We start from the raw sequence: 115,343 nt of genomic DNA on the forward strand, positions 1-115,343 counted from the left end.
TCATACTACTAAATTAAGAAGTGTCAATATTAAAATTTATTTACTGATATCCTCTAAACTCCACCTAGCTTTTGGACAGAAGTTCAAAGGAGTAAATAGCTTATTATTGTAACGCTCAAGTCCTGCATATGCAATCATTGCAGCATTATCGGTACATAAACGGATAGGTGGATAAATAAGCTGATAACCATATGTTTTAGCACAATTACTTAATATTTCTTGTAAATATTTATTAGCAGCAACACCGCCGGCAATAACTATATTCTTCTTATCAAAATTATTTGTTATTTGTTCATATGCTCTAATAGCATCCTGTACCTTACTACTTAGAATTTCCCCTATAGTGAATTGAAAACTTGCTGCTATATCATTAATTACGTCATCATTTAGAAAGCTTGATTCAAGCGAATTTTGCGGCTTTCGCCTGTGCTCACGTACTTTTGTACGCTGCACAGGCTCTTCCTTAAATTCATCTTGTCTAAAACTTTCTAAATGATGACGGTCTTTATAATTAATTTCTTGTAAACTCATTATAAAAGTACGCACGGCAGTTTTAAGTCCTGAAAAGGACATATTGCAATTACCGCTGTTAATTATAGGTTTTGGAAATTTATATTTATGAGGATTGCCAAGTTTTGCTCTTTTCTCAATTTCAGGTCCTCCAGGAAAGGCTAAGTTTAGCATTTTTGCTACTTTGTCAAAGGCTTCGCCTACGGCATCATCTATAGTAGATCCTAGAATTTTATATTTTCCGAGTCCTAAAACTGCTACAAATTGGCAATGTCCACCCGAAGCTAACAAGAGTAAATAAGGATAAGGGATATTATCGGTTAGCCTTGCGGTTAAGGCATGACCTTCTAAATGATTAATTGCAATAAATGGTTTTTTTAAAGCACTGCTTAGCGACCTTGCAAACATTGAGCCGACTATAACACCGCCGATTAAACCTGGACCGGAAGTTGCGGCAATTGCATTAATTTCCGTTAATTTAGTGTTGCTCTCTTTTAAAACATTTTTTAATGCTTTATCTAGATTCGATAAGTGAGAACGTGCAGCAATTTCAGGTACTACCCCTCTAAAAACTGCATGTTCTGTATTTTGTGAAATGATTATATTAGATAAGATTTCTCGATTTTCGGTGATTATAGAAACAGCTGTATCGTCACAGCTTGATTCTATACCTAAAATTTTTATCATTTAATATTGAAACCGGTATTGGCTAAAAAAGTGGTGTTGTTGCATGAATACCAAATCATCATTGTTGCGTAGACCGTTTCCGTCATTGCGAGGAAAAACTGCAAGTTTTAACGAAGCAATCTCAGGATATTTAACGAGATTGCCACGCAGTCTGCTCGCAATGACAACTCGTATCCACATAACAATGCCTCCTTGCAATGACGAGACAACTGGTCCACGCAGGCAATGTCAAGCGAGAATGAAATCAAAATAAACTATACCTTTAAAGTATTTAATTGATTATACAGCTTATAAATAGATTGTTCGGCATCAATAATTTTTTTATTAACTATTTTTAGTAATTTTTCCGAAGGTTTTTCTGTTATTTGCGTTGCAGAACTTACTTGCTCTGCTAAATTTTTAAGTGATTCTTGTATTTCTACAAAAGATTTTTTAAATTGTTCTTTAATAGTAATAGATGATTCTTCAAGCTCTTTAATTTTTAAGCATAGATTTTCTAATAAATGATCTATTTTAGTTTGCATTAAAGTCAATTTTTGCTTTTGTTTTTCACTAAGATAGCTTAAAGTTTCTTGCATTTTTGCCTGTATACGTACTTTTGTAGTACGTTCAAGTTCTGAAGCTAAACCTATTTTGCTCATTAAAAATATTATCCATTTGTGAACGTCAAAATGATACCATTTTGCACCGTTACGATAATCTGAAGGGAAAGCATGATGGTAATTGTGCCAATTTTCACCGAGTAAGAATAATGCCATCCACCAAATATCTCCGGCCGTGCCTTTGTAATATTGCTTACTACCGGCAAAGTGGCATAAAGAATTAACACAGAAAGTTGCTTGCTGCTGTAGGAATCTACCAAGTCCCATAAATAAAAATCCTGCATATGCCGATTGTATAGTACCGCCTACTAAGTAACCGATAAATAAAGGCACGACAATATTCATAAAAGCTGCTATTTGCCAATAATATTTTAGCTGCCATTTTAATAAATTGTTTTTCCCGTGCTTAGCCCAAGTAATGCGATCAATAGACTTATAGCTACCGCTTCCGACTAGCATCCATCCTATATGAGACCACATAAAGCCTAAAAATTTATTGTCAAATTTTAAAGAAGTATGCGGATCTTGGTCTTGATCCGTATATCTATGATGTTTATAATGATTCGATGCCCAAGATAAAGCCGGTCCTTGTAATGTTCCTGCAGACAGCATAATTAAGACAAACTCGGCATATTTATTTATTTTATAGGCATTATGAGACCACAATCTATGCAAACCAATCCCAACGGTAATATTATTAATATAATAACTAGCAATTATAAAAATAACTTCAGTTAGTCCTATCCCATAATCAAACGAATATTTAACTACAAGAGATATAATAAAAATAGGATAAAATATTAAAGCAAATAAAGCAGGCTTATTTAGTTTACTTAACATAAAATTTACAGTTTTTAGTTATAAAATATATAAATTGGCAACGAATAAATAGTATACATAAATATAATTAATAGATATTAACATACTTAATGCATAAATACAAAGAAAATTTTGACAACAAAATTCTAGATTCTGTGAAAGAGAATTAAATTATTTATATTTTTAGGTATTTTTTAGCAAAAATTAATAAGATTTTTGCAGTAATTAGGTGTTCCTATCTCAAAAAAATCTTATGATTTACAGTAAAAAATAGATTAATTCTCTTTCCCAGAGCCTAATCATTCTCCTTATTTAAACAATAACCGATAAAACGAACGGTTTTAATAATTAAATTGTCTTTCCCTAAGGCGTCTCTAATTCTATTTATATGAACATCTATAAGGCGTTCATTAAAGGTCTCTTCACTTTCCCATAAATATTTTATTATTTCTTGACGCGAAAACACTTCATTTGGAAACTGAAAAAAAAGTCGCAAAATTTTAAACTCAGTAGGACCTAGACGAATATTCAGTCCATCTTTGTATACTTTTTCAGTATTTAAATCAATATTTATATTCTTAAATTTAATAATATTATCTTGTAAAACTGACTTAGAACGTCTCAATAAGCTCTTTAAAGTACCTACTATTTGTTCAGATAAGAAAGGTTTATAAAAAAATAGTACGTTATCGTCTATTTCTGTTAAATTTGATTGTTTGTTTGGTAATAAAAATATTATGGGTGTTTTAGAAAATTTATTAATTTTTCTAACATTATTTATTGTTATTAAAATATTTTCTTGTAATTCTGCACTAATAATCATGATAGCAAGCGGCTGACTAAAAAAATAAGTTAATGCTTTTTCTAGAGTTGAAGCCCTAATTATATTAAACCCTGCTCTCTCTATATCATTACTTAAAGAAATATTAACACTTTTTTTATTTTTTTCTTCTATAATTAAAACTTCAGGTAATAGCTTATCAAACACTGAATTAATCTCCATTAATATTTAGTAAATAATTAAAAACTTTTGTAATAATTTTCTGATTTATTAGGGTTTATAGCAAACTTTTTATAAAAAGAAACAAAGAAATAATAATTTTTTTAAAGATAATACTTGAATTTAATAGTTTTAGTTGCTATAAATAGCTTTATTTTAAAGTTTGTTTGTTGGAGATTCTTATATATCATGAGCTTTTATGAATCAGTTTTTATTATACGCCAAGACGTATCATTAAACGATATAGATAAAATCGTTGATGATTTTGCTAAAATTATTAAAGATAATAATGGCACTATCATAAAAAAAGAATATTGGGGGTTAAGAACTTTAGCTTACAAAATCGGTAATAACAAAAAAGGACATTATTATTTTTTAGGTCTAGATATTACTGGTAATGTAAAAGAAGAGCTAGAAAGAAAAATGAAGCTTAACGAAAATATCATTAGATTTCTTACAATTAAAGCAGATTCAATTAGTAGTGAACCTTCACCGATATTAAAAAATCAGAGTACAGAGAATACTCCGGTAATTGATGTAACGATTAATAATTAAATTTGTAAGAATTAAGGTTAAAGAATGTTAAAAAGTAATAATGCTAGTGAAACAGCTACTCGCAAGGTAGGAGATAAAACTGCTAAAAAAGTGTTTTTTAGAAGACGTAAAGGATGCCCTCTTTCTGTGCCTAACGCACCTGTTATTGATTATAAAAATCCTGAGCTTTTAATAAAATTTGTCTCTGAAGGCGGTAGAATGCTACCAAGCAGGATCACAAATGTTTGTGCAAAGAAACAAAGAAAGCTAAATAATGCTATTAAAATTGCAAGAATTTTAGCGTTATTACCTTTTGTATTTCAAGCTAAATAAAGGCATAATACATGGAAATTATATTAATAAAACCCGTAAGAAAATTAGGTAAAATTGGCGACATGCTCAAAGTAGCAGACGGATTTGGTCGTAATTATCTTTTACCGCAAAAATTAGCTATTAGAGCTACTGAGCCTAATAAAGAGCTAATAGTTAAACAAAAACACGAATTTGAAGCAAAAGATAAGCAAATAAGAGAAGAAGTAGAAAAAATTAATGCTCTTATTAAAGATCAAAAATTAGTTTTTATCCGTCAAACATCAGATGAAGGTAAACTTTTCGGTTCGGTTACTAACAAAGAAATAGCCGATAAATTATCTGAAAATGTATCTTATAATATCTCTCATTCAAATATTATTCTTGATAAACAAATTAAATCTACCGGAATTTATACAGTTGAAATAAGACTCCATGCGGAGCTTAATGCTATAGTTACGGTTATTGTTGCAAGATCAGAATCAGAAGCACAAGATTATTTACGCGAACAAAAGACTGAAACTTCAGAAGATTTAGCTGAGTCAGCATAAATTTTTTCTATCGTCATTGCAAACGAACGAAGTGAGTGCGGCAATCTAGTTAAAAATTCTGATTTACAGAATTTTTTTAATTATTTTTCTGGATTGCAACAATGCTTCGCTCCTCACAATGACGGTTCGGTGTCCATACAACAACGTCCCACCTATGCGGGAATAACATAATTCGTATACTACCGAATTAACTACAATATCCTTAAAAATAACTTTCAACAATACTAATATTTTTCAACCATGCTATATGAAAAATTTGAGTATAATATCAATAATCTAATAGATAATTTTGGCTTATCTAAAATAGCGATTGCAGTCTCCGGTGGGAGTGATTCGGTAGCACTTCTTTATCTTGCTAATATTTGGGCAGAAAAAAATAATATAGAATTATCTGTTATATCGGTTGATCATAACTTACGGGAACAGTCGAAGCAAGAGACCCATTATATCCAAAATATCAGTAATAGTCTAAATCGCAAGCATTATAGTTTATCTTTTGATCATCAAAATAATTTTTCCAATTTACAAGAAAGAGCAAGAGAAGGACGCTATGATTTGATGACAAATCTATGTCTAGAACTCGATATATTAGTACTTTTAACTGCTCACCATGAAGATGATTACGTAGAAAATTTTTGTTTAAGATTAGAACGTAATAGCGGTATATTTGGACTTAGTAGCAGTAATATTAATTGGTATAACAATATACAAATAATTAGACCGCTATATAATATTCCAAAAAGTGAATTAGTAGAGTATTTAGTCAGTCATAATATAAAATGGTTTGAAGATGAGTCAAATTCATCTGATAAATATAGACGAAATGTTATTAGGCAAAAATTAGCTAAAGTCGAAGATTATATTAGACATATTTCCAAACCGGCTTATAGAGAGGAATTTAAAGAAGACACGGAAGTGCTTGCCACCGCAGCGTACACGCAAGTAACGGAGGATGCGAGTCTAGGCTTGACGTCTAAATTACCTCTAGAAACGAAGTTTGGGAAGATGTCTAAAGCCGAGATAATCTTACAACAACTCAAAACCAACAAACTTATAGAAAACGAGTTTAAGCCTGAATTAATATCGGCGATAGCTGAAGCAGTCAAAATTTTTGAATATGGCTTTGCTTTTCTTGATTTAGTTAAATTTGATAAGTTTTCAAATGAGGTAAAAGTACAGCTAATTAATTTTTTACTGATAATGATTAGTGGACAATCTAGAACAGCCCGTTTTTATTCGGTAGAACCTATTCTGAAATTAATTACTCAAGACGTAAACTTTAAAAATACCCTTCATGGCTGTATAATTAAGCGTATACAAAACGAGTTACTTATATACAGGGAATTCGGTAAAAAATTGCCTGAAAGTAAAATATTACTAGATAAATCCGTTATTTGGGATAATAGATTTTGCATCACAAGAAATCAAGAAACTCCAAATTGTATTGTAACTAATCTATCGTTAGAAGATTATAAAATGATAAAGAAACAATTAGATCTAGAACCTTTGAAAAATCTATCCTGCAAAAACCACAATGCAATTTTATTTACCTTACCTATCATTAAAATACTTGAAAAAGTTATAGCAATACCACATATATCATATTATGATAACGACATGTGGAACTTTGAAGTATCTTTTGCTCCAAATTTTGTATCTCGTTTCACCCATTTTTGCTAACACCGGTATTTAGCTTTGTTGCATGGATACCAAATCGTCATTGCGAGCAGCTGTAGGCTGTGCGGCAATCCATAAAAAATTAAAAAAATGCTATAAATTAGTGTTTTTTACTGGATTGCTTCGTCAAAACTTGCAGTTTTTCCTCGTAATGATGAAAAAAACGATCCATGCAACAACGCCTCTAATACCGATAAAAATTTTTATTAGGTTTTATATCGATGAATAATCAAGGTAGAAGTATTTTAGCTTGGGCAGCACTTTTTGTTTTTGTAATATTACTTTTTAATGTTTTCCAATCTGATGGTTTACTGGGCGGAAGAAATAATATAACTTTCTCGGATTTTTTAACACGAGTTGATGAAAAGACCGTTAATTCGGTAAAAATTCAAGGTAGAGTAATTGAAGGCACTTCAAATGACGGCTCTACTTTTAACACTTATGCTCCTGATTATCCTGATTTAGTAAATCGTCTTACTAGTAATGACGTTAATATTGAAGTGATGCCTCTTGAAACAAGAATGAATACCTTTTTAGGCTTTTTAATTTCTTGGTTTCCTATGCTTTTATTGATAGGTGTTTGGGTTTTTTTCATGCGTCAAATGCATGGAGGCGGGAAAGCCATGGGGTTTGGAAAATCTAAAGCTAGGTTGCTATCAGATAAAGGACCAAAAATTACCTTTAAAGATGTAGCAGGTATCGATGAAGCAAAAGAAGAATTAACTGAAATAGTAGATTTTTTAAGAGATCCAAGTAAATTCCAAAAGCTTGGCGGTAAAATACCGAAAGGCTGCTTACTTATTGGTCCTCCTGGAACAGGTAAAACGCTTCTTGCTAAAGCAATCGCAGGTGAGGCTAATGTTCCGTTTTTTAGCATATCCGGCTCTGATTTTGTTGAAATGTTTGTAGGTGTTGGTGCAAGCCGTGTGCGTGATATGTTTGAACAAGGTAAACGTAATGCTCCTTGTATTATCTTTATCGATGAAATTGATGCGGTAGGTCGTCATAGAGGTATCGGTATGGGCGGTGGCAATGATGAACGTGAGCAAACATTAAACCAAATGTTAGTCGAAATGGACGGGTTTGAAGCAAATGAGGGAGTTGTGATTATTGCAGCTACAAACCGTCCTGATGTTCTTGATCGTGCATTGCTACGTCCCGGTAGATTTGATCGTCAAATTGCCGTTGCAAACCCTGATATAAATGGCCGTGAGCAAATTCTAAAAGTACATTTAAAGAAAATTAAATATAATAGTACGGTACTAGCACGAATTATTGCTCGTGGTACCCCGGGCTTTTCCGGTGCTGAACTTGCTAACTTAGTTAATGAAGCTGCTCTTATTGCTGCAAGGCTTGGTAAGAAAGAAGTTGATATGCACGATATGGAAGAGGCAAAAGATAAAGTGCTGATGGGAGTTGCACGTCGCTCTATTGCAATGTCGGAGAAAGAAAAAAGGTTAACTGCATATCATGAAGGAGGCCATGCCTTAGTTGGGCTTTATTGCCCTGCAGCATCGCCTATTCATAAAGCTACGATTATACCGCGCGGTAATGCTCTTGGGATGGTGCAAAGACTTCCTGAAACTGATGAATATTCTCAGAATCGTGAACAGATGGAATCATCTATAGCAGTTTATATGGCGGGAAGAGTAGCAGAGGAAATTATTTTCGGTAGAAATAAAGTTACCTCAGGAGCTTCATCGGATATAAAAGGTGCAACTAATATTGCAAGGGCGATGGTTACAAAAGCCGGTTTAAGCGATTTAATAGGACCGATATTTCACGGTTCAAGCGGCGATGATATGTATGGTAGACAACCGAGTAATGAAACCTCGGAAGCTACTGCCGAGTTAATTGATGCCGAAGTTAAAAAAATTATTACGCAAGGATATGAATTTGCAAAAGATATTTTAACAAAACATATAGATCAACTTCATACTTTAGCTAATGCTTTAATTGAATATGAGACATTGTCCGGTCAGCAAATTAAAAATTTACTTAGCGGTAGAGCTTTAGATTCAGAAGAGGAGAATAAGTTTCCTTTTAATGATTCATCTACTATAAAAATAGATAAAGAAAAATCACCTGAGAAAACAAAAACAGCTAAAGCTAAAAAAGACAATTCTAGTGTATAGTTTAATTTGTTAAATAACTTGCTTTATGTATAAGTTTATAGATTTATTTTGCGGCATCGGTGGTTTTAGAAAAGCTCTTGAGGAGAAAGGTCTAGAATGCGTGTTTTCTTCCGATATAGACAAAGATGTACAAGAAGCATACAAAAGAAATTTCGGTGATAAGCCATACGGTGATATCACTGAAATATCTGAAAATAAAATTCCTAAGCATGATATTTTATGTGCCGGTTTTCCTTGTCAGTCTTTTAGTATTTCAGGTAAAAGACTTGGTATAGATGATAATAACGGTAGGCTCTTTTATGAAATAATCAGAATAGCACAATACCACAAACCATACATATTATTACTTGAGAATGTTAAAAATATTTTAAATATTAATAATGGCAGTGTAATTGAAACTATAGATCAAAAATTAGATGAGATTGGCTATAAAGTATATAGAAATATATTGAATGCTTCATTATTTGGAGTACCGCAAGCAAGAGAAAGAGTTTATTTTGTTTGCTTACGAAAAGATTTTAGCAGCGAATATACACTTAACTACGTAAAACCAAAAGAATCTTATGAAAGGATTTTTCTTGATGATATTTTAGAAAAGGATGTTGATAAAAGCTTATATATTAATAGAGATGATATTGTTTTAGATAAAACACCGGTTGAAAAGCAATTAAAACCAATTAGAATTGGTCAAGTTAATAAAGGGGGGCAAGGTGAAAGGATTTACAGCCCTTATGGTCATTCAATAACTTTATCGGCTTTTGGTGGCGGTATCGGTGCTAGAACCGGTCTTTATTACATAAATGATAAAATTAGAAGATTATCAATTAATGAATGTAAGCATTTAATGGGGTTTCCTCAAGGTCATTATGTTGCAGATGGGTTAAAAGGTTATAGGCAATTAGGCAATTCAGTAATTCCACAAATAATAGCAAATATATATGACTCAATAAGAGCAGTTTAATGGATAATGGAAACGCATATATAGGTAAAAATGTAGAAATCCTTTTTAAAAATAGTATAAGTGAACGTATTGATATAATAGATAAAATTAAAGATATTTTTAAAATAGAAGGCGATTTTTTACACGCTATTAATACAGGAATATACGCAGAAAAAGCTGACGTCAAAATGAGCTTTAGCTGTAGCTATAATTTAGATGTTAGTATAAAAGCATATAAGCAAGCAATAGCATATAATCAGCTTACAAGAGCATCTATAAGTAATTTTTGTAAAACATTTAACTTAAATTGTTTAGATTATTTACAAAACTTGATAATTAGTAAATCAAGAAATGTTAAATCAAATTTAATTCCACTTGAAGAGCAAGAAAAAGTATTATCAATTTTTCAGCCTATTGCAGAAAAAATGGTAAAATGGTCATTCTCAAATGAAACTGCAAGAGAGTTATTAGTTTTATATCAAAGAGAAGAAAAACTAATGCGTATATATGTAATGAAAGATGTTCTAAAAGCTCTAAATTATGATATTATTTTTACAAATAAGGGTAATATTATAATAGGTAATTATATTGTAATTCAACGAAAAGGTGGCAATGGCTCTTTAAGTAAAACAATCCCTAAAGATTCAATTAGACATCCCGGTAATAACATTCAACTAAAATTAAAAATCAAAGATTTTGTTAATGGTATGAAAGATTGTGAATTAGCTAATTATTTTGTATAGTCCTAAAAACAAATTTTAAGAGAGTACTTAAATGGCAGAGTTAAGATTACCGCCAAATTCAGTAGTAAAAAAAGGAAAAGAGCATAAAGAGCACGAGGAAATGCTTAAACCTAGAAAGGTAAAAATTTATAGGTATGACCCTGACCTTGATGAGAATCCTACTATTGACAGTTTTGAGATAGATTTAAGTAAAACCGGACCAATGGTTTTAGATGCTTTAATTAAAATCAAAAATGAAATCGATTCGACTCTAACATTTAGACGTTCTTGTCGAGAAGGAATTTGTGGTAGTTGTTCCATGAATATTGACGGCACAAATACTTTAGCTTGCATAAAACCTATAGAAGATATATCGGGCGATATCAAAATCTATCCGCTTCCTCATATGAAAGTAGTGAAAGACTTAGTACCGGATATGTCGCATTTTTATGCACAATACGAATCTATAGAACCTTGGCTCAAAACCGATAGCCCTACCCCTTCAAACTCTGAAAGGTTACAGTCGATTAAAGACCGAGAAAAGCTTGACGGTTTATATGAGTGTATATTATGTGCTTGCTGTTCTACTTCCTGTCCTAGCTATTGGTGGAACGGTGATAAATATTTGGGTCCTGCGATTTTATTGCAGGCTTATCGATGGATTGCCGATTCAAGGGATGATCATACCGGCGAACGTCTTGAAGCTTTAGAAGATCCGTTCAAGCTTTATCGTTGTCATACGATTATGAACTGTACTAAGACCTGCCCGAAAGGCTTAAATCCTGCTAAAGCTATCGGTAAAATAAAAAGTTTAATTGCAGAACGTCATGGCGTATGATTCTTAATTAATTATTTTCTGTTGGCTATTTCTTAGTTCGATATCTTGTGCTTTTGCTGTTGATTGTAATAATGCCATGACACAAGGTGATATGAATTATTGTGCTGGCGAAGAATATAAGAAAGTTGATAAGAAACTAAATCAAATATATAAAGAAATATTAAAGCATATTTCAGACGAGCAAGAAAAAGTTAATTTACTTAAAAAATCCCAAAATTTATGGATTAAGTACCGAGATGCTGATTGTGAATTTCGGAGTTCTGGGGTTTATGGCGGTTCCGTATATCCAATGATACTGCTTATGTGTCTTACAGAAAAAACCGAAGAGCGTATAAAAGAATTTGAAGCCATGCTGAAATGTGAAGAAGGCGACTTAAGTTGTCCTTTTATAATCAAAACTCAAAACCTAAATTAATTCATTATTTGTAGCACTTTAAATAATGTTCCCATTTGTTTTGGGGATATTAGCCTCTCTACTTGTTTTTCTATTATCCCTGCTTGCTCCTTGCTAAGCTTATCTTGCAATGTTTGTTTGCGTAATAAGATTCCGTTTTCTATTAAAAAATCTCGTTGCGATATTGTATCTATTACATTTATTTTACTATTTTTAGCTACTGTTTTTAATGTATAAAAATCCACATGTGCCGATAAATCAGCTTCTCCAAGATTTTCAAGGATGGGGCAATATTTATGGTTTTTAACCGCTTGTAATGTTGGATTATACTGATATCTAGTTCTGTTACCCGGAGCTAGATCATAGCCGTAATCTATTATTAAGCAGCTGCCGCTTAGTTTTTTTAGATGCTGTGCTATAAATTTTATAATTTCTATTGAGTTATAAGATTCTTCAAGTACTGCTCCGTCTTTTGCTTCAATATGAGTACGCAGCAAATATTCTTGTAATTGCTTATTAACGCTTATTTTATCGTATTTAATTCTGCCGTCTACCGGTTGCACTACAAATATTCTTTCATACCATAATTCCTTGACTTTAATATATTGCTTTATCGGCATAGCATCAAAGAATTCATTAGCTATTATTATAGTAGGTTTTTTGGGTATATCTTCTACAAATGATCGATGGCTAATCGGTAAATTAATATCTTGTAAATTAGCCTTTTGATAAGCAATAAAATTTTGATTAATTTCTATTAGTTCAATTGATAAAGCTTTGTAAAATTCCGGTACTAATTTTGCAGTGCGTAGTAAATCACGCATTAATAGACCTCGACCGGGACCAAGCTCAACCAAACTAAGACTTTTTGGGCAACCGATTCTTTGCCACTCCTTGATACACCATAAGCCGATAATTTCACCGAATAGCTGCGAAATTTCAGGAGCTGTAACAAAGTCACCTTCGCTAGCCAACGATTTTACTTGCTGATAATAGGAAGTAGGATTTGATTGTAATACTTCCTGCATGAGAACATCGCAAGTAATATAGCCGTTTTGTTCAATTGATTGTCTTATTTTGGATTCGATTGACATATTAAATAACTTCCTAAAAGTAACATAGGTACAGATAAGATTTGTCCCATAGTTAAGCTATCTAAAATAAACCCGATTTGTATGTCTGGTTCTCTAAATATTTCAATAGCGATTCGGAAAAGAGCGTAAAATATTAAAAATATTCCTGAGTTTAAACCGCACTTTTTAAGAGTTTTGTGCTTAAATGTTGCATACGCTAAGATACAAAATAATACTAAACCTTCAAAAAAAGCTTCATATAATTGACTAGGATGTCTTGGCATCAAATCACTATTTGGAAAAATTATACCGAATGAAGAGTCTGTAATACGTCCGTATAATTCGCCGTTAATAAAATTAGCAATTCTGCCTAAAAACAATCCGATAGGTACTACGGGGGCTATTATATCTGTGAGACTTAAAAAATTAACTTTATATTTTCGACAAAATAAATAAGCAGCAATAATCACCCCTAAAGCTCCGCCATGGAAAGACATACCGCCTTCATAAGTTTTTAAGATATCTATTGGATTTGAAAAATATCTAGAAGGGTTATATAATAAAACAAATCCTAGCCTGCCTCCGACTATTATGCCTATAACGGCATAAGTAATGAAATCTTCTAGATTTTTTTTAGTAATTTGAGGCTTAAATTTTTCTATAATTTTGTTTGCATAGAACCAACCTAGCAAAATTCCTACTACATATGAAAGAGAATACCAAGAGACAGCAAGGGGACCTATAGAGAAAATAATTGGATTGATATTAGGAAATGTCATAATAAGTTATTTAATTCATTTAACGTCTGAGTTACGGAAAATTACGTAAGTAATTGTACGTACGCAATCCGGTTTTTTATTATTTTTATGGATTGCCACAGCCACTTCGTGGCTTCGCAATGACAGTATCTATATTTGGTTAGCAATACCAAGTTCTTTTGAGTTAAAATTATTGATAAAAATAAAATTCTTAGTAATAATAAAAAAGATTTATATTTTATAATAATAATGATAGGTAAAATATGCAATATTTAATGGATTTATATCATACCTCAAGTACTGAGTTAGTATTATTGTTTGTTATGTTAGTATCTCTTATACCGGTGATATTTCTAATTAAAAGATTAATTTTTATTCCTGTAAAAAATTATTTAACTAGACATCATTATGATGATTATGAAAGGATACTAAAAAAATCTCCTATATTTCGTTATTTATTACACACTTTATTAGCACTTTACTTTATAGGTTGGGGAAATGTTTTTCATCCTACTTCTTTTAAAGCACATGTATTACTGGGAATCAAAGATACTATAGTAATCTTATATACTAGTATATCCGTGACGATGTTATTATTAACGCTTATAGATGCTTTTGCAGATTTGTATAACAATAGGATCAAGGCCGTTACAAAAAATGCACCGCTTAGCTTATATTTTCAAATATTAAAAATTATTGTCATAGTTATTGCAGCAATGGTAACTATTTCATATATATTAAATATTTCGCTTAGTACATTCTTAACAAGTTTAGGTGCAGCCGCAGCTCTTTTAACATTTGTTTTCAAAGATACCGTTTTAGGATTACTTGCAAGCTTGCAACTAACTACTCAAGAAATTATTAATATTGGAGACTGGGTACGTATAGGCGAAATTGAAGGAACAGTTGAAAAAATTACTATTTCCGTAGTAACAATTAGGAATTTTGACCAATCTATTTCTACAGTTCCTACTTACAGTATTTTAAATTCTAATGTAACTAATTATAGAGGAATTAGTGAATCAGGAGCAAGAAGGGTAAAGAGAGTATTTAATATTAATATGGCAACTATTAACTTCTGTGATGCTACTATTTTAAAAGAACTAAAAAAATCTCCTTATATATCAAAGGATGTAATAGATAAAATAACTCTTGATAAAGAAGAGAAAGATTTAACCAACATTAAACTATTCAAATTGTATATTCAGGAATATCTAAAAAATAATCCAGCAGTTTATACCGAAGGGTTTACTTTTCTAGTAAGACAGCTTGAACCTACGATTAATGGGCTGCCTATAGAAATATATATCTTTGTTAAAGAAGTGAATTTAGTAGGTTATGAAAATATACAGGATAATATTTCTGAACATTTAATTTCTATACTTCCTGAATTTAAATTAAAAATATTTCAGAATGTAGGAGTGGTATAATATATCTGAAGTTAAATTTGCATCCAAGATGGAAGCTGCCTTTCATCTTGGATATTCACTACTTTTGAAAGAAAAGAAGTATATATACTACTTGATTATTTTCTCTAAATGCTTTAAAACTTAAAGCTTTAAAAATATGAAAATTTAAGACCTAGGAATGAATAATAATATAATTAATCTAATAGCCGCTATTATACTGTCTTTAAGTATAATTTTCGGTTGGCAATATTTTGTTGTAAAACCTGAACAAAAAAAACAGCAACAGCAAATAGCAGTGCAGAAAGCAGAAAATTTAAAGAAACAACAGTTAAAAGCTTTAGTAGAACCTGCAACTGATATTGTTGTTCAAGAAGAAAGCGGGGTACAGCGTATTAAAATAGAATCTGAATCACTCACCGGTTCTATTTCATTAAAAGGACTTAGATTTGACGATTTAATATTAAAGAAATATAAGCAAGATTTATCTAACAATAGTCCTGAAGTGAGATTATTTTCACCGGCTAATACAGAAAATGCCTATTTTGCTGAAATTGGTTTAGTTAGTAATTTATCTAGTGTAAAACTCCCTAACAACGATACTATATGGAATAGTGATAGTGAAATATTAAGCCCTGAAAAACCCGTTAATTTATTTTGGGTTAATGAAGACGGAGTTAAATTTTTAGTTACTATTACTGTCGATGAAAACTATTTATTTACTATAGAGCAAACCATCGTTAATAATAGTGATAAAGAACTTCCTGTGCAATCTTATGGTTTAATAAACCGTAAATATATTGCCGTAGAGAAAGCAGTGAATATATTACATCAAGGACCTATCGGGTGTATAGACGAGAATCTTAAAGAATATTCGTATGATGATATTAAAGATAAGAAAAGTGAAAAATTTGCAGCAAGTAAGGTTGACTGGATAGGAATTACCGATAAATATTGGTTATCTTCCTTGATTCCGGATAAATCAAGTAATTACAGCTCGAATTTTAATTATGCTCTTAAGCAAGGGACTGAAAGATATCAGGTAGATTTTATTTCACCGGTACAAATAATAAAGCCCGGCGAAAATTTTTCCATTAAAAGCAGAATTTTTGCAGGAGCAAAAAAAGTAGATTTGCTTGATAAATATGAAAAGCAATATGATATTAAATTATTTGATAGAGCTATTGATTTCGGCTGGTTTTATATAATTACCAAACCGGTTTTCTACGCCATGAATTTTTTCTATGGCTATGTCGGTAATTTCGGTGTTAGTATATTAATTGTTACGGTTATAATTAAGCTATTAATGTTTACTTTAGCCAATAAGTCTTATCGTTCGATGAAAAAAATGAAAAATTTACAGCCGGAAATCGATAGGATAAAAAATTTATACAGTGATGATAAGGCACGTTTAAATCAAGAAATAATGGCTTTATATAAAAAAGAAAAAGTAAATCCGGTAGCTGGTTGTTTACCTATACTTGTTCAAATTCCGGTATTTTTCTCTATCTATAAAGTATTGTATGTAACTATTGAAATGCGGCAAGCACCGTTTTACGGCTGGATTAAAGACTTATCTGCCCCTGATCCTACTACTATTTTTAATTTATTCGGCTTATTACCGTTCTCGCCTCCATCATTTTTAATGATTGGAGCATGGCCTATTTTAATGGCTATTACTATGTTCTTACAGCAAAAAATGAGTCCTGAACCTGCAGATCCGATGCAAGCTCAAGTAATGAAATTTATGCCGCTAATTTTTTTATTTATGTTTAGTAGTTTTCCTGTGGGACTTTTAATATATTGGTCTTGGAATAATATTCTATCCATAATTCAACAATATTATATTAATAAATTTAATTAATTAATGAGAATAGATAAAAATTTACCTAATTATCTAACTATTGCTCGAATAATGGTAATTCCGGTTATTATACTGGCATTTTATATAAATAATTCACTTGCACGTAAACTTGGAGCATTATTATTTGTTTTAGCTAGTATTACGGATTTTTTTGACGGTTATATTGCAAGAAAATATAATTTAGTTACGAGCTTTGGCAAGATGTTTGACCCTATAGCAGATAAGCTACTAGTAGGTTGCGTTATTATAATGCTACTAAAAAAAGATAACGTAGATGAGATACCTTGTCTATTAATTTTAGCACGAGAATTTTTAGTTAGCGGTCTTCGGGAGTTTTTAGCTCTAGTAAAGGTTAGTGTGCCTGTATCGAGACTCGCCAAGGTAAAAACGTTCTTACAAATGTTTGCCCTATCTATATTAATACTAGGCTCAAAAGGTTCAGGAATTATTTATTTAGATATAGTAGGGGAAATAATTTTATGGATTGCCGCTTTTTTAACAATCATTACAGGTTATTCTTATTTTAAAGCATGTAAGAAATATTTTTAAATAGGAGAATTTTATGATATATGTAAAATATATAATTTTAGGGTTTATTATGGTGTCTAGTTTAAGTCTTTAATATTTTTAAATAGGAGAATTTTATGATATATGTAAAATATATAATTTTAGGGTTTATTATGGTGTCTAGTTTAAGTCTTTACGCTGCTAACAATGATATAATTGCCGATAAGGAAATTATAAAAATAGAAGTAAGTAAAGAGCATTTAAAAACATTAAACGAAGCTTCAACGCTTTTAATTAGTTGTGTAGATTTCAGGCTAATAGATGAAACTGATAAATTAATGAAACAGTTAGGATTAGAAGATAATTTTGATAAAGTATCACTGCCTGGTGCATCACTAGCCCTTGTTAATGAAAGATATACTTATTGGGGGAAGACAATAGAAGATACGATAGGAATTTTACAACAGTTACATAATATTAAGCAAATTGTGTTCCTTGACCATAGAGATTGTGGAGCTTATAAGATGCTTATAGGTCAGGAACAGCTAAACACCAAGGAAAAAGAAACGGCAGAACATACAATAATCTTAAATAAAGCACGTAGCCTAATCAAAGAAAAATTCCCACAGTTAAAAGTTTATACTTTCTTAATGGGTGTTGACGGTGTAGTAGAGCAGATTTATGAAAAAACCATTCCTAACTAAAAGCAGTTTTATGGCATGGGTACCTAATCGTCATGAGCTACGCGACCGTAGGGAGTGCGGCAATCTCATGAAATAATCCCAAATTCCTGAGATTGCTTCGTCAATTACTTCGTAATTTTCCTCGCAATGACATTGAAAATGATCCATGCGGACAACCCCAAGAAAATAATTTATTTTGTATCTGTATCCTTATTATCTTTAGAATTAGCGGTATTATTTGGAGAGTCGTCTTTTGTAGGTAGTTTAGAGATGGATAGTTTTTGTTTATATTTTTGCTGCTCTGCTAAGAAATTTTGAGCCTCTTTGGAAAGGCTGTTATATAGTTCGCGTTTCTTCTTATTAATATCGACTATTTTTACTCTATATTCTTGTATTTCCTTGCGTACTTCCGGTTTGATAGTACCGGCGTAAGCAGAAAAATCATCTATAATTTTTTGTGTTGTAACATCATTAGCTTTTGCACCGTCTTTTTTAGAGTCGTCAGAAGTTATACTATCTGCAAAGCAGCTTGTACTAAGTAAAATAGCTATTCCAAATATTATTTTTTTTATCATATAAACCTTAAGCCTTATTCTTAATAAGTAGACCATTTTTAAGTCTAATAGTCAATGTAAAATATCCCTATTTTCTACTTGTGTTTTATTACCTAGTTAGTATAACTATACTAACGGTTGGACACAATAAAGTATGATAACAAAAAATATACAATATTACGATAATAATGCACAATTATTTTATGATAGAACGATTAATGCGGATTTATCCGATAATTATAAAAAATTCATAAGCTATTTACCTAAAAATGCTCACATTTTAGATGCAGGTTGCGGAGTCGGGCGTGATACAAAATATTTTTTAAGCCAAAGATATCAAGTTACTGCTTTTGACGGTTCAACCGAAATGGTCAGATTAGCATCAAAAGAAACCGGAATAAATGTACTGCACTCAACTTTTCAAGATATGAATTTTAAGGAGTTATTTGATGGTGTTTGGGCTCAAGCAACTCTCCTTCATGTACCTTATGATGAAACAAAAGATGTTTATAAAAAAATTCACGCTGCATTAAAGCCGGAAGGAATTTTTTATGCTTCTTACGGATATGGTTCAGATATTATACAAAATGATGATCGCGATTTTTACAATATGAATGAGGATACAATAAAACTTTATTTTAATGGGCTTTTTGAGGTAGTTAAAATATGGACGGAAAAGAGTAAGAGATTCTCTCCAAGTAAGGAAGCATTATGGTTAAATTTCATTGTCAAAAAAAGTAAAAACTATGATTAGATTAGTTTACTTATTTCTTGCTTTAATACTCAGTTTTAAAATATATGCAATAGAACATAAGGGTTTAACTTATAATCGTTATGAAAAAGATAAGCATGTGATTCATGTATTAACTATTGATCCTAAGAATTTTGGGCTAAAACTAGTTAAAGCTCATAATCAGGTTATAGGCAGAGAAACAGTAGATGCTATAGCACGCCGCACTAATGCAGTTGCTGCTATTAATGCCGGATTCTTTGAGATTGCTGGTAGCGATGACGGTAGACCAAGCCTTACTTTAATGATTGACGGTAAACTATTTGGGCTTAGAAATAAGATGCAGAGCTTATTAATTATAGATCAAAATAATATTCAAATTACCAAAGCTAACGCAAAAATTTTAGTAGAAATAGGGGATAAGTCGATTATTCCAAATCAAGTTAATTATTTTTCAAATCCAAAGGATGTTACTTTCTATAATGATGTTTGGGCGTCTACTACATTAACGCCGTATACTAATAAAGAAATCTTGATTGACCAGAACTTTGTTGTTACTGAAATAAGTAAGCATGGGGATAATCAAATTCCGCAAAAAGGTTTTGTATTATCTTTTCCACAAGAATCAAGCTTGCCGGCAGTAAATACAAATGATTCTGTAAAACTGAATTTAGAATTTATCGATAAAGACGGTAAATCTATGAATTTAAGTAAAAATGCTTCAGTAGTAACTGGTATTCCCTTGTTGGTTCAAAACGGTAAAAATGTTATAGATAATCCAAAGCAAAATGATCCGGCTCATGCTCGTACCGCTCTAGGAGTGCGTAATGACGGTACTATAGTGATAGTTGTAGTAGAACAGATATATAAACAGCATATAAAAGACATTAAGCTTGAACAAGTTAGATCAATTCTACAAAAAGAAAAAGGTGTAGTTTTTGAGAAATTAACGCTACCTGAAGCTTTAAAAATTCTAGAAAAACATCTCGTTAATGATACAGTGATAGGGCTAACTAAGCTCGAGCTTGCAGAATATATGTTAAGCCTTGGATGTGAATCGGCAATCAATTTAGACGGCGGCGGTTCTTCTACGTTATTTATGGACGGAAAAATTATAAATAATGTTACAGGCGACGAAGATGAAGCTTTAGGAGAACATACAATACGCCCCGTATCCGATGCCATAGTCATTATACCAAATTAATATAGATTGAATTTATGTTACGTTTTCTGATTGTAGTTATAAGCTTACTTTTATCACAGACAGTGTTAGCAAGAGAATGCTCTATGCCAAAGGAGTGGCAAAAACTTTGCCCTATTTTAGAATCACGAGTAGAGCAAACTATTAAGAAAATGAAATTACAAGAATCGAATGCAGAAATTTTAGAGCAATTTTTAAATTCTACCGATTATAATTTTGTATATTTACCTATTTTACAAAATGACTTGCCAAAAACTACCTTGGAGTTATTAATAGCTATCAATGAAAGGGGTTTAGATATAAAAAAAGCTGATTTAATGGCAAAATATCTACAGGAGTTAGTAGGGTTTTATAATTTTCAAAATGTTACAGCGTTTGACAATAATACTTCTCACATTATAGGAAGACAGTGGCATGAGATTGATTATTCCGGTGAAAATATGACATGGCAAAATCAAAAAACAAAATATGCTCGTTACGATATAACAGATTTCAAATCTGTAGATTGCCTGAAAAAGTTTTTTAAAGTGGAATCAAAACTGCCATATTTTACCAAAATATATAAGCCTAGATATTAAAGAAACAGGCGTTGTTGCATGAATCGGTAAAACCTACTCGATGTCGTTCTCGCCTACGTAGGAAGGTATTGTCAGCGTGGATTGGTTTTCCGTCATTGCGAGAAGAATTACGTAGTAATTCGACGAAGCAATCCAGTTAAAAATTCTGTAAATCAGAATTTTTTTATTATTTTTTCTGGATTGCCACGTCGCTTCGCTCCTCGCAAGGCATTGTTGCGTGGACCGGTAAAACCCACTGTGTCACCCCGTGGCTTGACCACGGGGTCCAGAAAAACAATAAAAAATACTAATAATATTAGTATTTTTAACTGGATTCCGTGAATAAATCACGGAATGACAGCGGTGGAATTGATCCACGCAACAATGCCTCCTCGCAATGACGGAAAAGCGGGTCAACGTAACAATGCTACTTGGGAATGACATTGCAACCTTAAACTTAAGAATAACAAGTTTACTGAATATCATAAAAAGCTATTATTTCTCCGTCTTTGCTTCCTAATGTATTAACTCGGTCGTCTAAATCACGGGGTAAATCTATTGTGATAGATGTATTTGATAAATTTTCATATATTAATCTAGCATCTACTATTACTACCTTACTATCAGGTTCTAACAGTAATTTTTTATTGATTTTGGTGTTAATATGATCAATTTTAATACTTGTGCCTTCTGAAACTTTAATTGTTTCATTCTCTTGAAGCTCTTCTTCCAAGGTAGCAGAATTATTTATTATATCATTTCCTTCACTAATTGGTTTTGTAAACCCTAGCATATGCGTCATGCCTGGTTCACTATGTTTGGTAAAACTAGTAACTCTAAAATCAAAATAGTCAGAAATAGGACCTCCAACTATTGCTGCACCACCAACAAGTGAAAACGAACCATCATTATTTCCAGTTCCATCATTATCTATAGTTCTCATATCTTTTTATTTCCCTGTATTAATTGTTAAAATTATTCAAATATTTTTACTATTTAAATATTATTATACTACATCTATAACATCGTCAATAATTTTCATTATTTGTTATACCACTCTTTTTGATTAAGTTATGCAAAAGCCAATTTGGTAAGCTTAGAAACCTAGAAAATTCTAAGATTTTATATTTGTAGCCTGCTGTTGCATAGTTTTTTTACGCATGTCTAGATATTCTTCCTTGCTCATTCTTTTTTCGGGAGCGACATAATCTAAAAATACTTTTCCATTTAGATGATCGATTTCATGCTGTATAACTCTTGCTAAAAATCCTTCTGCGATACCTTGAATTTGATTTCCGTTTATATCATATGCCTGATAATGAATCTTTTTGAATCTTGCTACCGGTCCTGTAGCATTTTCAACAGAAAAGCATCCTTCGTAATCTTCGTGTTTTTCAGCTCCTATCGCTTTGTATGAGGGGTTAATCCATATAGTTTTAGGCATAGTATCCGTAAGGTCAGGACGCCATTTCTTTAGCTCTTCATTTTCATGTACTGCAAATATTATGATACATTTTGATATGCCTATTTGCGGTGCAGCAAGCCCTGCACAATTTTCTTCTTGATCATATTTCTTCTCTAATATAGATACATCACGTAAGTCTTCTGCAGATAAAGGGAAGTTTAACGTTTTTGCCTTGATTCTAATAGTTTTAGCCTCAGAATTATTTAGAGTCTCTAAGTTTAAGGTTATATATTCCGGTAGTGAAATATTGTTTTCATTTTTCATATTACTTTTACAACCTGTTATAAAAATTATACTAAATAATAGAAAAGTTATTTTTAATTTTTGCATACTATTACTTAATCTTCCTTAATGCCATGCTGAAATATACACCATCGCCAAGGTTAACGCTACGGAAATCAAAGGATTCAAAATCTATGCTAGGTAAAGGATTTGAGTGAGAGCTTTTCAGATCTAATAAATTATTCTTTCCAGCATATTCTTTGAAAGTCATATTTTTCGGTAGTTTTTTACTAGTATCCTCAAAGCTGAAATATCTAATCTCATAATTAATACCGTTAATAGTAACTTTTTGACCGCAAATTTGTGGATTAACGAAAGATGATGAGGTGCTACTCGCTATTTGTGGTGCTACTTCTAGCAACTCTTTTAGTGTTACATTTCCTTCACTGCTATACATAGTAGCAGAGAGAACTATAACAAGGAAAAAATTTGTGATATATTTTTTAAGCATTTTCTTCTCCTATTAAATTAGTTGTATCCTTATTTTGTTCGTTTACAGTAATATTTGTAAGCTCATCAGAGTTATTTGAAATATATATAATATTTTCTTTTTGTCTTTCTTGAATTTGAACTAGAATATCTTGATATTTTATGTTATCAGACTCCTGATTAAGCTTAGTTTGAAAATATTCTCCTAACTTTTGTAAAAAATTGTTAGTTCTAGCTCCTACCGCACTGCATGCAGTTAAAGGTATTTCTTCGCCTAATTCTAAGTAATATTTAGTCGTTTCAAAATTTAAATTCCTGACACAAAAATATAGCGATGATTCCTTATTGTTAGTAGTAATTCTAAAATCAGCTCCTTTCTGGTCAATTAAAAACTTTATCATTTCAATTGAACCTAAGCGAGATGCTATATGCAAGGCTGTCCAACCATTTTGTCTTGTTCATTTATATCTATGCCATTTTCGATATCTAATATTTTCTTAAGAAGTTCTAGATTACAGCTTTTTGCAGCTATGTGAAGAATATTACTATTAAAACTTGTTGGTCCTGTATCATCAACAATTATGGAGCTATATGCCTTAAAAATTTGCCATGTTTCTCGCCAACTATATTGTGACCAAGAAATGTTCCATAGTGATTTCATATATTGTCCTCTCCTATTAAATTCATAATATTTGTATATTCAACGATAATTTCTTCGTCATTACTATATGTCTCTATAATAGCACCTTTTAGATCATTAGTATTTGAAGTATATACAAGATATTTCTTCTGCTCCTTGGATAGCTTAGCAGAGAGATTTTGATATGTTATATTGTCGGGATGTTGTGCAACCGTACCTCTTAACTCCCTACATAATAGTTTAAAAAAAATTGCTATGTCAGTATTATCACGTAATTTCGGTAGAATTTTGGGCATTTCTTCGCCTAACTCTAAATAATATTGAGTCATACATACATCCCGATTATTAGCAGATAGATATATCGGTGACTCTCCGTTATTAGTGGTAATTTTATAATCGGCTCCTTGATCCTCTATTAAAAACCGAACCATATTTAATAGAAAAAAATATGAAGCTAAATGTAAAACCGTCCAACCGTTAGCATCTTGTTCGTTTATATCGATATCTTTTTCTGTCTCTAATATTTTTCTTAAAAGATATATATCATGACTTTCAACTGCTATATACAGAATGTTATTATTAAAAGGCTTTGGTATTATATAGTCATAAGTTGTTCGTTTATAAGCTCTTATAATTTGCCGTATTTCTTCCCAGCTATATTTTGACCAAGAAATATCCCATAGTGATTTCATAATTTATTATTATAATTATAAATAGAAAACTATAGATAAAAATTAAAATCAAGTGAATAAATTATCATATTTTTAATATCAGGTATTTTCACTTCGTTTACTTATCTCGTAGTCAATAATTTATTTGATTTCCTTTGAGTAAAAATCAATAGATTTGACTTTTCTAACATATTTTAGTATAATATCTATCTTCAAAATAAATAGAAAAATTTAATTTATGAGTACTCCCAAAAGTGATAATTATCTCTCAGAACTAAGAAAAGTAATTTGGCCCATAGAAAAATACGAAAATAAGAAGTTTTTGCCTATGGCATTTATGATGTTCTGTATTTTATTAAACTACTCAACACTTCGTTCAATTAAAGACGGATTTGTAGTAACGGATATAGGAGCAGAAGCAATAAGTTTCTTAAAAACATATATAGTACTACCTTCTGCCGTAATCGCTATGGTAATTTACGTTAAACTTTGCGATATTTTAAAGCAAGAAAACGTATTTTATGTTATTACTTCATTTTTCTTAGGGTATTTTGCATTATTTGCATTTGTTCTTTACCCCTACCCTGATTTAGTTCATCCTGATCCTGAAACCATAGAATCTTTAAGTTTAGCTTACCCTAATTTTAAATGGTTTATAAGAATAGTTGGGAAATGGAGCTTTGCATCTTTTTATACTATGGCAGAGCTTTGGGGAACAATGATGCTTAGTTTATTATTTTGGCAATTTGCTAACCAAATTACTAAAACCGATGAAGCTAAACGTTTTTACTCAATGTTTGGTTTACTTGCTAATTTAGCATTGCCTGTAACATCCGTGATTATTGGATATTTCTTGCATGAAAAAACTCAAATAGTTGCAGAACATCTAAAATTTGTGCCTTTATTTGTTATAATGATAACAAGTAGCTTTTTGGTAATATTAACATATAGATGGATGAATAGAAACGTTCTAACCGATCCTAGACTTTATGACCCGGCATTAGTAAAAGAAAAGAAAGCTAAAGCTAAAATGTCATTAATAGACAGTTTTAAAATGATCTTTACCTCTAAGTATGTAGGTTATATTGCATTGTTACTTATTGCTTATGGTATTTCAGTAAACTTAGTTGAAGGCGTTTGGAAATCCAAAGTAAAAGAATTGTATCCGACGAAAGAGGCTTATACTATATATATGGGTAAGTTCCAATTTTATCAGGGTTGGGTTGCAATTGCTTTCATGCTTATAGGTAGTAATATTTTAAGAAAAGTATCATGGTTAGCTGCAGCTATGATAACTCCATTAATGATGTTAATTACCGGTGCAGCGTTTTTTGCATTTATCTTTTTTGATAGTGTTATTGCTATGCATTTAACAGGTATTCTTGCTTCAGGTCCTTTAGCACTTGCTGTTATGATCGGTATGATTCAAAATGTTTTAAGTAAAGGTGTAAAATATTCTTTATTTGATGCCACTAAAAACATGGCATATATTCCGCTTGATAAGGATTTACGAGTAAAAGGACAGGCTGCTGTTGAAGTTATCGGAGGAAGATTCGGTAAATCGGGTGGTGCTATTATTCAATCCACATTCTTTATTTTATTTCCTGCATTCGGTTTTGTTGAGGCAACACCATATTTTGCTTCTATATTCTTTGTAATAGTAATATTATGGATATATGCCGTTAAAGGTTTAAATAAAGAGTATCAAGTTTTGGTAAATAAAACTGAAAAATAGAGTTTGTTAAAATAAAAAAGCAAGTTTCTTAGAAACTTGCTTTTTTTATAGTCGGAGAGTTTATAATATGACAGATACAAAACCCAAAATTAAAACTCCAAGATCGCCATATGTAAAAAAATATAACAGTTGGCGAATAAGGATTTTGTATTCTATTATTATAGGTTATGCGACTTTTTATTTTTGTCGTCAGAATTTTAATATAGCAACGCCTGCTATAAGAGAATATTTTGGGGTTACTAAAACACAAATTGGTTGGATATTAACTGCTTCATCTATTATGTATGGAGTTAGTAAAGCGTGTAACGGGTTTATTAGCGATAAAGTTAACGCTCGGATATTTATGGTTTTGGGTCTTTTATTTGTCGGGGTCATTACTATTCTAATAGGTTTTGCAGATTCTTTATGGCTTATAGGAATTTTATGGATAGCTAGTAACTGGTTTCAATCTATGGGTTGGCCTCCTGCAACAAAAATGCTTACTCACTGGTTCGCTTCAAAAGAACTTGGAACTAAATGGGCTATGGGTGCAACTTCTAATCAAATAGGCGGTGCCCTTGCTATGATAAGCTGCGGTTATTTAATCGATAAATTTGATTGGAGAGCTGCTTTTTTCGTTCCCGGTGTAGTTGCTTGTGTAGTATCGCTTTTTTTATATAATAGGCTTCGTAATTCTCCAAAAGAAGTAGGTTTATCTACCGTAGAGGAATATAAAGAATATCCGCCTGAAGCTATAGGGGATTATGAGAAGCTATTAACTCCCCAATTACTTAAAATGGTCTTTTGTAATAAGCTAATATGGTATGTTTGTTTAGCAAACATGTTTGTTTATATAATACGTTCCGGAGTAATTTATTGGGCTCCAACATTTTTAAAAGATTTACGTAATATAAGCCTTGCAAATGCAGGCTTACAAATCGGTTTATATGAAATGATAGGTATCCCAGGGGCATTAATAGCAGGTGTTTTATCTGATAAACTATTTCAAGGTCGTCGAGGTCCCGTTGCATCCATATGTATGGTATTGCTTAGCTTATTGTTAGTCTTGTTTTGGAAAATTCCTATTCAAAGTGAATTATTAAGTATAGTAATTCTTTCTTTAATAGGCTTTTTTGTTTCAGGACCTCAGCTCCTTGTAGGTATAGCAGCTGCTGATTTCAGTACTCGTCAAGCTGTCGGTACGGCTAATGGATTATCAGGGTTATTTGGTTATTTAGGAGCGGCTATTGCGGGAGTCGGCGTAGGATGGATTAGCGATAATTACGGTTGGAATGGGGTATTTATATTTTTCAGTATTTCTGCTCTTTTAGGAGGAGGATTATTTGCTTTGACATGGAATCGTTCAGCTAAAAAATAAATTTAACAATTATATAAATAGGTTACAAAATGACAATACAATATACTTTTTCAATGATTAAGCCTGATGCTATCAAGAGGAATAAAATAGGACAAGTTAATACTTATTTAGAAAATGCAGGCTTAAAGATAGTAGCTCAGAAAATGAAATTTTTAACTAAATATGAAGCTGAATGTTTCTATGACGAACATAGAGCAAGACCGTTTTTTAATAGCTTAGTTGAATATATTACTTCAGGAGCGGTAGTACTTCAAGTTCTTAAGGGGGAAGATGCTATAATTTTAAACCGTACCATTATGGGGGCAACTAATCCTGATGAAGCTGAAGCGGGAACCATTAGAAAGGATTTAGGAGAATCAATTGAGGCTAATAGTATTCATGGTTCAGATAGTGAAAACAGTGCAAAAAGAGAAATCGAATTTTTCTTTAACAAATCTGAAATTATAGAATAATTAATGCTAAAATATGACGTAATAGTTATAGGCGGTGGACATGCAGGCGTAGAAGCAGCCGCCGCTTCTGCACGTCTTGGAGCTTCTACTCTCCTAATTACGTTAAAACCGGAAAATTTAGGCGAAATGTCTTGCAATCCAGCAATCGGTGGAATTGCAAAAGGCACATTAGTTAAAGAAATCGATGCACTTGATGGGTTAATGGGTTATGTTATAGACCAAGCCGGTATACATTATAAAATGCTGAATGAGACTAGAGGACCGGCAGTTTGGGGCCCTAGAGCTCAAGCTGATCGAAAGCTTTATAAAAAAGCGATGTATCAAATATTAACAAATTACCCTAATCTAGATATATTATATGGAAAAGTGGAAGATATAGAAATTAAATCTTCTAAAGTTGAAGCGGTTATTTTAAATAACAATAGCAAAATTCCTTGTCAAAAAATTATATTAACTACGGGTACTTTTCTATCAGGTCTTATTCATATAGGCTCGACAAAAATTCCTGCCGGTAGAGTAGATGAAGAGCCTTCGTATGGATTATCAAATACATTAAAAAGAGTAGGATTTAAGATTGCCCGTTTAAAAACAGGTACACCACCAAGAATTGACGGGCGTACTATTGATTATAGTAAAACAATTTTACAACCCGGCGATAAAACTCCTCGTCCTTTTTCTGAATTAACAAATGTTGTCAATGTTCCTCAGATAAATTGTTTTATTACAAAAACAACCTCAGAAACTCATGATATTATACGTGAGAACCTTAATAAATCTGCAATGTATTCAGGGCAAATAGAAGGAATAGGACCGCGATATTGTCCTTCTATTGAAGATAAAATAGTCAGATTTAGTACAAAATCAGAACATCGTATATTTTTAGAACCTGAAGGGTTAGATAATTATACGATTTATCCAAACGGTATTTCTACTTCTTTGCCTGAAGATGTACAACATAAATTAATCAAAACAATACCAGGATTAGAAAATGTAAAGGTTTTACGTCCAGGTTATGCTATAGAATATGATTATGTTGATCCACGTGAAATAAGTGTTACGCTAGAGACAAAAAAAATAGCTGGATTGTATTTTGCTGGGCAAATTAACGGTACTACAGGATATGAGGAAGCCGCAGGGCAAGGTATAATAGCTGGTATAAATGCTGCTTTAGCAGTAAAAGATCAAGCACCGTTTATGTTAACAAGAGCAAACAGTTATATTGGAGTAATGATTGACGATTTAACAACATTTGGTACTATAGAACCTTATCGTATGTTTACTTCTCGCTCAGAATATAGATTATCTTTAAGAGCAGATAACGCTGATTTACGTTTAACGGAATTAGGGATAAACATTGGTGTTGTATCAGAAAAACGTAAAAAAATATTTACAAAAAAATGTGAAGATATAGAAAAAACAAAATCATTATTAAATACTTTGTCTTTAACTACTAGTAAACTTGCTAAAATGGGTATACAGGTTGCACAGGATGGTACATATAAAACAGTATTAGACTTATTTAAAATACCTAGTTTTAATGTTGAACAAGCTATCAAAATTTTTCCTATGCTTGAAGAAACACAAAATAATAATATTTTGCAATTACTATATATTGAAGCAAAATATTCTTCATATTTAACTAGACAACACGCAGATATTAATTTATTTCAAAGTGAAGAGGTACAGTTAATACCTAAAAATATTGACTATTTTAAAATATCAAGTATATCATTAGAGATACAGGAAAAACTTTCTTCCCATAAACCTACTACTATTGGTGTAGCACGTCGAATCCCAGGGATTACACCTGCAGCAATTACGGCTATTATAATTTATTTAAAAACTAAATATAGTGATGGAAGTTCCACGTGAAATAATTGAAAAGTTAGAAATTTTTCAAAAGTTAGTTAAAAAATGGAATAAATCAATCAATCTTGTATCGGATAATACTATACCTAATTTTTGGCAGCGTCATATATTAGACTCATTACAATTAATGCGATATATTGATAATAAAGAAATACACTTGGTTGATATAGGAAGTGGAGCTGGTTTTCCCGGTATAGTATTATCTATAGCAGGGGTAGCGAAAGTAAGTTTAATAGAAGCTGATTTACGTAAATGTATATTTTTAGAAAAAGCATCAAAGATATCAAATAATAACATACAAATAATCAATCAAAGAATAGAAAAAGTAGAAATAGATTGTAGTATATTGACTTGTAGAGCTTTCTCTAAATTAAATACAATATTTAATTGTATAAAAAATATTTCGGTACAAGAAAAATTTTTATTATTAAAAGGAAAAAATTATTTAACTGAAATAGTAGAAGCTAAAGAGATGTGGTTATTTGATTATTTAATACATCAAAGTATTACTTGTGAAGAAGGGAAAATTCTAGAAGTTAGTAATTTAACAAAAATTATATGAAAGTAATTGCTATTGTTAATCAAAAAGGAGGGGTGGCTAAAACTACAACTACTGTAAATTTAGCTACAGCTTTTGCTGCTGTAAATAAAAAAATTTTAGTTATAGATCTTGATCCTCAAGGGAATAGTAGTACTGGTTTTGGAATTAACCAGCAACAACGCAAAAATACTATATATCAAGTATTAACAAATTTAATAAAATTGAAAGATGCAATAATTTCTACAGACATACCAAATTTAGAAATAATTACTTCAAACACTAATCTATCTGCTGCTGAATTAGATTTAACAAAATTAAAGGACCGAGAATATATTTTAATGAAGCTATTGGAAGAAATAAAGATATTATATGATTATATAATTATTGATTGCCCTCCTTCATTAAATTTATTAACAGTAAACGCTTTAGTTGCAAGCGATGAAGTGTTGATTCCAATGCAATGTGATTTTTATTCATTAGAAGGATTAAGTCACTTGCTAAAAACAATTGAAATTGTAGAGAAAAAATTAAATCCTAAGATAAAGATTGCAGGTATATTATTTACAATGTATGATAAGCGTAATCGTTTAACTGAGCAAGTAGAAGAGGATGTTAGAAAATGCTTAGGGGAATTAGTATTTAAAACCGTTATCCCAAGAAATATTAAATTATCTGAAGCCCCTTCATACGGAAAACCGGCTATTATATATGATTATAAATGTTCGGGAGCAGTTGCATATATAGAACTTACAAAAGAAATCTTAGAAAGATATGGCGAAAAATAAAGGACTAGGAAGAGGGTTATCTTCATTACTTGGGGAAGAAGTTATTTCTATAGAATCAGAAATAATACAAATAATAAATATTGATAAAATAAGGCCGAATGAGAATCAGCCTAGAAAAAACTTTGAATATGATAAAATAAAAGAATTAGCAGATTCTATATTGAATAATGGTTTATTGCAGCCTATTATCGTCGATAATAATTTCCAAATTATAGCAGGAGAGCGACGCTGGCGTGCATGTAAATTAGCAAAAGTTTTAGAGATACCAGTAATTATAAAAAATTTAGATGCTAGAGAGAGTATGGAAATAGCATTAATTGAGAACATACAAAGAACTGATTTAACAGTTATGGAAGAAGCTCGTGGCTTTAAATATTTGGTAGAAAATTTTAATTATACGACAGAAAAATTAGCTGAAAGGCTTGGCAAAAGTCGTAGTCATATAGCTAATTTGTTGAGGCTTAATAATTTGCCACAATCTATTCAAGATAAAGTAAATGAGAATATATTAAGCATGGGACAAGCTCGATGTTTAATAAATCATGAACATGCAGAAGTAATGGCCGAACATATTATAAGTAATGATTTAAATGTACGTCAAACAGAAGAGCTAGTAAGACAATGGTATAAAAATGAATATACGAAATCTCCTAACAATAGTGGCAAAGTAGGAAAGCGTTTTTTAAAGGACAATGCTACTGATAATGATTTTGAATCATTAGTAAAAGTTTTATCAGAAAAATTTGGTATAAAAATAACAATAGAAAATTATCCTTTAGGAGGAAAATTAATATTTCATTATAAAAATTTAGAAGAATTAGACTTGATATTATTAAAATTAAGTTAAAAAACCTGTTAAAATTAAAATATATATAGAAAAATAATGATAGAAATTACAATGTCTAATTTTGAATTATATGATCATAGAGCAATAAATTCATACAATGCAGTAGTAAATATATTTATCGGTGGAAAATAATAATATAAGGAAATAAGTAATTTATGTCATATCAATATGTTTATGAAATGGTTGGTTTAAGCAAAATTATAAATGGTAAACGAATTTTAAAAGAAACAAATTTATCATTTTTACCAAAAGCTAAAATCGGTATAATAGGTCCAAATGGAGCAGGCAAATCGACTTTATTAAAAATAATGGCAGGTATCGATAAAGAGTTTGAAGGTAAAGCAACAGCTAAAATCGGTATAAAAATAGGATATTTACCTCAAGAACCGTATCTTGATGCTAGTAAAAATGTTTTTGATAATATCATGGAAGGTCTTCATGAAAAGAAAAAACTTATTGATGAATTTAATTATATAAGTAACAAATTTGCTGCTGAAATCACTGATGAAGAAATGCAAAAGCTTTTTGATAAACAAGCAGAATTGCAAGAAAAAATAGACAATTGTGATGGATGGAATCTAGAACGTGAAATAGAGATCGCAATGCTTGCTTTACGTTGCCCACCAAAAGAAGCAGATATTACAAAAATTTCCGGTGGAGAAAAAAGAAGAGTGGCTTTATGTAAATTGCTTTTAGAGAAGCCTGATATGTTGTTACTTGATGAACCTACAAATCATTTGGATGCAGAATCAGTTTCTTGGCTTGAAGGTTATTTAAAGCATTATGAAGGTACCGTAATAGTAATTACCCATGATCGTTATTTTTTAGATAATGTTACAGAATGGATATTAGAAATAGATCGTGGAAATTGTATACCGTGGGAATCAAATTATAGTTCTTGGCTTGAACAGAAGCAAAAAAAATTAGCTTTAGAAAGTAAAGAAGACGATGATAGAAAAAAACAATTGAATCGTGAACTTGAATGGATTCGTCAAACACCAAAAGCTAGACAATCAAAAAATAAAGCACGTATTACAGCATATCAAGAATTATTAAATAAACAACAAGAACAAAAAACTGATCCTACTCAAATAATTATACCTAATGGACCTCGTTTAGGAGATCTTGTCATTGAAGCAGAACATATAGCTAAAGAATTTAATAATAAAATATTATTATCAGATTTTAGTTTTAAAGTTCCACGTGGAGCTATTGTAGGAATTATTGGACCGAATGGAGCAGGTAAATCTACTTTATTTAATATTATTACAGGTAAAATAACACCGGATAGTGGTTCTATTAAAATTGGTCAAACGGTAAAATTAGGTTACGTTGATCAATCACGGGATCATTTAGATGATAATAAGACTATATGGGAAGAAATTTCAGAAGGTCTAGATGAATTACAACTTGGTAATAGAATAATTAAAAGTAGAGCTTATTGTGCAGCTTTTAATTTTAGAGGCGGTGATCAACAAAAAAAAGTTGGACAACTTTCAGGTGGAGAACGTAACAGAGTACATTTGGCAAAATTACTAAAAGAAGGAGCAAATGTTATATTATTAGATGAGCCGTCTAATGATTTAGATATTGATACGTTAAGAGCACTTGAAGATGCTATTTTAGATTTTGCAGGTTGTGTATTAGTGATTAGTCATGATAGGTGGTTTTTAGATAGAATAGCCACTCATATTATATCATATGATAAAGAAAATAATGCTACATGGTTTGAAGGAAATTATCAAGATTACCATGAATATATGCTAAGTACTAATGGGGAAAGTGTTTTAAATCCAAAATATAAACATAAGAAATTAATATAAATATGTCTTTAACACAAATATTATTAATTTTGTTTGTAGGAATATTGGTAACAAAACCGCATGATATTTTTATAATTATTAAAGAATTTAAAAAAATAAAAGCGTATTTAATTAATATTAAGTCGTCTATTATAAAAAATATAGATGAGTCGTTAGAAACAGAGCAGATAAATTTTTATTTAAAAAAAATTATTAACCTAGAAGGTTATTATCATGGTAATTATGATTTAACGACAATAAAAGAAAAATATTATACGCTAATAATTAATAATGACTTAATAGAAAATGAATCAGTACATGATATAACAGAGAAACACTAATCCGTGCCTCACTTAATTAATTAAATCTAAGAATTATGCAAAAAGTAGTAAAACTTAACAATATCAAAATAGGAAATGATTTACCGTTTGTTCTAATTGCAGGACCTTGTCAGATTGAAGGAAAAGATCATGCCTTATTTATGGCAGAAAAACTTGTTAAATTAACTAGCAAGCTTGAGATTCCATTTATTTATAAATCTTCTTTTGATAAAGCTAATAGAACTTCCGTAAATGGGATTAGAGGACTTGGTATTGAGAAAGGTTTAGAAATTTTATCAAAAGTAAAATCTGAATTCGATTGTTCTATTGTTACTGATGTCCATTCAGAGAGTCAATGTACTGAAACAGCTGAAGTAGCAGATATTTTACAAATTCCGGCGTTTCTATGTAGACAAACTGACTTGCTTCAAGCTGCCGCAAAAACAGGTAAAATAGTAAAAGTAAAAAAAGGACAGTTTCTAGCTCCGTGGGATATGAAAAATGTACAAACAAAACTAGAAGCTTTTGGAGTAAAGGATATATTATTTACAGAGCGTGGTGCATGTTTTGGTTATAATAATTTGGTATCTGATATGCGTAGTCTTGCAATAATGGCGGAGTTAAATGTACCTGTAGTTTTTGATGCGACGCATTCCGTTCAGCAGCCTGGAGGGCTAGGAGGTAGTACTGGAGGGGAAAGAAAATATGTAGAGCTACTTGCAAAAGCAGCAACTTCTGTAGGTATCGCCGGTATGTATATGGAAGTACATCAAGATCCTGATAACGCTCCAAGTGATGGTCCATGTATGATTAAGTTGGATAATCTAGAATCCATTCTTATCAAACTAAAAAAATATGATAAAATTACAAAAGAAAAATAATCTTAGAGGTTATCTGTAAATAAATGTTAATTAGTAATTAAAGAGTTTTTTTAGCGAAAGTTAATAAGATTTTTACAGAAATAGCAGGTTCCTATTTCAAAAAAATCTTATAATTTGCAGCAAAAAAGAATTAAATTTTTGGTTAACATTTATTTATAGGCAGCCTCTTAAACTTTACCTTTCAAAATATATATTAAATATCCCCTTACTAATTCAATTTTAAAATAGAAGTGATAATTTTTTATAATATAAAAAATAGAACTTTCTTATCCTCAGAATTGCACCAATTCATATTTAAATCCTTGTTGTAAATTTACTTATTCAAAAAAATTTTTTAAGTAGTGTTAATAATTATTAATTCAACTTATGGAGCAAAAATGTTTTCATTTGTATAAATGCAAATAATTTAATAGGTATAATAATTATTATTATGTGGAATCAAATAAAAGCAGTTGGTAGTACATTGCTTGGTAGTCCCAAACAGGAACGAGGTTTAAAAAATATAAATGATTTTTTGACAGAGTATTTTAATAATATTTTGGAACAAAAAAACACTCCAAACTTAACTGCTCTTGAAGAAGCTAATATATTAATGAAGTTAAGTAATATTAATATTAAAGATATATTAACTCCAAACGCAAGCTTTATATCTGAGTATAAACCTAAAGATATTATAGCTTGGTTCTCTAATAATACTCGTTCTATATTTAATGAAACATTAGTAAAACCAAATAGCGGACTTGCCGAGTTTATCCATATAACCGCTTTGAATTTTAGTAACTACCCCTTTATAAAAGAAGATATACAATGTATAGCAGATTATTTAAGGAATAATAAGACTATCGAGCGAGTATTTTTGGATAATTGCGGTATAAATGATAAGCAAGTAAAAATTTTAGCCGAAATATTTAGACTTAACAAGACAATAACTAAACTTTCTTTAGTAAGTAATAAAGCAATAACTAATATCGGAATAAAAACTTTATTAAAGATAAAACATAATAATCAATATAAGCTAGCAGAATTAGAAATCTCTCCTAATTTTAATGATAATTCAGAATTTCAGCTCATTTCCGAAATAGATATTTTAAATAAAAATTCTGTAAATACATATTTAAAGAAAACAACAGCTCAAAACATTGATAGTAAAATTGAAAATAAAAATTTACAACCTCTTGAAAAGTACCATAAGTTAGAAAGACCGTTCATAAAGAACGGTAATAAGCTTTTAAAATTAATAGCAGAAAGTCATAATGAAATTACCAAAACAGGAGATAGTATAAATAAACTAATTGCGATGATAGGGATGAACGGAGTAGGAACCACTACTCTTGGCTGTTTTTTAAGCGGACAAAAATTAGAAGAAGATGAAGACCGCTCTTTATATGCAAAAGAACCGGAATATAATGAAAAAATACATCATGAAGTAGACAATGGATATAAGCTTGTTAATAATTTCTTTATACCTGATGATGAAGGTGGAATTAATATTATAGAATGTCCAGGGATTCATAATCAACCTATAAACTCTATTCAAACAATTCTTAATTTATATATTTTGTGGCAAATATTAGAATTAGCCGAAAAAGTTAAATTTTCAGTCGTAATTAGAGATAATAGTGTAAAGGAGGTCTTTGATTCTACATATAAACAATTTGCTAATATTTTTAGAGATAGTAATGGTCAGTTAACTCCGGAAATTAAAGAACAATTAAAAGATGCTGTATCTTATATAATTTCTGTTGCTGATTATAAAAATGAAGAAGAGAAAAATACTAAGATTAAGGAAGAAAAGAGTAAACTCGGTAAGCTTTTGAAGAATAAAAGCTTAGATGAAGGACAAAAATTTATAATTACAGAGCTAGGAAAATCTATAAATTTATTTAGAAAACCTAACGGGGATACTAAATCTTTTCTAGAAACACTTGATACTAAATCTTTTTTTATTGTTATAGATGCTATTTCGTTATTAATTAGAACAATCAAAAATAATGAAATACAAGAAGAGAGGAAAAAAATCTTTTCTTATATTGGGGCGATTTTTCAAAGTGAAACTGTAGAAGAAAAAAATGCTAATATTGCTCTAATAGATGAACAGCAACGTAATATTTTGAATATATTTGCCTCTTCCAAAGATAAAGAAGCTGCTCTACCTAATTCTGTTTCCGATTCAAATCTTTCTACAACTATAGAGGTTATTTCTCAGAGTAAGAATGAAGCAGAAAAAAATACTAACATTACTGTAATAGATGGGCATAAACATCCTGATTTGGATATACTTTCTTCTTCCAAAGATATAGGAGACATTCTATCTAATTCTGCTTCCGATACAAATTCTACTATAACTGCTGAGGAACAGAAAAATATCAAGACTATCGAATTGAAATTTGAGCTACAAGATATTTTGAGTAAAAAAAACTTATATGAGCCGCTTATTATTGAACAAGTAAGAAAATTGATGCCCCTATGTGTAAAACCTTTTTCGGATACGCTTAATATTAAGGACTTAAATCAAGCCAAGGACTCAAACCAAAGTAAATGGGCTACAATAAAAGAAATATATATAAAACCGCAAAAATCAGAAACACAGAAGCCAATTTTATCACAAGTTTTATCTAATCAAGTCAAGGAAAATATTTTAACGTTAGGTAAAATTATTATAAATTTCTTTCAAGTCAATAAACATAATATAATAAGCCCATTTATTTCTTCTGATAATCTTAATTTACATCAAGAATTAGATTCAGACACGTTCTTAAACAATTACTCGTTAATTCAACCTTATTTGCCAAAAAAAATATTAAATAAATCATCGGTACAAAAACTGGAAAAAACTTTTTTCCCTGCTTTAAAAGAAATAGAAGAGCTTAATGAAATATATATTAAATATTCTGATGATCATCTAAATATGATTGCTTCATTTTTAGAAATTATAAGAAAGTTTTATGAGTCGAAAGATATAAGTGCTACAACTCATTTTCAAGAAATATTAGGTAATTATGTATATTTCTTAAATAAGCAATCGAAATTTGTATCTTTTTGTAAAAAACTTTATCCGCAATCGCAAAAATGGCAGCCACTGACAGAGGTAGTTGACGAAGCAAAAAAAATCTTAATTGAAGAGAATTTATTAGATCAAGCTATATTAGATATAAGATTAAAAAATAACGGGACAACAGAGTATTATATCGAAGCTTTAGAATGGCTTGATAAACTTACAGGACCGCAAGTTGAAGTTGTTGTTATAGCTGTGAATGAAATAAAGGCCAATGCTCATTATTATTTAGGAATGATTTATGAAAATAGCGAATCACAATTAGATTGGTTTGTAGCAATAAGAGAATATATTAAAGCCCTAGAAGTTGATAAAGATTTTAACTTTCTCTATGGTCATGATACGATTCCGTACATTTCTAGCAATATTTGTAAAAAAATAGGTGACTTATTTTTAGCACTCGGGAAATGGTATAAAAGTAAGAATGAAAATGTAAGTGCTATCAAGTTAATTCATGAAGCAATGAAATATTTTAAAGTAAGTTTAAGTATAGCCGATATTGAGGAGAGTAGTAATATTCTGCATGAAATTTTTAGTATTTTAAAAAATAAAAGAGAAACAAAAGTACTTTGTATATCTTTAGAAAAAGATCTTCATATATCTGTAGCAGAATTTTTATTTCAATTAAATTTAATACAAAAAGCAGGGCTTGAATATTTGAGAGCTGCAAGTAGAGTCGACAAAAATGATAAAGAAAAACAAGGGTTAGTATCAAAGGCGTTAAAAGCTTTTGATACGGATATAGCAAAAAATACTGCTTTTATACGTGCAATGCTTGAAAAAGGCAAAATAGAAGATCTTAGTATGTTTACCAAGGAGGCTTATAGAACAAAATTTTTCAGCGATACACAGACCCTAGTAAATGATTTTATACCACTGCCGGAGCAGCAAGCCAATGAGTGGCCAAAAGTACAACAAAATCAAGATGAGCAATTGATTAATGGTCAAAAAGAATTAACCAAACAGAATGAGGATGCACAGCCTCAAAAACAAGAGAAAGCTTTAGTGCAGCCGCAGCAAACACAACAGCATCAACCACCGCCGCAGCCACAGGAAAACAGCCCTCTTCATACTATAGAAAATATACAAAAACCGGATTACTGGTATACTGAAGATGATATAAAAAATATATTAGAAGCAAATATAGACAAAAATAAATTCTCTATAGTTATCCATGTTGATTTAGCACACCCTGAACAAGTAAGAGATGCACTTAGAGAAAGAGTGCATGAGGATTTAATTAAAAATAATAAAATTGTACTTATGGCTATTAATACAGGGCATGGGCATTGGGTAAGTATGGCGATTAGTAAAGATACTAATACAAATAAGGTAATATTTAAGTATAATGATCCTCTAGGTAGGGAGTTAAATGATCGTCCTGACTTAGTGACCCTTATTACTGAGATTTGTCCTAATGCAGAAATAAGAGATTTAGGAATTCCACAACAAGAAAATACTTCAGACTACGGAGTTTTTATATGCGATAATTTAACAAGACAATCTGAAGGTCTTGAAATTCTCACTACGGAGCAATGTAAAGGACAAGGAATAAATTTAAGAAAATCTCAAGCTGAAACATTAAAACAAAGTTTAATAGTTCAACAAGATCAAGAACGACATGTTTATATTAACCTAGATAGTAACATTTCAGATGACGAAGATAATAACGGTAATAGTAATGAAGTAGCCCGCCCTCCTTACGGTGATAATGGTGAAGTTGATGGGCTTGGGGATGGTCTTCAAATTAATGATCAACATTAAAAGTTTGATATTGCAATGTCATTCCCGCGAAAGCAGGAATCTATTTTGTCATCCCGTGGCTTGACTGGCGTTGTTGCATGGATCGATTTTTCAGTTGTCATACCGCGACTTGATCGGCGTTGTTGCATGGCTCGGTAACCCCCACTATGTCACCCCGTGGCTTGACCACGGGGTCCATAAAAACAATAAAAAATATTAATAATTTAGTATTTTAAGCTGGATACCGCGATCAAGTCGCGGGATGACAAGAGTGAAGTTGAGCCATACAACAACGCTGACTTGACCACGGGATGACATGTTACACCGAAAAAGAATTACCGCAGCCGCATTTTGCTTTAGCTTGTGGATTACTAACGTTGAAATATGAACTGCCGAGTTCCTCTATAAAATCTAAAGTACATTCCAGCATAAATTTTTGAGAGATAGGGTCAACAATAATTGTAGCATTATGTTTAGTGATGACATAATCATCTTGTTCTATAGTATCTTTTGAGACTAGTTCATAATTATACATAAGTCCTGAGCAACCGCCGCTATCAACCGAAACTCGCAGTACTAAATTCTTATCTTTTTCTAGCTCTATTAACTCGCAAACCCGTTCAAAAGCTCTATCCGTAATTATTATCGTCACCAAAATTACCTTGTAAAAGTCTTGTAAATTATATAGTATAATGAATATTTTTTCAAGCTGGCGTTGCTTGTGTGACTACTAAGCCGTCATTGCGAGGAAATTGCATAGCAATTGACGAAGCAATCTCAGGAGTTTGTTATTATTTCATGAGATTGCCACGCAGCCTATGGCTGCTCGCAATGACGGCTTAGTAGTCACACAAGCAACGCCTTTCAAAATAAAGGATAACGATGCTTGCTTCATACGCTTCCGATCCTCTTAAAAGTAGAGGAAGATTATATAAAGAAATTCCGACCTCTTATAGAAACGAGTTTGAACGTGATCGTGATCGCATTATTCATACCAATGCATTTAGGCGTTTGCAATATAAAACTCAGGTTTTTATTAATCATGAGGGAGACCATTACAGAAATAGGCTAACTCATTCCCTAGAGGTTTCGACTGTTGCACGTTCGGTTGCTAATACTTTAAATTTATCAAGTGATTTAGCCGAAACAATAGCACTTGCACATGATCTTGGTCATACACCTTTCGGTCATGCAGGAGAGCGGGCTTTAAATGAATGTATGAAAGAATATAACGGCTTTTCCCATAATGCTCAATCTTTGAAAATATTAACACTACTTGAGAAGAGATATGCCGCTTATAACGGAGTAAATTTAACATGGGAAGTTTTAGAAGGAATCGTAAAACATAATGGTCCTATAACCGGTGAAATAAATGAATATATAGCGGAGTATAATAAACAAAATGATTTAGAGCTTAGTACTTATGCGTCGGCGGAGGCACAAATAGCAGCACTTGCCGATGATATTAGCTATATTTCGCATGATTTGGAAGATAGTATCGGTGCTAAAATTATCGATTTTAATAGTCTTGCTGAGCTTAAATATATTGACAACTACGTTTTTGCACTCAAGTCAAAATTTAAAAATATTAGCTCCTCCTGTCTGATTTATGAGGTAGTACGTAAGCTAATACATGAATTGATTACCGATTTATTACAGCAAACAAAAGAAAATTTAAATAAAGAAAAAATTACTAATATAAACGAGATACGTAACTTAAATTATCAGATAGTGGATTTTACCGAAAAAACTAATGAACGTATTATGGAAACTAAAAAGTTTCTGCATGAGAGAGTTTATAAAAGTAATAAAATTACGGCCATCAGCCTTAAATGTACTAAAATTGTTCAAGGTCTGTTTAAGGTTTATATGGATGATATTAATTTATTACCGGTTAATTGGAAAATGCTAATAGACTCTAATGAAACATATAGTAAAGCTAGAGTTATTGCCGATTATATAGCAGGCATGACCGACCGTTTTGCCATTCAGGAATATAATCAGCTTTGCTCTCTGAATTTTAATAACATTTAATAATTATGAATATATTTAATCAATTGAAACAAGATATAATTGCGGCAAGTAAGCAATTATATAATAATCAAGAAATAGTAAATAATGCTACTATTGAAACTCCGAAAGATAGTTTTAACGGGGATTTATCAAGTAATATTGCAATGATTATTGCTGCTAAAGAAAATATTGCTCCTAGGGAAGTGGCTTTAAAGTTTAAAGAAATCCTTATAACATTACCTTATATTGCAAGTATAGAAATAGCAGGACCGGGCTTTATTAACTTTACTATAAAAGCTGATACTTGGCAGATAGCAATTAAAGATATTCTACAGCACGAAGAAAAATTTTTTGAAATTGATATAGATAAAAGCAGAAATATTAACATCGAGTATGTTTCGGCAAATCCGACGGGTCCAATGCATATAGGGCATGCTAGGGGTGCGGTATATGGTGATGTGCTAGCTAGAATTTTGCAAAAGGTAGGTTACTCCGTTACAAAAGAATATTATGTTAATGATGCAGGCTCACAAATAAATGATTTAGTTAGTACGGTATTATTACGTTATAGAGAAGCTTTAGGCGAGAAAATTACTATTCCTGCCGGTTTATATCCAGGAGAGTATTTAATTCCGCTTGGGCAAATTTTAGCGAAAGAATACGGTAATAAATTATTAACGATGAACGAGAATGAAAGGTTCAAAATAATCAAAAATTTTGCCGTAGAAAAAATGCTTGATTTAAATAGAAAAGATTTAGCGGATCTTGGTATTAAACATGATATATTTTTCTCTGAGCAGTCATTGCATGATAAAGGCGAAATAGAGGAAACGGTGAAATTACTTACCGGTATGGGGTTAATTTATGAAGGAACACTTCCTGCTCCTAAAGGTAAAGTTCATGAGGAATGGGATAACAGAGTTCAAAAATTGTTTAAATCTACCGACTATGGTGATAGTCAAGATCGTCCTATAGAAAAAGCTGATGGAAGTTGGTCTTATTTTGCTTCCGATCTTGCATATGCTAAGGATAAAATAGATAGAGGAGCGAGTCACTTAATTTATGTACTTGGTGCGGATCATAGCGGATATGTTAAAAGAATTGAGGCAATAGTTAAGGCTTTAGGCAAAGAGCAGGTTAAAGTAGACGTTAAAATCTGTCAATTGGTCAATTTTGTTGAAAATGGTGTGCCGGTTAAAATGTCAAAACGTCTTGGGAACTTTGCTAGTGTACAAGATGTAAATCATGAGGTAGGGAAAGATATCATAAGGTTTATGATGTTAACAAGGCAAAATGATAAGCCGCTAGATTTTGATTTAGTAAAAGTAAAAGAACAATCAAGAGAAAACCCCATCTTCTACGTACAATATGCACATGTAAGAACAATATCGATTTTATCGAAAGCTATGGAACTAATGCCTGAATCTTATAATGACTTTGAAGAAGGCAAGTATGATTTATCTTTACTATCGTCAGAAGAAGAAATTGAAATCATAAAACTTTTAGCCGCCTGGACAAGAACATTAGAAGCATCTGCAAAATATTTTGAACCGCACCGCATCGCATTTTATTTAATAAACTTAGCTTCAAAATTTCATTCTATGTGGAATTTCGGTAAAGAAAATAGCGATTATAGATTCGTAATTGAGAGCAATAAAGAATTAACTCTAGCACGTCTTGCTCTTGCAAGTGCCATACAGAAAGTTATAGCTAGCGGCCTTGAAGTGATAGGTGTAAAACCGATGAACAAGATGTAATTGTATACTCGATGAATTTCAAAAATTGGCTACGTCGTTCTACAAGAGCTGCGGTTCTCACGTATTAAGTATACGCTGCGGTCCTCGCCTTGTGAACTCCTTGCTCTTTTTGAAATTGATCTTCGTCTACTAATTTTTCGTTTACTAGATATGATCAATAATATTTTTGTTAAAATAGTTCTAGGATGCTTAATATGTATATCCGCTATTTATTTTGGTTATCAATATTATCAGAATAGTAAGCCGGTAATTATTATTTATCCTGATGAGCTGCCTACAAAAATAAAACCGTCTATAATAGAAAATAGCCAAATAGCAGAGGTACATAGTACGATATATGAAAATCTTATTGCTAAAGATACAAATATTAAAACCGTAAAATTGCTTCCTGACCCTGAGAAGCCTATGGATATAGATTCTCGCAATCAAAGTCAAAGCGATGAATCTTCTGACGAAATATCTAACCTTATTGCATTAATAGAGCCAAGTAATAATTCCAGAAATGAAACGGATTTAAATATAATAAAGCTTGAAAAAGGAAGTAAAGCTAATAATATTAAGAGCTGTAATAATTATAAGAGTTATAAAATACAGCTTGGTTCGGTAAAATCTGAAGCAGAAGCGATAAAAGAAGGGGAAAGAATAAAAAAGAAATTCCCAAAAATTCTTAAAAATGTTGTTATCACAACCAAAAAGGTTAAATATGACGACGGCAAATTTTTCTATTTAATCTTAGTTGGTGATTATGGTAGCCTTAGTCAAGCTAAAGCGGTTTGTAAGAAACTGGCTTATAACAAGCAGAGTTGTGTGTTGAAGTGATATTTATATGCTCTATGTCATTCCCGCGAAAGCGGGAATCCAGCATAAAGCGAGGTAAATCGAGTTTTTAATTTCAAGCATTCGCTGTGTTTATACTTTTTTGGATTCCTGCTTTCGCAGGAATGACATAAAGAACCATGCAACAACAACTGCTTGTAATGACGATAAATAAAAATTAAATAATTTATGAAAGAAGCTAAAATAGAAAATATTGATTTTGGGAATGCGTTATCGGAGCGTTATCTTGCTTATGCGTTATCAACGATTATGTCACGTTCGCTTCCTGACGTACGTGACGGACTTAAGCCTGTACATCGTAGGTTATTATACGCAATGCTACAGCTAAGGCTTGAGCCGAATTCCGGTTATAAGAAATGTGCAAGAGTAGTTGGTGACGTAATCGGTAAATATCATCCGCACGGTGATGTGGCAGTGTATGATACTTTGGTACGCCTTGCTCAACATTTTTCATTACGGTATCCTTTAATTGACGGGCAGGGTAATTTCGGCTCTATCGACGGCGATAATGCAGCGGCTATGCGTTATACCGAATCACGTATGACGGAAATATGTACTTTATTAATGGTGGATATTGATAAAGATACGGTAGATTTTCGCCCTACATATGACGATTCAGATTTAGAACCGATAATAATGCCGGCAAGTTTTCCAAACTTACTAGCTAACGGTTCGGAAGGTATAGCAGTCGGTATGGCAACCAATATACCGCCGCATAATTTACATGAGTTATGTGATGCTCTAATATATTTAATCGACCATCCGAAAGCTGAAATTAATGATGTAATGAATTTTATCAAAGGTCCTGATTTCCCAACCGGCGGCATAATTATTGATAAAGCTGAAGTTATTAATGCTGCATATACTACCGGACGTGGTAGTTTTAGAGTAAGAAGCAGATGGGAAAAAGAGGAGCTAAGTTACGGTACATATCAGATAGTTGTAACCGAGATACCTTACCAAGTTCAGAAATCAAAACTTATAGAACAAATAGCAATATTACTAAAGGATAAAAAAATCCCGCTTGTTAGCAATATTAGAGATGAATCAACAGACATTATTAGGTTGATTATAGAACCAAGAGATCGTAGTTGTGATCCGCAGATAGTTATGGAATCTCTATTCAAGCTAACAAATTTAGAAAGCCGCATTCAGCTAAATATGAATGTGATCGGCAGTAATAACGTGCCAAGAGTAATGAATATTTTAGAGGTTCTACAAGAGTTTTTAGCTCATAGACAAAATATTGTTACTCGTAGGTCAACTTATCTTTTAAACAAAATCAAGCATCGTTTAGAAATTTTAGAAGGGCTTAGAATAGCTTACTTAAATCTTGATGAGATAATTAAAATTATACGTGAAGAAGATGAGCCGAAAGCTATAATGATGGAGCGGTTCAAACTAACTGAAATACAGGTAGAAGCGATATTAAATACCCGTCTTCGCTCGCTACGCAAGCTTGAAGAGCAAGAAATTATTAATGAGCATAGTAATTTGCAGAAGCAGCAAGCTATATTAGAAGAGATTTTAAATAATCCTAAAGAACTGTGGAAAATAGTTAAAAAAGAAATAAAAGCAGTACAAACGAAATTTGGGTTAAATACAGTAATAGGGGCTAGACGTACAAGCTTTGAAGAAGTAACGCTTACAAATCAGGTAGTTGATATAACAGCGTTTATTACTAAAGAGCCTATTACTATTATCTGCTCAAAAATGGGGTGGGTGCGTTCTTTAAAAGGTCATAGCACCGATTTATCAACTATTAAATATAAAGAAGGTGATGCAGAGAAGTTTATTATAGAGGCTTACACGACCGATAAGATACTAATAGTAAGTTCGGAGGGTAGGTTTTTTACTTTGCTTGCCGATAATATTTCTAAAGGTAAAGGAACCGGCGAATCTATAAAGCTACTTGTGGATATAGGCAATAACGATATTACTAATATTTTAGTCCATAAACCTGATCAGCTTTTATTACTTGCAAGTAGTGTAGGTAAGGGGTTTTTAGTTAATTCAAACGAAGTAATGGCTCAAACAAAAACAGGAAAGCAAATTATGAACGTGCCTGATGGTCACACATGTATAGCGTGTTTACCTGTAGCGGGTGACGTTGTTGCTTGTATTGGCGAGAGTCGTAAATTATTGGTATTTAACATAGACGAGATACCGGAAATGAAAAAAGGACAAGGCGTAACTCTGCAAAAATTTAAGAATGCTAGGCTTCTAGATATTAAAATATTCAATAAAGAAGACGGCTTAGGCTGGAATAACAATGGAAAAGTAAAACTTGAGAAAAACATTATTGCATTTTTAGGAAAAAGAGGTAGCACTGGTAAGTTACCTCCTATGGGCTTCCCAAAAAATAATAGATTTTCATCATAATTATAATAAAGATTGAGTGTATACAAAAAAACAGCATATTGTACAAGCGAATTATTTACAAATTCGCTTGTACCGTTCTGTTGTTAAAAGTTTTTATAGGTTTTTAAATTAATAGATGTTACTATCTCCTACTCCTATAATATCAACCTGATTATCCTGATGACCTTCCTCTAACTGATAATATGTAAAACCTTCATTATTATTACTGAAAAGATTATAAACCCCGGTTAAGAGTTTATTACTATCTTTAAAAAATTGAATTATAGTAGAACAATCCTCTCTAATTGTATCTATTAAAGGTTTTCCGATAGCGGTAGCAGCCGCCATAAGTGCTGGTACCTTTATTGCATCAAATTTGCTTATAACATGGTTGGGGCTTGAAATTTTTTTTAAGGTAAAACCTATACTTATTAAATGAGGGATTGCAGTAATATATTTATCTATAATATTACTTGTTTCCATCACGTTTTTAAATACATTTAATATAGGAGAGAAAAAATTTTCACTGTCTTCTGACGTTGGTTTTTCTATGTTCTGAGTTACATCTATCTTTATCTTGATAGAATTATCCTGTTTCATATTAAAAAACTTCAATGCTGCCTCAAAATCCCCGTCTTTTGTATAGACTTTCTGAATATTTAAAGCATGTAATATTGTAGATATTTTTTTTTAAGTTGGAACTAGAAACAAAGTTATACGCATCTTTAAATAATAATTTAGAAGCGGTTGCATATCTTGTAACTGCTTTTAATCCATTTACAAAGGAATATCCTGAGTTTGTAAATTGAGCATGATTCATAGTGTTACTCCTGTTTTAAAATAATAAAAATCATATATCACATGATTACCATATATTATGGTTGCATCACAATATATGGTAATTAAAGAAAGTCAATATCTAAAAATAAAAAAGTAAAATATATAATTTTATTTAATCAAAAGGCAGTATAGTACGAATTTTTCAGGATTCGCAGATACTTATGTAATTTATGCTGTGCAGACCAACTTTAAATTCATCTTGGCTGCTAGCTTTTGTAAGTAAATGAAGCACAAAGAATTAGAGAGCTGTAAGCTAATAGAATGGTTTAAAGATTAGCAGAAGAGAAGACAAGATTATTACAACAATGGAACTATAAAATTTATTGATAATTCAATTAAGAAAATGAAATAATCAAGGCATAAGATTGCTCTAAGCCTTGATTATAATAGTGATGGAACTTGTAAATAATTAAAACTTAAGTTTTGTACCTATAAGACCAACAGTACCTCGTGTTGTTTTACTAGGTGCTTCAGGGTAATATACAGGTTTGCCTTTAGCTTGGAAATGAGAAATTTCAGCATATGGTAATAAACCAGGCATGATCTTATATTCAGTAGCGAGGCTTACAGTATCGACAGTGTTTTTATATCTTGAAGTTTTAAGATATTCAAGACTTGTCTTTATAGGTCCTTGTCCATAAGCAACTGCTCCATTGTAATAATAGGTATCACGACCGACTTTATAGTATTCCTTAGCAGTTAAGCTTTTACCTAAATTACCGTAAGAAGCCCCACAAGAGAAATTACCATAAGTAAATACGGCTCCAAGATTATATGCTTTTAAATTAGAAAGCTTATAGGTGTTCAACACTTCTATTACCTTAGTTCCGTCCATTTTAGCATGAACAAGACGACGAGCAGGCTTACCATACTCTCCGGTAGCGGATAATTTTAAGTCTGCATCTTCGCTAATTTCATGTTCATAAGTTAAGCCGGCAGAAAAAGCATCTCTAATATTCTGATTTATAGTCATAGTTTCGCCGTTTCCTAAGGAAATCGTCTTTATTCCGGTTCTAGAAACACTAACTCCGTTTCTTCCTGAGCTTTCAAGCGTTAAATTATTTATATCTTTGTTACCGCCCGTATTAGCAGTATCGGGAGTATAAGAGATACCTGCCTGGAAGCCTTTCATTTTAGGTGTGAAAAAGTTGAGTCTTCTAGCTTTTTCAGTTTTTTCATTGATTTGATCAAAAGAGTTTGAGTATGATTCAAGATAAAAGCTAGCACTAGTATCGAAATCCGGCTTTAAACCGTTATACCTCATATATTGACCATCAAGTAGAGCATATCTATACCATCCTCCGGTACCTGCGGTTACTTGAGAGCCGGTAACACGCAATTTAGCACTTGCATCGACAGGAGAGCCTAATTCTACTTTACCATAACTAGTTTCAATAAAGATATGTGATCCATTATAACTTGCGGAGGTTTTTGCTCTTGTAGTAGGCTGAAGCACTATTTTAGCACCTGCTATTACATCATTGATAGTTTTAGAAATAGTTGCCGCAAACGCTGCTTCCGTGTAAAACCCTAGCTTTTTCCTGTTATCAGTTACATTTTTATCAAATAAAATTAAATGATCCTGTTTAATATAACCGCTTTCAAATAAATAGAATCCTTCTAATTTTATTTCAGTATCAGAATTAGAAATAACAGGTGTTGGATTTTCTTCGGCAAAACCAGCCGATGCAAGGCAAATAATACTTGCAGCTAATAATAATTTTTTCACTTTAATAAAGTCCCTATAAACTTAAATAATAAAATTTTTAGTATTAATAAATATAAATCAACTACGCTAGAATATAATAATACTTTTCAGAATTGACAATAAAAAACGATTTTAATTTGTAATAATTTAATTTAAAGTATATAATGTTGTATTATTATCACTATCATTATTCAAGTAGTCTCAGACTTATAGTTTTAAAGAAAAATTTTGTATTGTAAATAATTATGAGTTATAATCATTAGTTTATTAATTAAATTAAGTTTTGATTATGGCTATAATGTCAGATAAGTGGATAAAGGAAGCTGTTATAAATCAAAGTATGATAAGGCCCTTTGCGGAAAAGCAGGTAAGAATTCATAATAAAGAAAAGATTATTTCTTACGGCTTATCTTCTTACGGCTATGATGCTAGAGTATCTAATGAATTTAAAATATTCACCAATATAAATTCTACTACGGTTGATCCAAAAAATTTCAGTGAATATAATTTAGTTGATAGAGAAGTAGATGTGTGTATTATTCCACCTAATAGTTTTGCTCTTGGCAGAACTATAGAATATTTTAAAATACCGCGTGATGTATTAGTTATTTGTGTCGGCAAGTCCACTTATGCAAGATGCGGTATAATAGTAAATGTGACTCCGTTAGAACCGGAGTGGGAAGGACATGTAACTTTAGAGTTTTCTAATACTACTCCATTACCTGCTAAAATATATGCAAATGAAGGAGCTTGTCAGTTTTTATTTTTAAAAGGTGATCAAATTTGTGATACTTCATATGCCGATCGCCAAGGAAAATATATGAAACAGTTAGGGGTAACTTTACCGTTAACATAACTTTTTTATGTCAGAACCTGCTCACGATCTTAATTTTAAAGCTAATTAAAATCTTTTTAGCCGCAAATTATAAGATTTTTTTGAAATAAGAATACTATTCCTACAAAAACCTTATTAATTTTCGCTTAAAAACCTCTTTAATTATCAATCAAAATAAAATCGTGAATAGGCGCTAAAAAATTATATTAAATTTTTAATAAGGATTTTTATGAGTACAATAAACACCGATACTAATGAGGCAATGCCGCATATTTCCGTTAATGCACAATATATAAAAGATTTATCTCTTGAGAACCCTTCTGCCCCCTCTTCTCTTGCGGCTTTAGATCAACGTCCTCAAATTGATTTATCTCTAGATATAAATATTACTAATTTATCGGAAGAAAATTTCTATGAAGTAGAGTTAAATATCGAAGCAATTGCAAGAAATGAAAAATATAAATTATTTCAGATAGAATTAAAATATGCCGGAGTATTTAATTTAATTAATATTGATTCTGAACAACATCCGATTTTATTATCTGTTCATTGTCCGGCAATGATATTTCCATTTGCTAGAAAAATTATAGCTAGCTGTACTCAAGATGCAGGATTCCAGCCTTTAATGATTGATCCTATAGATTTTGGTGCCTTATATCATAAGAAAATGTCAGAGCATCAAAACTAAGAAAATCATTTAATTATTTAATAAATTTCGTTTTAAACACCATGGTTTTTAAATCACAGATAGAGCTTAATAGTAAAAATTTTATCAATTTGATTAAATATTCTTTACTTATGTAATTAATGAATGTATAAAGCACTAGATAAAAAATTATAATTTAGTTAACAATAATTAACTGTAATTAAATTATAGCACAATATAAAAATTGAATTTTATGGAGAAAAATAATGAGAGTTTTGTTAATTGAAGACGAGCCAGAAATGGCTAACTTAATTGAGCTAACTTTAGCTTCAGAAGGGATAGTTTGCGATAAAGCTTCAGTTGGTGTGGAAGGTTTAAGACTTGGCAAAGTCGGTGGTTATGATCTGGTGATTTTAGACCTTATGTTACCGGATATTAATGGTTTTGAGATATTATTAAGATTGCGTGCTGCAAAAATAAAAACCCCAATCTTAATTTTATCTAGCTTAACGGATACGGATCAAAAGATTACCGGTTTCTCTTCCGGAGCCGATGATTATTTAACCAAGCCGTTTGTAAGAGAGGAATTAATTGCTAGAATTAAAGCTATAGTTAGACGTTCTAAAGGTCATGCAGCATCAGTATTTAGGTTTGATAAGGTTAGCGTAAACCTAGACACTAGAACTGTAGAAGTTGACGGCAAAAAAGTACATTTGACGAACAAAGAATATGCTATTTTAGAGCTATTAATACTTCGAAGAGGAACTATTTTAACTAAAGAAATGTTCTTAAATCACTTATATAGTAGTGTTGACGAGCCGGAAATGAAAATTATTGACGTATTTATTTGTAAACTTCGTAAAAAGTTAAGTGATGCTGCTGGCGGTAGAGATTATATCGACACTGTATGGGGACGTGGTTATATGCTAAAAGAATATGATGAATTACAACAAAAAGAAATTTTAGCACAAGGAGCATAATTAATGCCTTTATCTACTTCTTTACTTGGTAAAAAAAGTACTTATAAAGATAGTTATGATGCGACTTTATTATTTAAAATTCCACGTATAAATAATCGAAATGAACTTAGAATAAATAGTAATAATCTTCCGTTTTACGGTGTAGATATTTGGAATACATATGAGCTATCTTGTCTTAATAAGAACGGTAAGCCATGGGTTGGAGTAGGCACTTTTTATATACCGACGGATTCTGAAAATATAGTAGAATCAAAATCATTTAAATTATATCTAAATTCTTTTAATAACTTTGTTGTTGAATCAATAGAGGAACTAGAAAGAATCATCTTGCAGGATCTAAGTAATGTTACACACGCTAAAATAACAGGACGTATATTTCCTATAAATACAAAAATAGAATTTGGTATTCCAAGCGGTAAAAATATCGATGATTTAGATATAGTATGCAATAATTACGGTCCGCCCGATAATAGCTTAATTGAGTATGAAGATGTTTTAGTAGAAGAAGAGATTAATTCTAATTTACTAAAATCAAATTGCTTAGTAACCGGTCAACCGGATTGGGGTACAATCGTTATAAAATATAAAGGAAAAAAGTTAAAACATGATTCTTTCCTGAAATATCTAATATCTTTTAGAAATTGTAATGAGTTTGCAGAACAGTGTGCTGAGCGTATTTTTACAGACATTAAAAACGCTATAAATCCTGATTTTCTTTCTATTTATATAGTATATACTAGGCGTGGAGGAATTGATATTTGTCCCTATCGTTCTACCGACAAAAGTTATACTTTACCTAGCGATAAACGATTTATTAGGCAATAATCACTTTTCTAATCCATAGAAAAATCCATTCGATGTCATACCGTGGCTTGACCACGGTATCCAGTTAAAATTATTAGTATTTTTTATTGTTTTTATGGACCTAGTTAGCAAACCACGGGGTGACACAGTGGATTTTACCGGTCTACGCAACAATGCCTCCGCACAATGACGATTTGCTATCCACGCAATAGGCGGGATCAAAATCAAAGAATAATTCACGTAAGCAAGCTTTTCGCAGGATAGAAGTTAGTATAATTTTATGATTCTTTTGTAGGATTTTGTGTAGGCTTTAGGCTTTCTACTATTTTATTCAGGTCTATTTGACTACAGATCCCCAGTAATACGGGATCACGAGGACGAATAGAATTCATATTCCAATGGCTACGAGTTCTAATAGCATCTATAGTAGTTTTAGTAGTTCCTATTAATTTAATTATTTGATGGTCTTGGATATTCGAATAATTAGACAATAACCAATATATAGCATCAGGTTTATCTTGACGTCTTGCTATAGGAGTGTATTTAGCACGCTGTTTTTTCTGATTTTTCATCAATTCATCAGCAGGGCTATATGAAATTTGTAAATTAGCATTAGGATCTTTACTGCAACGCTCAATTTCCTCTAAAGTTAACTGACCGTTTGCAATTGGATTTAAACCTTTTATAGATTGTGCTACTTCACCGTCAGCCATACCTTTTATTTCAAATTCATGAATACCACAAAAATCGGCAATTTGTTTAAAAGTTAAAGAAGTATTTTCAATTAACCACATAGCCGTGGCTTTTGGCAGAAGCGGTAATGTTTTTTGCGAATTCATGATAATTGTTTTTTGGCTTAATTTAAGAAGTTATAACAAATAGAGTTATTTAAGTCAATAGACCTCTTGCATAGCGAAGCTAATAAAGAGGAATTTGAAAGAGACACGGAAATGCTTGCCACCGCAGCGTACATGCAAGTAACGTGAGGATGCGGGTACCGGATTGACGTATAAATTACCTTTAGAAGCAAGTTATGCAAGAGGTCTAATCTTCATTTAAAAACTTAACTATTTCCTCAACTACTTTCTTAGCATCACCGAATAACATAAAAGTATTATCGTGATAAAATAGCTCATTTTCTATACCTGCATATCCTGATGCCATAGAGCGTTTAATAAACAAAATCGTACGTGCTTTTTCGACATCGAGTACCGGCATACCGTAAATTGGACTGTTCGGATCATTTTTGGCAGCAGGGTTAGTTACGTCATTTGCCCCAATCACAAGCACTACGTCAGTGGTAGCGAAATCTCTATTAATTTCTTCAAGCTCAAGTACTTTCTCATAATCTATATTAGCTTCTGCAAGTAAAACATTCATATGCCCCGGCATTCTACCTGCTACCGGATGTACAGCAAAACGTACATTAATATCTGAACGTTCTAATATATCAACCATCTCTTTTATGATATGCTGAGACTGGGCTACTGCCATACCGTAACCGGGAACAATTATCACCGATGATGCATTAAGTAGTAAATGTGCCGCATCTTCAGGGCAGCTTGTTTTTGCTACTTTATCGTCATCTATATCCTTATTAATTCCGGTAGGGGTAGGTAAAAATGCTCCAAAAATAACCTTGATTAATGAACGATTCATCGCTTTGCACATTATATAGCTAAGTATAGCTCCGCTACTACCAACTAATGCTCCGGTAATAATGAGTAGACTATTGCTAAGCGTAAAGCCTATACCTGCTGCTGCAAAACCTGAATAAGAATTTAGCATTGATACTATAACAGGCATATCTGCACCACCCACCGGTATTATTAGTAATACTCCAATGAACAGCGATAAAAAGACTATTAGATTAAATAAAAATATATTTTCTGAACGAATAAAAGATATTACTAGAATAACCAATATTATTGCCGTTAATAAGCATATATATTGCTGACCGTAGAATTTTAGCGGGCTACTTTTCATTAAGCCTTGTAGTTTTAGAAAAGCTATAACCGAACCGCTAAAAGTTAAAGCACCGATAGAGACGCCTACTGATATTTCTATTAATGAATTAATCGGTAAACTTCCTGCTATTCCTATAGAAAAATTTTCAGGAGCAAGTATCGTAGCGTAAGCTACAAATACCGCAGCAAGACCAACAAAAGAGTGAAATCCAGCAACTAATTGAGGCATTGCCGTCATGGAGATTTTAAGTGCAATAATCCCTCCGATTATACCGCCTAATAATATGGTTGCTATAATGGGTAATTTATGAGTAAAATCCGGGAGGAAAAAAGTAACGCCGACTGCTATCGCCATTCCCAAGATACCTATGGTACTACCTAAACGTGCTTGTTTCTGTGAGGATAAAAACTTTAGCGACAGAATAAAACAAACAGCCGCAACTAAGTATAATAACTGGATAATTTGTAGGGACATAGGGGAATTACTTTTTTAATGTCATTTCCGTGAGGTATTATTACATTAATAGGTTTTTTTCATTGTCACCCCGTGGCTTGACCACGGAGTCCAGAAAAAAATAAAAAAAGACTGGATACCGTGGTCAAGCCACGGTATGACACCAATACTAAAAAGTAAATCCTATACCTACAGAAACTATTAAAGGATTAAGTTTAACTTTAGAGGTCACGGTTTTATTACCTACTAAATTCGGTTTATACTCAAGTTTAGGATTTAAGAAAAATTGCCTTACGTCAATATTGATTAAAGTATCATCTTTAGCATAAAAATCTACACCTATTTGTCCTACGGCACCGTGTCCATTTCTAATTTTAAGACCGGTAGCTTGCGTAAGCATATAAGAACCGTGATAACCTATGCCTATATACGGTCTTATCCCACCGTAAGGAGCTATATGAAATTGTCCGGTAACCGTTGCAGGAATCATATAAATAGGTTTGTTTTTTCCTAGTTTGACATTATCAACGCCATAATTATGAGCAACGGCTGCAAGGGATGTATATTTAGTGCGTAAAACATTAAAGCCAAGCGATAATTCAGTAGCTAAATAATTGTTAAAGAATATAGTAGTGGATGCATCACCCCCATAACCGTTTTTTGCAACTTCTCCTACTGGAACAGGTTGAGGAGAGGTAGGAGTAGGTAATCCTTTTTGCTTAGCACTTGAAAAAACACCTCCTAGACGCATCTTGAAAACTAAACTTCCTTCGTTTTCGTAATATGGTGTACTATCATAGTCAGGAGCAGAATCTATATCATCATACATGCTTTTAGCAAAACTATTAATACTTATGCTGGATACAAACAAAATTATCCCTAATTTTTTCACTATTCTTAACATATAATTATAACCTTTACTTGCTTAAAATTGATTACCGTATTATTATATAAAATTTTTGTTTATATATAACTCAATGAACTTCAAAAATTGGCTACGTCGTCTTATAAGATCTGCGGTGTTCACGTATTATTAACTGCTGCCGCTCCTCACCTTATAGACTCCTTGCTCTTTTTGAAGTTGATCTTCGTATACTAATACTATTGTCATAAAAGATAGAATTCTTTTATACTAAAAGTCAAGACATTTAAGTAAAATTATAGAAATTATTGGAGCATATTAATGAATGATGCATTAAAAACATATTTAACCGGTATAGGTTGGTTTTTACTTAGTTTAGTAAGTAGTAGTGCCAATGATGTAATGTCTAAATATCTTGGGACTCGTTTACATAGCTTTGAAGTAGCTTTTTTCCGCTTCTTTTTCAGTAGCATAGTTTTACTACCTTTTGTTTTTTATTATGGTAAAAATACCTTAAAAACAAGTCGTCCTTTTGTACATATATTAAGAGGATTATTATTGTTTTTCGGTATGACTTCCTGGACTTACGGTCTTACCATAGCTCCCGTTACTACCGCAACCGTTGTAAGTTTTTCTATCCCTTTGTTTACTTTAATACTTGCCGTATTTTTTCTTAACGAAAATATTATTTGGCAAAGATGGGTAGTTACCGTAGTAGGATTTATAGGGCTTGTTGTTACGCTTAAACCGCATGCCGAGGATTTTAACCCCGAAATTTTGTATTTTGTATTAGCGGCTATTTCATTTGCTATGCTTGATATTATTAATAAAAAATTCGTAATAAAAGAATCGATGATTAGCATGCTATTTTATTCGGCAATAGTAACTGCTATAGTGTCGCTACCTGTAGCCTCGCAATATTGGCTAACTCCTAGTAGTTTTGAATTAGCTTTATTATTTGTACTCGGTAGTAGCGGAAGCTTAATATTATTCTTCCTGCTTAAAGCTTTTTCCATGGTAGATGCAACCGCTACCGCTCCTTATAGATATTTAGAGCTGGTGATTTCGGCAATAGCGGCATATTTCATATTTAATGAGTTTCCCGATAAAAGCACACTTCATGGAGCAATAATAATAATTCCTGCTACCTTATTTATAATATACTCCGAAAAAAAAGCTATGAGTAGAAAACATGAATCGCAGTAAGCTAGTATTTTCAAGCGGTATCGCTAACACTTTTGAATGGTATGATTATGTATTATTCGGTTATTTTGCACCCATAATAGGAGCAAAATTTTTTCCGAATGATGATGCTAATACTTCTTTACTGCAAGCTTTTTTAGTATTTGCTATAGGTTATTTGGCAAGACCACTCGGCGGCATATTTTTTGGTGTTATTGGTGATAGATTTGGACGCAAAGTAGCCTTAACTAGTGCGTTATTTTGCATGTCTGCCCCAACCGTATTAATAGGGATATTACCAACTTACCATACTATAGGTATAACTGCGACTATATTAATGATTTGTGTACGAATTCTACAAGGATTATCAATGGGAGGAGCTTTGACCGGTTCTATTTCTTTTGTTATTGAACATACTAGCCATAAACACCGAGGCTTTACCGGTAGTATTTCAATGTCTAGTATATGCTCAGGTTTATTGCTTGGTTCTTTTGTTTCTTATATCGTTAAGAATATCCTAACAGCTTCACAATTTGATAGTTTTGGCTGGAGAATACCTTTTTTACTTGGTTTTTTTATTCTTTTTGCAGCATTTTATATTAAAAAAAATACACACGAAACACCGAATTTTAAAAATTTAAGAGAGCAGAAAAAGATTTTACAATCACCGTTAAAAAAAGTTATTACCAATCATTGGTTTGATATATTAATCTCGATTTTTATCAATGCTCCCGGTTCGATAATATTCTATTTAACTACAATTTACTTGGTATCGTTTTTAAAAATCAGCCGTAACTTTACTGAAAATGAAGTAAATAGCCTCGCTAGCGTATGTTACGTGATTATGATAGCCATAACTTTATTAAGCGGTTATTTATCCGATATTATAGGTCGTAGAAAAATTTTTGTAATTAACCTGATAATAATTATTATAACAACGCCGTTTTTACTTAATAATTTTGAGAACGGCGACTTCACAAGTGTCATTATTTCACAATTCATACTCGCTATACTTGCAGCTAGCTATATCGGTCCTGAACCGGCATTACAAGCAGAGTTTTATCCTACAAATATACGTAACACCGCACTATCTATTTCGTATAACACTGCTACAAGTATTTTCGGAGGTACTACGCCTCTTGTCTTTGAATATTTAGTACAGAAAACAGGGCATGTAACCTCGGCAGTTTATTATGTCATATTAAGCTGTCTCCTCGCATTAATAGCCCTATCTTTTTACAAAAATAGAAGTTTAGATAAAATATGAAAAAAATTACAAAACCTGCAAACCTAGTTGAATTTAATGATAAAATTGTAGTCTTGACACCTAAGAGTTCTTACTATGGCAATGCTTACGAACACAAAATAACTAAAAAAGGATTAGTTTTTGCTAGTATCTCACAGGATAGCATAAATCACTCCAAAACTGTTGAAAAAATAACTAGTAACGAGGCAATTTCAAGGATAGATATAGACTTATTCGGTGCGTGCCATAGAGTTACTACGACTGTAACGACTGACCGACTAAGACAAGAAGAAAGCGGCTCTTTAGAAATGAGACCTGCTTCTGCAAAAGAGATAGCCCAATTACAAAAATTAGTACAAGATAATAAAATGATATTAGCATGCCAAACCAAAGAAAAAACACTAAAGATTTTAAGTGATTATTTACATAAAGAATTTGGGATGCATGCTAATGAAGCTACAGTAGCATCTTCTGATGAGGTACATATAAGTGGAGAGAATGAAAAGCTAGAATAAGAGCTTTTTAGTAATATAGTAAACGAATTTCTAAAATTCTTCTTGATTTAATAGCAAATATGTGGCAAAAAGAGTTTGAAATAATCTTGCTACTATAGCTTAGGGGTAGAGCACTTCATTGGTAATGAAGAGGTCGGGGGTTCAATTCCCCCTAGTAGCACCACTATACATCCTAAGTTTTGTGAATTTTTAACCTTTCTTGAAAAATTCATACGCTGATTTTAGTCTAGTTTCTGTCAGATACTATTATAGTATTACGTTTATTTTATAAAGCTAAGTTGCAAATAATATAAAACTAATGTATGATTTACATTTAAAATACGGTAATGATTATTTTATTATATGATAGATATCCTTCTTTTTGTACATATTACTATTGCAATATTGCTAATTATAGTTATTCTGATGCAGCGTAGCGGCTCGGATGGAATTAGTAGTATAAGCGGCGGTAATAATATGGGAGTAGTCAGTGCTAAAACAGTCGGTAATTTTCTTACTAAAAGTACTATAATACTTACAACATTATTTTTAATAAACGCAATAGTACTTGCTAACCTTTCCTCAAAAAAGAAATCAGATTTAGTTTCTAAAATTAATGAAATTGAAGAAAATCAAGCAGAAAATAGTTTACCTATAGCTAAATAGTTACAGCTTTATCTAGTAATATCTCTCATACTTGTCATTGTCTACCTTTGTTGGCATTGTTATATGGATACCCGGACAGTCATTGCTAGGAGCAAAGCGATGTGGCAATCCAAAAAAATAATTAAAAAAATTCTGATTTACAGAATTTTTTTTCTTCCTTGCTTCGTTGAAACTTACAATTTCTTCTCGCAATGACGAAAAAATCGGACCATGCAACAAAGCCGTGTGACAATAATTCACAAAATAATTTTAGAAATGTCTATAGAATTTAATATAAAAGAAAAAATTTATATCATTTTATGTACGTTTTTTACAGTCCTTATTATAGTAGGAAACTTAATATATCAAAAATTTGTTTACCTTAATATTTTTAATTTTTATATTCTTGAATTATCCATAGGAGCAATTTTTTACCCGTTAACTTTTTTATTAACGGATTTAATAGCTGAGTTTTACGGTAAAGAAAGAGCCAATTTTTGTGTAAAACTTGCTATTATTTTTAATATAATAGTAGTTTTAATAATAAGTCTCATGGATAAATTGGAAGCTACTAATTGGTCTAATGTTGACAACATAACTTTTCATAAAGTCTTTGGTTCATACCATATATCTTTTTAGCATCAACTTGTTGATATTAATATCTATTTATGGATACGTAAAATTACTAAAGGTAAATATTTATGGATAAGAAATAATTTTAGTACGGCAATTTCTTTATTTATTGATACTTTTATTGTAATTGGGATTATGAGCTTATTTAATATTTTTCCTTTTGACCAATTAGGTCAGCTTGTACTTAATAGCTATTCATTTAAACTATTTTTTACCGTATTTAGTACGCCGATATTCTATTTGGCAGTTTGGTTAATTAGAGGCATTGCTAACCAAAGATAGATTAGTTAATAAATCAACGTCATTGCTAGGAAAAACTGTAAGTTTTAACGAAGCAATCCAGTATAAAAATTCTGATTTACAGAATTTTTATAATTATTTTTACTGGATTGCCACGTCGCTTCGCTCCTCGCAATGACGATATCCGCTTTTAGTTAGCAATGCCTAATTAAGAAAAGCTTATCCGTTCTATTTTATAAATTGACTTTTAGTTTAATAAGTCCTTGATGGCTTTGATATTTTCTATGAGTATAATAATTATACTCAAGCAGAACATTTATATTTTTTCTGCTCATAAGTATATTACTACCGATATTATATCCAAGCTTAGGTTGTTTTGGTATAATAATTGTTTCTTGTAATGTTTGCCCTTTAAAAGTCACTTTTGCATTAACTTTTGTATTTTTATTATTGAAATGACGCTCAATATTACCGTACAAGCTTGGTGTTAATACTATATTATTTACGGTCGCTATAGGCTTAAACACTATTTTACCGCCAATACTACTTTCAAATGCTTGATTTGATTTCTTTTGAATCATTAAGTTTTCTATATCTACATTATATTCTTTATAGTTGCCAGCTCTTGAATAATCATATTTAAAACCGATATTAGGAATAAAATGTAAATCGTATTTTGTATGATATTTATAATTTAATAAGGTTTGAAAACTTAAATTATTGTTTTGATATTTTCCAATTATATTATTAATACTTTTAGATTTGTTCTTAATATAATTATAACCGTAAGATGTTATAGCTTGTAACGAGAAGCCTTTAATTAGTTCTTTTAGACCGTAAATGCTTAAAAGATGACCGTTAACAGCTGTTTTTCCTAGTTTTTTATTATATTTAATTTGGGATTCTAAACGGCTATAAGCTATTCCTATAACATCATGACTATTGATGAATTCAGCATCAGCCCCGATAGTTACACCGGTTGTGCGACCTTGATATTTTGGAATATTCTTCCAAGTTCCTTGTTTGTTGATGCCGTATAAGCCGCTAATCCATACCCCTCTGTTTATACTAGCTTCTTCATCACCTGCACCTATTGCAGCAACCTTTAATCTATCACTTAAAATATTATAGTGAACAGGTTTGTGAAGAGTTGAAGTAGCCTTAACTAATATTGCTACTTTCCTACTGGTGTCATCAGATACCTGTTGTCTCTGTGTCGCTTCATCTTGCTCTGCGATTGCTTCAGTTTTGAATGACATATCGATAGCTTCGTCTTCGCTTTCTAAAACTATATCTTTTTTTGATTCTTTTTCCTCTGTTTCTTCTTGTGTATGTGTGGTCTTTTCTTTTTGTTCAGCTTCTTCGTCTGCTAGACGTTTACGTTCTTGCTCTTGACGGTTCTGCTCTTCTTGACCCTGACGTTTTGCTTCTTCTTTTTGTTCAGCCTCATCTTCTGCATTTTTAAACATTAAAGCCATATCTTCTAGACATTCGGTTTCTGCCTTTTCTGCTTTACGTTTTGCCTCATCTTCTGCTGCTTTGCGGTTTGCTTCGTCCTGTTGACGCTTCAGTTCTTCTTGACGCTGACGCTCTGCTTCGTCTTGCTTACGCTTCAGTTCTTCTTGACGTTGACGCTCTGCTTCGTCCTGTTTACGCTTCAGTTCTTCTTGACGCTGACGCTCTGCTTCGTCCTGTTTACGCTTCAGTTCTTCTTGACGCTGACGCTCTGCTTCGTCCTGTTTACGCTTCAGTTCTTCTTGACGTTGACGCTCTGCTTCGTCCTGTTTACGCTTCAGTTCTTCTTGACGCTGACGCTCTGCTTCGTCCTGTTTACGCTTCAGTTCTTCTTGACGCTGACGCTCTGCTTCGTCCTGTTTACGCTTCAGTTCTTCTTGACGTTGACGCTCTGCTTCGTCCTGTTTACGCTTCAGTTCTTCTTGACGCTGACGCTCTGCTTCGTCCTGTTTACGCTTCAGTTCTTCTTGACGTTGACGCTCTGCTTCGTCCTGCTTACGCTTCAGTTCTTCTTGACGCTGATGCTCTGCTTCGTCCTGTTTACGCTTCAGTTCTTCTTGACGTTGACGCTCTGCTTCGTCCTGTTTACGCTTCAGTTCTTCTTGACGCTGACGCTCTGCTTCGTCCTGTTTACGCTTCAGTTCTTCTTGACGTTGACGCTCTGCTTCGTCCTGCTTACGCTTCAGTTCTTCTTGACGCTGATGCTCTGCTTCGTCCTGTTTACGCTTCAGTTCTTCTTGACGCTGACGCTCTGCTTCGTCTTGCTTACGCTTCAGTTCTTCTTGACGCTGACGCTCTGCTTCGTCTTGCTTACGCTTCAGTTCTTCTTGACGTTGACGCTCTGCTTCGTCCTGTTTACGCTTCAGTTCTTCTTGACGCTGACGCTCTGCTTCGTCCTGTTTACGCTTCAGTTCTTCTTGACGCTGACGCTCTGCTTCGTCCTGTTTACGCTTCAGTTCTTCTTGACGTTGACGCTCTGCTTCTTCTTTTTGTTCAGCTTCATCTTCTGCATTTTTAAACATTGAAACCATATCTTCTAAACATTCTGTTTCTGCCTGTTCTGCTTTACGCTTTGCGTCATCTTCTGCAGCTTTACGGTTTGCTTCGTCCTGCTTACGCTTCAGTTCTTCTTGATGCTTTGCTTCTGCTTCTTGTTGTTTACGCTCTGCATCTCTCGCTGTAGCATTTTCTAAGTCTTTTTGAGCTTGTTCTACTGCTTTTTTAGCATTTTCTAGCTCTTGTTTTCGTTTATTTTCTAGCTCTTCTTTTCGTGTTGTTGCCTTTTTATCCGTATCATTGTCCCAATCATCATCATCAGAATCTTCGTCAGAACTATCCGCATGCCTCTGTTGAGCAATTTTATGCTTGAATTGAATATGTTCTAATGTTTTTTCAGCTTCTTTTAGGAGTTCTTGAGCCTCTAGTATTTCCTTAGAAATTAGTGGACTAGATTCTGCATTATTGTGTTTATTTTCTTTCTTCTTGTTTAAGTCCTCTAAAGTTGTTTCTATTTTTTCTACTGCCTTTTTAGCATTTGTAACCATTTCATCTACGTAGTTTTGAACAAGTTGTTTTTTTTGTTTTGTAACTACGCCTTCTCTTAATCTTTCAGATAATATTTGAAGTTCTTCTTGTTTTGTTCTAAATTCTGATAAGTCTGTCTTTGATGTAAATTTCCCGAATTTATTTTGTTTGCTCTTTAATGTCTTAAGCTCCGCCTCTAGTGTAGTTAGTTCTGTTATTTCTTCTGGTAATAAATAATTCTGCCAATTCTCATCCATATCATCTTGATATTTTTTAGGTATTATTGCGAATGCTTGGGCTGCATTATCTATTAGCTCTTTTCCTTTTTCTTCTGCTAAGGTTAGTTGATCTTCAGCTCCTTTTAAATATCCTTGGCATGCTGTTGCATTTTTTATTGTATTGTCTTTTAGAAGACTGCTCATTTCACTAAATTTTCTTGTTGCAGCGTTAACTGCTTGCTCTAATTCCTGCTTTGCTTTTGTTATTCTGTCAACATCGTTATTATTCTCATCCTGTGCATTTTGATTATCCTCTTTCCATCCTTTATTATTCTCATCCTGTGTGTTTTGATTATCATTTTGGTTATCTGGATTATTCATATTTTTTAATCTATCCCACACATTCTCACTTCCTGTTGTTGATGCTGTTTCTTTTTCTCGCTTACTCTCTTCTATCTGTTTATCTATTGTTTCTTGGGTTGTAGATTTCCTTTGTGCAAGTGCTTTCTTTAGTCCCTCTAATAAAGGATCACCTTCTGTGTTTTCTTTTAATTTTTTATTCTCTTCTTGTTTTCGCTCTCTGTCTATTTTTGTTATAAGAGCTTTTCGTATCCTTGTGTTATTAGTCAATACATCTACGATCAATCTTCGTTGTTCTGGAGTAGTGTTTTCTAAACCTTTTTCTAAAGTTTTATTTACAGTTTCATTACTTTCATTACCATCAATATATACTATAGCTTTAGTTAAATTCTTTATTAAATCTGTTTCTTTATATTTTTGTAATATTCTAGTTAAATCTTGTTCAGTTATCGTACCATCATCTTGGAGAAAAATTTTCTCTAAAATTTCATTATTTAAGCTATCTATTAGCTCTCTTACTTCTTTTTTTGAAAAGGGAACGTTTTTTAAGTTCGTGTTGATCTTATTTTCATCAAGTATAAAACCTACTAATTGATTGCTTGAAATTTTATCTAACTGCTTAGATAATTCTTTTAGTTTATCTTTTAATGTTGCCTTACTGTGTTCACCTAGAATTTCAGAATTTTTATTTATAAATTTTAATTGTCCTAATATATCGCCCTGTTGACTTAAAATTTTAGGTAGTTCTTTAGGTAATTTTTTTGATATGTCTGTTGATGCAGTCTTACTGTACGCACCTAAAATTTCAGAATTTTCCTTTATAAATCTTAATTGTCCTAATATATCGCCCTGTTGACTTAAAATTTTAGGTAGTTCTTTAGGTAATTTTTTTGATATGTCTGTTGATGCAGTCTTACTGTACGCACCTAAAATTTCAGAATTTTCCTTTATAAATCTTAATTGTCCTAATATATCGCCCTGTTGACTTAAAATTTTAGGTAGTTCTTTAGGTAATTTTTTTGATATATCTGTTGATGCTGTCTTACCGTATGCACCTAGAATTTCAGAATTTTCCTTTATAAATTTTAATTGTTCTAATATATCCCCTTGTTTACTTAAAATTTCTTGTTTCCTTTGTGCATCTAGTTGCTCTAATGATAAAAGACGCAATGTTGCTTCTTCTTGACTTTCATCGAAGAGCTTGCTATCTAAAAAATCTCCTGTTTGTTGGTTTGCGTTTTTTGTATTTACAAACTGAGCTATATAAGGATCTTTTATAAGCTCTTTATACTTTTCTTTTGCCTTACCTAAAATTTCATCATTTTTTTTACTAAAAAGAGTAAGAATTTTGTCTGCATCAGCGGCAAAATCTTTAAGTGTTAATTCGTCGCGTATAAGAGATATTATTTTCGTTGGAAATGATGACATTAAAATTACTTGAGCAGCATCCGGATTAATTAATTTAGCGTATTTTTTACCAAATTCTCCAGTAGGGGTAGGTACTTCTAGCGATTGAGGAGGTGGTGTTTTTATTGATGAGGAAGGTTTTTTACTGCTACTAGTGCTTTTTGATGCCCCTGGTTGAGTAGTTTGACCTCCACTAGCAGTATTGTTTGATGACGCTGCTTGAGATGCCCATCCCGGTGGAGGCGGCGGTGGTGGTGGTGGTGGACCGCCGGCTGCTTCTGAACCGGTGGTAAATAAATTTATTGATATACTAATAACGAAAGAGTATGTTAACAATACTGATTTTAATTTGCCTGTTATACTCATTACTTAACCTCAATGATTATTTTTTAATGTATAAACGAGGCGAATTATATAATATTTATTAATATTTATCAAGAAAAAACATTATTTTTTATTAACTTATTGGTTAAATTAAAAATAATTGTTGCATCAATTAGCAGATATGTTAGGAAGATTGAGAAAAATATACTAAGATAGAATTTGGAAAATTGGCTACAATGTTTTTGTAAGTCCTAAGATGCTGAATGTTTAATAACTGCTGCCGTTCCTTGGCTTATAGACTCCTTGCTCTTTTTCAACTTATGTCAAAGTATACTATTCTTCATTTGCTTGGAGTATACTCAACCACTAATAAGCTAAAATCTTATAGTGGTTGAGTAATAGCTTTACAAATTGATTTTTAGTTTTACAAGTCCTTGATGGCTTTGATATTTTCTATGAGTATAATAATTATACTCAAGCAGAACATTTATATTTTTTCTGCTCATAAGTATATTACTACCGATATTATATCCAAGCTTAGGTTGTTTTGGTATAATAATTGTTTCTTGTAATGTTTGCCCTTTAAAAGTCACTTTTGCATTAACTTTTGTATTTTTATTATTGAAATGACGCTCAATATTACCGTACAAGCTTGGTGTTAATACTATATTATTTACGGTCGCTATAGGCTTAAACACTATTTTACCGCCAATACTACTTTCAAATGCTTGATTTGATTTCTTTTGAATCATTAAGTTTTCTATATCTACATTATATTCTTTATAGTTGCCAGCTCTTGAATAATCATATTTAAAACCGATATTAGGAATAAAATGTAAATCGTATTTTGTATGATATTTATAATTTAATAAGGTTTGAAAACTTAAATTATTGTTTTGATATTTTCCAATTATATTATTAATACTTTTAGATTTGTTCTTAATATAATTATGACCGTAAGATGTTATAGCTTGTAACGAGAAGCCTTTAATTAGTTCTTTTAGACCGTAAATGCTTAAAAGATGACCGTTAACAGCTGTTTTTCCTAGTTTTTTATTATATTTAATTTGGGATTCTAAACGGCTATAAGCTATTCCTATAACATCATGACTATTGATGAATTCAGCATCAGCCCCGATAGTTACACCGGTTGTGCGACCTTGATATTTTGGAATATTCTTCCAAGTTCCTTGTTTGTTGATGCCGTATAAGCCGCTAATCCATACCCCTCTGTTTATACTAGCTTCTTCATCACCTGCACCTATTGCAGCAACCTTTAATCTATCACTTAAAATATTATAGTGAACAGGTTTGTGAAGAGTTGAAGTAGCCTTAACTAATATTGCTACTTTCCTACTGGTGTCATCAGATACCTGTTGTCTCTGTGCCGCTTCATCTTGTTCTGCAATTGCTTCAGTTTTGAATGACACATCGATAGCTTCGTCGTCGCTTTCTAAAACTATATCTTTTTTTGATTCTTCTTCAGTTGTATTATTACTTTCTTCTAATTCTTCATCAGTTTCATATCCTTTATCGTCTTCGTCACTAGATCTTAAGGCTAGAAGTGATTTTTTGTCATCTGATGATTTATCATTTTCACTATCGTTAGAACTCAATAATCTCGGTGATAAAGCAGTTGTTGAATCAGATTTCTCTGACTTTTTATTGCTATCTTCAGGTTGTGTGTCATCCTTTGTTGAGGATTCGTCATTTGTAGCTTCGCTTTCTTGTTGGAATAATGATTGGAATTGTTTCATATCTAAACGTCCTACTTTCTTTTCCTGGTTATTATCTTCTGATTGAACATCACTACCGTATTTTTGTTCTAGTTCAGTAGATTCTGCTAGTAATTGTTCAACAAATAGAAACAATTCTTTATCTTTTGCTAACTCTAAAAGTTTGGATTTATAAATATTATGTACTTCTTGTCCTATTTCAGTTCTAGGACCTATAAAATCAGAGTCAGCAGTATTAAATGCCTCTTTTACTGCTTCTTCTGGATATTTTGTCAATTGCTGTGTATAAATATTATGTACTTCTTGTCCTATTTCAGTTCTAGGACCTATAAAATCAGAGTCAGCTGAAGTAAACGCCTCCGTTAATTCATCTTTACGTTTTTTGCTAGGTTTAATATTATCTTCAGCATATCTAATAAAGTCTTTATCTTTTGTTAACTCCAAAAATTTAGAAGTATAAATATTATGTATTTCTTGTCCTATTTCAGTTCTAGGACCTATAAAGCTAGAGTGCTTAGTGCTAACTGCTTCTTGAATTTTTTCAAAATATTCTTTATTTTGATTGATTTTAGATACATTTTTTGAATGTTCAAGTACTACTGATTCTACTATGGCTTTTTTAAACAAATCGGTATCAGAGTATTGTCCTTTATATCCTGCTGATTTTTCTCCTGATAAAGCAAATTCATTATATCTTAGTGCTATATCGGAGCTAAAATTATAAACCTTTGGAGGTGTTGTTTTGAAAATAGGTGTTTTAATATCTTCATTTACTTTAGTAATTCTATCTATCCAATCTTGAGTAAATCCTAAATCTTTTAAATAAGCTAAGCCAGGCGGTGGTGGTGGTGGCGGCATATTTCCGGTATGGGTATGATTTTTAGCTTTTTCTTGAGAGCAGTCTTTAAGAGCTTTTAATATTACAGACATATTTAATTTATTAGCAAGAGCTCTTACTTGTTGATCACTCACACCTGAAAATGAAGGTAAAGCTAATCTTAATTGATCTAAATTATTACTACTTTCTTGTTTGACAACAGAAGCTTTTAAAAACTCTTGTAATAATGCAGGATCTTTTGCTTTTACTATAGCTATAAAATCATTTTGAGGTAAATTTGCTGTAATTAATTCTTCAAATTTTATTGTGCTTAAAATAGCTGTTCTTAAATCATCAAGTTTAGCCTGTGCTTGATCAGAACTAATTGTTTTTCTTAAGTTTGTATCTTCTGTTATTAAAAAAGTAGTTTGTTGTGCTATAGTTAATATATTAGGGTTGTTGATTAACTCTTCGACTCTATTGGTAAATATATCTTGGTCAAGCATGCTCGTCTTCTTATAAGCAGCTTCTAATTGTTTGAATGGAGTAGATTCGTTATCAATTTCTCTAATCAATTTTAATTGATTTAATTCATGTTTAATAGGTTTCTTTATATCTTCAGATATTTTACATGATGATAATACGATACGTACTGCTGCATCATCAGAGTCTTCATTGAAAAGATTTTTAATTATGTCTTCGCTTGTTGTTGCTTTCTTACCATTTACAATTATATCTTGCATATATGGGTCTTGAACAAGCTCCTTAAAAATTTCTTTAGCTTTTTCTTCGACTTCAGGAGTTGCAATACTAAATAAATTTATAAGAGTTTTCTCGTCAGCTCCTTGGTTGGCGTATAATTCTGTTAATATTTGACGTATAACATTTGTAATGTCATCTTTTCTTTTTATTATTTGGCTTTGTAAATCATTAGCTTTCTCGCTAGTTTTTTTGGTTTTAATATCTAAATTAGTCTCAGCTCTATATTCTACATATAGTTTGGCATAAGCTGTCTCTGGCTCGCTTCTTTCTGTACTGGTTGCACTAGAAGCTGTAGGTTGAAGTGGCACTTTTGGTTGAACAGTAGTATTACGAGTAAACTGAGTATATAATGAATGTATGTGAGGATATTCTGCTTGTAACTTATTTAAATCAAAATTGTTAGAATTGCTAATAAAGCCTTGAGAATTTAAGGGAGGTGGTGGTGGCATACTCCCATTTAGCGGTAGAGGCGGTGGATTTGGAATACCACCATTTAGTGGTAAAGGGGGTGGGTTCGGAATGCCGCTTTGTGTTTGTTCTAAATTATTTGCATTATTACCTACTGCTAATCCTAAAATTTTATTGGTTTCATTGTTTAGTGCGTTACTATCGGATAATATTACTTTAATTACTGAATTTAATGTTTGTTTATTTACTTCTTTGGCTAGTTTAATCATATAGTCTTTAGTTAAACTATCTATTATTAGTCCTTTATTTTTTAGTTCTATATTTATTTCTGCTACTATTTCCGGTGTTAAAATATATTCGCTTTTTACAATATGTGATTGCATTTTATTTTTTAACTCTAATTGCAGAGCTAAAAATTTTTCTACTGAACTCTTATCTTTACTTGCTGCTAGTTTGATAAGATCTAATCGTGCCTTTTCTTCAAATTGACTATTAGATATATTTCGCATCGCATAGTCTTTAATTCTTTCAGCAAATTTAGTTTTTTCTTCAGAAGAACTATTTTCTAATAATTCTTTTAGAATAGGTCTATTCTTAACGTCAATATTGGTATTGAAATCTAATTGTCCCCTATCGTTGCTAAATAATACCTTTTGAATAGTATCATCATTAAAATCACTTAATATAGTAGTTACTGCTTCTTTTTTATAACTACTATCTACTTTAAGATTTAATGCTGCTATAGGATCTGTTTTAATAAGATTTTCAAATTCTTCAATATTTTCTTCTTGTTGTATTATTCTATTTATATTGTGTTGAGATTGTGTTAAATTACCCTTACTTTCTTTATTATTAAAGTGAGTTTTAAAAGTACTTATAGGATCAAAAGAATATGATTGTTTCTCTTTTCTACCCGTGGGAACTCCCGAAGATGTTTCTGTAGTATTTGTACCTTGATTTGACATATACCAATTATCACTTTTGGTCCCGCTCTTTTTTTGTGAACCTCCAGCAGACGGTTTAGTAGTATCATTGTTATTTAAAAGCTGGTTTGCATTTATTCCGGCTGTTATTTGCTTTATATAAGAATTTGCTTTTATTGTCCCTATCTTAAATTCTTCCTTTAATTCTTCAATTGTAGGGATAATATTATTATCTATATAATATGCTTTTTTATTAAGCATCTTCTGAGTTGCTATTGATGCGATATAGTTTGTTGCCTCACCTTTATCAGCACCAAATTTCTGCTCTAGCTCTTTTTCTGTAGGAATACTATTAGCAGCTATATATTGTGGCTTTTCTTTGTCCATAACTTTAAGTCTTATTGACTTAATATAGCCATCTCTATTATCATCACGAGATATACCAAATCTATTTTTTAACTCTTTTTCTGTAGGAATATGGTTATCCGCTATATATTGTCCCTTTGCGTTTTCCATAATTTCAGTTCTTATTGATACAATAAAAGATTCTGCATCATCTTTACCCATGTTAAGAGCAGTCTTTACTTCTTTCATTTCAGGGATAATATCATTATCAACATAATGTTTGTATTTAATATCTCTGTTTATTGAGCTAATATATAGATCGATTACCGCTTTTTTGTCTTTTTCTGCACGACGTACCTTTTGATCTTTTTCTACATTATTGTCTATTTTGCTAGGGTCATAACTTATTCCAAGATTTGTTGCTGCTTCTATATCTGTAGGAGCTACACCTTGATTAATATATTCTTGTTTCTTTGTATCAAAGTTCTGTTGTTTTACTCTTTCGATGTATAATAAATTTTCAGCTCTTGCTTGTCTTGCTTTATGCCTAGTATTATCTAAAAAACTTGATAAATCTGTTTCCTTATACTTTATTCCTAGATCATCTTGTGCTTGAGTAAAACTAGGAACTAAGTTTGCTTCTTGCCATTTTTTGATTTTTTCATTTGGAGTAAAACCTTTCCAAATATTTTGTTGCTGTTTTGAATTGTGCTTTTCCCATGTCGGGGTTTTACTAACTAAATCTTTAAAGCTTGCCGCTCTAGCACTTGTACTTAAAAAGCTACTAGTCAACAAACATGTTGACATGAAAAAAGTTAAAACATATTTTTTTGAGTGGGAATTTTGTAAGCTCATTCAAACCTCGATCAGTTATTATTTTTTTTAAATATAAACGAGGCGAATTATATAATATTTATTAACTTATGTAAACTATTAATTACTAATTTTTGTTAACTAATAGATTTTTTAACCAAAATGTGCTTAATACATCACATACTAATGGCATCTCAATTTTTGGTAAATAAAATATGCAAATTCAATTTCACTTATATAACACTCTTAGCCGTACTAAAGAGGTTTTTAACCCTCAAGATCAAGCTAACGTAAAAATGTATGTATGTGGACCAACTGTTTATGATAATCCGCATATAGGTAATAGTAGGTCGGTAGTAGTATATGATTTACTTTATCGTATGCTTATAAAAATATTCGGCAGTAGAGCAGTAAAATATGTACGTAACATTACGGATGTTGACGATAAAATTATTGATAGAGCTGAACTACTTGGCATTACTATTAATGAGTTGACTGATAAAGTTACACAAGAGTTTCATACAAATATGGCATATTTAGGTTGCCTGCTACCGAGTATTGAGCCGAAAGCTACAGAGCATATTGATGTAATGATCGAAATAATAGAACGCTTAATAGCAAAAGATCACGCATATATTGCTGATAATCATGTTTATTTTGATGTTTTATCAGCTCCAAATTATACGGAATTATCTAACCGAAATTTAGAGGAAATGTTTGAGGGAGTACGTATAGAAAACAGCAAAACCAAAAAGCATCCACAGGATTTTGTATTATGGAAACCGGCAAAGCCAAATGAATCCGCAAATATGAATTTTGAAAGTCCTTGGGGGTTTGGTCGCCCTGGATGGCATATTGAATGTTCAGCCATGAGCTACAAATATTTAGGTGAGAATTTTGATATTCACGGTGGCGGAGCAGATTTAATCTTCCCGCATCATACTAATGAAATTGCACAAAGTAGATGTGCTTTTCCGGATTCCACTTATGCTAGATACTGGGTACATAATGGATTTCTAACGGTGAACGGTGAGAAAATGAGTAAATCTCTTGGTAATTTTATTACTGTAAGAGATTTAATGGATAAACAAATTCAAGGAGAAGTAGTAAGGTTATTTTTATTAAGTAGTCACTATAGGCGTCCACTTGATTATAATGATAAAGCTATAGAAGATGCTAAAAAGACTTTAGATTATTGGTATAGAGCTATAGAAAATATTAATATACAAAAAATAGATTTACCTCACAATTTCATGCAAAGCTTACTTGATGACATGAATACGCCGCTTGCCGTTAAAATAATTAATGACTATGCTAAAGGTGTTTTTATTTCTAAAACTGAAGAAGAAAGACAGCTTAACGCCTCTGCTATTATTACTTGTGCTAATTTTATTGGTTTAATGAATAAGACTCCACACGAGTGGTTTAATAGCGGTGTGGATGAACTCTATATAAATGAGCTTGTAAATAAGCGTTTGGAAGCAAAAAAACAAAAAAATTGGTTATTAGCCGATCAAATTCGTAACCAGTTATTAGAGAAAAAAATAATTCTAGAAGATAAACCTGATGGTACTACTATCTGGCGAAAAGAATAGACCTTTTCGGAAGCTCTACTTCTAGGGGTAATTTGTACGTCGATCCGGTACTCGCATCCTCACGTACTAAAGTGTACGCTGCGGTGCTGCGTTCCGTGTCTCCTTCAAATTCCTCCCTATAAGCGAGCTTCCGAAAAGGTCTAATAAAAGCTTGTAAATTATGCAATATGCGTATATAGTTTGTAGGCTTGTAAGTCGTCATTGCGAGTAGATATTGTTGCGTGGATGCCAAATCGTCATTGCGAGGAGCGAAGCGACGTGGCAATCCAGAAAAAATAATAAAAAAATTCTGTAAACTAGAATTTTTTACTGGATTGCTTCGTCGAATTACTATGTAATTCTTCTCGCAATGACGGAAAAACCGATCCATGCAACAAAACCTGCTCGCAATGACGATTTTCCCAAACTTAAGCAAAAAATTCACACGTAAGATATATGTTAGTTCATGTATAGAGCTGTCATGCTAGTTCCTTAATCATGGCATCCAGTAAATATATGATAATAAGTTGTTTTTGGATCCCGTGGTCAAGCCACGGGATGACAAATATACACAATAATCTTACAGAGGTATAAACTAACAATTAGGAGAATTTAAAAATGTCAAAAATACCATCTGTTAACATTAAAGAATTATTGGATGCAGGCGTGCATTTCGGTCATAAGACCTCACGTTGGAATCCTAAAATGGCATCTTATATATATGGTGAACGTGATGATGTTCATATAATCGATTTAAGACAAAGTGCCGCTTTAATGAGTGTTGCTTTGAATACAATATATGAAACCGTAAAAAAAGACGGTAAAATATTATTTGTAAGTACTAAAATACAGGCTAGTGATATTATAGCGGAATATGCCGAAAAATGCGGACAATATTATGTAAATCATAGATGGCTTGGCGGTATGCTAACTAACTGGAAAACTATTGCGGGTTCAATAGAAAAACTAAATAAGTTAGAAAAAACCTTAGAAAGCGAAGAAGCACTTATGGGTTATACTAAGAAAGAGATACTCGATATGAGCCGTAAGAAAGAGAAGTTACTTCTATCTCTTGCCGGTATTAGAAATCTTAATTCTAAACCTGATCTTCTAGTAGTTATTGACACTAATAAAGAGCATATCGCAATTAATGAAGCGGTAAAGCTTAATGTTCCTATAGTTGCAGTAGTCGATACTAATTCTAATCCTGATAATGTAGATTATCCGATTCCGGGTAATGATGATTCTATAAGATCAATAAGACTTTATTGTAGTTTATTTGCAGATGCGGCATTACAAGGACTTGAAGAATCAATGAAAGCTTCAGGGGTTGATATGGGAGCTATGCAGGAGCATACAGATAAGGCATTAACTTCTAAAAATGTTTCTAAATTAAAACAAGCTAAAAAATTCTCTAAAACGAAAAATATTGATGAAGAGACAAATACAGAATTTGAGCAAGCATTAAATGATGCCGATGAAAATAAAAATTCTGATAATGTATAAGGGCTGTTGTGTGGATACTAGGGGCGTCATTGCGAGGAAATTACGCAGTAATTGACGAAGCAATCTCAAGAGTTTGTTATTATTTCATGAGATTGCCACGCAGCCTACGGCTGCTCGCAATGACGATTAGGTATCTATATACCCCAAGCCAAATATAATAATTAAGGAGAAAGTAAGGTATGAGTGAAATAAATATAAGTGCTACAGCGGTTAAAGAATTAAGAGAAAAAACCGGTGCAGGTATGATGGACTGCAAAAAAGCATTAATAGAAACCAGCGGTAATTTTGAAGAAGCTATAGATTTTCTGCGTAAGAAAGGCTTAGCTGCGGCAGCAAAAAAAGCCGGACGTATTGCTTCTGAAGGTTTAACGGCTGCAAAAGTTGATGGGCTTACCGGAGTGGTGGTTGAAGTAAATTCCGAAACGGATTTTGTTGCTAGAAATGAGCAATTTCAGGATCTAGTTAAGGATATTGCAAACCTTGCAGTAATTGCAAAAACTATAGACACGCTAAAAACATCTAAAATGCAAAGCGGTAAATCAGTTGAAGAAGAGATTATAGAAAATATCGCTACAATCGGTGAAAATTTAACATTACGTCGTATGGATATATTAGAGATATCCGAAGGAGCAATCGGTTCCTACGTACATAATGAAGTTGTACCGAATCTAGGAAAAATTTCCGTATTAGTAGGTCTTGCGTCTAACGTAAAAGATAAAGCAAAACTAGAAGCTTTAGCTAAACAAATTGCTGTTCATGTAGCAGGAAATAACCCGCAAAGTATAGATGATTCAAGCTTGGATCAAGCACTCGTAGAGCGTGAGAGAAAAGTATTTTTTGAGAAATCTAAAGAAGAAGGAAAGCCTGATAATATTATAGAAAAAATGGTAGAAGGTAGAATACGTAAATTCTTCTCTGAAGTTGTATTGCTTCAGCAAAATTTCTTATTTGAGCCTAAACTTACTGTTGCGGAAGTAATTAAAAATGCTGAAAAAGAACTCGGTGCAGAAATTAAAATCGCTAAATTTATTAGATACGAACTTGGCGAAGGTATAGAACACGAAGAAAAAAACTTTGCCGATGAAGTAGCAGCCATCACACAGGGTTAATATTGGATTCTATTGCGTGGATACCGATGTCATTCCTGCGAAAGCAGGAATCCAAAAAAATAGTCTAAATAAACCTAAAAAAACAAGTTTTTTATAGGCTTTACTGGATTCCCGCCTACGGGCGTTGTTGCATGGCTCGGAAAACCTGCTGAGTGTCATACCGTGGCTTGTCCACGGTATCTAGTAAAATAACTAAAAATACTAATATATTAGTATTTTTAACTGGATTCTGTGAATAAATCACGGGATGACAACAAAAAACCGAGCCATGCAACAAGGCTGACTTGATTGCAATATCCAGCCAAAAATACTAACCATACATAGCTTCTATATGATATGCAGGGTCAGTTTTACCTATTAGTACCTCTCCTCCATTTTTGTAAATTTCTTGAGTTAAATGATTATAATCTCCGCTGTTTACCGGTAAAGTATATAATGTACCGTGATAAATAATGCACGCTGGGTATAATGGCTTGCTAGAAAGAACCGGAGAATTTGGTAAAGATAGCTTAATTATTCTTCCATCATCAGTATAATCAAGTACTAATGCAGTGCGTGGGTCACCCACTTTTGAGCCGTCTAATCTGTAGAAAACAAATTCTAGATGAAGCTCTATAATGTCTTTTACAGTATCAGGAATAGTAATTGCTCTATATTCTTTAATTTCCATTATATCTTTCTTATTTAATTTCAATTTTAAAGAAGTTTTTATTGTTTCTTCTTGCAATTTCACTACAATGCCATGTATTGGATCTTTAAGTTCAATAGTTTTGCTCGTAATATGTGAAGTGGAAGTAGTATTTATGGTAGTAGTTGATGTAGTAGTGGTAGAATTATTATTTGAAGGAGCAGTATTAGGTTCAGAATTTTTGATCACTACTTGAGTTTTACCATTCGCATCAGTATTAACTATTTCACTGCTACCGGTAGAAATTTTGTATGCATTTACTAAAGTAGTGGCTGTAGTTTTTCCTGCTTCTATTGCTCCCTTAGCGAGTTTAGTAGTAGTAGTAACCATAGAATTACTATTTGAAGTAGTAGTATTAGTGGATTCAGAGTTTTCTACTGCTTCTTGAGTTTTGCTATCTGTGCCGGTATTAACCACTTCAATACTACCGTTAGTTATTTTATAGGCAGTTATCAAAGTATTACCCGTAGTTTTCCCTACCTCTACTGCTCCCTTGCCTAAATTATATATCCCTTTGCCTACATAAGTTATGCCTTTGATAATAGGATCGTTTTTAAAGTTTTCTTCTATCTTTTTGTTCTCTGCTTCTCTTTCTTCCGGAGTCATTCTAGCCCACCTTTCAGCTCCTCTTCTATCTGCCTCCTTACGTTCTGCTTTTTCCCGTGCTTCTTTTTGCTCTCTATCTTGTTGCTTTTTTAATACCCCATAATTATAATAATTATAACCGGCTTTTCTATACAAATCCTGATCTCTACCCATAATAAATACTCCTATCTGATTTAGTAGGCTTATTTAATCATGTTACAATCAAAAGTCAAATTTTATTTTTGAAAATTCTACTTTTATTAACTAGCCTTAGTTATGGAAGAAACTTCATAATTACTTTCAAATATTCATCTAGGATTTTTTGGTTGTCCTCAACAAATTTTAAAGCATTCCTGCGGTAAGCTTTAAGTTCTAGAGAATTATTAGGGCTAAGTAGATATGTTAGTTTGATTAGTAAATCTTCACCGTTTTTGATTTGGATAGCTGCTTCATTTTGCAGTACGCCTTTAGCAATATCGGTGTTTTTACTCATATCGGGACCGAATATAATACAATTAGAGAAATATGCCGCTTCTAAAATATTATGCCCGCCTTGTTTAAAAGAACCACCGATAAAAGAAATTGTAGCTACAGAAAAAAACAATCCCATTTCACCGAATCTATCAACTATATAAAGGTCATCGCTTAAAACAGGTAAATCATTTTGCGATTTAGCGGTAGCAGATAAATTATGTGACTTACAATTATCGATAATTGATTTAATTCGCTCAGGATGTCTTGGAATTAGGATAATATAACAATCTAAAAACTGCTCTTTTAGGTTTTTTATTATAGGCAAAATCACCTCTTCATCTTCGGGGTGAGTGCTGGCAAATACCACGATTCGCCTATTATCTAAATGTAAGCTTAATTTTGATAATTCTTCTTGATTGACCGGAAGTTTTTCGTTAGCATATTTAATATTGCCTAAATTAACTGCATCTGATATGCCAAGTTCATTAAATTTTTGTAAGTCACGTTCGCTTTGCACGATAATTTTACTGAAATTTTTGAGGGTAAGCTGAAAGAAGCTTTTTCTTTTTAGCCAAGCTTTAAACGATTTATCGGAAATACGAGCATTTACTAGCAGTAATTTACACTGCTTTGCTGCTTCATTAATAGTACACGGCCATAACTCCGATTCTATAAAAATACCTAAATCAGGCTGCCAATTTCTTAAAAATTTTCGAGCGAAAATAATATTATCTATAGGCAAGAACTGATGAGTGGCGGTAGGAGGTAATTTGGCAGTTAATATTTTAGCGGAGCTGTTAGTCCAAGAAGTTACTAAAAAACGAATGTCAGGATAGCGTTTACTTATGTTGCTTATTAAAGTTAAAGCTGCCATAGATTCGCCGACGCTAGCTGCATGAATCCATATTAAGAAGGAGTTGTCTTGTCGATACTTACCTATAGCAAAACGTTCTTGGATGCGTCTTATATCTTCCTTACCTATTAATAAACGTATAAGAATTATGATAAAATAAATAGGTAATAATATAAAGCTTAAAGCATAATATAATAACATCATTTCTTTAAGCTCTCTGTTAAGCTTGCTAGTTGTCTTTCAAGGCTTATATGGTTTTGTATTTTATCATTTGTGAGTTCTAAAGGTGAGCCAACTATGATTTTAATGGTACCAAACGGTAGGGGTATTATTAATTTATCCCAACTCTTTAATCTGAAACATCTAGAAGTGGAGCTGACTATAGGAATAAGTTTTTTGTTATATCTATAGGCAATTTCAGGAATGCCGCTATTTACTTTATATACCGGTCCTTTAGGACCGTCCGGCGTGACTATTATATTTGCACCTTGAGATAACTTACCTATAATATTACGTAAAGCTCCAATTGGATTTTTATTAGTAGAACCTACTATCACTTTGCAACCGAATTTTCCTACTAAATCGTTTAAAATTTCCCCGTCTAAATGCGGTGATATTAAAGCATAGATATTTCTATGTCCTATAAACATAGCCGGACTTAAGGCAAGCATATTATGCCAAAATGCAAAGATTACTCCTTGTTCGTTTAAGAATTTTTCCTTATTGCCGTTATCGTAAAATATAAATTTCTGCCTTGAAGTAAAATAAACAAAACGCAAATACCAATATAGTAAAATAGTAATTATATTAAGTACGTATTTATTATTTTTTAAAAATTTTTTAAAAACTTTCCGCATTATTTTTTTGTTGGTTTAATGTCATTCCCGCGAAAGCGGGAATCCAGTATAACCTATAAAAAACTTGTTTTTTATAGGTTTATTTTGTTGAATATATAATTTTTGTACTAAATATTAAGGATTATTTTTTTTGGATTCCCGCTTTCGCAGGAATGACATACTCAAGCATCACAAGCTCTCTCAATCCTAATACAAGCCTCTTCTAGCTCTTCCATAGAAGTAGCATAAGAGATTCTAAAATATCCCTCTAAGCCGAAAGCAATACCCGGTACTACTGCAACTTTCGCTTCTTCAAGTAAATATTCGGCAAAATCATTACTATTTGCAATAATTTTTCCTGATTTAGTTTTATGCCCAAATATTTTATCACATTTAACAAATAAGTAAAACGCTCCTTCCGGCTTATAGCACTCAAAATATTTTACTCTTTTCAAAATTGATAAAGCAAGATCACGCTTTTTTTGAAAATTTAAAGCATTAGGCTTTATATAATCTTGAGGACCGTTTAATGCTTCAATAGCAGCCATTTGACTTATTGAACAAGGGTTTGAAGTACTTTGCGACTGAATAATAGTCATTGCTTTAATCAAAGCTTTAGAGCCTGTACCGTAGCCTATACGCCAACCCGTCATAGAATAAGCTTTAGATACTCCGTTTACGGTAAATATTCTCTCTTTTAAATCAGGTGCTATTTGGGCTAATGTATAAAATTTAAAATCATCAAAAGTAATATGCTCGTAAATATCATCGGACATTACATTCACATGAGGATATTTTCTTAAAACTTTAGCAATATTTTCTAGTTCTTCAAAATTATAGCTTGCACCTGTCGGGTTACTAGGTGAGTTAATAATAAGCCATTTAGTTTTATCGTTAATTAAACGTTCTAAAGCTTCCGCACTTAATTTAAAGTTATTTTCAATTCCGCAATTTACAAAAACAGGCGTTCCTGTGCTAAGTGCAACCATATCAGGATATGAAACCCAATAGGGTGCCGGAATAATTACCTCATATCCTTTGTCCAAAGATGCCATAAACAAATTATATATAACTTGCTTACCGCCGGTGCTTACTATTATTTCATCAAGTTCGTAATCTATATTATTTTCACGTTTGAATTTGTCTTTTATTGCTTGCTTTAAAAGCGGCATCCCCTCAACGTTAGTATATTTAGTAACGCCGTCTTTAATGGCTTTGATTGCTGCTTCTTTAATATTATCAGGCGTATCAAAATCAGGCTCACCGGCACCAAGGGCAATAATATCAATACCGGCTCTTTTTAGCTCAAGAGTTTTTTTTACGACTGCAAGAGTCGGTGACGGCTTTATAGAATTTAGTCTCGTAGAAATAATTGACATAATTGGAGTCCGTATTTATTAGGTATTATTGTGTGGATACCAAATCGTCATTGCGAGCAATCTTTGATTGCGTGGCAATCCAGAAAAAATAATAAAAAAATTCTGTAAATCAGAATTTTTTACTTTTTACTAGATTGCTTCGTCAATTACTTTGTAATTTCCTCGCAATGACGTTTAGCATTTTTATCCGCACAACAAGTTTTATTTATAAAAGCGATAATACAGCAATTTTAATCGCAATAAAATTATTTTATTTAAAAATTTATCAAGATATGTTTATTATAGTAAGTAATATTAATTTAGTAATTAAACTATGTTCGGTAAAATAAAAGACAAAATCAAATATTATTGCTTAACTATAATAAATATACCGAATTTTATTAAGAATAAAATTTTAGAATTTAAGAATTATATAAGTGATTGTAAATATAAATTCTCTCATTTAGCCGAAACTAATTATCAGCTTGGACTCGATCATTTATATAGAGGTAATTTAAATGATGCGCTGCTTAGGTTTAAACTGGTTGATAAATTTTTTAACCCTAATGATTCTAAAGTATATTATCAACTAGGATGGGTTTATTTTTTAAAAAATAATTATAAGCAAGCTATAGAATTTTTAGAAAAATCTAATGAAAAATATAAAGCAATATTTATAGATTTTTTAAAAAATTATAAGGATATTACTGCGATTCCAGAGGAAATTTGGGGAAAATATCGTGATTTAACAGCGCAATATTACCCTACTATTTTTAACAATGATAAAAATATTCATCTTCCGTATAGGTGTGTGAATGAAGCACTTAAGCAAATATCTGATTTACCTGATAATTACTCTATTCTAGAGCTTGGAAGTAATATAGGGCTTGTAGGTTATGAAATACAAAAACGTTTTCCAGAAAGTTTTACCTTAAGCGGTGTAGAAATTTCTACTTTAATGAATGATTTACAAGGAACATATTACCCGAATACTAAAATTTATGATCATATATATAATACTTCTATCAATGAATTTTTAAAACAAAACTCTAATAAATTTGATATTATTTTTAGTTTTTGCGGATTACCGTTTACTAACAATTTAATAGAATATTTTAATTTAATATACTCATCTCTTAGTGAACAAGGGTATTTTGCTCTTTGTTTACCGAACGCTGCGAAGACGCAATTCTCAGTAAAACGCAAAGAATTTATTTTTAACTTGAATGAAATAAATAATATTTTACAAAAAAATAATTTTACTATATTAACTTCGGAAGAAATAATACTAGCGGAAAACAATAAATATAGTATTATTGTTTGTAAGAAAATAACATAAATTAATGAGAATTTTAATTATACTATCTATTATACTATGCTCATTATTCGCAAGAGCTGATCTTGAATATGTGGATAATGACATATATAACTATAATGGTGGAAGAAATGAAAACGGTTGCTTGGAAGTTTACGATCCATACGAAAAATTTAACCGTAAAGTGTTTGCATTTAATTCTGTACTAGATTATATAATATTGCGTCCTTTAGCAATAGGTTATAAGAATATCACGAATGATTACGTAAAAGCACGTGTTAATAGTTTCGTCAGTAATGTTGATACACCGCTTACGGCGGTAAATTACGGGCTTCAGTTAAATTACAATAAAACTATGAAAAGCGTTTGGCGATTTCTCATTAACACGACGCTTGGCATAGGAGGTTTATTTGACGTAGCAGGTAAAGTAGGTTTGCCGTCTGAACGTCAAACTTTCGGCAGTACCCTCGCACATTATGGAGTTGCCCCAGGTCCTTATTTAGTATTGCCGATAATCGGTATTACTAACGCAAGAGATATGACGGATTCGGTAATTACTAATTATGCTCTTAATCCATTAATGTACTACACTCATAATGATTTTGACTTAGGAGTACTAGCAGTTAGTAAAATAAACGATCGATATGTTGTATTACCGTTTAGTGATTATGTGATGAAGAATTCTACCGATCCTTATGTGGCTATTAGATCAGCATTACATCGTGCTCGTGAAGCATCGGTTCAATATCCTGAAAATTTTAAATGTCCTAAACCCAAGAATTAATTAAATTAACGAGGATTATATGCAAAAAATTATTACAGGTTTATTTTTATTAGTTATGACGTTTTCCGCTTATTCTAGCGAGAAAGTGCCTGCTGGTTTGAATGATTACGTTACTAATTTAGTAAATGAAGCTTCTAGTATATTAAATGATAGTAAGCTATCTGAGCGAGTAAAAATTGCTAAAGCACGTGAGTTAATGTCTCAGAACCTAGATTTTGATTGGATGGCTAAATATACATTAGGCAGAAACGGGATAAAAACTTTATCAGGTGGGCAGGTTCAGGAATTCATCAAAGTTTACTCTAAATATGTTACTAAATCTTATACTGATTTAATAAAAGATTATAAAGGTGAACAGCCTAAAATAGTAGGAGTTCGTCCTTTAAGTTCGACCGATTTTATGGTTGCTATGAATATCGTTAGTAATAAAGAGCAAGACCCTATTAAAGTAGAATATCTTGTACGTGAAATGAAAGGGAACGGAAAAGATGTTTTTAAAGTTTCTGATATAATTACGGAAGGTGTAAGTCTTATTGGGGCTCAACAAGACGAGTTTACCGATACTTTAAAAAATCAAGGCTTTGAGGCACTAATACAAAAATTAGAAAGTCGTTCTTAAAGTTGCTGTCATTTCCAAAATCGTCATTGCGAGGAAAAACTGTAAGTTTTGACGAAGCAATCTCAGGAGTATTACTTCATGAGATTGCCGCACAGCCTACGGCTGCTCGCAATGACGATTAGGTGTCTACGCAACAAAGTCCGTTTGCTAATAGCGTCAAACAACATAAATCACTCACATGAAAATCCTAGCAGGCAGTAGTAATAAGTTACTTGCATCTCGTTTAGCTATAGCATTAAATATTAAATATATTGAGCCGAGAATTACCTATTTCAATGATTCCGAAATAAAAGTAGAAATTCAAGAATCATTTCATAATGAAGATGTAATCATAGTACAATCCACATCAAAGCCCGTTAATGATCGCTTAATTGAACTGTTCTTGCTAGTAGATGCAGCAAAAAAAGCGGTAGCAAATTGAATAATTCTAGTAATGCCTTATTTCGGTTATGCAAGGCAAGATAATATAAATTCTCAAAATATAATTCCTGCTAAGTTAATAGCAGATTTTTTGGAGAAGCTCGAAGTAAACCATGTAATTACTATTGATTTACATTCCGATAAAATAGAGAAATTTTTTAATATTTCTATTTCTAATCTTGCACCTATAAATTTATATATCCCGTTTTTAAGAACTTATAGCAATTTCGTTATAGTTGCACCTGATAAAGGAAGTATCAATCGAGTTCAAAAAATTAGTAATTTATTAAATATAGATTCAGCTTATATAAACAAAGAAAGGGATATAAATAATAATTGCGAGATGATATCAATAATAGGTAGTGTAGAGGGCAAAAATTGCATATTAATTGATGATATTATAGATAGCGGTGAAACAATCGTAAAAGCAGCAAGATTTTTAAAAGAACATTCGGCTTTATCGGTTAGTGCTTTTATAACTCATGCTGTGCTTGCTACCGGTTCTAAAGATAAAATTGAAAATTCGGGGGTAGATAAGATTTTTGTTACTGATACTATAGAAGTAGGTGACTTACCTACAAAATTTCATATAATACCGGTAATGCCAATTATCGTAAAAGAGTTAAGAAATATACTATGAGCTTGTGTACTCTAGAAATCAATCTGTCTGCAATAAAAAATAATTATCTTTTATTACAAGATATTTGCAAAACTTCATTAGTCGGTGCTGCCGTTAAAGCTAACGGTTACGGTCTTGGAGCAGTACAAATTTCTAAAACTTTAATAGAAGAAAATTGTAAGCATTTTTTTGTGGCTTCAAGTGAAGAAGGAGTGAATTTACGAAAAGCCCTAGGTAATGATGTAAATATTTTAGTGCTTAACGGCGTTTTTGAGCATGATGCTTTAGAGCTGATAGAATACAATTTAGTCCCTGTTCTAAATAACTTAAAACAAATAGAAATTTGGCAAAAATTCGGTAATTTGAAAAACCGATTATTGCCTTGTTATCTGCATTTCAACACAGGCATTAACCGCCTTGGATTAACTCATAATGAAATAGAGCAGCTAATTAATGATCGTGATTTGTTAAAAGGGCTAGATTTACAATATATTATAAGCCATCTAGCTATATCCGAGGAAATAGATAATCCTTATAATCTAGAGCAATTAAACAGATTTAAAACTTATTTACAATATTTCCCAAGTACAAAAGCAAGCCTTGCTAATTCCGGCGGCATATTTTTAGGTCAGGACTATCATTTTGATTTAGCAAGACCAGGGGCTGCTTTATATGGGCTTAATCCTTTAACACAGAATCCTGTAACCTTAAAAGCTCCTATAATCCATTTACAGAATTTGACACTAGATAGCCATATCGGTTATAATATGACTTTTACAACTAAGCGTGATAGTGTCATTGCAACATTACCGCTTGGTTATGCCGATGGGTTTAGTCGTAATTTTAGCAATCAAGGCGAAGTATTTATTAATGGTCGCAGCGTTCCTATAGTAGGGCGAATATCGATGGATTTGATAAATATCGATGTTACCGATCTACCACCGCTTGATATTTTTCTAGGGCAGGAAGCAGAAATTATTGGAAATTATTGCACGCCCGATAAAATAGCGAGTATTATAGGTACTATCGGGTATGAGGTGTTGACTAGTCTTGGTAGTAGGTATAAGAGAGTGTATACTCGATGAACTTCAAAAATTGGCTACGTCGTCCTACAAGTACTACGGTGCTCACGTATTAAGTATACGCTCCGCTCCTCGTCTTGTGGACTCCTTACTCTTTTTGAAGTTGATCTTCGTATACCGGTGTTTCAAATTACCGGAGTTTATCAATTAACTTTTAAAATATATATACAAATGTTATTAAATATAGCTAATTCGGTCGGTAAACGTACTATAAAGTTTGCACAAAGTGTAGGTAGTTTTTCTCTATTTAGCTTTGCTGCCGTTAGCAGTATCATAAGACCGCCTTTATATTTGAGTTTAATCATCAGACAATTATTATTTATCGGATTTCACTCGCTTCCGGTTGTTGCGATGACGACTTTTTTCTCAGGAGCGGTACTTGCATTACAGAGTTATACCGGTTTTTCCCGTTTCTCAGCTGAAAGTTCCATTGCAACGGTAGTAGTATTGTCGCTGACTAGAGAGCTTGGACCTGTCTTAGCCGGACTAATGGTAGCAGGAAGAGTCGGGGCATCAATCGCCGCCGAAATAGCTACGATGAGAGTAACGGAACAGGTAGATGCTTTATATACTTTATCTACCGATCCTATTAAATATTTAGTTTTTCCAAGAGTAATAGCAGCTATTATTACAATGCCTTGTCTTGTTTTAATCGGCGATATAATTGGTGTTATGGGCGGTTATTTGGTAGGGGTATATAAACTTGATTTTAATAGTGCAGCTTATTTAACCAGTACTTTTCAGTATTTAGAACCGATTGACGTAATTTCCGGTCTTGTTAAAGCGGGAGTTTTTGGGTTTATTATTTCTATAATAAGTTGCTATAGCGGCTATTATTCAGGTAAAGGGGCTAAGGGAGTTGGAAGAGCAACTACCTCGGCAGTAGTAAATTCTTCTATCCTTATCTTAATCAGCAACTATCTAATAACCGAATTATTTTTCAAAGTATAAGCATGGCAAAAAAAGAAGAGTTTAAAATTAAAATTCGGTCATTATATAAATCATTTGCTAATCATAAGGTATTAGACGGAATAGATTTGGATGTAAAAAAGGGCAGTTCATTAGTTATTTTAGGCGGTTCCGGTAGCGGTAAATCGGTTCTAATTAAAAATATAGTAGGACTGATTAAACCTGATAAAGGTAAAATTTTTATTGATAATGTAGAAATCCAAGATATCTCAAGTAAACAAAAATTTGAGATTATGGACGGTATAGGTTTTTTATTCCAAGGTGGAGCATTATTTGACTCCTTGAATATACGTGATAATATTACTTTCGAGACTAGAAAATTATCTAAGAAAGAAAAAAACGACCTTGCCGGTGCAAAGCTTAATTCCGTCGGTTTGTCCCCTAGAATACTCGATCTTTACCCTTCCGAATTATCGGGAGGAATGCAAAAAAGAGTAGCCCTTGCTAGGGCTATTTGTAGTACACCGTCGATTTTATTTCTTGATGAACCGACCACAGGGCTTGATCCTATAATGGCAAATGTTATTAACGAATTAATTATAAAAATCCAAGAAGAGCTAGGGGCAACTACGATTACTATAACTCATGATATGATTAGTGCCGAAAAAATAGCTAAAGAAGTAGCTATGATTTATCAAGGAAAAATTAAATGGTACGGTAGTAAAGATGAAATGCGTAATAGTGATAATCCTTATTTAAAACAATTTATAAATGGATTAACTACCGGTCCTATAGAGGTATAAAATGTTTAAGAACTTATTATGTATAATAATATTTCTAGGTATAAACCTAAATGTTTATGCTATAAACTCTAGCTCTTATACGACAGATGATATAATAAAAATAGTAATTATTCTTGGAATAGTTATTTTAATTTTTAGTCCTGCAAAATTTCGTATAATCGTTATCGGTACTATGTTAGGCTTGGCTTGTGCCTATTTCACATATAAATACATCGTACCTATCTTTATTTCTTCACTAAACGGACCATAAAGATAAATATTGCTATTAGTGATGCCCACACCTCATCTATTTTCTCTTCTAACAGTATTAATTTAATATTCTACAATTAATCTAAAACTCTAACTCCCCCATGATAGCCATCTAATTCAAAAGAATTGGGGTGTATATTTTTACATGCGTCTAAACCTATAATATTAATCATATTAGTATTATTATCAATATCATTTAAAGTAGTGAGAATATCTTCTAAGTATTTAGATGATTCAGGTGAATCATTACCTCCAATTATTCGTACTTTTATTAAATCTTGTTCTATCAATTCATTTTGATTAAAGTCAGTAATTAACTGCTCTAACTGTTGTGAATTAATATTTCTAGCTAATGCTATTTTATTTAATTTTACGGAAAAGAAACTACAGGCAATCTCTTCATTTAAATCTTTAGTATAAATTACTAAATCATCATTTATATCAAAAATTTTATATTCTTGTGAGTTAATTTCAATTTGCATATTTTATCTACTTTTTTGATCATTTTTTTGTAAAGAAGTATTTTTATTAGGAGGAGTATAGCTAGGTGCGGCTATTTTTACTTCAGGGCTTATATTCTTTTTTAATACCTTATCGCTGGATAGGTTTAATTCTGGTTCATTCTTTTTATTATTTTTACTACTAAAAATATTTATGAAAAAATCTTTTATTTTTTGTATACTTTTTTGTATCCATGATTTTTTAATATTACTATCTTGTTGGTAGGTAGAATGAGTTAGTGCTAATGTTTTATTAATTTCTGAACGTACACTTTCCAACGGATTTAAATTGTTAGATAATAAATAATCAGTTTTAGCTATTAAATTATTTACAATTTTTGTTTTTTCTTGATCATTTAGATTCAATTCTTGAACTCGATTACTAATATTTTTAGTTACTATATTTTTTACTAATTTTGGATTAGTTTTTTGAATTTCCTCTGCTACTTTAGTAAGTGGTCTTGATATTTGATTAGATTGCCATGTTTCCATAGAATTAGGATTTTGATTAGCTCCTAATAAATATTGCTGAATAATATGTTTTTGTTGAATTTCATTTAAAGAGCGATTAGGTATATTTTTATTTTTAGTTAAATCAAAAGCTTTATAAAGTGCAGGAGTATTACTTCCTATGCCTAAATGTACTTGCCTGCTAGCAGTTGTTTTATCCTCTCTACCTGGAACAGCATGCGTTAATTTACCTGTTATTGGATCAAATATAATTCCTGATGGAGCTCCCTTGTCTCCTATATCTGCAGATTTTATATTTACGTTAGAGTGGTTATTTAATTCTTATGTTACTTTACGAATATTACCATCTGATACTGCAATTGATACTGCAGATCTATCACGTCCTCCTACTAAATAAGCTTCTAATTTAGTATTAGGAGGAAAGTTGCTTATTACATCATGTGTTAAAGAACTAGCATCAGTAAATCTGTCAACATGGGCTAATGCAGTTTTTTTAGTTAATGGATCATGTAAAATTACAGCAACGCATTGTTGAATGTTATCAGTGCCTATCTTTTCTTTATCAGAAAAACCAACTTCATGCTGTTCCACACGAACAGCTTCATAATCAACTATACCTTGCTGTAACGAGTAAGCATATGCATACTGCTCTATTGAATTTTCTTTACGGTTTTGAGTTTTATAAGCAGCTCCTAAAGCTAATCTTGCCATTAATTCTTTAGTTTGATCATTATTAGCTTGGCTCTTTATTAAAATTGATTCTTGCTTTTTAATAAATTTATCTAATGTTCCTTGTTGTTGATGTGCAGTTACTAATTCTTTGTATGAATTTTCTACATTATAATATTGCTTTGCTTCAAAAGAATTTTCTATGCTATCTTGAAATTTTTGAATAGCATTATCAAACATTCCTAGTTGTTGATAGCTACGTCCTATCATAGTATTAATATAAGAAAGAAAATTACTATCAGTTTGACCTATAGCAATTTGTTCAGCTTTTTGTAGTTGTTTAAGAGCAACAGGATGATTGCCTTTGCTATATAATTTTAATCCTTCATTATACAAAAAAGCTGCTTGGTTATGATCAATTTGTTCTTTCGTATTTAATGGTTTTGGAGTAAGATTACTAATATATTCAGGAAAACTTGAAGGTAACTCTCCTAATTTTTTAATTAGTCCGGTGATATTACCTTGAACTGGCTTCCCATTAATAAGCATAGATTTATAATAGTTTAATTAATTTATATTTTTATATAAAACTCTGTTATTTAATAAAAATCAAGCATTAGCTAATACCTAGCTACAAAATAATTATCTCTTGACACTAAGGGAGTATTACTTTATATTTTTTATCTATTGTATATTTATAAGTTTTAAGGTATTTAGCTTATGTCACGTAAGTGCGAACTCACAGGTGTGGGTGTTTTATACGGCAACAATGTATCACATTCTCAACGTAAAACTAGAAGACGTTTTGAGCCTAATTTAAGGTCAGTTAAGTTTACAAGTGATATAACAGCCGGAGAATATAGATTATCGGTTAATGCTAGATGTATTAGTTCAGTGGAAAAAGCCGGCGGTTTTGATGCGTATATTCTAAAAGCCGATGATAATGTTTTATCAAGTAACGCTAGAGCTATTAAGAAAAAAATAATTCAGACTAAAACGGCAAAATCATTATGAAAAGCGGTATACATCCAGAATATAAAAAGTTTTTGATTAAAGTAGGAAGCGATGTTTTTGAAACAATGTCTACTCATCCTACAGGTGAAATTTTAATGGATGTTGATTTTAGAAAGCATCCGGCATGGAATAAAGATTCCGGAAATGTAGTAAATCAATCGAACAAAAGTGTTAGTGATTTCAATAAAAGATTCTCAGGTCTTTCTTTCGGTGGTAAGAAAGAAGCTAGTTAAGCTTTGTTTGTGGATACTGAAGGTCGTCTGAGCTATGGAAATTGCATAGCAATTGTACGCCCGCAATCTCAGGAATTTATTATTATTTCATGAGATTGCCACGCAGCCTACGGATGCTCGCAATGACTACTCGATATCTATGCAAGAATGACACTAGCAATATTCGCATAGTATTGGACTAAATCGCAATATAACACAGATAAATCGTCAATTCTCAATTATTGCGGGGTGGAGCAGCTCGGTAGCTCGTCAGGCTCATAACCTGAAGATCGTTGGTTCAAATCCAGCCCCCGCTACCATATTTTTATATTTTCAGTAAAATTATTTTTCTGGACTTCCGCTTTTAGCGATGTTGTTGCATAGCTCGATTTTTCCGTCATTGAGAGAAGAATTAAATAGTAATTCGACGAAGCAATCTCAGGAGATTTGATTAGATTGCCACGTAGCCTACGGCTGCGGTCTTGTTGCATGGCTCGTTTTATGTCATTCCCGCGGAGGCGGGAAGGAAGTAAAAACCTATAAAAAACTTGTTTTTTTAGGTTTATTTTACCAAATGTGTAACTTCTATATCGATATTTGAAGTTATTTTTCTGAATTCCCGCCTGCACGGTTATGACACCGAGTGCGTTTTTCGAGCCATGCAACAACGCCTATGGCTGCTCGCAATGACGACTCGGTATTCACGCGGGCAATGCCTAATTACATCAAATACGAAAGCAAATTATGACTACTCAGAAAATAGTGCCTACAAAATCGACTGATAGCAGTAAGCTTTTTCGTCATCAAGCTAAATTTGTAGCCGGTGCTATGAATATAAATCAAATCCCCAATTTTTCATTACCGGAAATTGCTTTTGTCGGTAAGTCAAATGTCGGCAAATCAAGCCTAATAAATACGATATGTAATAATAAAAATCTTGCTAAAGTTTCTAATACTCCGGGACGTACTAGGCAAATCAATTTTTTTAACCTTGCAGATAAACTTATTATAGTTGACCTTCCCGGTTATGGTTTTGCTAATGTTCCTATATTAGTCAAAGAACAGTGGGAAGTGTTAATTAGTTATTATTTACGAAGTAGTTATAATTTAAGGTTAGTTAACTTATTGATTGATTCAAGAAGAGGTATAAAAGAAAACGATAAGAAAGTAGCTGAGCTATTACTTGAAAATAAAAGAGAATTTCAAATTATTTTCACAAAATCCGATAAAGTTACGGATCGTAAAAACCTTAACGATGAAGCACAGAATTTTCTTGCAACTTTAAACTACTCATGTAATGTTATGTATGTAAGTAGTAGGAGTAAAGAAGGTGCAAGAGAACTTAAAGCTAGTTTGGCAAAATGCATCAAACCTCAAAGGTAAAGAGGTAGATAGTATTTCTTCATTAAATAACATTGCTATAATTAAGAATATAATAAAGTGTAGTAGTGAGTTGAAGAATCAAGCAATAGTTCTAAAATTACCTGCTACTATTATTATTGACAATAAATTATTTACGGCTTTTATTGAATCTGTTAGATTGCTTGAGATGTGCGGTGCTAAAATATATATAGTACATGATCATATTGATTTACGAAGTTCGTCTTTAATATCACAAATAGATGAAAATTTTAGTCAGAAAATTAGTAAAATAAGCGACTATGGTTCTCTAAATAATCCTATTATTATGGAAATTTTATCCAGTTACATTAACAAGCTTATAGTAACAAAGTTAAGTAGTATAGGTTGTTATGCAGTTGGTATTTCAGGTAAGGATGCTAATTTACTGCAAGCAAAAAAGTCAAAATTATCTCACCGAAAAATTGTAAATCATGATGTTATAAATATTGGCTTTTTAAGCGAACCTATTATGATTAATCCGGAAATTTTATTAAATTTTGAAGATAATAATATTATACCCGTGATAGCACCATTTGCTAATGATGATCAGGAAAAAACGCATTTATTAAATGTTAACTTAACGGTAGCAACAATTGCTTCTGCATTAAGTGCGGAACATTTAATATTGCCATATGAGATATTACAGGTATCCGAGACATTTCCGTATAATATAAAAATACGAGATATTAACTTATTGAAATCAATGTTAGATGATAGTAATAATTTTATCGAAGAAGAATTAATTAAGATAGCAGTTAATGCACTTGAAAATAATAACGGTTACGTACATTTTGTGAATAGTGAAGTGCCGAATTCAATATTGTCAACTATGTTTGATATTAATATAAATTAATAGAGGTTTTTTATGGCAGGAGCATTAGCATCCGATCTTTTATTTGTAGGGTTAACTAGACCGCCGATGATATTTGGAGTAAGTATTAAGTTTGCTGCATTAAATATGATAATGACTATGATAGTATTTATTTGGAATAACGGCATTATGATTTTATTCATTGCAGCTGCTTTGCATTTGGTAGCTTATATTATATGTTTTAAAGAACCGAGATTCATAGAGCTATATTTAAATAAAATGTCAAGAACTAGCCAATGTCCTAATAAATTTTACTACGGAGCAAATTCGTATAATATTTGAGTTTTATGTCATTCCTGCGTGGATGCTAAACCGTCATTGCGAGCAGCCGTAGGCTGCGTGGATCGATTTTATCCGTCATTGCGAGAAGAATTACGTAGTAATTCGACGAAGCAATCTCAGGAATTTGTTATTATTTCATGAGATTGCCACGCATTCTACGAATGCTCGCAATGACGGTTTAGCATCCACGCAATCAATGCCTCTTGCAATGACAAAATAAATCAAAATAGTTAAATCAGGTGAGGTAATGAAGTTATTTAGAACTAGAGCAGCTAAAGAATTAAGGTCTAAACAAGAAAGACCAACTTCGCATTTTATTCCTTATAAATGTCATTGGGATAGTAATACTATTTTAACAAAAGATAATTCTTTATTACAAGTTATTAAAATAAACGGATTTTCTTTTGAAACTGCTGATGATGAAGATCTAGACATTAAAAAGAATATCAGAAATGCCTTACTTAAAAATATGGCTTCAGGAAATATCGTTATGTATTTCCATACTATTAGAAGACGTAAAGCAGTAATATTTGACGATACGGAATTTACTTATGATCCTACCGTAAAAGTCCCTAATGATTTTATTACTTATTTAGGTGCGGAATGGCGTAAGAAACATGCGGGGGCTAGGTCATTTTTTAACGAATTATATGTTAGTATTTTATATAAGCCTGATACCGGCGGTGCTGCTATAGTTGAGTATTTTCTAAAGAAGCTTAGACAAAAATCTAATAAAACCGCTTGGGAAAATGACATGAAAGAGATGAAAGAAAATCTTCAAGAAATGTCAACTAGAGTGGTTAATACATTCAGAAGTTACGGAGCAAGATTACTTGGAGTTCGTCAAACGCAGTCAGGTAGTTATTGCGAAATTTTAGAATTCCTTTCATCTTTAATCAATTGCGGCGATTCACCAGGTCCTATAGCAGTACCGCGTGGTACTATTGATGAATATTTACCGACTCATCGCTTATTTTTTGATTCTCGTACTATTGAAGCAAGAAGTCCGCTTGGCAAAAAATATGCCGGAATGATCAGTATACTTGAATACGGCCCTAATACTTCGGCAGGAATTTTTGACGGATTTCTGCAAATGCCTTTTGAATTTGTCATGACTCAAAGCTTTGTCTTTGCTAATAGAACCGTAGCGATCGGTAAAATGCAATTACAGCAAAATAGAATGATACAATCCGGTGATAAAGCTACTTCGCAAATTGCTGAAATTAATACGGCCCTTGATATGGCCACTAGCGGTGATATTGGTTTCGGTGAGCATCATTTATCGCTTTTATGTTCCGCAAATAATATTAAAGCTTTGGAAGATATATTATCAATGGCAGCAGTTGAGCTTTCTAATTCAGGAATTCAGCCGGTTAGAGAAAAAGTTAACATGGAACCTAGCTATTGGGGACAGTTGCCTGGAAATATGGATTATATAGTACGTAAATCCACTATAAATACTCTTAATATGGCTAGCTTTGCCTCACAACATAATTATCCGCTCGGTAAAATTAGAGATAACCATTGGGGAGAATATGTCACAGTACTTGATACTACTTCAGGTACGCCGTTTTATTTTAATTTCCATGTAAGGGATGTTGGACATACTCTAATTATCGGTCCAACTGGTGCCGGTAAAACAGTTCTTATGAATTTTTTATGTGCGGAAGCACAAAAATTCAAACCTCGTATGTTCTTTTTTGATAAAGATCGAGGAGCAGAAATATTTATACGTGCTTTAAACGGAGTTTATACAGTAATTGATCCGGGGGCAAAATGCAACTTTAACCCTTTGCAGCTTGAAGATACTAGTGAGAATAGAACATTTATTTTAGAGTGGCTTCGTGTGCTTGTAACTTCTAACGGTGAAAGTTTAACTGCACAAGATAATAAAATCTTATCCCAAGCAGTAAGTGGCAATTTTAGATTAGAGAAAAAAGATAGAAGGCTTAGTAATGTTATAGCATTTCTTGGTATTGATACACCAAATAGTTTGGCAAGTAGGATTGCGATGTGGGTCGGTAAAGGTTCACACGCTAAGATATTTGACAATGAAATAGATGATATTGATTTACAAAAGGCAAGAGTATTCGGCTTTGATATGACTGAATTACTTAAAGATCCTACAAGTCTTGCACCGGTATTGTTATATATTTTTCATCGCATTAATATCTCTTTAGATGGGCAGAAAACTATGATAGTACTTGATGAAGCATGGGCTTTAATCGATAATCCGGTATTTGCACCTAAGATCAAAGATTGGTTAAAAGTGTTGAGAAAATTAAATACTTTTGTTATATTTGCTACGCAGAGTGTTGAAGATGCTGCAAAAAGTAGAATTAGTGATACGTTGATTCAACAAACAGCTACGCAGATTTTTTTACCTAATTTGAAAGCTACGGATATTTATCGTAGTGCATTTATGTTAAGTCAGCGAGAATATATTTTAATTAAAACTACCGACCCTACTACACGTTATTTTTTAATAAAACAAGGAATAGATGCCGTAGTTGCTAAAGTTAACTTAGACGGTATGAATAATATAATTAGTGTTTTATCCGGCAGAGTTGAGACTGTAATATTGCTCGATCAAATTAGAGAGAAATACGGCAATGATCCGGATAAGTGGTTACCTATATTTTATGAAGCAGTTAAAACATTATAGATTTAATGAATTATGGTTAGCACTTAACCTTTTTATGTCATTCCCGCGTAGGCGGGAATCCAGAAAAGATTTTGAAAATTATAAAGATATAAGAGTTTATCATTATTTGAATATTTTAAAAGGTTTTTATTTATATTATTTACTGGATTCCCGCCTACGCGGGAATGACATAAGAGCATACGAGGCAAGTAACTAGTCATGAAATTATTTCCTCGTAGTATACTTATAACATTAGTATTAAGCTTTGCCCTAAATTTAGGGCTAGTTACTAAAACCCATGCCAAGGATACTCTTGATAGCATTGTAGATATTTTGAGTGGCTTAACTTGCGAAACCCAAGGCGTAGGGGATTTGCTGCGTACTGAATTTTCTCATACATGTATTGTTGCTCCGTTCTTTACTTTTGCGGTAATGAATCTTGTCTCTCCCGTTTTATACATGAATACGTTTTTAAAGCTTAAAATAAACGACAGTGATTTATTTAACGATAGTAATTTTGGAAATTTCCCCGGAGGTCAATGTACTCGTGAAAACAGAATTGATCCTAAAAATCCAGAATTACGCTTTGCTTTATGTAATAATGCTAAATTAATTGTATCTCGGGCAAAATCTGTTGCTGAATCAGCACTTGCTATTGCTAAAGCCGTCTTAACAGGGGGCGACCCTTGGAATGATATAAAGAAAGCGTGGGAAAATAAAAAAAAGGAATATCATATTCCATATAGTGGTAAGCCTGGTGATGACGGTTTTGCATTTGATGTGGGATTCCCTGTAATATATTGGAAAGTTATTCAAGATAAAGATAGAATATGTGTTTCAACAAAGGGGTTTACAGGAGACGTTCCCGTCGGCTGTAAATATATGAAAGAGCCGTTTCCGAAGTCCATGTATAATAGCTTTATGGATGTAGCAGATAAGGTTGAAGATCCTAAGGAAACGCCTACCGATCCTTTAGCCTTAGTTGCCTGTAGTGCAGCAGGCAACGGATGTTATCAAAAAGCTTATAATGCTTCAAAAACTGCAGTAGTCATGACTTCTCCTCTTATAGAATGTATGAGGCAAATGATTGCTAGATTACTAATTAGTAAAGATGTTTGTAGTTTTGATAATGTAAGCCAAGTGGTTAATTTGGCTTCAAGGCAAGATAGTGCATTATTTCAGTTCCAAGTAGGAATGTATAAAATAGTTACGGCTTTTCTAACTTTATATGTTATGTTTTTTGGCTTTAAACTATTACTTGCAGGTGAAGTACCGCCAAAAAGTGAGTATATAAATTTTATATTGAAAATGATATTCGTAACTTATTTTTCAATAGGAATTAATATAACTCCTGGTAATGGCTCTCCGTATGACCGGTTAGACGGCATGATTCAGTGGGCGTTTCCTTTCTTACTTGACGGTATAAACGGTTTAGCAAGTTGGGTTATGAATGCTGCTCCGTCCGGTTTATGTAAATTTAACGATCTTTCTTATGACGGTACCGTTTCTTATATTGCATTATGGGATGCGTTAGATTGTAGGGTAGCTCATTATTTAGGACTTGATATATTATCTACGTTACTTGTCGAAAATGCTTATCGAAGCCATGATTTTTTAAATTTTGATTTCTTTAGTTTTAGTGCTCCACCATATATTTATTTGCTAATTCCGGCGATAATCTCCGGTAATATGATGTTGGTGTCGCTTGCTCTTTCTTATCCGTTACTTGTGATTTCGGTTGCTGCCTTTATGGTTAATGCAACGATTATGTGTATGATATCTATAGTAATACTCGGTATTTTAGCTCCTCTTTTTGTACCTATGTTTTTATTCACATATACACGAAATTATTTTGACAGCTGGGTTAAGCTGATGATTTCGTTCTTGCTACAGCCTATGGTGGTAGTTACTTTTATGATTACGATGTTTTCGGTATATGATTATGGTTTCTACGGTAAATGTCAATATAAGAGCAAGTTAATTCACAATAGTATAGAAAATCTTGCACAGAGCGGCGGTACTTCAAGTCGTGATGTTTTGATATTTTATATTAATAATGATTGGGATGATATATCACAATATCCTGATAAAGATGCCGTAGAAAGCTGTCAAAATAGTTTAGGTTATATGTTAAATAACCCGATTACCACGGCATTTAATTTTGCAAAAGATAGTGTAAGTGAGATCGTCGATAGTAAACCGGGAGATACCCCTACTGATAAATTTCTTGCTAAATTCCAGTTTTTATCGGGAGTAGTTTTGGGACCCGGAATGTTTTTCATGTCTCCAAAGGTTCTTTTTGAGAAAATTAAAAATATTTTACTTGCGTTAGTTACGGCATGTTTTACATTGTATTTGATGTATAATTTTAGTAGTCAGTTAGCTGAATTTGCTGCAGATATGACGGAAGGAGTAGCTCTTAATAATGTTGCTATAAAACCGCAAGCAATATTTAAGGCAGGTATGGCAATGCTCGCTGCGGCGGGTGCGGCAACTAAGGGAGTCGATCAGATAGCAAGTAGAGGAGGAGTTGGTGATTTAAAAGCCGCTCAAGGTGGAGGAACAAGTGATAATATTGCTGCAAGCGGAGGTACGTCGGCACCTACGGTAACAACACCGACAGCTTCGTCTTCCGTAGCAACTTCTAGCCCAAAAACTGTAAGTAGTGCAGGAAGATCAGATGTTGTTACTCCTCCTCCTGCTCCTCCAGAAGCTGTTTCACCACCGCCTGCTAGTATTAGAACTTCTATTTCTACACCTGCACCGCAAAGTAATATTGAAACTGAAAATGTTGGAAAAATCATAAGAGATAATAATCAAGAAAGTAAAAAAGAGATTGATAATACTCCGCCTCCACAGGAAAAAGTTGATAATGCAGCTCCACAAGAAAAAGTTGACAATACAAGTAAAGGTACAGGAGTAATTGATTATAGTTTTAACTTAAAGGAACATGAAAATCCGGCAGGAGTAAAGCAAATACGGGAAAATGCAGAGATTCGGGATAAACGTGCAGAAGTAGAGAAAGCATGGAACGAATTAGTAGCAAGCGGCGGAGGAAGAATAAGAGATCAGCAAGGTGAAGAAACATCGGAGCGACGTGCGAATGCAGAAAAGAAATGGAATGAATTAATCGATAGCGGTGTAGTAACTGAGATAAGAGAAAGAGATAATAGTGTAACTAATAAATTTGATAAATTAGCTGATGAACTTAATAAGTCAGAAAAAGCAAAGGTAGAAGAAAATAAAAATATAGAAAATGACAGAAAAGAAGATAATACTACTACGTCACCGCAAGAAAAAGTTGACAGTACAAGTAGGGGTTCAGGAGTAATTGATTATAGTTTTAACTTAAAGGAACATGAAAACCCGACAGGAGTGAAGCAGATACGGGAAAATGCAGAGATTCGGGATAAACGTGTAAAAGTAGAAACAGCATGGAATGAACTAGTAGCAAGCGGAGGAGGAAGAGTAAGAGAACAAGAAGGAGGAGAAGTATCAGAACGACGTGCAAATGCTGAAAAAACATGGGATGAGTTAGTAAAAAGCGGCGTAGTAACAGAAAAAAAAGATAATAGTTCTAATGAAAACTCTTAAAACCTTAAAGATATTTATTATAGTTTGTATAGCGTCTGTAAGCTTAGCTAGCTTTGCCGGCTTTGGAGAATCATGTTCTAGTTTACCGACTACTTCAGATGGGTATTTAGAAACGGACACGGCATATGGCTATATAATTCGTAATATTGATATGAAAGATCCGAGAGGTAATTGTAACTCAGCTGCGTCTAGTATAACGTTTTGTTTTAAAAATATAGAAGGTAGTAGTAGCCCTTGCACCATATATAATTTAAATGAAGGGGACTCTAAGAAAATTAGTGATTTAAGTACTGATAATAATCCTGATCTTGGAGCAAATCCTGTATTAAAGAATATCGTTTTAACGGTTAAAAAATGGGATAATGATTTATGTTTAGTTATGCCGACGTCAAGAGGACCGATGCCGGTAGCATGTAAATCTTTAAGTGCTACTCCGACGCCTACTCCGCCTGATGATGAAAATTGTAATATAGGAAAAAGTTGCTATACGGGAGCAAATTATAGTCAATCGTTAATTAATTTTTCCGGTCTTGCAGTTCAGTGTTTGAGCGAAACGCTTAATAAAATATTTTTTGCCGGAAATAGTTGTAGCTCTCAAGATCAAAATTCTAGAATAACTAATCTTGCTGCTTTTTCTACGTTTCAAGGTTATTTAAAGAGAATTATAGGTGCTGCACTAATTCTTTATACTATGTTTTTTGCCTTTAATATGGCTCTAAATAAAGAATATGCAAGTACTGAAAAAATAGCTCTTTTTGTAATAAAGTTCTTATTTGTTGTTTATTTTTCTATCGGTCTTGGACCTTTAGATTTTAGTGGCGGTCAGCCGACAAAAGAAAACGGTATGTTAAAATATGGATTACCTCTTTTAACGGGAGCAGCACCGGACTTTGCACAGATGATCTTTAATGCAGCAGGTTCTAGAGGATTATGTCAATTTGATAATTCAAAGTATAAGGACGGTTATAAATTTTACGGTTTATGGGACGCAATTGATTGCCGTATAGGTTATTATCTTGGCTTGGATTTACTTTATAATATAGATAAGAATGGAGTTTTAGGGAATTCAGTCGGCAATGGTCCTCCTGGTAATAATACACCTATACCTAATTTTGATCCTGACGGCAAAAAAGACAGACCGAAAGATTTAAGTAAAGCAGGAGCACTTAGATTTTTTGCTGTTATGTTTGGATTCTTTATGGCTGGAAACGTTATTATACTTGCAGCAGGTCTAGTATTTTCTGTAATATTTTTATCTATACTTTTATATTTTATTACGCATTATTTAGTTTGCATGATTACTATTTACGTTATGACATATATTTCTCCTATATTCATTCCTATGGCTCTATTTACTCGTACAAAAGCTTATTTTGACGGGTGGTTAAAAGTATGTATTTCATGTGCATTGCAACCGGCAGTAGTAGCAGGTTTTATAGCTTTATTAATAACTATGTATGATTCTGCAATATTTAAAAATTGTGAATTTCTTAGATATGATTATGAAAAAGGGGATATTAGATTTAGTACTTTTGAGTTAAGGCTACCTAACGGTGGAGCAGATAAATGTCAGGAAAGTTTTGGATATAAAATGTTACAATATTATGCAGGTGAAGGTTGGGAAGAGCATTTATTGATACTTTTCCCAATAAAATCAATTGTTAGAGATGTTGTATCTATTTTAGCGGAACTTTTGTGCGTATTAGTATTTTCGGTTATTTTTTATTACTTCTCTAAATCTATAGGGCGATTTGCTTCTGATTTAACTAATGGTCCTAATATGGATGCAGTAACGGCAAGCCCAACTAAAATCGTTGATTTAGTAAAGAAAGGAGCAGCTTTCCTTAAGGATGCGGCCATGGCTTCACAAGGTAAGCCGCCGGCAGGAGATAAGCCGGATGTTGGAGGTAAGCGTAAAGAGGGAGAGCAGCAAGGCGGGGATTCAGAAAGCGGTGCAGGCGGAGGATTAGCTGATTTAGCAAGCGGTTCGGGTGGAGGTAAATGATAGAATATGCAGAGTAACTTATTAAAAGTTTTAGGAGTACTCGCTATAGTAGCTACGCTCGTTTGCTTTATTTTTGCAGCACTTGGTATGATAGGAGCAGTAAAAGTAGGTGACGGCTGCTATATGAGGTATTCTCCGGACGGTAAAGGAGGTTCAGATTCAATAACGGGTATTATAACTCTTAATGCGAATGCTAATTATGTAAATACTTCTAAAATGTTGCCCGACGGCACGACTCAGCTTATTCCTGATCCCAATCGTTACGGTGAATGGTTAAATACTCAGGTACTAGTAGAAAACAGTCAACCGGTGAATTTACAAGTGGTCGGTCAGGTTAGTTTGTGTTTAGCTTATGTACCAAAGGATAATGTACAATTTACTGAAAGTACAAGACCTGGTAAATCTAATTTAGATGATAAAGGTAACATGATTCCGATCCCTCGTATTAATGATGCAAATAATCCGCCTGTCTCTCTAATAATGGATGCAAAAAATAATGAATGGCGTAATATTGCTGAATTATATGCTAATGATAGAGTTTTAGTTTCCGTATCTCCTAATTTTGCCAATACGGATGCGACAGTTGAGGATGCTTTTAAAGATGATAAGGTTACAAAAGATTGTTCACAAGGTAAAACTTCTTACGATCCGATTTGTGGAAAATATTCTATTTATTCCGGTGAGTATGTCAGTGCTTGCGAGTTAAAAGAGAAGTATTGGAATTGTAAAGTCACATGGAGGTGTCCTAACTGGTTTGAACAAATAGGTTGCGACTGGGGAGCACTCGGCTGTAATCCTAATTGTGATAAGATACCAGAATGTAAAGAGAAATGTGCGGCTTGGGCTAATATAACTAGCCCAGCACCAGAAAACTACCTAGATGATGGGAGTTTTACATTTTCGTGGTCTGACGACATAGGTAAATTATTTACTGACTATTCAGCCCTTCAATGTTCTAATAATGCTAATATTCCTCCAAGTGATCGATTTCTTGATAGTGTTAGCGATCGTAACCCAAAAGATAAAGATTATATTGGAGGTGTAAATTGTACTTCAGGAATATGTAAGGACGGAGATTTTCAAAAAAATCGGAGATTTTGGTATACGGCGGACGGCAAAGGAGGCAAAGGACCAACCGGATTAATATATCAAATGAATGATGCGGGTTCTGTAAGTCAAGCTCTGCCTTCTAAGCTAGAATTTGCTAAGTTTGTTGCAGATTCAGATCAACCGCCTGACTATAAAGATAAAGACGGTAAATATTTATATAAAGTTATATATAATATACCTTTTAATAGCAATACTGAAAAAAGCTATTTACAATATAGGCTTTGGTCTCCTACTTCACAAGTTGCTAGTAAGAATACAGGAGGATATGTTTTAAATATTAAACAGACTAAATGCTATAGAGAGAACGGTAATAGTTTTAACGATACTTTTGATGATCGGGGACGAGTGCAATACATAATAGTAAAGCCTTCGGAAAATCCGAATACTAGCGGTAAAACCTATTCACCTCAAGGAATTAACGTTGATAGTGAAGGTAAATATAACTTTAACGCTAATGAGGCTGGTTATATATGGATGAAAATTCTAAATGATCCTGGTAATAATTTAAGGGACTATAAAGATAGTGAAGGTAGCTATAAAGTACATTTCTCAACCTCTTTGCAAGTAGGAAGTTTTACTATTAAAGTAATGAATCCATTACTTCAGTTATTTAAAACTAAAGTACTAGGGGCTGCTACTTCTATTTTTAAAAATATGGTATGTTATAAAGCTAATGATAGCTCGTCCTGTACTAACTTTTTTACCTATATTAAAGCAATTTTAATTCTGTATGTGATGACTTATGGAGCAATGTTCTTGCTCGGCTTTGCTAAGATAAACCAAAAAGAGCTAGTAACTAGAATAGCAAAAATCGGGGTAGTTAGCGGACTTATGAACGGTAATACCTTTGAGTTCTTCAATAGCTATCTTTTTGATGCAATTACCAATTTTTCAGACGCAATTATTGCTAATATGAGTGGATATAGTTTGTTTACTTCTATTGATCCTAATAATAAAATTTCTAATCCTTTCATGTTTTTAGATGCAGTAATGAGTAAAATATTTTTTAGTCAAACCTTTATCGCTCAATTACTTTCACTTCTTTCTCTTGGGCTTAGCGGTATTATATATTTTATAATTACTTTTATTGCGGTTGGTATAGTAATTATTACGGCACTTAGAGCGGTTGCCGTTTATATTATGGCATTTATGGCAACTTGTATATTAATCGGTATAGCCCCTTTATTTATTAGTTTCTTATTATTTGATTTTACTAGGTATTTATTTGATAATTGGGTGAGGTTTACGATCCGCTATATGATAGAACCGGTAGTTATGATGGCAGGTATTATAGTGCTAACCCAGCTATTTACCATTTATCTAGATTTTGTTTTAGGTTATAGCGTTTGTTGGAAATGTGCTTTACCGATAAAAATTCCGTTTATCGGTACTATTTTACCTATTGCATTGCTGAATGTGCCTATCTTCTGTATTAATTGGTTTGCCCCTTGGGGAATGGATTATATGTCGGGTATGATGGGAGTAAATATGCAAAATATCGTAGCTCTAGTTATTATTGCTTATGGTATGTATGGTTATGTCGAATTTTCAGGGCGTATGGTAGCAAAATTAACTAGTGCTGCCGGACCTTCGGCTACTGAATTTGGTGGTAGAATGTCTCATGATGCAGGACAAAAAGCATTAAGTCCAATAGGAATGGATGATAAAACAAGACAAGGTATTACCGGCAGAGCAGAGGCACGATTAAAACAACGCAATAAGACATTAGATCAGGCTGAGAAAAATAGGAAAAATACCCCAAAAGAAGGGGGCGAGAAGACAAATGAAGAACCGCCGCAGCCTGAAGCACGGAGATAGGGGGTTGGAGGTGTCATACCGTGGCTTGTCCACGGTATCCAGTAAAACAACTAAAAATACTAATAATATTAGTATTTTTAACTGGATCCCGTGAATAAATCACGGGATGACAACAAAAAAACTGAGCAATGCAACAGTGCCTTTGATCGTTCGCAATGACAAAAAATAAAAACCACGGTATGACGTGTTGGATAACAATTTAAAATTATGAAAATTCTTAAGAGTTTAGTTTTATTAGTTTTGTTTATGGCGATGCCAGCTAAAGCTGATGATGCTTTTTCATGGATGTCAACCAGTTTTGGTGGGTTAAAAAGCTTATTCGGTTGTTTAGAAGTGCCTGAATTTACAAGTTTTAAAGAGGGTAATATAGGAATTAGTTTATCTACAGCTGGAACTTGGCAATCAACAGGTAATACTGTTGAGAAAGGTAAATTATTAAAAATAAACTGGTCTACTTCAGGTATTACTCCTGAACCTAGAAAATATCTAGTATTATATAGAATTGATCCAAGATTTAGTACGCCGCAAGTTTTCATTAAAACTTATAATTATTCTAAATTACAATTTGAAGCTTTAGGATTTCCTCGTTTTGTTACGGACAATAACAGTGCAACACCGGGGGCTATACCGCCTGATAAAGACCTTGATGCACTTTCATTTACTAAAATGTCTGATTCTGTTAAATATTTTAACTATTCTAACGGTAATTCGAGAATTGAAGTTAAGACCGGCGATGTAGTAAATATTAGTTTAGTTGGTAAAGATAATTTTTTTAGCCCTAATACTCTAGATAATATTTTAACGCAGGAACTTGATAGTTCAATATTTGCTGCGTCTGCACTTTATACTCAAAGTAACCTTGGAAATTTTGATAATAGAATAATTTACTCATCTGCAAAGGAGGTATGTGATCTTATAGATGCTTCAAGAGATCCTGATAAACCAAGTGGGTGTAGCGGTACTGGCTCAGCTACAAAATATAAAAGTATAAATAGTAACGAAGCATTAGTCGGCAAACCTATGATAACGGGAGCGGTACAGAATTTCATGGGCTTAATTAATTCTTGTCCTGCTAATGCCGGTATAAATACTAGCCCTGCTTGCTATTACGATCAAGGTAGAGGGATGATAATTAAAGTAGGCGGGCAGGTTATTAAGGGACGAGATCAGAGTTTTGTAAATTCAGGCAGCACTCAAAGTAGCTTTATATATTATCAAGCCACTAGCGGTGGTACTATGGATTTTACTAGCGATTGGCAAGTTAATAACATGTTTAGTAATTCGGTTTTAATGAGTGATTGGAGCCGAAATTTTTCAAATTATGCTAATTTTGTAGATTATATAAATAAGAATGATTGGTCAGCTAATTTTTTATATTTCGGTCGTTATTCGATGATTGTTGAAATAGGTAATGGGGCAAATTCAATTAGTCCGGGTGAACAGCAAAATATAAGTTTAGAATATTTAATAACATCTGATGGTACGTTACCTGATCCATCTGTTCGTGGTACGCCGGTAGATTATAACTTTGCGGCTGATGCACCGCAAGATGGATATTTATGGTTAAGGGTGGTAAATCCTAATAGTAATATACAAGGGGTGGTTAGTGTAAATTATGCTAATTATACCGGTACAACTTGGTTTTCTGATATAATATATAACGGTGCTATTAAACCTATTACCGATCAGTTTAGAACTTTTAGTCAGAACTTTTATATTAAGTTAGTTAAAAATTCTGCAGTGCAGAATATAGCTAAAGCTGCATTAACTCTTTATGTTACTATATTTGGGCTAATGTTCGTTGCGGGAGCATTAAAATTAACTGCCGTAGAAGTAATAACACGTATATGCAAAATAGCTATAGTAGCTTTTTTAATTAGAGAAGAAAGTTGGAGCTTTTTTAATACATACTTCTTTAGTGCATTTACTAACGGTATTGATTTCTTTGTAACTAACGTAGTAGGTGCTACAAGCTCTAGATCTAATATTTTTGGTTTTATTGATCCTATATTTGATAAATATACTAACGGTAGGATTTGGGGATTACTATTTATTGAATTATTACAAATACATAATGGTTTAGCATTTATCGCTATTATAACCATTTATTCACTTATTACTTATTTTAGAGCTATTTTAGAAGTTATAATAGGCTATGTTATTGCATTTATAGGGCTAACTGTTATGATTTCATTAGCACCATTTTTCATAATATTAATGTTATTTGAAAAAACTAAAAGTTTATTTGATAATTGGATATCGACATTGCTTAGCTATGTAGTGCAGCCGACAATATTATTGATTTTCTTTTTATTGATAGATCAGGTTTTATCTGAGCAGCTTTTAAAAGTGGTAGTTAGAGCTTGTTGGGATACTCTGATACCAATAAAAATAGGGCTTGATTTAACAAATCTTGGTATCCCGATTAATTTCTCTTTTACATTACCGTTCTTACCAGGAATACCTTTCTATGTACCTGATGTACCGGAAATTAGTAGCTCGAATATTCTAACGAACAACGCTAATACTTTCTTAGTATTATTTACTACGGCTTTATTATTTTATTCATATTGCTTGATGTCATATGGTTTAGTAACTTTCGTAAATATAGTAGTCGGAATGCTTACAAATGTTACACCGGCACGAATATCAGGAAATTATCAAGAACGTTCTGATCCTGTGGGAGCCGTTATGCAGGATATAGGTTCGGTAACAAAACCGATTAAAAAAGCTGCAATGGCTCCGGCTAGAGTTTTCAAAGACAAGGTAATTGATCAAAATTATAAAGCTAGAAAACCGGAAGGAGGTGGTGAATTTACAAATAAATTCCTTGCCGAGCGTAATGATGTACCAAAGAAAGAGGAAGAGAGGAAGTAGTATAATTCCTGCGAGGCATTGCCGGCGTAGATGCAAAATCGTCATTGCGAGGAGCGAAGCGACGTGGCAATCCAGAAAAAATAATTAAAAAAATTCTGATTTACAGAATTTTTTACTAGATTGCTTCGTCGAATTACTACGTAATTCTTCTCGCAATGACGTTATATAAAAATAACTTAGAATAAATGAACAAAAATATTTTTATTACATTATTAATATCGCTATTGCTGCTTTCCGGTTGTACCGGCGATACTTGTATTGACCCTGATGATTTCGGTTTTATCAAATTCAATGTCTCTTCTAGATATAATCCAGAAGAAATTACTTCAAGACAGGAAGGTGATCAGGTAGCACCATGGCGTGATAGTGCTTATAAAGTAAATGGTTATCCTTTAACCGTTATGGTAAGACCGTGGAGTTATATACTTGGTGATAAAAATACTTCAGGTCAGTTATCTGCATGGTGTCCGTGGTACGGTCAGAAAAATAACACAACTACTTTGGCTGCTTTTTGCGTTAAGCTACAACCGTGTACTTTTTGGGATAATGCTAGACTTGATATGTGTACTCCTAATCCCGCAAATCAAAATGACGCAATGATTAGTAATCCTCCATGTATAATGACAGACGGTGTCGGGCTTTATTTTCTTATTGCCGCTAAAAATACTGATCCCAATATTTCACCGGACTCACAGCGTAAACCGCAAGGTATAACTCAGCATTTAGGAGAGCTTACTTCGAGTGTAGGCTATGAATTTTATAGTATTAGTAGTACAGGACAATTCTTGAAAGCCGGCGGTATAAATTATCAATATAAAGGTGAGGATAAGTCAAAATATGCTCAATCTCCTCTTTATTTTAAGATTATAGATAAATTTTATGATGATAATAGCGGGCAATATAGATTAGTAATCAAGTCCGGAGTTAGTGATACAAGACCCGATCCATTACAATTTTTAACGGATTTAATAAAAGGAGTATTATTTGGTAAGGATGGGATTATAAAGAAAACTTATCAACAAATAATTGATACGCCGGGTTATAGGATGAGTGTTTCGGCTATTTTAACTCTATATATAATGTTTACGGGCTTTTCCTTTTTAATAGGTAATATAAACCTTACTCATGTCGAACTTATAGTTAGAATATTAAAAGTTAGTATAGTCTCAATATTATTAAGTACGGATAAAGCTTGGACATTTTTTCATGATTATTTATTCGTATTTTTTATTGACGGGGTTCAGCAAATACTGCAAATAATTAATGAAGCTGCGGCTACCGGCCCCGGTTCTCAAAGTTTGCTGGGGTTACTTATTTCTCCTCAAACTTTATCTAAATTATTTTCTTTACTATTTGTTGATTGGCTTGGTTTTATATATATCATTTTATATTTAATAGCCCTATATTTTATTTTCTTTCTTATATTTAAAGCTACTATTATCTATCTAACCGCTCTTATAACTATCGGTATGATTATAATTATGGGACCTATATTTATTTGTTTCATGTTGTTTAATATAACTCGTTCGTTATTTGAGAATTGGTTAAGACAATTAATATCATATGCATTACAGCCTATAATTTTATTTGCCGGTATCGCTTTTATTTCAATGATTATTAGAACCGAAATATATTCAACTCTCGGTTTTGGGGTATGTAAACATGATTTTCCTAATTTAGGTCCGATAAATGAAATATTCGGTAGTTTTCTTGAGGATATAGATCCAAGCCTTGGAAATTCAATATTTTATTGGTGGTTCCCTGTACCAATGAAAGGAGGTATAAATAATTTCCACAAAGCAAAGATATTAGTTCCCGAAGATCATATAATAGTAGATGATTCTTGTAAGAATGATCCTGATAAATGTAAGCATTGTGCTGCGTATGAGTGTATAGATGAACGCTATATTGAATTACCGTTTTTAGATTTAGTTAAAGATGCAAAAAGGATTAGTAATTTTATAAACGGGAAATTTGTCCAACTTGATGGGATATTACTAATTTTTGTGTCTATTTATTTGCTAAGTAAATTTAACGATACTGCTATATCGACGGCACAATTTATTGCCGGTACTTCAGGTAATTTAACAGACATACAAAAAGTTAATCAGCAATCTTATGAATCTGCAGCGAAGCAAATGAATAGACCGCTAAGTTATGTAGCTAAGACGGTAAGTGCACCTGTAACTAGCCGTGTAAGTGCAAGGAAAGAGCAAGCTAGTATGTTCTTTGCCGAGAAATTTGAAGGTATGATGATGGGAAGGCTTGAAAAGCAAGCTCTCGGTTCTTCAGCAAACAAAGCTGTACAAAATGAGGTTAAGAGAAAATACGGCATAGATTCTAAAGATGTAAAAATGAATGCTATTACTGATTATGAAAACGGTATTTCAGGATTGTTAAAGAATTTACCTAAAGGGAATGAATTAAAAGCAAAAGAACTATCGAAAATGAAATTTACTCAGCTTCGAGATAAAATTGCTGCAAATAAATATGGAGTGAAAGATTACGCCGCTTTAAGTAAAGAACAAAAAACAGAGCTTGATAAGTCATTAAAAGATGCTAACTTACGCGAACTCGCTAGTGATGCGAGTTTTACTAAAGATTATCAAGATGCTTATAAATATGCTCACCAAGAAATGTCAGGACGAGGTGTTGGTCTGTTCGGTAAGAATATAGCACCTCTCAGAAGTTGGCAGGAAATGGAGCATCGTGTTGATACAAAACGTAAATTAAAAGAAGAAAAGCGTGTAGGTATAGGCGAAAAAATATATGCAGGTTATACAGGAATAAAAAGAGGAGCTTTAACTGCGATAGTCGGTAAAGATTTACGTGATGCTTATGAGGGTAATCTAACCAGTGCCGAATGGCATGATTTTGAATATAACGACCCAAGGCTTAGAACTTATAGCGAAAAATTAAAAGATGATGAAAAAGCACGAGAACGTGAAGAGCTCCAAATGCATATTAATAAGGAAACATTAGCTGCTCAAGCAGATATATTATCACCGGAATATCTAGCAAGACTAGAGAAAGCAGGAAGACAAAGCGATGTGGAATATTATCAAGAATTAGCTCAAAGAAAGCTCATTCATGAGGTACGTGGTAGGTTATTCGAGAAAGATGATCCGGTAATGATGGGTGACAGGTTTATGCGTGAAAAAGCTACTGATTCTCAGATGCGAGATATGATAGATAACGCTCATAGAAAACATGCAGAATTTATAGAGGGAGATCGATATACTCGTCGCCAAGAGCATTATGATATTGTGCATGAAAAAGCTCAAGAAAATTTAGAACAAACTTATAAAGAGCTTAAAGATCATTTCAAAAGAGATGATATCAACATTGAGGAAATGCCGGCATTAATAGCACAAAAGATCAAAGATACTGAGCAGGGACCTGAAGTAGACGCAAAGATTACGGAAGAGCTTAATAACTTTAATGCTGATGTTAAAAATTATGAATATAGTACTGAAGTATTAAATAAAATAGAGGATAGAAAGCAAGCTATTACCGATGAAGTCAATGCTCAGATCGATCAGATTAATAAATATAGAGAAAATGCCAAAATGGAAAAATATGTGAGACCAATAGTAAATGAAGGCAGAAAACTAAGAAAATTAGAAGATCATTTAAGAAATATGAAGTAGTATACTCGCTGAATTTGAAAAATTGGCTACGTCGTTTTTGTAAGTCCTCGGATGCTCACGTATTTAGTATACGCTCCGCTCCTCGGCTTACAGACTCCTTGTACAGACTCCTTGCTCTTTTTCAAATTGAGCTTCGTCTACCAATTATCCATTTACTAGGTTGTTTTTTTTAAGTGATTGTAGTATATAGAATATGTAAAAATAAAATGTTTATAAACGATAAAACTAAAAATGGTTCTGAAGAACTTAAATATTTATCATCAGAGAAAAGCTTAAAATCACAAAAAAGTTGGGAAGAAGTCTTTAAAGAACTAAGCGAAAACCCCACTGATGATTTTTTCCCTGAAGGAAGAGAGAATTCACCACCGCAAGAACGAAATTGGAAATTATTTAATAAATGAAGCGTAGCATTTTCATGGATATTTTGTTAAGTTCTCCTTTGTCATCCCGTGGCTTGTCCACGGGATCCAGTAATTAAAAATTTAAAAATACAAATATAGAAAATTTTTAAAACTAAAGCTCGATTTATCTCGCTTTTTCCTGGATCCCGTGGACAAGCCACGGGATGACATCGAATATATACACTGTTGCGTTAATGGCACTTAAGAAATTCCCACTAAAAACAATAACTAGTTTTCCTTTTATTAATTAACTTATATATTATCTAATTAAGTTAGTGATTAATTTATTAAGGGGTTTATGAAGAAACAACATATAATAAACGAGACTTTTTTAGATGCAATTCTAGCTAAGAAATTAGGTACTACTTATACTCCTCCAAAAGAAATCAACGATCCTGACTTTGATGAAGCAGCAAAGCATTTCATCGATCTATTACTTAGAGCCGACGGCTTTAAGCCTGTTAAAACTGCAGTAGTTCATCCAATCGATAAAGAATCATTACTCGGTGCAGTTAGAGCGGCACAATTTAATGTAATAAAACCGGTCTTGATTGGTCCGCAACATAAAATTGAATCAGTAGCAAAAGTTAATAATGTCGATCTTGAGGATTATCAAGTAATTAACGTTGAGCATAGCCACGAAGCAGCAAAAAAAGCCGTAGAGCTTGCGAAGAAAAGAGAAGTTGCGGCTATTATGAAAGGGTCGCTTCATACTGATGAGCTTATGTCTGCGGTGGTTCATAAGGAGAATGGACTACGTACCGAACGCCGTATAAGTCATGCTTTCTTAATGGCAGTTGCGACTTTCCCAAAGCCTTTTATTATTACTGATGCTGCTATTAATATTCGTCCTACTCTAGAAGATAAGCGTGATATAGTGCAGAATGCTATTGATTTAATGCATATGATCAAAGAAGACAAGCAGGTTAGAGTTGCGGTATTATCAGCAGTTGAGACGGTAACCTCCGCAATCCCTACCACCCTTGATGCAGCCGCCTTATCGAAAATGGCAGATCGAGGGCAAATTACGAATGCTATAGTTGATGGGCCGCTTGCGTTTGATAATGCTATATCTTTATTTGCTGCAGAAGCAAAAGGCATTAGTTCTTCGGTTTCAGGAAATGCTGATATATTAGTAGTACCTGATCTTGAATCAGGCAATATGCTTGCAAAGCAGCTAAAATATTTGGGTCAAGCGGTTATGGCGGGTATCGTTCTTGGAGCCCGTGTGCCTATTATTTTAACAAGTAGAGCCGATCCCATGGATATGCGTGTTATTTCCTGTGTACTTGCTTCATTTATTTATAACCATGCTAAGGCGAAGCTACATATCCAAGCAGGTAAATAATATGAAAGATGTTATTTTAATAGCTAATGCCGGCTCATCTAGTTTAAAAATTTCTATTTTTGAAATTCAGAATAAAAAAGTTAAGGATAAAATTTATAATATTTTTTTAGAAAAGAACGACAATAAAATATTATTTCATATAAATAAAAAACAGGAATCTGCTACCGATATTAAAGATGATGCTATTGAAATGATGATTGATCTTTTTGAAGATTGGTGGAAAAAACAAGAGAATCTCAATTTAATTGCAACCGGCCACCGTATTGTCCATGGCGGGAAAAATTTTAATAAACCGGTTATTGTTAATGAAAAAGTTAGTGAAGATTTGACAGTATTAATACCTCTAAGCCCTTTGCATCAACCTTATAATTTGCAGGTACTAGATTTATTTCTTCAAAAATATAAAGAAATCTCACATATAGCATGTTTTGATACGTCATTTCATTTTACCAATCCGCCTATTACAAAAGCTTTCGGTTTACCGAAAAAATATTATGATAAAGGGATAATTCGTTACGGTTTTCATGGGTTATCATATAAATATGTTAGCAGCCATTTTAAAGATATGACAAAGGAAGATTTACCTACAAAGACTATTATAGCTCACTTAGGAAGCGGTAGTAGTCTATGTGCTATTAAAAACGGTCTTAGTCTAACAAGTTCCATGGGCTTTAGCGTACTTGACGGTGTTATGATGGGTACAAGGACAGGTAACCTTGATCCTGGAGTAGTGTTATATCTTATCGACCATGAGAAAATGACTACGAAAGAAGTAACTGAGTTACTATATAAGAAATCAGGATTACTTGGTATGTCCGGTGAAAGCCCTGATATGCGTACCTTGCTTGCCAGTAACTCACCTGATGCTAAATTTGCTATAGATTTATTCGTGTATCGCATTGTACTTGAAATAGGTAAGTTAATTGCTGCCCTTGAGGGGCTTGAGTGTCTAATTTTTACTGCCGGTGTCGGACAGAATTCTCCTGTAATACGTGAAATGATTACCGAAAAACTTTTATGGCTAGGCATTAAAATAGATGATACAAAAAACCAAAAAAACGAGCATCTAATAAGTACATCTGATAGTGAGGTTAAAGTTTTTGCTGTGCCGACAAACGAAGAGCTAATCATCGCTGAAGAAGTGATGAAGTTTTTGTGATTGTTATTTTAAAATATCATCTAATTATAAAATAATAACTATGTTATCCAATATAGCTAAAGAAAGAAAAAAGAAATCTTTAGAAACTTTAAGAAAAGAAGGGGTTCCTTATCTTGAATTTTTTCCTCCTTATGATAAATGTAAATTAAGAACAAAAGAAGAAATTTCTATTAGAGCCTTGTGTTTGATGGTTATTGCATTAAGAGCAGAAGGATTAAATAAACAAGAAGCATGGCAAATAGCAGAAGAATTAGCTATTACAAATGATTTTAGCCCAAAAGAGTTAACTTTTTTAAATAAAGAAAACTCTCCTCCTCAAGATAAAGTTAACTTTTTATGGCGTTACGAATCTTTGTGGATTTTGTTGTGGGTTCTTGGATATATTAAGGAACTTAAAAGACCTGAAGATATTTGCGATGTTCCTGAGGCGGTAAGTATTATAAAAGAGAGAAAAAGAGACAAATTTATAAAAGAAGCTACGCTAAAACCTGTTTCTGAAATACTTGATGTAGCTGATTTAACATTTAGATATCATTGGGCGGTTAGAAATGCATGGATTAAAAATGAAAAACCACCAGCAAAACTTGATAGTAGCGTTATATATGAAAGACGCTATGCTTTAGAATGGGTATTAAATAATTATAATGAAGATTGGGATAATATAGATACGCCTACTTAATTATTTAAATAACCTGATAAAAATAATATCTCTACTTCACCCTACAATCTTAACAGTTTTCCTGAAATGTTCCCTAGGGCTCTGGGGCATTCTTTAGCAGGTCAAGCACTGCATAAAAATATCTTATAATAAGTACTGAAAGCAGTAAGGTTAAAGTTTTTGCTGTGCCGACAAACGAAGAGCTAATCATCGCTGAGGAAGTGATGAAGTTTTTATAACACAAATTGGTTAATTTTTAATTACTTCTACCTCTATTTTTCTTTATTAACTTTTTTTGAAATAAAATATATGCAACTATAGATATATTTTTAACTTAAATTTTGAGGGAAGTTATGCCGGAAGATTTTGATAAAAAAGAAAGCAGAAAAACAAATAAAGGATATTAAAAATAATAAGATAAATCCATATAATGATGCAATGAAGAAAGATTCTAGAGTGAATTTTATGCAGAAGCAAGTTATAGCTAAAAACGCAGCAGCAGGTTATAAGACAGCATTAAAAATAGAGCAGCAAGCAAAAGAAGCAGGTATTAGTTTAGATAAAGATGCTATGAGACGCTTAGAGAAAATAAAAAGTCGTTATATAGAAGCTACTAAGAAAGCAGAATTTCAAAAATTTCAAAGTGATCAAGCTCATAAAACGAATCAACAAAAAGCTGAAGCATTTAGGAGCGGTGCAACAGCTGCTGCTAAAAAACAAAGAAAAGAAGATTATAGGACAGGTGGGTGGGGTAAATAATTAAATTATAATTTTATTGCGTTAATTAGTACTGTCTACTATTTTAAACGTATGTCTATACTTCACGCTACAATCTTAACCGTTTTTCCTGAAATGTTTCCTGGGACTCTAGGACATTCTTTAGCAGGGCAAGCCCTGCATAAAAATATTTGGTCATATAATGTTATTAATATTCGGGATTTCGGTTTAACTAAGCATAAAAATGTCGATGATGAGGCTTACGGCGGCGGTGACGGGCTTATAATGCGTCCTGATGTACTCGGTTGTTCTATCGATCATGCTTTGTCTTTAAATCCTAATGCTGAAATTTACTATCCTTCACCTCGCGGTAGAGTCTTTACCCAAAGCCTTGCTAAAGAGATGTTACGGAATATATATTCTCGTGAAATAGAACAGTGTTATACGAAGAATAACTTGGAAAAGAGCAAGGAATCTGTAAGTCGAGGAGCGGAGCGTACAGAAGTACGTGAGCATCCGAGGACTTACAAAGATGATGTAGCCAATTTGGGGGGTTCATCGAGTATAAATCTTATATT

The 115,343-nt window shown here is 32.4% G+C and carries 92 protein-coding genes, 2 tRNA genes and 9 pseudogenes (1 of these 103 only partly in view); 74 read left to right on the plus strand and 29 right to left on the minus strand.

Annotation, left to right across the window (positions count from 1 at the left end):
• Positions 1-36: 36 nt before the first annotated feature.
• The 3 genes from tsaD to H6P87_RS00315 all read right to left on the minus strand — a co-directional run bounded on the left by tsaD (position 37) and on the right by H6P87_RS00315 (position 3,606).
• On the minus strand, positions 37-1,197 hold the full coding sequence (gene tsaD / locus H6P87_RS00305) for a tRNA (adenosine(37)-N6)-threonylcarbamoyltransferase complex transferase subunit TsaD (RefSeq protein WP_202069568.1): 1,161 nt from the start codon (positions 1,195-1,197) through the stop codon (positions 37-39).
• Positions 1,198-1,451: 254 nt separating this feature from the next.
• The gene (locus H6P87_RS00310; RefSeq protein WP_202069569.1) at positions 1,452-2,639 is read right to left on the minus strand and encodes a fatty acid desaturase; all 1,188 of its coding nucleotides are present in this window, start codon (positions 2,637-2,639) and stop codon (positions 1,452-1,454) included.
• Positions 2,640-2,913: 274 nt separating this feature from the next.
• Positions 2,914-3,606, minus strand: coding sequence for a winged helix-turn-helix domain-containing protein (locus H6P87_RS00315; protein ID WP_246437943.1), 693 nt, complete (start codon positions 3,604-3,606; stop codon positions 2,914-2,916).
• Positions 3,607-3,807: 201 nt separating this feature from the next.
• Here H6P87_RS00315 and rpsF point away from each other — a divergent pair, with 201 nt between their 5' ends.
• The 9 genes from rpsF to H6P87_RS00360 all read left to right on the plus strand — a co-directional run bounded on the left by rpsF (position 3,808) and on the right by H6P87_RS00360 (position 11,739).
• On the plus strand, positions 3,808-4,173 hold the full coding sequence (gene rpsF / locus H6P87_RS00320; RefSeq protein WP_037214204.1) for a 30S ribosomal protein S6: 366 nt from the start codon (positions 3,808-3,810) through the stop codon (positions 4,171-4,173).
• A 24-nt stretch (positions 4,174-4,197) separates the two neighbouring features.
• Entirely contained in the window at positions 4,198-4,485 is a 288-nt protein-coding gene (rpsR, locus tag H6P87_RS00325; protein WP_010420625.1) for a 30S ribosomal protein S18, read from the plus strand.
• 11 nt (positions 4,486-4,496) lie between these two features.
• The gene (gene rplI / locus H6P87_RS00330; protein ID WP_202069570.1) at positions 4,497-5,012 is read left to right on the plus strand and encodes a 50S ribosomal protein L9; all 516 of its coding nucleotides are present in this window, start codon (positions 4,497-4,499) and stop codon (positions 5,010-5,012) included.
• A gap of 240 nt (positions 5,013-5,252) precedes the next feature.
• Positions 5,253-6,692 (plus strand): tRNA lysidine(34) synthetase TilS, encoded by a 1,440-nt coding sequence (gene tilS / locus H6P87_RS00335; RefSeq protein WP_202069571.1) that lies wholly within the window; start codon positions 5,253-5,255, stop codon positions 6,690-6,692.
• Between the two features lie 218 nt (positions 6,693-6,910).
• Positions 6,911-8,824 carry an ATP-dependent zinc metalloprotease FtsH gene (gene ftsH / locus H6P87_RS00340; protein WP_202069572.1) on the plus strand — a complete coding sequence of 638 codons (1,914 nt, stop codon included), beginning with the start codon at positions 6,911-6,913 and terminating at the stop codon, positions 8,822-8,824.
• 25 nt (positions 8,825-8,849) lie between these two features.
• Positions 8,850-9,785 carry a DNA cytosine methyltransferase gene (locus H6P87_RS00345; RefSeq protein WP_202069573.1) on the plus strand — a complete coding sequence of 312 codons (936 nt, stop codon included), beginning with the start codon at positions 8,850-8,852 and terminating at the stop codon, positions 9,783-9,785.
• A complete protein-coding gene (locus H6P87_RS00350; protein WP_202069574.1) occupies positions 9,785-10,507 on the plus strand; it encodes a PDDEXK family nuclease in 723 nt (240 codons plus the stop codon). Before H6P87_RS00345 ends, H6P87_RS00350 begins: the two co-directional genes overlap by 1 nt.
• Before the next feature lie 31 nt (positions 10,508-10,538).
• Positions 10,539-11,324 (plus strand): succinate dehydrogenase iron-sulfur subunit, encoded by a 786-nt coding sequence (locus H6P87_RS00355; protein WP_202069575.1) that lies wholly within the window; start codon positions 10,539-10,541, stop codon positions 11,322-11,324.
• Positions 11,325-11,400: 76 nt separating this feature from the next.
• Positions 11,401-11,739, plus strand: coding sequence for a lysozyme inhibitor LprI family protein (locus H6P87_RS00360; RefSeq protein ID WP_202069576.1), 339 nt, complete (start codon positions 11,401-11,403; stop codon positions 11,737-11,739).
• On the opposite strand, the gene H6P87_RS00365 is transcribed toward H6P87_RS00360, so the two are convergent.
• A complete protein-coding gene (locus tag H6P87_RS00365) occupies positions 11,736-12,812 on the minus strand; it encodes a class I SAM-dependent methyltransferase (RefSeq protein WP_202069577.1) in 1,077 nt (358 codons plus the stop codon). The genes H6P87_RS00360 and H6P87_RS00365 overlap by 4 nt on opposite strands.
• Entirely contained in the window at positions 12,791-13,570 is a 780-nt protein-coding gene (gene lgt / locus H6P87_RS00370) for a prolipoprotein diacylglyceryl transferase (protein WP_202069578.1), read from the minus strand. Before lgt ends, H6P87_RS00365 begins: the two co-directional genes overlap by 22 nt.
• A gap of 242 nt (positions 13,571-13,812) precedes the next feature.
• Between lgt and H6P87_RS00375 the strand changes: the two genes are divergently transcribed.
• The 4 genes from H6P87_RS00375 (at position 13,813) to H6P87_RS00390 (ending at position 18,030) form a co-directional block, all read left to right on the plus strand.
• Positions 13,813-14,979: a mechanosensitive ion channel family protein gene (locus tag H6P87_RS00375; RefSeq protein ID WP_202069579.1), complete on the plus strand. Its 1,167-nt coding sequence runs from the start codon at positions 13,813-13,815 to the stop codon at positions 14,977-14,979.
• Between the two features lie 157 nt (positions 14,980-15,136).
• Entirely contained in the window at positions 15,137-16,819 is a 1,683-nt protein-coding gene (gene yidC / locus H6P87_RS00380; RefSeq protein ID WP_202069580.1) for a membrane protein insertase YidC, read from the plus strand.
• Positions 16,820-16,822: 3 nt separating this feature from the next.
• The gene (gene pgsA, locus H6P87_RS00385; RefSeq protein WP_202069581.1) at positions 16,823-17,368 is read left to right on the plus strand and encodes a CDP-diacylglycerol--glycerol-3-phosphate 3-phosphatidyltransferase; all 546 of its coding nucleotides are present in this window, start codon (positions 16,823-16,825) and stop codon (positions 17,366-17,368) included.
• 95 nt (positions 17,369-17,463) lie between these two features.
• The gene (locus H6P87_RS00390) at positions 17,464-18,030 is read left to right on the plus strand and encodes a carbonic anhydrase (RefSeq protein WP_338050459.1); all 567 of its coding nucleotides are present in this window, start codon (positions 17,464-17,466) and stop codon (positions 18,028-18,030) included.
• Between the two features lie 170 nt (positions 18,031-18,200).
• Here H6P87_RS00390 and H6P87_RS00395 read toward each other — a convergent pair whose 3' ends face one another.
• Complete coding sequence (locus H6P87_RS00395) at positions 18,201-18,584, minus strand: hypothetical protein (protein WP_202069582.1); 384 nt, start codon at positions 18,582-18,584, stop codon at positions 18,201-18,203.
• A gap of 133 nt (positions 18,585-18,717) precedes the next feature.
• Here H6P87_RS00395 and H6P87_RS00400 point away from each other — a divergent pair, with 133 nt between their 5' ends.
• The 3 genes from H6P87_RS00400 (at position 18,718) to H6P87_RS00410 (ending at position 21,072) form a co-directional block, all read left to right on the plus strand.
• Positions 18,718-19,317 carry a class I SAM-dependent methyltransferase gene (locus H6P87_RS00400; RefSeq protein WP_202069583.1) on the plus strand — a complete coding sequence of 200 codons (600 nt, stop codon included), beginning with the start codon at positions 18,718-18,720 and terminating at the stop codon, positions 19,315-19,317.
• Positions 19,318-19,633: 316 nt separating this feature from the next.
• Entirely contained in the window at positions 19,634-20,497 is an 864-nt protein-coding gene (locus H6P87_RS00405) for a phosphodiester glycosidase family protein (RefSeq protein WP_338050472.1), read from the plus strand.
• Positions 20,498-20,511: 14 nt separating this feature from the next.
• Entirely contained in the window at positions 20,512-21,072 is a 561-nt protein-coding gene (locus tag H6P87_RS00410) for a hypothetical protein (RefSeq protein ID WP_202069585.1), read from the plus strand.
• Between the two features lie 451 nt (positions 21,073-21,523).
• On the opposite strand, the gene H6P87_RS00415 is transcribed toward H6P87_RS00410, so the two are convergent.
• The 6 genes from H6P87_RS00415 to H6P87_RS00440 all read right to left on the minus strand — a co-directional run bounded on the left by H6P87_RS00415 (position 21,524) and on the right by H6P87_RS00440 (position 24,559).
• Positions 21,524-21,994 carry a hypothetical protein gene (locus tag H6P87_RS00415; protein WP_202069586.1) on the minus strand — a complete coding sequence of 157 codons (471 nt, stop codon included), beginning with the start codon at positions 21,992-21,994 and terminating at the stop codon, positions 21,524-21,526.
• 171 nt (positions 21,995-22,165) lie between these two features.
• Positions 22,166-22,846, minus strand: coding sequence for a peptide deformylase (locus tag H6P87_RS00420; RefSeq protein WP_202069587.1), 681 nt, complete (start codon positions 22,844-22,846; stop codon positions 22,166-22,168).
• A 4-nt stretch (positions 22,847-22,850) separates the two neighbouring features.
• Positions 22,851-23,249, minus strand: a complete 399-nt coding sequence (locus H6P87_RS00425) for a hypothetical protein (RefSeq protein WP_202069588.1) — start codon at positions 23,247-23,249, stop codon at positions 22,851-22,853.
• Positions 23,242-23,661, minus strand: a complete 420-nt coding sequence (locus H6P87_RS00430; RefSeq protein WP_202069589.1) for an ankyrin repeat domain-containing protein — start codon at positions 23,659-23,661, stop codon at positions 23,242-23,244. The genes H6P87_RS00425 and H6P87_RS00430 overlap by 8 nt, the downstream gene beginning before the upstream one ends.
• Positions 23,652-23,888, minus strand: coding sequence for an ankyrin repeat domain-containing protein (locus tag H6P87_RS00435; protein WP_202069590.1), 237 nt, complete (start codon positions 23,886-23,888; stop codon positions 23,652-23,654). Before H6P87_RS00435 ends, H6P87_RS00430 begins: the two co-directional genes overlap by 10 nt.
• Positions 23,885-24,559, minus strand: coding sequence for an ankyrin repeat domain-containing protein (locus tag H6P87_RS00440; RefSeq protein WP_202069591.1), 675 nt, complete (start codon positions 24,557-24,559; stop codon positions 23,885-23,887). The genes H6P87_RS00435 and H6P87_RS00440 overlap by 4 nt, the downstream gene beginning before the upstream one ends.
• A 217-nt stretch (positions 24,560-24,776) precedes the next feature.
• On the opposite strand from H6P87_RS00440, the gene tlc1 reads away from it, so the two are divergent.
• The 11 genes from tlc1 (at position 24,777) to H6P87_RS00495 (ending at position 39,946) form a co-directional block, all read left to right on the plus strand.
• Positions 24,777-26,273, plus strand: coding sequence for an ATP/ADP exchange transporter Tlc1 (gene tlc1, locus H6P87_RS00445; RefSeq protein ID WP_202069592.1), 1,497 nt, complete (start codon positions 24,777-24,779; stop codon positions 26,271-26,273).
• 67 nt (positions 26,274-26,340) lie between these two features.
• Entirely contained in the window at positions 26,341-27,630 is a 1,290-nt protein-coding gene (locus H6P87_RS00450; protein ID WP_202069593.1) for an MFS transporter, read from the plus strand.
• A gap of 29 nt (positions 27,631-27,659) precedes the next feature.
• Positions 27,660-28,082 (plus strand): nucleoside-diphosphate kinase, encoded by a 423-nt coding sequence (gene ndk, locus H6P87_RS00455; RefSeq protein ID WP_202069594.1) that lies wholly within the window; start codon positions 27,660-27,662, stop codon positions 28,080-28,082.
• Positions 28,083-28,085: 3 nt separating this feature from the next.
• Positions 28,086-29,954, plus strand: a complete 1,869-nt coding sequence (mnmG, locus tag H6P87_RS00460; protein ID WP_202069595.1) for a tRNA uridine-5-carboxymethylaminomethyl(34) synthesis enzyme MnmG — start codon at positions 28,086-28,088, stop codon at positions 29,952-29,954.
• Positions 29,938-30,513, plus strand: a complete 576-nt coding sequence (gene rsmG / locus H6P87_RS00465) for a 16S rRNA (guanine(527)-N(7))-methyltransferase RsmG (protein ID WP_202069596.1) — start codon at positions 29,938-29,940, stop codon at positions 30,511-30,513. The genes mnmG and rsmG overlap by 17 nt, the downstream gene beginning before the upstream one ends.
• Positions 30,510-31,277, plus strand: coding sequence for a ParA family protein (locus tag H6P87_RS00470; RefSeq protein WP_202069597.1), 768 nt, complete (start codon positions 30,510-30,512; stop codon positions 31,275-31,277). Before rsmG ends, H6P87_RS00470 begins: the two co-directional genes overlap by 4 nt.
• Positions 31,264-32,124, plus strand: a complete 861-nt coding sequence (locus tag H6P87_RS00475) for a ParB/RepB/Spo0J family partition protein (protein WP_202069598.1) — start codon at positions 31,264-31,266, stop codon at positions 32,122-32,124. The genes H6P87_RS00470 and H6P87_RS00475 overlap by 14 nt, the downstream gene beginning before the upstream one ends.
• 155 nt (positions 32,125-32,279) lie before the next feature.
• Positions 32,280-33,947 (plus strand): energy-dependent translational throttle protein EttA, encoded by a 1,668-nt coding sequence (ettA, locus tag H6P87_RS00480; RefSeq protein WP_202069599.1) that lies wholly within the window; start codon positions 32,280-32,282, stop codon positions 33,945-33,947.
• Between the two features lie 2 nt (positions 33,948-33,949).
• Positions 33,950-34,267 (plus strand): DUF2672 domain-containing protein, encoded by a 318-nt coding sequence (locus H6P87_RS00485; protein ID WP_202069600.1) that lies wholly within the window; start codon positions 33,950-33,952, stop codon positions 34,265-34,267.
• A 35-nt stretch (positions 34,268-34,302) separates the two neighbouring features.
• A complete protein-coding gene (kdsA, locus tag H6P87_RS00490) occupies positions 34,303-35,127 on the plus strand; it encodes a 3-deoxy-8-phosphooctulonate synthase (RefSeq protein ID WP_202069601.1) in 825 nt (274 codons plus the stop codon).
• 430 nt (positions 35,128-35,557) lie between these two features.
• On the plus strand, positions 35,558-39,946 hold the full coding sequence (locus H6P87_RS00495; protein WP_246437947.1) for a Ulp1 family isopeptidase: 4,389 nt from the start codon (positions 35,558-35,560) through the stop codon (positions 39,944-39,946).
• A gap of 298 nt (positions 39,947-40,244) precedes the next feature.
• On the opposite strand, the gene H6P87_RS00500 is transcribed toward H6P87_RS00495, so the two are convergent.
• On the minus strand, positions 40,245-40,577 hold the full coding sequence (locus H6P87_RS00500) for an iron-sulfur cluster assembly accessory protein (RefSeq protein ID WP_202069602.1): 333 nt from the start codon (positions 40,575-40,577) through the stop codon (positions 40,245-40,247).
• Between the two features lie 230 nt (positions 40,578-40,807).
• Between H6P87_RS00500 and H6P87_RS00505 the strand changes: the two genes are divergently transcribed.
• The 4 genes from H6P87_RS00505 to parC all read left to right on the plus strand — a co-directional run bounded on the left by H6P87_RS00505 (position 40,808) and on the right by parC (position 46,914).
• Positions 40,808-41,959: a deoxyguanosinetriphosphate triphosphohydrolase gene (locus H6P87_RS00505; protein ID WP_202069603.1), complete on the plus strand. Its 1,152-nt coding sequence runs from the start codon at positions 40,808-40,810 to the stop codon at positions 41,957-41,959.
• A 5-nt stretch (positions 41,960-41,964) separates the two neighbouring features.
• Positions 41,965-43,695 carry an arginine--tRNA ligase gene (argS, locus tag H6P87_RS00510; protein ID WP_202069604.1) on the plus strand — a complete coding sequence of 577 codons (1,731 nt, stop codon included), beginning with the start codon at positions 41,965-41,967 and terminating at the stop codon, positions 43,693-43,695.
• Between the two features lie 150 nt (positions 43,696-43,845).
• Positions 43,846-44,514, plus strand: a complete 669-nt coding sequence (locus tag H6P87_RS00515; protein ID WP_202069605.1) for an SPOR domain-containing protein — start codon at positions 43,846-43,848, stop codon at positions 44,512-44,514.
• A gap of 186 nt (positions 44,515-44,700) precedes the next feature.
• Complete coding sequence (parC, locus tag H6P87_RS00520; protein WP_202069606.1) at positions 44,701-46,914, plus strand: DNA topoisomerase IV subunit A; 2,214 nt, start codon at positions 44,701-44,703, stop codon at positions 46,912-46,914.
• A 108-nt stretch (positions 46,915-47,022) separates the two neighbouring features.
• Here the strand turns inward: parC and H6P87_RS00525 are convergent, their stop codons facing one another.
• The gene (locus tag H6P87_RS00525; RefSeq protein ID WP_246437949.1) at positions 47,023-47,493 is read right to left on the minus strand and encodes a hypothetical protein; all 471 of its coding nucleotides are present in this window, start codon (positions 47,491-47,493) and stop codon (positions 47,023-47,025) included.
• Between the two features lie 649 nt (positions 47,494-48,142).
• The gene (locus H6P87_RS00530) at positions 48,143-49,462 is read right to left on the minus strand and encodes a porin (protein WP_202069607.1); all 1,320 of its coding nucleotides are present in this window, start codon (positions 49,460-49,462) and stop codon (positions 48,143-48,145) included.
• Between the two features lie 268 nt (positions 49,463-49,730).
• On the opposite strand from H6P87_RS00530, the gene dcd reads away from it, so the two are divergent.
• The 4 genes from dcd to queF all read left to right on the plus strand — a co-directional run bounded on the left by dcd (position 49,731) and on the right by queF (position 52,727).
• A complete protein-coding gene (gene dcd / locus H6P87_RS00535; protein WP_202069608.1) occupies positions 49,731-50,297 on the plus strand; it encodes a dCTP deaminase in 567 nt (188 codons plus the stop codon).
• A 208-nt stretch (positions 50,298-50,505) separates the two neighbouring features.
• Positions 50,506-50,964 (plus strand): protein-export chaperone SecB, encoded by a 459-nt coding sequence (gene secB / locus H6P87_RS00540; protein WP_202069609.1) that lies wholly within the window; start codon positions 50,506-50,508, stop codon positions 50,962-50,964.
• Positions 50,965-51,188: 224 nt separating this feature from the next.
• Positions 51,189-51,902: a response regulator transcription factor CtrA gene (gene ctrA, locus H6P87_RS00545; protein WP_202069610.1), complete on the plus strand. Its 714-nt coding sequence runs from the start codon at positions 51,189-51,191 to the stop codon at positions 51,900-51,902.
• A 3-nt stretch (positions 51,903-51,905) separates the two neighbouring features.
• Complete coding sequence (gene queF, locus H6P87_RS00550) at positions 51,906-52,727, plus strand: NADPH-dependent 7-cyano-7-deazaguanine reductase QueF (RefSeq protein ID WP_202069611.1); 822 nt, start codon at positions 51,906-51,908, stop codon at positions 52,725-52,727.
• A gap of 257 nt (positions 52,728-52,984) precedes the next feature.
• Here the strand turns inward: queF and H6P87_RS00555 are convergent, their stop codons facing one another.
• Positions 52,985-53,545: a cell cycle transcriptional regulator TrcR gene (locus H6P87_RS00555; RefSeq protein WP_202069612.1), complete on the minus strand. Its 561-nt coding sequence runs from the start codon at positions 53,543-53,545 to the stop codon at positions 52,985-52,987.
• A gap of 39 nt (positions 53,546-53,584) precedes the next feature.
• Between H6P87_RS00555 and H6P87_RS07200 the strand changes: the two are divergent.
• Positions 53,585-53,762, plus strand: a pseudogene (locus H6P87_RS07200) (palindromic element RPE1 domain-containing protein); the annotation flags it as partial.
• Here H6P87_RS07200 and H6P87_RS00565 read toward each other — a convergent pair.
• Together H6P87_RS00565 and H6P87_RS00570 are read right to left on the minus strand one after the other, a co-directional pair.
• The gene (locus H6P87_RS00565) at positions 53,751-55,148 is read right to left on the minus strand and encodes an NAD(P)(+) transhydrogenase (Re/Si-specific) subunit beta (protein WP_202069613.1); all 1,398 of its coding nucleotides are present in this window, start codon (positions 55,146-55,148) and stop codon (positions 53,751-53,753) included. The pseudogene H6P87_RS07200 and the gene H6P87_RS00565 sit on opposite strands and share 12 nt — an antisense overlap.
• A 148-nt stretch (positions 55,149-55,296) precedes the next feature.
• Positions 55,297-56,031: an OmpW family outer membrane protein gene (locus tag H6P87_RS00570; protein WP_202069614.1), complete on the minus strand. Its 735-nt coding sequence runs from the start codon at positions 56,029-56,031 to the stop codon at positions 55,297-55,299.
• 279 nt (positions 56,032-56,310) lie between these two features.
• Here H6P87_RS00570 and H6P87_RS00575 point away from each other — a divergent pair, with 279 nt between their 5' ends.
• From H6P87_RS00575 to H6P87_RS00600, 6 genes and pseudogenes are all read left to right on the plus strand, one after another.
• The gene (locus H6P87_RS00575) at positions 56,311-57,195 is read left to right on the plus strand and encodes a DMT family transporter (protein WP_202069615.1); all 885 of its coding nucleotides are present in this window, start codon (positions 56,311-56,313) and stop codon (positions 57,193-57,195) included.
• Positions 57,182-58,438, plus strand: a complete 1,257-nt coding sequence (locus H6P87_RS00580; RefSeq protein ID WP_202069616.1) for an MFS transporter — start codon at positions 57,182-57,184, stop codon at positions 58,436-58,438. The genes H6P87_RS00575 and H6P87_RS00580 overlap by 14 nt, the downstream gene beginning before the upstream one ends.
• Before the next feature lie 287 nt (positions 58,439-58,725).
• A complete protein-coding gene (locus H6P87_RS07205; RefSeq protein ID WP_338050473.1) occupies positions 58,726-58,932 on the plus strand; it encodes a hypothetical protein in 207 nt (68 codons plus the stop codon).
• A gap of 88 nt (positions 58,933-59,020) precedes the next feature.
• Positions 59,021-59,095: transfer RNA gene (locus H6P87_RS00590), tRNA-Thr, on the plus strand.
• A gap of 179 nt (positions 59,096-59,274) precedes the next feature.
• Positions 59,275-59,577: a preprotein translocase subunit SecG gene (gene secG, locus H6P87_RS00595; protein ID WP_004996773.1), complete on the plus strand. Its 303-nt coding sequence runs from the start codon at positions 59,275-59,277 to the stop codon at positions 59,575-59,577.
• Positions 59,578-59,832: 255 nt separating this feature from the next.
• A pseudogene (locus H6P87_RS00600) lies at positions 59,833-60,471 on the plus strand (queuosine precursor transporter).
• 191 nt (positions 60,472-60,662) lie between these two features.
• Here H6P87_RS00600 and H6P87_RS00605 read toward each other — a convergent pair.
• Positions 60,663-65,819 carry an autotransporter domain-containing protein gene (locus tag H6P87_RS00605; RefSeq protein WP_202069618.1) on the minus strand — a complete coding sequence of 1,719 codons (5,157 nt, stop codon included), beginning with the start codon at positions 65,817-65,819 and terminating at the stop codon, positions 60,663-60,665.
• Positions 65,820-66,181: 362 nt separating this feature from the next.
• Positions 66,182-71,623, minus strand: a complete 5,442-nt coding sequence (locus tag H6P87_RS00610) for an autotransporter outer membrane beta-barrel domain-containing protein (protein ID WP_202069619.1) — start codon at positions 71,621-71,623, stop codon at positions 66,182-66,184.
• A gap of 173 nt (positions 71,624-71,796) precedes the next feature.
• On the opposite strand from H6P87_RS00610, the gene cysS reads away from it, so the two are divergent.
• Complete coding sequence (gene cysS, locus H6P87_RS00615; RefSeq protein WP_202069620.1) at positions 71,797-73,176, plus strand: cysteine--tRNA ligase; 1,380 nt, start codon at positions 71,797-71,799, stop codon at positions 73,174-73,176.
• Here the strand turns inward: cysS and H6P87_RS00620 are convergent.
• Positions 73,172-73,309, minus strand: a pseudogene (locus H6P87_RS00620) (palindromic element RPE1 domain-containing protein); the annotation flags it as partial. The gene cysS and the pseudogene H6P87_RS00620 sit on opposite strands and share 5 nt — an antisense overlap.
• Before the next feature lie 464 nt (positions 73,310-73,773).
• On the opposite strand from H6P87_RS00620, the gene rpsB reads away from it, so the two are divergent.
• Together rpsB and tsf are read left to right on the plus strand one after the other, a co-directional pair.
• Positions 73,774-74,661, plus strand: a complete 888-nt coding sequence (gene rpsB, locus H6P87_RS00625) for a 30S ribosomal protein S2 (RefSeq protein WP_202069621.1) — start codon at positions 73,774-73,776, stop codon at positions 74,659-74,661.
• Positions 74,662-74,840: 179 nt separating this feature from the next.
• Positions 74,841-75,770 carry a translation elongation factor Ts gene (gene tsf, locus H6P87_RS00630; protein WP_202069622.1) on the plus strand — a complete coding sequence of 310 codons (930 nt, stop codon included), beginning with the start codon at positions 74,841-74,843 and terminating at the stop codon, positions 75,768-75,770.
• A gap of 310 nt (positions 75,771-76,080) precedes the next feature.
• Here tsf and H6P87_RS00635 read toward each other — a convergent pair whose 3' ends face one another.
• The 4 genes from H6P87_RS00635 to H6P87_RS00650 form a co-directional block, all read right to left on the minus strand.
• Positions 76,081-77,217 (minus strand): Sca4 family protein, encoded by a 1,137-nt coding sequence (locus H6P87_RS00635; RefSeq protein WP_202069623.1) that lies wholly within the window; start codon positions 77,215-77,217, stop codon positions 76,081-76,083.
• Between the two features lie 100 nt (positions 77,218-77,317).
• Positions 77,318-78,574, minus strand: coding sequence for a lipid IV(A) 3-deoxy-D-manno-octulosonic acid transferase (waaA, locus tag H6P87_RS00640; protein ID WP_202069624.1), 1,257 nt, complete (start codon positions 78,572-78,574; stop codon positions 77,318-77,320).
• Positions 78,571-79,227 carry a lysophospholipid acyltransferase family protein gene (locus tag H6P87_RS00645; protein ID WP_202069625.1) on the minus strand — a complete coding sequence of 219 codons (657 nt, stop codon included), beginning with the start codon at positions 79,225-79,227 and terminating at the stop codon, positions 78,571-78,573. The genes waaA and H6P87_RS00645 overlap by 4 nt, the downstream gene beginning before the upstream one ends.
• 161 nt (positions 79,228-79,388) lie before the next feature.
• Positions 79,389-80,585: a pyridoxal phosphate-dependent aminotransferase gene (locus H6P87_RS00650; RefSeq protein ID WP_202069626.1), complete on the minus strand. Its 1,197-nt coding sequence runs from the start codon at positions 80,583-80,585 to the stop codon at positions 79,389-79,391.
• A 313-nt stretch (positions 80,586-80,898) separates the two neighbouring features.
• Here H6P87_RS00650 and H6P87_RS00655 point away from each other — a divergent pair, with 313 nt between their 5' ends.
• The 9 genes and pseudogenes from H6P87_RS00655 to H6P87_RS00700 all read left to right on the plus strand — a co-directional run bounded on the left by H6P87_RS00655 (position 80,899) and on the right by H6P87_RS00700 (position 87,365).
• Positions 80,899-81,903: a methyltransferase domain-containing protein gene (locus H6P87_RS00655; protein WP_202069627.1), complete on the plus strand. Its 1,005-nt coding sequence runs from the start codon at positions 80,899-80,901 to the stop codon at positions 81,901-81,903.
• 4 nt (positions 81,904-81,907) lie between these two features.
• Positions 81,908-82,663: an MlaA family lipoprotein gene (locus H6P87_RS00660; protein WP_202069628.1), complete on the plus strand. Its 756-nt coding sequence runs from the start codon at positions 81,908-81,910 to the stop codon at positions 82,661-82,663.
• Between the two features lie 19 nt (positions 82,664-82,682).
• Positions 82,683-83,282 carry an MlaC/ttg2D family ABC transporter substrate-binding protein gene (locus H6P87_RS00665; RefSeq protein WP_011270432.1) on the plus strand — a complete coding sequence of 200 codons (600 nt, stop codon included), beginning with the start codon at positions 82,683-82,685 and terminating at the stop codon, positions 83,280-83,282.
• A gap of 178 nt (positions 83,283-83,460) precedes the next feature.
• Positions 83,461-83,742, plus strand: a pseudogene (locus H6P87_RS00670) (ribose-phosphate pyrophosphokinase-like domain-containing protein); the annotation flags it as partial.
• Positions 83,716-84,342 carry a ribose-phosphate diphosphokinase gene (locus H6P87_RS00675; protein ID WP_246438138.1) on the plus strand — a complete coding sequence of 209 codons (627 nt, stop codon included), beginning with the start codon at positions 83,716-83,718 and terminating at the stop codon, positions 84,340-84,342. The pseudogene H6P87_RS00670 and the gene H6P87_RS00675, both read left to right, overlap by 27 nt.
• Entirely contained in the window at positions 84,339-85,406 is a 1,068-nt protein-coding gene (locus H6P87_RS00680) for an alanine racemase (protein ID WP_202069629.1), read from the plus strand. The genes H6P87_RS00675 and H6P87_RS00680 overlap by 4 nt, the downstream gene beginning before the upstream one ends.
• Before the next feature lie 168 nt (positions 85,407-85,574).
• Entirely contained in the window at positions 85,575-86,354 is a 780-nt protein-coding gene (locus H6P87_RS00690) for an MlaE family ABC transporter permease (protein ID WP_202069630.1), read from the plus strand.
• Positions 86,355-86,356: 2 nt separating this feature from the next.
• Complete coding sequence (locus tag H6P87_RS00695; RefSeq protein WP_202069631.1) at positions 86,357-87,115, plus strand: ABC transporter ATP-binding protein; 759 nt, start codon at positions 86,357-86,359, stop codon at positions 87,113-87,115.
• A 1-nt stretch (position 87,116) separates the two neighbouring features.
• A complete protein-coding gene (locus tag H6P87_RS00700) occupies positions 87,117-87,365 on the plus strand; it encodes a DUF5510 family protein (RefSeq protein ID WP_040256865.1) in 249 nt (82 codons plus the stop codon).
• Between the two features lie 76 nt (positions 87,366-87,441).
• On the opposite strand, the gene H6P87_RS00705 is transcribed toward H6P87_RS00700, so the two are convergent.
• The 3 genes and pseudogenes from H6P87_RS00705 to H6P87_RS00715 all read right to left on the minus strand — a co-directional run.
• Positions 87,442-87,654, minus strand: a complete 213-nt coding sequence (locus tag H6P87_RS00705) for a hypothetical protein (RefSeq protein ID WP_202070045.1) — start codon at positions 87,652-87,654, stop codon at positions 87,442-87,444.
• 195 nt (positions 87,655-87,849) lie between these two features.
• On the minus strand, positions 87,850-88,356 hold the full coding sequence (locus H6P87_RS00710) for a hypothetical protein (protein WP_246438142.1): 507 nt from the start codon (positions 88,354-88,356) through the stop codon (positions 87,850-87,852).
• A 210-nt stretch (positions 88,357-88,566) separates the two neighbouring features.
• Positions 88,567-89,046 (minus strand): annotated as a pseudogene (locus tag H6P87_RS00715) (hypothetical protein); the annotation flags it as partial.
• A gap of 678 nt (positions 89,047-89,724) precedes the next feature.
• On the opposite strand from H6P87_RS00715, the gene rpmB reads away from it, so the two are divergent.
• The 12 genes from rpmB (at position 89,725) to H6P87_RS00775 (ending at position 110,482) form a co-directional block, all read left to right on the plus strand.
• Positions 89,725-90,018, plus strand: coding sequence for a 50S ribosomal protein L28 (rpmB, locus tag H6P87_RS00720; protein ID WP_004996729.1), 294 nt, complete (start codon positions 89,725-89,727; stop codon positions 90,016-90,018).
• Positions 90,015-90,251 carry a 50S ribosomal protein L31 gene (gene rpmE, locus H6P87_RS00725; RefSeq protein WP_014412015.1) on the plus strand — a complete coding sequence of 79 codons (237 nt, stop codon included), beginning with the start codon at positions 90,015-90,017 and terminating at the stop codon, positions 90,249-90,251. The genes rpmB and rpmE overlap by 4 nt, the downstream gene beginning before the upstream one ends.
• A 222-nt stretch (positions 90,252-90,473) precedes the next feature.
• Positions 90,474-90,550 (plus strand) — tRNA-Met (locus H6P87_RS00730).
• A gap of 424 nt (positions 90,551-90,974) precedes the next feature.
• Complete coding sequence (yihA, locus tag H6P87_RS00735) at positions 90,975-91,613, plus strand: ribosome biogenesis GTP-binding protein YihA/YsxC (RefSeq protein WP_202069632.1); 639 nt, start codon at positions 90,975-90,977, stop codon at positions 91,611-91,613.
• On the plus strand, positions 91,561-92,484 hold the full coding sequence (locus H6P87_RS00740) for an amino acid kinase family protein (protein ID WP_202069633.1): 924 nt from the start codon (positions 91,561-91,563) through the stop codon (positions 92,482-92,484). The genes yihA and H6P87_RS00740 overlap by 53 nt, the downstream gene beginning before the upstream one ends.
• A 12-nt stretch (positions 92,485-92,496) precedes the next feature.
• Positions 92,497-92,784, plus strand: coding sequence for a type IV secretion system protein VirB3 (locus tag H6P87_RS00745; protein WP_010976817.1), 288 nt, complete (start codon positions 92,497-92,499; stop codon positions 92,782-92,784).
• A gap of 247 nt (positions 92,785-93,031) precedes the next feature.
• Positions 93,032-95,449 carry a VirB4 family type IV secretion/conjugal transfer ATPase gene (locus H6P87_RS00750; protein WP_202069634.1) on the plus strand — a complete coding sequence of 806 codons (2,418 nt, stop codon included), beginning with the start codon at positions 93,032-93,034 and terminating at the stop codon, positions 95,447-95,449.
• A gap of 198 nt (positions 95,450-95,647) precedes the next feature.
• Positions 95,648-99,022, plus strand: a complete 3,375-nt coding sequence (locus tag H6P87_RS00755) for a type IV secretion system protein (protein WP_202069635.1) — start codon at positions 95,648-95,650, stop codon at positions 99,020-99,022.
• The gene (locus tag H6P87_RS00760) at positions 99,009-101,027 is read left to right on the plus strand and encodes a TrbL/VirB6 family protein (protein ID WP_202069636.1); all 2,019 of its coding nucleotides are present in this window, start codon (positions 99,009-99,011) and stop codon (positions 101,025-101,027) included. The genes H6P87_RS00755 and H6P87_RS00760 overlap by 14 nt, the downstream gene beginning before the upstream one ends.
• A 6-nt stretch (positions 101,028-101,033) precedes the next feature.
• Positions 101,034-103,955, plus strand: coding sequence for a TrbL/VirB6 family protein (locus H6P87_RS00765; RefSeq protein WP_202069637.1), 2,922 nt, complete (start codon positions 101,034-101,036; stop codon positions 103,953-103,955).
• Positions 103,956-104,162: 207 nt separating this feature from the next.
• Positions 104,163-106,832, plus strand: coding sequence for a TrbL/VirB6 family protein (locus tag H6P87_RS00770; protein ID WP_202069638.1), 2,670 nt, complete (start codon positions 104,163-104,165; stop codon positions 106,830-106,832).
• A gap of 185 nt (positions 106,833-107,017) precedes the next feature.
• Complete coding sequence (locus tag H6P87_RS00775; RefSeq protein WP_202069639.1) at positions 107,018-110,482, plus strand: TrbL/VirB6 family protein; 3,465 nt, start codon at positions 107,018-107,020, stop codon at positions 110,480-110,482.
• On the opposite strand, the pseudogene H6P87_RS07210 reads toward H6P87_RS00775, so the two are convergent.
• Positions 110,465-110,588, minus strand: a pseudogene (locus H6P87_RS07210) (palindromic element RPE5 domain-containing protein). The gene H6P87_RS00775 and the pseudogene H6P87_RS07210 overlap by 18 nt on opposite strands.
• Positions 110,589-110,655: 67 nt before the next feature.
• On the opposite strand from H6P87_RS07210, the gene H6P87_RS00780 reads away from it, so the two are divergent.
• From H6P87_RS00780 to H6P87_RS07455, 8 genes and pseudogenes are all read left to right on the plus strand, one after another.
• On the plus strand, positions 110,656-110,883 hold the full coding sequence (locus tag H6P87_RS00780; protein ID WP_267829767.1) for a hypothetical protein: 228 nt from the start codon (positions 110,656-110,658) through the stop codon (positions 110,881-110,883).
• 298 nt (positions 110,884-111,181) lie between these two features.
• Positions 111,182-112,231 carry a phosphate acetyltransferase gene (locus H6P87_RS00785; RefSeq protein ID WP_202069640.1) on the plus strand — a complete coding sequence of 350 codons (1,050 nt, stop codon included), beginning with the start codon at positions 111,182-111,184 and terminating at the stop codon, positions 112,229-112,231.
• A 1-nt stretch (position 112,232) separates the two neighbouring features.
• On the plus strand, positions 112,233-113,390 hold the full coding sequence (locus tag H6P87_RS00790) for an acetate/propionate family kinase (RefSeq protein WP_202069641.1): 1,158 nt from the start codon (positions 112,233-112,235) through the stop codon (positions 113,388-113,390).
• Between the two features lie 40 nt (positions 113,391-113,430).
• Positions 113,431-114,069, plus strand: coding sequence for a DUF4272 domain-containing protein (locus H6P87_RS00795; RefSeq protein ID WP_202069642.1), 639 nt, complete (start codon positions 113,431-113,433; stop codon positions 114,067-114,069).
• Positions 114,070-114,094: 25 nt separating this feature from the next.
• Positions 114,095-114,192, plus strand: a pseudogene (locus H6P87_RS00800) (tRNA (guanosine(37)-N1)-methyltransferase TrmD); the annotation flags it as partial.
• Between the two features lie 222 nt (positions 114,193-114,414).
• A complete protein-coding gene (locus tag H6P87_RS00805) occupies positions 114,415-114,807 on the plus strand; it encodes a hypothetical protein (protein WP_246437952.1) in 393 nt (130 codons plus the stop codon).
• A gap of 51 nt (positions 114,808-114,858) precedes the next feature.
• Positions 114,859-115,179 (plus strand): annotated as a pseudogene (locus tag H6P87_RS07450) (RNA methyltransferase); the annotation flags it as partial.
• A gap of 150 nt (positions 115,180-115,329) precedes the next feature.
• Positions 115,330-115,343, plus strand: a pseudogene (locus H6P87_RS07455) (RNA methyltransferase); its annotated part runs 370 nt beyond the window's last position; the annotation flags it as partial.

This window comes from Rickettsia tillamookensis (assembly GCF_016743795.2).
In the GTDB taxonomy this organism is placed as follows: domain Bacteria; phylum Pseudomonadota; class Alphaproteobacteria; order Rickettsiales; family Rickettsiaceae; genus Rickettsia; species Rickettsia tillamookensis.

What these genes read in the sequence shown, in the direction of transcription:
- tsaD (WP_202069568.1), bottom strand. Translation starts at nt 1,197, where the DNA reads ATGATAAAAATTTTAGGTATAGAATCAAGCTGTGACGATACAGCTGTT.
- H6P87_RS00310 (WP_202069569.1), bottom strand. Translation starts at nt 2,639, where the DNA reads ATGTTAAGTAAACTAAATAAGCCTGCTTTATTTGCTTTAATATTTTAT.
- rpsF (WP_037214204.1), top strand. Translation starts at nt 3,808, where the DNA reads ATGAGCTTTTATGAATCAGTTTTTATTATACGCCAAGACGTATCATTA.
- rpsR (WP_010420625.1), top strand. Translation starts at nt 4,198, where the DNA reads ATGTTAAAAAGTAATAATGCTAGTGAAACAGCTACTCGCAAGGTAGGA.
- rplI (WP_202069570.1), top strand. Translation starts at nt 4,497, where the DNA reads ATGGAAATTATATTAATAAAACCCGTAAGAAAATTAGGTAAAATTGGC.
- tilS (WP_202069571.1), top strand. Translation starts at nt 5,253, where the DNA reads ATGCTATATGAAAAATTTGAGTATAATATCAATAATCTAATAGATAAT.
- ftsH (WP_202069572.1), top strand. Translation starts at nt 6,911, where the DNA reads ATGAATAATCAAGGTAGAAGTATTTTAGCTTGGGCAGCACTTTTTGTT.
- H6P87_RS00345 (WP_202069573.1), top strand. Translation starts at nt 8,850, where the DNA reads ATGTATAAGTTTATAGATTTATTTTGCGGCATCGGTGGTTTTAGAAAA.
- H6P87_RS00350 (WP_202069574.1), top strand. Translation starts at nt 9,785, where the DNA reads ATGGATAATGGAAACGCATATATAGGTAAAAATGTAGAAATCCTTTTT.
- H6P87_RS00355 (WP_202069575.1), top strand. Translation starts at nt 10,539, where the DNA reads ATGGCAGAGTTAAGATTACCGCCAAATTCAGTAGTAAAAAAAGGAAAA.
- H6P87_RS00360 (WP_202069576.1), top strand. Translation starts at nt 11,401, where the DNA reads ATGACACAAGGTGATATGAATTATTGTGCTGGCGAAGAATATAAGAAA.
- H6P87_RS00365 (WP_202069577.1), bottom strand. Translation starts at nt 12,812, where the DNA reads ATGTCAATCGAATCCAAAATAAGACAATCAATTGAACAAAACGGCTAT.
- lgt (WP_202069578.1), bottom strand. Translation starts at nt 13,570, where the DNA reads ATGACATTTCCTAATATCAATCCAATTATTTTCTCTATAGGTCCCCTT.
- H6P87_RS00375 (WP_202069579.1), top strand. Translation starts at nt 13,813, where the DNA reads ATGCAATATTTAATGGATTTATATCATACCTCAAGTACTGAGTTAGTA.
- yidC (WP_202069580.1), top strand. Translation starts at nt 15,137, where the DNA reads ATGAATAATAATATAATTAATCTAATAGCCGCTATTATACTGTCTTTA.
- pgsA (WP_202069581.1), top strand. Translation starts at nt 16,823, where the DNA reads ATGAGAATAGATAAAAATTTACCTAATTATCTAACTATTGCTCGAATA.
- H6P87_RS00390 (WP_338050459.1), top strand. Translation starts at nt 17,464, where the DNA reads ATGATATATGTAAAATATATAATTTTAGGGTTTATTATGGTGTCTAGT.
- H6P87_RS00395 (WP_202069582.1), bottom strand. Translation starts at nt 18,584, where the DNA reads ATGATAAAAAAAATAATATTTGGAATAGCTATTTTACTTAGTACAAGC.
- H6P87_RS00400 (WP_202069583.1), top strand. Translation starts at nt 18,718, where the DNA reads ATGATAACAAAAAATATACAATATTACGATAATAATGCACAATTATTT.
- H6P87_RS00405 (WP_338050472.1), top strand. Translation starts at nt 19,634, where the DNA reads ATGCAGAGCTTATTAATTATAGATCAAAATAATATTCAAATTACCAAA.
- H6P87_RS00410 (WP_202069585.1), top strand. Translation starts at nt 20,512, where the DNA reads ATGTTACGTTTTCTGATTGTAGTTATAAGCTTACTTTTATCACAGACA.
- H6P87_RS00415 (WP_202069586.1), bottom strand. Translation starts at nt 21,994, where the DNA reads ATGAGAACTATAGATAATGATGGAACTGGAAATAATGATGGTTCGTTT.
- H6P87_RS00420 (WP_202069587.1), bottom strand. Translation starts at nt 22,846, where the DNA reads ATGCAAAAATTAAAAATAACTTTTCTATTATTTAGTATAATTTTTATA.
- H6P87_RS00425 (WP_202069588.1), bottom strand. Translation starts at nt 23,249, where the DNA reads ATGCTTAAAAAATATATCACAAATTTTTTCCTTGTTATAGTTCTCTCT.
- H6P87_RS00435 (WP_202069590.1), bottom strand. Translation starts at nt 23,888, where the DNA reads ATGAAATCACTATGGAACATTTCTTGGTCACAATATAGTTGGCGAGAA.
- H6P87_RS00440 (WP_202069591.1), bottom strand. Translation starts at nt 24,559, where the DNA reads ATGAAATCACTATGGGATATTTCTTGGTCAAAATATAGCTGGGAAGAA.
- tlc1 (WP_202069592.1), top strand. Translation starts at nt 24,777, where the DNA reads ATGAGTACTCCCAAAAGTGATAATTATCTCTCAGAACTAAGAAAAGTA.
- H6P87_RS00450 (WP_202069593.1), top strand. Translation starts at nt 26,341, where the DNA reads ATGACAGATACAAAACCCAAAATTAAAACTCCAAGATCGCCATATGTA.
- ndk (WP_202069594.1), top strand. Translation starts at nt 27,660, where the DNA reads ATGACAATACAATATACTTTTTCAATGATTAAGCCTGATGCTATCAAG.
- mnmG (WP_202069595.1), top strand. Translation starts at nt 28,086, where the DNA reads ATGCTAAAATATGACGTAATAGTTATAGGCGGTGGACATGCAGGCGTA.
- rsmG (WP_202069596.1), top strand. Translation starts at nt 29,938, where the DNA reads ATGGAAGTTCCACGTGAAATAATTGAAAAGTTAGAAATTTTTCAAAAG.
- H6P87_RS00470 (WP_202069597.1), top strand. Translation starts at nt 30,510, where the DNA reads ATGAAAGTAATTGCTATTGTTAATCAAAAAGGAGGGGTGGCTAAAACT.
- H6P87_RS00475 (WP_202069598.1), top strand. Translation starts at nt 31,264, where the DNA reads ATGGCGAAAAATAAAGGACTAGGAAGAGGGTTATCTTCATTACTTGGG.
- ettA (WP_202069599.1), top strand. Translation starts at nt 32,280, where the DNA reads ATGTCATATCAATATGTTTATGAAATGGTTGGTTTAAGCAAAATTATA.
- H6P87_RS00485 (WP_202069600.1), top strand. Translation starts at nt 33,950, where the DNA reads ATGTCTTTAACACAAATATTATTAATTTTGTTTGTAGGAATATTGGTA.
- kdsA (WP_202069601.1), top strand. Translation starts at nt 34,303, where the DNA reads ATGCAAAAAGTAGTAAAACTTAACAATATCAAAATAGGAAATGATTTA.
- H6P87_RS00495 (WP_246437947.1), top strand. Translation starts at nt 35,558, where the DNA reads ATGTGGAATCAAATAAAAGCAGTTGGTAGTACATTGCTTGGTAGTCCC.
- H6P87_RS00505 (WP_202069603.1), top strand. Translation starts at nt 40,808, where the DNA reads ATGCTTGCTTCATACGCTTCCGATCCTCTTAAAAGTAGAGGAAGATTA.
- argS (WP_202069604.1), top strand. Translation starts at nt 41,965, where the DNA reads ATGAATATATTTAATCAATTGAAACAAGATATAATTGCGGCAAGTAAG.
- H6P87_RS00515 (WP_202069605.1), top strand. Translation starts at nt 43,846, where the DNA reads ATGATCAATAATATTTTTGTTAAAATAGTTCTAGGATGCTTAATATGT.
- parC (WP_202069606.1), top strand. Translation starts at nt 44,701, where the DNA reads ATGAAAGAAGCTAAAATAGAAAATATTGATTTTGGGAATGCGTTATCG.
- H6P87_RS00525 (WP_246437949.1), bottom strand. Translation starts at nt 47,493, where the DNA reads ATGAAACAGGATAATTCTATCAAGATAAAGATAGATGTAACTCAGAAC.
- dcd (WP_202069608.1), top strand. Translation starts at nt 49,731, where the DNA reads ATGGCTATAATGTCAGATAAGTGGATAAAGGAAGCTGTTATAAATCAA.
- secB (WP_202069609.1), top strand. Translation starts at nt 50,506, where the DNA reads ATGAGTACAATAAACACCGATACTAATGAGGCAATGCCGCATATTTCC.
- ctrA (WP_202069610.1), top strand. Translation starts at nt 51,189, where the DNA reads ATGAGAGTTTTGTTAATTGAAGACGAGCCAGAAATGGCTAACTTAATT.
- queF (WP_202069611.1), top strand. Translation starts at nt 51,906, where the DNA reads ATGCCTTTATCTACTTCTTTACTTGGTAAAAAAAGTACTTATAAAGAT.
- H6P87_RS00555 (WP_202069612.1), bottom strand. Translation starts at nt 53,545, where the DNA reads ATGAATTCGCAAAAAACATTACCGCTTCTGCCAAAAGCCACGGCTATG.
- H6P87_RS00565 (WP_202069613.1), bottom strand. Translation starts at nt 55,148, where the DNA reads ATGTCCCTACAAATTATCCAGTTATTATACTTAGTTGCGGCTGTTTGT.
- H6P87_RS00570 (WP_202069614.1), bottom strand. Translation starts at nt 56,031, where the DNA reads ATGTTAAGAATAGTGAAAAAATTAGGGATAATTTTGTTTGTATCCAGC.
- H6P87_RS00575 (WP_202069615.1), top strand. Translation starts at nt 56,311, where the DNA reads ATGAATGATGCATTAAAAACATATTTAACCGGTATAGGTTGGTTTTTA.
- H6P87_RS00580 (WP_202069616.1), top strand. Translation starts at nt 57,182, where the DNA reads ATGAATCGCAGTAAGCTAGTATTTTCAAGCGGTATCGCTAACACTTTT.
- H6P87_RS07205 (WP_338050473.1), top strand. Translation starts at nt 58,726, where the DNA reads ATGAGACCTGCTTCTGCAAAAGAGATAGCCCAATTACAAAAATTAGTA.
- secG (WP_004996773.1), top strand. Translation starts at nt 59,275, where the DNA reads ATGATAGATATCCTTCTTTTTGTACATATTACTATTGCAATATTGCTA.
- H6P87_RS00605 (WP_202069618.1), bottom strand. Translation starts at nt 65,819, where the DNA reads ATGAGTATAACAGGCAAATTAAAATCAGTATTGTTAACATACTCTTTC.
- H6P87_RS00610 (WP_202069619.1), bottom strand. Translation starts at nt 71,623, where the DNA reads ATGAGCTTACAAAATTCCCACTCAAAAAAATATGTTTTAACTTTTTTC.
- cysS (WP_202069620.1), top strand. Translation starts at nt 71,797, where the DNA reads ATGCAAATTCAATTTCACTTATATAACACTCTTAGCCGTACTAAAGAG.
- rpsB (WP_202069621.1), top strand. Translation starts at nt 73,774, where the DNA reads ATGTCAAAAATACCATCTGTTAACATTAAAGAATTATTGGATGCAGGC.
- tsf (WP_202069622.1), top strand. Translation starts at nt 74,841, where the DNA reads ATGAGTGAAATAAATATAAGTGCTACAGCGGTTAAAGAATTAAGAGAA.
- H6P87_RS00635 (WP_202069623.1), bottom strand. Translation starts at nt 77,217, where the DNA reads ATGGGTAGAGATCAGGATTTGTATAGAAAAGCCGGTTATAATTATTAT.
- waaA (WP_202069624.1), bottom strand. Translation starts at nt 78,574, where the DNA reads ATGATGTTATTATATTATGCTTTAAGCTTTATATTATTACCTATTTAT.
- H6P87_RS00645 (WP_202069625.1), bottom strand. Translation starts at nt 79,227, where the DNA reads ATGCGGAAAGTTTTTAAAAAATTTTTAAAAAATAATAAATACGTACTT.
- H6P87_RS00650 (WP_202069626.1), bottom strand. Translation starts at nt 80,585, where the DNA reads ATGTCAATTATTTCTACGAGACTAAATTCTATAAAGCCGTCACCGACT.
- H6P87_RS00655 (WP_202069627.1), top strand. Translation starts at nt 80,899, where the DNA reads ATGTTCGGTAAAATAAAAGACAAAATCAAATATTATTGCTTAACTATA.
- H6P87_RS00660 (WP_202069628.1), top strand. Translation starts at nt 81,908, where the DNA reads ATGAGAATTTTAATTATACTATCTATTATACTATGCTCATTATTCGCA.
- H6P87_RS00665 (WP_011270432.1), top strand. Translation starts at nt 82,683, where the DNA reads ATGCAAAAAATTATTACAGGTTTATTTTTATTAGTTATGACGTTTTCC.
- H6P87_RS00675 (WP_246438138.1), top strand. Translation starts at nt 83,716, where the DNA reads ATGCCTTATTTCGGTTATGCAAGGCAAGATAATATAAATTCTCAAAAT.
- H6P87_RS00680 (WP_202069629.1), top strand. Translation starts at nt 84,339, where the DNA reads ATGAGCTTGTGTACTCTAGAAATCAATCTGTCTGCAATAAAAAATAAT.
- H6P87_RS00690 (WP_202069630.1), top strand. Translation starts at nt 85,575, where the DNA reads ATGTTATTAAATATAGCTAATTCGGTCGGTAAACGTACTATAAAGTTT.
- H6P87_RS00695 (WP_202069631.1), top strand. Translation starts at nt 86,357, where the DNA reads ATGGCAAAAAAAGAAGAGTTTAAAATTAAAATTCGGTCATTATATAAA.
- H6P87_RS00700 (WP_040256865.1), top strand. Translation starts at nt 87,117, where the DNA reads ATGTTTAAGAACTTATTATGTATAATAATATTTCTAGGTATAAACCTA.
- H6P87_RS00710 (WP_246438142.1), bottom strand. Translation starts at nt 88,356, where the DNA reads ATGGAAACATGGCAATCTAATCAAATATCAAGACCACTTACTAAAGTA.
- rpmB (WP_004996729.1), top strand. Translation starts at nt 89,725, where the DNA reads ATGTCACGTAAGTGCGAACTCACAGGTGTGGGTGTTTTATACGGCAAC.
- rpmE (WP_014412015.1), top strand. Translation starts at nt 90,015, where the DNA reads ATGAAAAGCGGTATACATCCAGAATATAAAAAGTTTTTGATTAAAGTA.
- yihA (WP_202069632.1), top strand. Translation starts at nt 90,975, where the DNA reads ATGACTACTCAGAAAATAGTGCCTACAAAATCGACTGATAGCAGTAAG.
- H6P87_RS00745 (WP_010976817.1), top strand. Translation starts at nt 92,497, where the DNA reads ATGGCAGGAGCATTAGCATCCGATCTTTTATTTGTAGGGTTAACTAGA.
- H6P87_RS00750 (WP_202069634.1), top strand. Translation starts at nt 93,032, where the DNA reads ATGAAGTTATTTAGAACTAGAGCAGCTAAAGAATTAAGGTCTAAACAA.
- H6P87_RS00755 (WP_202069635.1), top strand. Translation starts at nt 95,648, where the DNA reads ATGAAATTATTTCCTCGTAGTATACTTATAACATTAGTATTAAGCTTT.
- H6P87_RS00760 (WP_202069636.1), top strand. Translation starts at nt 99,009, where the DNA reads ATGAAAACTCTTAAAACCTTAAAGATATTTATTATAGTTTGTATAGCG.
- H6P87_RS00765 (WP_202069637.1), top strand. Translation starts at nt 101,034, where the DNA reads ATGCAGAGTAACTTATTAAAAGTTTTAGGAGTACTCGCTATAGTAGCT.
- H6P87_RS00770 (WP_202069638.1), top strand. Translation starts at nt 104,163, where the DNA reads ATGAAAATTCTTAAGAGTTTAGTTTTATTAGTTTTGTTTATGGCGATG.
- H6P87_RS00775 (WP_202069639.1), top strand. Translation starts at nt 107,018, where the DNA reads ATGAACAAAAATATTTTTATTACATTATTAATATCGCTATTGCTGCTT.
- H6P87_RS00785 (WP_202069640.1), top strand. Translation starts at nt 111,182, where the DNA reads ATGAAGAAACAACATATAATAAACGAGACTTTTTTAGATGCAATTCTA.
- H6P87_RS00790 (WP_202069641.1), top strand. Translation starts at nt 112,233, where the DNA reads ATGAAAGATGTTATTTTAATAGCTAATGCCGGCTCATCTAGTTTAAAA.
- H6P87_RS00795 (WP_202069642.1), top strand. Translation starts at nt 113,431, where the DNA reads ATGTTATCCAATATAGCTAAAGAAAGAAAAAAGAAATCTTTAGAAACT.